This window comes from Pseudorhodoferax sp. Leaf267 (assembly GCF_001422405.1).
Taxonomy (GTDB): domain Bacteria; phylum Pseudomonadota; class Gammaproteobacteria; order Burkholderiales; family Burkholderiaceae_C; genus Pseudorhodoferax.
In genome coordinates this window covers 1-111,954 of the sequence record NZ_LMMV01000021.1, presented here as the reverse complement: position 1 = coordinate 111,954, position 111,954 = coordinate 1, and the positions used below count along the sequence as shown (strand labels likewise).

The following is a 111,954-nucleotide window of genomic DNA, read 5'->3' as shown; positions in this document are numbered from 1 at the left end:
GAAGGCGGACGGCGCGTAACGGGGCATCACGGGCCCTGGCATAGCGCAACCGCGCGACGCCAGTGCTTGTGGTCAGCCACTCATGCCTCTGCGGAGGCACGCAGTTCATTGACCCCCAGGGGACGATCGTCCCACTTGGGGCCGATCGTCCCCGCAACCCGGAGACGACCATGTTGGATAACTTGAGCGATGAGGAACGCAGGCTGTTCCACGCCGCGATCGCGCAGTGGCTATCGGCGGCGCATGAGGTGGAGTTCGATCAGGTCGAGGTCCTGCGCGCGGAGATCGCGCCAGGCGAGGTCTGCTCGATGCTCAGACTGGTGCGGACGTGCTTTGCCCATCCGCACCTGCAATCACGCCTCCCGGCGCCGCTGGTGGCACTGCTGAGAGAGCGGAGTTTGCTGCAGCCTTGCGCTGTCGCACCAACGCTCTCAAACGCGGCAGGGCGTCGCTGACGTCCAACTCCTCCAGCAGCTCGGTCCAGGCCGGCTGCTGCGAGGCAGTGCCCTGGATCAGCTTGAGTGCAGGGATTCGGTCCATGCGCTAAGTGTCGCACCCCCTCGGCCACGCCTCCCATCGTGGCGACGGCTTCCCACTGCGCCCATGTCCGGACGCAGCGGGAAACCGTCAACCGACATCCAACGGTTTCCAGTGCGCTCAGCCCTCCGAGCGCATAGGCCACTCACGTGGCCGGGCACATCACTTCAACCCTTGTGGTCCGTCTCCGCAAGGGGAGGGCCGCTTCATCACAAGGAGCTTCCAATGCTTGAACTCGAACGACTCGCCCAAGACGTCGTAGACCAATGGGAAACCGGCCATCTGGCCGATGCTGTCCGCGCACTCGCGGCCGAACTGGCGGATCTACGCACAGAGCGCCGGGCATGCCAGCGCTACATCGCCAAGGCACGCAACGATGCCCTTACACCGGACAGCAACCTCGACATTGGCGACCACCCATTGACCGCGAAAGCGGAGGATGGCTACTGGATCGGGGCCTGGGTCATGGTTCGGCACGACGATGTGCAGGAGGCCGAGCATGGCTAATCCCCTGTATCGCGTGCAAGAGTTTCCGGAGGTCTTTGCCGATGCCTGCCTGCGCGACAGCGCCGGTGTGCTCAAGTTCCTCTCGGTCTATGGGCGCGACGGCTCGCTGATGCAGTTCGAGGCAGCGCTTCAACTGGGGCACAAGGAGGGCGGGGTCAAGCGCTTTCACCTCATCGGCGACGACAACACGCGGCATGCCGTCGAAGTTGGCAGTGTCGATGCCCTGACCAAGTACTCCGGACGCCTGCCACGACAGAACGTGTTCGGGCCGCTGTCGCAGCTCTGGCTGTACGACAAGGCCTTGACCGACATTGACCGGGCCAATCGCATCGGGTGGGCATTGCATCGGGGCAGTCCTGGCCAGGGACCGGTGGAACGCCTGGGCGGTCTGCTGGACCAGGCCTGGGATCTCACCCGCAAGCTGTCGCCCATCGCCTTGCAAGACGCCTGGCGCGTCGACCTGCAGGGATGGTGCCTCGAAAAGCGCGCCTACCAGCGGCTGGACGATGGCATCTACCCACCGCTGGGCCAGGTCGAAGCCATGCGCGTGAGCATCTCAGACCACTTCCTGCGCTACGTGAGTGCGCAGGTCCAGCAGAAGAACTTCGTCCTCTGACCCCCGCGGCCGCCGGCATCTCCCGCCGGCGCCGCACATCTCCCTCCACGGGGCACGCCATGGGGCCGCCTCATTTCCACTTTTCAAACCTAGGAGCTTTCCATGGAAAACGAGCACGACCACATGGTGGTCATCAGCAACGACGCCAGCGGCACGCTGGCAACGCCTGCGCCGGCCGGCGAGGAAACCACTGTGACGGCCGAGGATCTGCAGGCCGCACCCGACCTGGGCGAAAGCCCCGACATCATGGATGGGGTCATCGGCGAGACCATCGCACTGGGCGACTTCATGCGGTCTTTCGGGGCCAGCATGCTGGAACAAGTCAAGGCGAGCAACCCGCCGGTCTACCTGACCGTGCAGGACCAGCAGCTGGAGATCTGGCACCGGCGACAGGCCATCATGGCCGCTCTCAAACGCAAGCCATTTCCGGCACAGTCCGAAGCCGTCCAGGCGATCAGCAAGCTGCTGCTGGACCGAAACGAACCGGCCGTGGTCCTGAACGCCGAGATGGGCTCGGGCAAGACCATGATGGCCATCTGCGCCGCAGCGGTCGTGCAGCAGCACCATCCGCGCACCTTGATCGTCAGTCCGCCGCACCTGGTCTACAAGTGGCGGCGGGAGATCATGGAGACGGTGCCCAGTGCCAAGGTCTGGGTCCTCAATGGCCCCGACACATTGCGCAAGCTGCTGCAGTTGCGCACCTCGCTCGGGCTGAAAACGCGTCAGCCGGAGTTCTTTGTACTCGGCCGTGTGCGCATGCGCCTGGGCTTCCACTGGAAGCCTGCATTCCTGACCCGTCGTCTGCGAGAAGATGGCCAGACCTTGCGCGTCGCCTGCTGCCCGCAGTGCATGACACCGCTGGAGCGTAAGGATTCGGAGGGGCACCGTTCGTGGATCTCTGCCGAATTCGCTGCGGCAGCACTGAGCGATCAGCGCCTATCGTGCGAGGTCAAATCGTGCCGCAGCCCCCTGTGGACACTGATGCGGCCGGGCACCGCGCAGCACTCGCTGCGTGACCTTGTCGGCGCGGCGATGCAGAAGCTTCCGACGATCGGCCCGGTGGCAGCCAAGCGGCTGCTGGACATGTTCGGCGAATCGCTGCTGGGCACCATGCTGGAGGACAACGTCTACGAGTTCATCAATTTGATGGACGAGAACGGCGAACTGGTGTTCAGCGACCGCCAGGCCAAGCGGCTGGAGCGGTCGATGGCGACATTCGAGTTCTCGATCGGGCAGGGCGGTTACCAGGCCACCGAGTTCATCAAGCGCTACCTGCCGAAGGACTATTTCGGGCTGCTGGTCGTCGACGAAGGCCATGAGTACAAGAACGAGGGTTCGGCGCAGGGCCAGGCGATGGGAGTGCTGGCCAGCCAGTGTCGCAAGACGCTGCTGCTGACCGGCACGCTGATGGGAGGCTATGCCGATGATCTGTTCCATCTGCTGTGGAGGCTCAACCCCGCCGTCATGGTGGCCGATGGCTTCAAGCCCACCGAACGCGGCTCGTTCCACGGTGCCAACATGGCCTTCATGCGCGAGCATGGCGTGCTCAAGGACGTGTACAAAGAGACCGGCTCCAGCTCGCACCGCACGGCGCGCGCGAAGAGCCTGACGGTCCGGACCAGCAAGGCGCCGGGCTTCGGACCGGTCGGCATCCTGCGATACGTACTGCCGATGACGGTTTTCCTGAAGCTGCGGGAGATCGACGCGAAGGCGTTACCTCCCTACGATGAGTCGTTCGAGCCCGTGCAGATGACCGAGGAGCAGGGCCAGGCCTACGCCGTCATGGCAAGCAAGCTGGTGAGCATCCTCAAGCAGGCGCTGGCCATGAAGGACAGCGCGCTGCTGGGCGTCGTGATGAACGTGCTGCTGGCCTGGCCAGACTGCTGCTTCCGCTCGGAGACCGTCAGGCATCCGCGCACACGGTCCGTGCTGCACCTGCAGCCGGCCATGTTCGATGACACCACGATGATGCCCAAGGAGGCCCGACTCGTGGAGATCTGCCAACAGGAGAAGCTGGCCGGCCGGCGCGTGTTGGCGTACACGATCTATTCGGGTACGCGCGACACGACAGCCAGGCTCAAGTACCTGCTGGAGGTCCGAGGCTTCAAGGTGGCCGTGCTGCGGGCAACCGTGGACGCGTCCAAGCGCGAGGATTGGGTGGCCGACCAGGTCGAGCGCGGTGTCGACGTCGTGATCTGCAACCCGGAACTCGTCAAGACAGGGTTGGACCTGCTGGAGTTTCCGACCATCGTGTTCATGCAGTCCGGCTTCAATGTCTACACCGTCCAGCAGGCCGCCAGGCGCAGTTGGCGGATCGGGCAGCGCAAGCCGGTCAGGGTGGTCTATCTCGGCTACCACGGCACCACGCAGATGGACTGCCTGAGGCTCATGGGCAAGAAGATCGCAGTGTCGCAGTCCACCTCGGGCGATATGCCCGAATCCGGTCTGGACGTTCTGAACGAGTCCCAGGGTGACAGCCTGGAAGTGGCCCTGGCCAAGGAGCTGTTGGCTGCGGCCTGAGCAGCGTTGCAATGAGAAAGCCCCTGTTCCGGTTCGCCGGGGCAGGGGCTTTTGCTTGGTCGGGCTACGGCGCGCGCGCAGTCATTGGCAAGCGCCATATCCCAGCCCTTGGGCCCGGTAGACGTCGCTCACATCGATGTAGTTGTTCCGATCCACATCGAGATCCGGGTTGAAGCCAGGCATGCCCATCGCGCGGCCAGAACCTGCCTGGATCATTGCGATGTCGAAGCTGTCGACGCACCCATCGCGATTGACGTCGCCCACGGCGAACACGGGCGGTCCGTAGACAAGGCGACTGCGCAGCAACGCCACATCGCGCGCATCTGTCACGCGATCTCCGTTGAGGTCGTATCGAAACTCGGTCGGCCGGGCTTGGTGGCCAGCCTGCAGGTGGCTCAGATCAACAGTGTTCACGGCGCCGCTGCCGTCGACGTCGAGCACCAGGTCTGGTGTGCGCAGGCCGAAGAACGCGAACTGAACCCACGCGGACCAATCGCTCGCGTCGACCTTGCCATCGCCGTTGAGGTCGTACCGAATGGAGGGCCTCCACCCGGTCAACATCGCGCTCAATTCCTGGCTGATCCGCTGACCGTCGCCGACGCTCAACCGCGCAGGGATGGCCGCATCCACATCGAACACCGCTTTGGCCATCGCCGTGTCCTGCCCAAGCAGCCCGACAGCGACGGTCCAATCGGCCGCATCCAGGCGCCCGTCGGCGTTGAGGTCGAACTGCAGGTCGTAACCGGGTCGATCCAGCGACCCGGCGAGTATGTCCAGGTCGGCACCGGTCACCTGATTGTCGATATTGAAGTCCAGCAGCACACTGCGCTGGTTCAGGCGCAGGTAGTCCACGAAGATTTTCCAGTCATGGATGTTCGTGACCCCGTCCCCGTTGAAATCGTAGCGGAGCTGGTAGCAGCAACCACTCGTGCTGGCGGTACGGATGGCCGACACGATCTCCAGTTTTGCACGCGCATCCACTGTGCCGGTGGCGCGTGTGTCGAACAGCATGCGCGGGCCTCTCACCACGGCGACATAGTCGGTGAGTGCCGTCCAGTCGGCAAGGTTCAGGATGCGGTCGCCATTGAAGTCGACCGCCACGGCCGTGCTGCCGGGCAATGGAAGCCCGCCTTGCTGTACGGGAATCGCCAGCATGCTGGCCGCTTGGTTGATGTCGCGTGCCGTGACGAGGCCGTCGCGGTCGAGATCGAAGGGCACGGCTGCAAAGGCCGCACCACACACGCCGAGTGCGGCGATGGAAAGAAGATTGCGATAGGCTTTCATGGGAACTTCCATGGTTGTTGAAGTTGAGGAAGCGAAGCTGCGTTCGATCGGTGATGGGTGATGGGTGATGGCCTCCTCGATCCAGCGTGAGACAGGCGTGCGCCGACACAGCGCACAAGGAACTGCGTTCATGGATGCCCGGTTCCCCGGGCGTGGAGTTGCCGCGCTGCGGCTAGAACCAACTTCGCAGCGCGTCGAGCTGGCGTTGGTCGATCTGTCCGGTGTCGATGTGCGTCACCCGGGACAGGTGCAGCGTCGCCCAGAGCGTGGCAATGCGGTCTGCCTTCGGGTGCAGGACGCGCGCCACGTCGGTCGGTGGATGGGCTTGCATGCAGCGCTCCAGTGCAGCCTGGATTTGGACCAGGGTCACCACGTCCGGCAAGGTGGTGGTTGTGGCCATCACAAGAACGTCAAAGTCGTCAGCACGATGGTGAGCACAAGTGCCACCCCTTTCATGCTGACCAACAGGCCGACGGTGGGCAGTCGGCCCTTGCTGTAGTGCTTCCAGGTCGCCCTGCTGGCCGACAGCAGGACCAGCGTCACGGTGGCTGCCACCACGGCATAGATCAGGCGCTTCAAATCGGTCATCGAGCCGCCAGAGCCCTGCGCGAAGCCTTGCTCGACGGCCTGCGTGATCGGCAGGCAGGCGCCCGCACCGTCCTGCAGACATGCCGGCGAAAAAACCGGGGTGGCCACCGGGGCAGGGGTAGGTGTGGCAGGAGGGGTGCCCGGCCCTGGGCCGGTGGGTGGTGGTGCGCCGCCGGCGAGCCGGTTGGCCATGGAGCAGATGGTCGTGCCGTTGCGGTCGGCGAACCCGGAACACGTTCCACTGTTGATCATGCGCTGGCAGTTCCCGATGCCCAGTTGCACACAGGACAGCACCAGGTTGCCATCCACTGGTCGCCCGTCGAAGGTGGCCATGCCGGTCAGCGCGGTGGGCGCGCGAGCCCGCAGCGCATCCGCAGTCAGCCTGGCCCACGCATTGATCTGAGTCTGCAGGTCGGCCTGGCGGTACTGCTCAGGCGTCAGGTTCGTGTACGCGCGGATGTTCGTGCGGTTCATCTGCAGCACGCCGAAGCAACAGGTGCCGTTGTAGGCCTCGGTGTTCCCACCGCTCTCGACGCGGATCGCCAGGTTCGCCACGGCCTCGGCGTTCGCCCGTAGCCACGGGGTAGCGCCGGGTGCAGCCTGCACTGCAGCGATGATCTGGGCGGCACTGACCGTCACGGCCCATGCCAGAGCCGGTAGCAGCAGCGCGAGGAGCACCACGCGCAGCGAACGCATCGCGTGCAGCGGCCAGGCCATGGCTATCCCTGCATGCGCAGGCTGCGGTTGCACTGGGGCACAACCTTGCCGTGCTCGATGGTCCGGAGCTTGAGGGTCGCCGACTTGACGTCGTAGGCGTACTCGACCCGGTTCCTGGACCGGGGAGCATCCTCGTCGTCGCCCCAGAGCATGCAGTAGCCGGAGAAGTCCTGGACCACGACCTTGCCCGCCTCCGTGCGCGCCACGCGAAGCGGGCACACCCAGTGGCTGTACTCCACCTTGGCGCCGTTCTCCGCCTGCTGGCATTTGTCGTAGCCGGCGCGGGCATAGCTGCTGAACACCACCTGGGCGGCTCCCGTGTCGATGGTGCCGATGAGCGCGGCACTGGGGAACTGCGTGCCGGGGCTCATTTCGCCCGCGCCGGCCAGTTCGCGCGACCAGATGCGGGCCAACAACTTGTGTTCGTCATCGGAAGCCGTGGGCGTCGCGCTCGGCGCGTGGAACGCGGCCTCGCGCATGGGCTGCCACTGCAACGCTGGCTGCTGGGCCTGTGCCGCAGCAGCAGCCAGCACGCCCGCCAGGGCCAGGTAGAAACGGGTGCGCGTCATGGTGATGGTCCTCCAGGAGTTGCTCACTTGCTGCGTCGCCCGCCCTGTTCCAGCTCCTGCATGAACAGTTCAGGTGGTGTGGCACCGACCAGCCTTTTGCCGCTGGCAAGGACCACGGTCGGGGTGTTGTTGATCCGGTTGGTTTCGCCGAACTTCATGATGCTGGCCAGCCCGCTGGTGTCACACGCTGCCCCGGCCTGCGGCGGCTGCCCTCCGGCCATCACGGTCTTCCAGGCTGAAGCCCGGTCCCGGGAGCACCAGGCCGCTTGCGCCAAGGCCTCGGACTGCGGCGCGATCACCGGGTACATGAACCGGTAGATCGTCACGTCCTCGATCTGGTCCAGGAACTTGGTGAACACCCGGCAGATCGGGCAGTTCGGATCTTCGAAGACCGCCACATGCCGCGTGCCCTTGCCCTTCACCTCCTTGATGGAGTGCTGCAGCGGCAGACGGTCGAAAGGGATGGCGTGCAGCCGGTCCAGCTCGGCGGCGGTCAGATCGCGCTGTTGCTGCATGTCTATCATCGAGCCGCCCACGAAGCTGTAGCGGCCAGTTGCGTCGACATAGAAGATCTCGCCGTCGGAGACCACCTGGAACAGGCCTGGCACCGGAGTGCGAGTGATCGCGCCTGCCGTCACCTTGCCCTGGCTGTGGGTGGCGATGCTCTTGCGCAAGCCCTCGGCCTGTTCGCTGGGCAGGGCCTGCGCGGTGGCGCCCACGGCCATGCACGTCGCTGCTGACGCGACCATCCATCGCGTCGTCGTCACGGTCTTGCAGAGGCTGCATGCCACGAGTTCTGTCAGGGTTGACAGGCTGACTGACGATGCGATCTCCCCTATAACAAGGCCCATACGATGTATTCGGTCTGAAGCTTGATGATTCTGTGTATGCATTGAATCAATCATGTGGGTGATTTCCTCTGTTTGCGAACGGGATCAACATGCGCTTAATCTAGGGGTCGCGGAGACCGTGTGCATCAAATAAACGTCCGGACGTAGCAAGCGATAAACGCTTGACACACCCGGTTTGATGAACCACGGATTGGAAAAGTCATGTCTTACCAAGAGCCGCGCGGGAAGGGCTACCCCGTGCTTGGCCGCCTGTTGCCAACACCGCGTACGGGGCGCGGCGCTCTCATTGACCAGCACCTGCGCAACTTCATACTGGACACGCAGGCGGACGGGCTCGCGATCGTGAGCATCGGCAAACTCAACCGCATGCTGCTGGAGTACGCCCACTGGCTGTCACGACAGCGCGACCGCACTTGGCGCGAGGCGCAGCGTGTGGATCTGCACCACTACCTGGCAGCGTTCGTCAACGCGTCCAGTTCGACGGTCGTAGCGAGGCGCTGGATGCTCCAGCGACTTTACAGATGGGCTCGGCGTGAGAAGTTGCGTGCCGATGACCCAACGCTGGACTTTGCGCCGTTTCGGACAGCGCAACGCAGCACCCCTCCTTACGTTCCGACCGTGGAACAAATGCACCGCTTGCTGACGACCCCGAACGCCACAACCGCGCTGGGCGTGCGGGATCGCACCGTGATGGAGGTGCTCTACGCCACCGGAATGCGTGCTGCCGAACTTGTGGCTCTGCGCATGCACCATGTAGAACGCCTCGACCGCGTGATCCACATCATCGGCAAGGGGGCCCGGGAACGGCTGGTGATTTACGGCGAGGAAGCGTCCACCTGGCTGGAGCGGTACCTCACCGGTGCGCGATCGGTGCTGATCCACCAGGCCATGGGCTACGCCCATGCCACCGACGCCGTCTTTGTGAACCCCAGCCCCATCCTGCGCCTGCAGTACTTCCACTTGCGCGCGCTGGTGCGTCGGCACGCGGCGCTGGCGGAGTTGCCCATGATGACCCCCCACGGCTTCCGGCACGCCTTTGCAACCCACCTCCAGGAACGAGGGATGGACCTGCGCACCCTCCAGATCCTGCTCGGTCACGCCAACCTGTCGACGACGACCATTTACCTGCGGAGCCGGCGCGAGACCCTGCAAGCACTGCTGGAACGGCACCACCCACTCGGCGTGCACTTCGCTGCTGCCGCTGCTTTCGCCATGCCGGATGGGCCGCGCCGACGGTGGCACAACCAGGTGCCCGTCGCTGGCTAGTGCGCGGGGCGGCCTTTTCCAGCAGCCGGGTTGCTGTTGGTCGTGGCGCACATCGAGCGTCAGCGGCGTACTGGTGTTGTCACACAATGCAAAGTTGACACAAGAACAACATGACCGCCGATGAGACAAACACCCACCATCCCTGATGGTTACGACGGACGTGAGCAGGCCTGGATCAAGCACCAATTGCTGGCCAGCTACCTGGAACGATTGCTCATGATCGTCGGCATGGGAGGGCGTCGCAGTGGCGAGATCGAGATCTGCTACGTGGATTGCTTTGCAGGCCCGTGGGGCGACGGCACCGAGGACATGGAGGGCACGTCAATCGCCATCTCGCTCAAGACGATGGCGAACTGCCGCAAGGTGTTGCGAGGGTTCCGAGTGCAGGCGACGATGCGTGCGCTGTACATCGAACGCGATCCTCAGGCTTTCGGCCGCCTGCAGTCCTACCTGGCCCGCGCCTGTCCCGCCGGCGTCCAGGCGGACTGCTTGCAGGGCGACTTCGTGGAGCTACGCGAGGCCATTCTCAGCTGGTGCGGCCGGCGGGCCTTCACATTCTTCTTCGTCGATCCCAAGGGGTGGAAGTCGGTCGGGGTGGAGTGCCTACAACCGTTATTGACGCGGCCGGGATCGGAGTTTCTGGTCAACTTCATGTACGACTTCATCAATCGCACGGCCGCCATGGGCCAATGGCAGGAAGACATCGCCCAGTTCCTGGGCTGCGACGTTGAGACCGTACGCAGCCTGGACGGTCTACCTCCCGGAGAGCGAGAAGAAAAGCTGGTGCATGCGTACCGCGAGGGCATGAAGCAGCGCGTCACAGGTTCGGGCGGAAACCACCGCGCTCGCACGGCCCATGTGCGCGTGATGGACCCCACGAAGGACAGGCCCAAATACCACCTGGTCTACCTCACGACCCATCCCAAGGGCATCGTCGAGTTCATGGAGATCTCCGAGGGCTTGCAGATCGTGCAACGCCGCGTGCGAGCCACCAAGCGCAACGCCAGGCGCGAAGCTGAAAGCGGTATGGAGGATCTGTTCGGGGAAGCGAGCTTCGAGCAACCTGGTGACGCGCTGGACCCGCGTGTCGTCGATGCCTTCTGGCTCTCCTACTTGCAAGAGAAAGTCATTCAGGTCGGCGAGGACCAGATGGCAGACTTCATGGAATCAACAGGATGGCTGCCCAGTGACTACCAGGCGTCGCTGGGTCGCTTGATCGCCGATGGCCATGTGATGAATCTCGATGCGCAGAAGGCCCGCCGTACCCGACATTTGCACTATGAGAAGGATGGGGAGCGCCTCGTGTTGCTGCCGCTTGCAAGCGCCAAGCGCTAGGCGACGTCGACCAGCGACGATGGCATCTCATCCCAGATGCGGCCGTTGAGCAAGCGGCCATTGGCCGACTTGGCGCGGCGCTTCCCATCAACACCCCAGCCGCCCCATTGCTTGAAGAAGAAGGCCGACTTCTGGGCCTCACACTGCAGCCGCACGGACTCCAGCCACTCCAGCTTCATCGGCCTGGCCTTGGGTCCAGATTCGCCGCCCACGATGACCCAGTGGATGCCCGTCAGGTCCAACTGGCCCACGTCCTCGATCAAGGGCTCCACCGACAGGAACCGGATGCGCGCCGGCACCTCGCGCAGGTGGTCGATCCGCGGCACGCCGTGCTTGCGGTTTTCGACCGACACGCCGAGCCAGGCGTTCGGCGGCACGGCACGCGTGCGGAAGAACCTGGCCAGCCGGGCCGCGCGCTTCGTCAGCACCTGATAGGTGTGCTGCGGTGTGCGCGCGATGGTGGCGAACACCTGTTCGATGTACGCGTCCGGAATCCGGTCGTGGAACAGGTCGGACATGGAGTTGACGAAGTAGGTCGTCGGCTTCTTGCGCTTGGCCGGTTCATCGAGCCGCTGCGGCAGCAACTGCAGCTCGAACCCCCGTTCATACCCGGGCGCGCCCATGGCCTGGAGACGGCGCGCCATGGTCTCGGCATAGCAGTTCTTGCAGCCGGGCGAGATCTTCGTACAACCCACGGCGGGGTTCCATGTCTGCTCCGTCCACTCGATTTTGCTGGTCGTGCTCATGTCCGTTCTCCTTTGCTTGCTCCCGGCCCAGTCGGGAAGGATTGCTGTACGAATGGCCCGATGGCCTCGATCAGACTGGCCAGGACATCGGCGCTTTGCGGCCTCCCGTCCCAGACCCGCTCCAGGGCCTTGCGAATCCTCGGATGGTCCGCCGCGGCCTGCGGCGCCTCAGCTATGCGGATTTCCACATCGATACCCGCATAACGGAGGACCCCTCGCATCCGGCGCGTGACGTTCTTCGTGTCCCCTGCCAAGAAGCGCTGAACCGTCGATTGATTGACGCCCACGTCTCGGGCCAGGGCCGTCGCAGTGGTCTTCGTTCGGACCAGGTACTGCTTCAGATCTTGACGATAGCGATAAATGTCCGCACCTGGAGCGCGCTGGATTCTTAGCATTTATGCACTTTAAAACGCATAGCTCCTTTGGTCAAACGTTGTTCGTACGGCACGACACTCAGGGCGCCATGGCCGCGTGGGTCAACAGATTCACTGCGGTTCAAACGCTTCGTCACACACCCCGCAGCGTATGACCAGTCCCGGCTTTCCCCACACCGCACTACGGCAGCCACACACGTACTTCGTTCGATTCGACTTGTTGGCAGCAGCCACGCCCGCTGCACCGTCCTGCGCAGCCGACACCGACGCATGCATGACGCCGGCGAGCAGGGCATGGCTGGCCAGCGGCGCAGCACCACCACCAACCGCGGCTGGCAGCGCGGCCGAGAGACTCGACTCGCCGAAGCGCACATGCTCGACCGCCGGAAACCGGTCGTACCAGCTGATGTTGAACGACAAAGTCAGCAGCTCGGCGCAGGCCAGCAGGAACGGCCCGCCCTCCACCGCGTAGTCGGACATCTTGTCGCCAGTGCGCTTGCCGCCTGGCCGCCCGGTGGAGGAGGGCATGAGGCCGATGCCTTCCATCTTGGCCGCCCATTCCTCGTTGTGGTACCGCACGCGGCCGGGCGCGCCGTAGTGGTGCTGCCATAGGTGCACCATCTCGTGCACCAGCGTCTGCATCGTCTCGACCAGGGGCACCGCAGCGAAGTACGACGGGTTCAACGCGATCTCGTCGGTGGTTTCGCCGTCTGCCCGGGCAAAACGCTTCGCCGAGAAATAGCCGCAGGTGCTTTTCTCCCGCTGGAGCGTGATGAGGCAGTCTGGCAGCGCACCATCGAACAGCCGCGCATTGAAGTGGCTGTAGGCCACCTGCAGCTCGTCGTAGGTCTCCCGGGTCGGGACGGATCGTGCAGCTTGAAGCATCGTGTTGTCGGTTGTGTTTGTATTGCGCAATACAAAATTGTCTGACACCGATTCTCGACGTCGTCCTACATGCCGCAGTAGCCAGGAAACCTGCGGACCGCACGCGACGCCAACCAATCGGCGCGTTGCAGGAATTCCATAGGTCGCGCACAATTCCGTTGGAACGTTTGAGAGCACCATGCAAACTGTCACGCTGGATCAACTGAGGGCCACGGTGGAGGCGGGCGGCGTCAAGGGCGTCACCCTGAGCGCACAGGGCGGCAGCTTCTACCTGCAGATCGCCACGCGTGCCGGCCACCATGCGGTCTTGGCCAAGGCGCGGTCGACCGAGCCACGCAAGTTCGGGAACCCGACGACTGCCATCATGGTGATGCGAGATCTGGGCATCGGTGTTGCCCAGATCGAGATCAGCCGGTGGGATCCAGATCAGCGAGACATCGCTCCGCAGGCCCGCGACCGGCGCGCCTCGGCCATGCGCGAAGCACACCAGGCAGCCGCCCATCAGAAAGAACTGGCGGCAGAGCTGCAGGCGGCGATCGATGACCCTCGGCCGAGCTTGTCGACGGATGAGATGTTCGCGGCGTTGGAGGCCGATGCCTTGAACGATGCGACGCCGGCATCGCGCGGTTCGGTCCGCTGACTCGCGCCCGTGGCCACTGTCCGCTGGCGGCCGCAGGCCCTGGACGACCTGCTGGCGATACGACGCTTCATCGCCCGAGACAACCCGGCGCGGGCGGCGAGCTTCGTCGCCGAGTTACGTGAGAAGGCGGCGCTGCTGGCTGAGTATCCGGAGATCGGACGTGCCGCCGGGCCAGGCTTGCCGACCAACATGCGGATGCTCGTGCTGCACCGGAACTACCTGGCGTACTACCGGTTGATGCCGGGCGAGGACCAGAGCCAGGCGGTCGAGGTGCTGCGCGTGAAGCATGCGAGGATGAAATCAGGCGCATCCGGCTGAGAGTCGAGGACAAGGCGGGCAGGGCGATGCGCCGTGACAAGCTGTATCAGCACTGGCCCGACCGACTCAAATCCGATAGAACCAGGAAAGATCGCCTACCAGAAGGCCCAACAACAAAGCGAGGACACCATGACAACGAACACCAAGCGCCCAGTTCCGTACGCCGAGAGGCTTGCGCGCGAATCCGTCAAGTTCGGTCTGCGTGTTGGCGGGTCGCTGCTTCGGCATACCCCGGGCTTGCTCAAGATTGGAATCCTCGGTCTGCCCTTGGCCCTTTTGGGTGCATCGGGCAACGGGGATGAAGAGGAGTTCGGAGAAGCTGAAGCTGACCGGAGCAACGAGTTCGAGGTACGCGGGGACCTTGTCTACGACGGACATGGCGAGTTGCTTTCACCGCTTACCGAGAAGGAGTTGGACGACTACAACCACGGATTGATCTGACCTCAAGGGTTGCCTCGGCCGCTTCGATATCCGCTGGTGAAAGTCTTGCCTGCGCCGGTTAGCATGCCACCTGCGCTTCTTGCTGATCCCGACCCGGTGCCAGCGCTGGCGGCTGACATCGAGCCTCTTGAGAAGCCCTCGATGCTGCGCCCGACCCCCAAACCTATCCAGGCCATCATCGCGCTCCACAGCAGCGGCAACCCGACAAACATGCTCATCAGCACCAGGTTCAGGATCATCCGCTTGTAGAGCGAACCGTCGCCGGCATTCGTCCCCATGGCGATGAATTCCTGCATCACGATGTTGCCGTTGAGACCGGGGTACATGGCCTGGATCAAGCGGGCGTCGACCCACTGGGCGATGAACCACATCACCGACCAGAACTTGACCGTGAAGATGGCCAGGCCGCCCAGCAGCATGATCTTCAAGTCGTAGCCGCTGAGCATCACGATCATGGGCAGGAACATGTACATGCCCATCAGCAGCATCGACTGGATCATCGGTAGCGCGGTGACCATCGGCATGAATTCGATGGTGGCATCGATCAGCTTCTTTCCCACACCGAATGTGCTCACGGCGCCGCCGATCCCGCGCACCAGGTTGGTCATCCCGTCGTAGTCGTTGCCCATGATGCGGGACGCATCCATGAACTGCGGGTTGGCACGAGACTGCGCGAGCATCGCCAGAGCATCAGCGGCCCGGTCCGCGCTGCTCCAGTTCATCGCAGACTGCATGCCCTGCAGCAGGGTCTGCCAGGTCGACGCATGGCTGATCATCCGCGACCGCACGCCTGTGGCGCCGTCGAGCCACCACTCCAGGCAGGTCGGGCGCCCCCAGGCGGGGTTGACGTCCGTTGCCTCGGGCGTTCCTGGCGCACCGCCCGCGGTGTAGTCGGTGTCCCGGTTCGGGTCGATCGGGAACCCGGGGACCGGATCGTAGGAGCGCATGGTCCCGTAGAACCCAGGTTCCGTCCTAAAAAGCTGGCTGCCCATCCAATCGACGTCGGTCGGCCCGTAGTCGGTGTTGGTCTCGGCGATCACGGTGGCACCGTTGCCGCTGATCGTGGACCGGTCCATTTGAAGAAATCGGCTGCGCGCCGGCACGAAGCACTCGCTGTAGAAGCGCTGGATCTCGTGTAGCAGCTGCGGGTTCTGAATCGTCGCGGTCCGCGCCATGTCTTCGACCATGCGGATGTCGCTGCGTGCGCTGCTGAGCCCGGAGCGGACCGCGTTGTTGATACCCGAACTGACGGCCATGACCGTGAACCACCAGGCGGGCACGTAGGAGAGCCCACCGGTCGGGCTCATGGTGCCATCGCGGGCATCCTGCAGCGCCGTGTCGAAGGATGATCCCGTGCCCAGGTTGAGCGAGCCACCCGTCGGCGTCGGGTTGGTGAGCGAGGCCTGCGGCGTGTAGCGCAGGTTGGTGCTGACCAGTGAGGTGTAGGGCGTCACCGCGAAACAGGTGATGTAGACGAACAGCGCAATCAGGATGCGCGTCATCACCGCATCGATGAGTTCCTGCGCACCAGCGCCGCCAGAGGCCGACTCCTTGGCGTCACGCCAGACCGAGAACACGATCAGCCCGAAGGGCAGGGCGACCAGACCGGTGCCGGTCAGAACTTCCCCGATGATGTTGGCGAAGGCCCAGCCGTACATCGTCGTAAAAATCTCCAGGTAGCTGTCCAGTTCCATGACCCGTCCTCAGAAGATCGCAGCGGCAAGCCGCCCCAGCTCGCCGGCACCGATGGCTACCAGCAGCACGTAGGCCAGCAGCAGGGCGGCGACCTTCTGCCGGGCGGCGACCACGGTGGCAACCTCGTGCTCGCGAATGACCCCCTTGCGCGCGGCCCGGGCCGCGACCAATGGCCAGCGCAACACGATCCAGAACGCTGCCAGTGCCTGAAGTCCCGCGCCAATGAACTTCAAACGGCGCGCCTGCGCGACGATGTGCTCCAGTTCGGAGACGGGCTGCTGCAGCAGGATGAGCATCACGGCCACCGCCACGATGGCGAGGAGGGTGCCCACAGCCGTCCACGCCACCCACCGGCCCCAGCGCCGCACGTGAGGCGGGGCGCCTTCAGGGCCGCGCACAGCCCTGGCGGGTGCTCTGGCACCGAATCTCATGGCGCGACCCGACCATCGACCAGAGGTTGGCGCTCCGGCGTGCGGCCATCGCGCACGCGCGCACCCTGGCTGTCCCGGAAGAATTGGTCACCCATGATGGTCAGTGCCGTATTCGACGACATCTCCTTGCGGATACGGAACTCGAACATCAGGTCGTTGACATGCTGCGTGAGGCGGTCGATCTGTCGTTGAACGTCCTCCTGCATCACGCCGGATTTCGTGGCCTCGGGGAGCGACAGGCCGGACAGCAGCGCCGCCCTGGCGACCAACGCCTTGTCGACGACCCGGTGCATGGCGAGTTCCTGCGCGACGCGCCCCACGGCCACAGCGCGCGAGTTGGCCGGCAACTCACGGATGGACTCGATCAGCTGCGGCGTCACGCCAAAACCCTGGGTGCCAATCTCCTTCAATCGGGAGATGTTTTCGGTTCCCGCGACCACGTCTTGGAGCACAGGCGCAACATCCTGCAACTCCTTGTCCAGCTTCGGACCCAGGCCAGTCGCTGTGTTCGTGGTCGTCGGGTCCGGGCAGCCGACCTCCTGCGTGCACAGGTAGAGCTGCTTGTCACCGAGTACCTCGGCCGCCCATGTCGCCAGGTCTTCCGGCGACTTGAACGCACGGACCAGCCGCGAGTCAGCGTGGGCGGAGCTGCGGTAGTTGGTCGTCGGTGGCGTGTTGGTGGGCAGATTCAAGGTCACGTTGAAGCCGGCAACGGACAGATCCCGGATCGGCCGGATCGGCTTGTGCCCGACCCCACCGGCCTTCTCCTTGAGCACCCAGTCCATCCCACGCTTCTGAGCGTCCTCGTTGCGGTTCACATCGTATTTGGTCTGCACCACATCACCGTTGGCGCTGGCTCTGACCTTCCAGAGGTCGCCCTTGGCCATGTTCACGTAGTCCTCATAGGGATCCTTGCCAGACTTGATCTGCGCCTCCATCTCCTCGCACGTCTTGAGCGAAGCCGATACCAACAGGTCGGCCTTCTGGGCGAAGTTCTGGAACAGCTGGTACAGACCCGGTTGGGCACGCTGCAGGATGTACAACGGCAAAGACGCGATACCGGCCTGGATGGCACCGGTGATCTGGCCCCCCAGGTTGCTCAAGCCGTTCATCACGTTGGACCAGGACAGCCCCATGTCGAACTTGCCGCAGGAATAGTTCAGTCGCGTGTTGAAGCCCAGGCGCATCGACGTCTGCCCACGGTTCACCGCACCTCCCATGGGCGAGCCACCACCCAGTCGGTAGTACAGGGATGAGTTCGTCACCGGCTGGGCCTGCACGGCCGGTGTGCCAAGACATGCCAGCGCCAATGCCAGGGCGCCGAACGCGATGCGTGGGGTAAGGTTCATGGTGTGGGACCTGATCGATGGAGGCATGCAGCAGGGGAGGACGCGACCGCCTGGCCGCGCCGGTCGCCAGGAGGCGTGCACCGCACCGCGGCGCGGTGGCCTGCGCTCGACGAGGCCTGCAGCCCGCTGCAGTGACCCATCGACTCGGCCTGAGCGGCAAGCGCTGCGCAGTCCGAGTGCGCCGGTGCAAGGGGCGCCATGCGGTTGCCCGCGCTGGCAGCGGGGTGCGGGCCGAAGATCCATTGGTAGACGTGGTAGCTCAACCGGGCTGTGGCTGCAGTCGCTTGTGCATGTGCAGCTGCGCAGGTCACCAGGGCGAGGACGACAGCGACGGCCCATTGCACGAACCGCTGGCCCGGTCGTGATGGCGAGGATTTCGGCATGCTGGAGGCTTTCATCAGGGCACGGCAAACAGGAAGATCTCGGCCGCCTTCTTGCAGCACTCGTAGCGCAGCCAGAGGTTCCAGACGTAGCCGTCGTTGCTCGATGTCTTGTAGTCGCCCCAGGAGCCCAGGCCGAGCGAGTCGTTCGAGCCGAACGTGATGCAGCCAGGCTCAGGCAGCGGGTGGACGGCCTGCCATTTGGGATCGGCCATGGTGGCGAAATACCGGAAGCCGCCGCCCTTTTCGGAGAGCTTCTTGTAGATGTGGGGCTGGGCGCCGCGCGTGATGATGGAGCCGACCCGGTGGGCGAACACGGCCGAAGCCTTGCGCGGGTGCGACTGCACCAGCTCGCCAGTGCGCGGATAGCCGCCACCCCAGGTGTTGATCAGGCTATTGCCGACTTCGCCGATGCCAGGGATCCAGCTGCCGGGGTAGAGCAGTTCCAGCGGAATTTTGCCGCGCCAGAAGGTCGAATCCAGTTCGGAGTGGTACTGGATCGAGAGCATCCCCGAGCCGCCTGGACAGATGTAATCAGAATTGCCGCCGCCGCCCGCTTGCACGCCCTTCTTCATCTCATCCATCATTTTTGAGAAGTCGGTGGGCTGACTGTTCTGACCTCCGCCCTCGTCCCCGCCACCACCACCGCCACTGCCACCACCGGTGTAGCTGTCGGCGCCATCAGGCAAGGTCGTGGTGGTTGGCGACAGGCTTTGCACCGATCCCAGGGCGCCGCCGAGTTGGCCCGGAAGGCTGGACAGGGCACCCAGCTCCCGCGTCAAACTCGTCATCGTCTCCGCTGCACCGGACATCACGCCTTTGGCCAGGTCGGCCGGCGCCGACGCCCACATCTGCATGATGCGAGGCAGCTCCTGGCTCGGAAACCTCATCAACTCTTGCGTGTCGGGAAACTCGAAGTTGGTGTTGCCCCCCATCAGCGCCCCGACCGGATTGCCGATCGCATCCACGCTCTTGAAAGTCACGACTTCCTTGTCCTCGCGGGCGGTGCCGGCCGACGAGTCCAGCAGCGAGCCCATGAAGCTGGATCCCAGGCCCGTCATGACGCCGGCGATCGGCTTGCCGACGTCGGCCCAGGGATGCTGTTCCGGCGCATTGAACGTGCTGACCACGACGTCGGGGACGTAGTGGGAGACGCGGATCGAGGTCTTCACGGAACAGCCGAAGATGGTGCACCGCAGCCAGAAGCACACACCCGTCACGCGGTAGGCCAGGCAACTCGGCAGAGCCGAGATCGTGGCGCCCATGATGGCGCTGGTGTTCGTCGAGGCGACCAGCGCCGTGGCAGGTGCTGCCATGGACAGTGCAGCCGCCGCCATCAGGCATGCCAGCGCAGCACGCGCTGACCGCGTAGGACGAACCCCGGGCTCCGCGCAATGGGTGGGCATCACGGACGCCCCCCTCTGGAGGCCTGGTAGTGCTGGAGTGCGACGTTCACGTCGGTGACCCCATACACCACCGTCTTCTTGTTGATCACCACAGCGGGCAACCGGTCAATCCGGTAATGGGTGGCCAGGCTGATGGCATTGGCGGTTGCGATCGCTGCAGGCTGCACCTGGCGCCTGATGCGTGCTTGGTTGGCCTCGACCCAGCGCCGCGCTTCGGCTTCGCTGCCACGGGGGATCTGCTGGTCGATGGCTTGGGTGGCCATGTCGAGCTGGTCCATGCGATGGACGGACACCTGAAGGCCCAGTGACGCTGCAGGCAGGTTCACGGCCATGGCCGAGTTCACGAACACCTCCACCGTCATGTACGGGATACCGACAAGCTGCGCTGTGGCGGTCCCGATGCAGCAGGCGAGGACACAGAGCGCAATCGCCACCCGGGCGCGACATCCCCGGTGCATGCCGACGTCAGACATTGATCCCCCGGTTGCGTGAGATTTCCTCGGCGACCAGCATGGCCGCCTCCAGTTCGGTGCACTGGTGCCTTTCCATCAGGCGGCGCCGGTGTGCCTTCTCGTCGCCCTCGGTCATCGCCAGTGCCAGCGGCAGGGCCGGAGGCACGTTGCGGAACAAGAACTGGCGATTGGCGCTGATCAGCACGCCCTCGGTGTACTGGTGCTTGGCCTTGCGCGCCGACTCCATCAACTGGCGTTGTTCGGCCGTGAGCGACTTGAAGCGGGAGACGTCGTCGATCTCCTTCTTGTCCATCGTGAGCAGCATCCAGAACTCGCACATCGACAGCACGCGTCCCATCGACGCCGGATAGTCGTCCACGTTCTGCGAGGCCAGCCAGAACCACATGTTGAGCTTGCGCCACATCTTGGTGCCCTTGGCGATCTTCGGCCCGAGCAGATCGCTGGTCGTGATCATGTGGGCCTCGTCCGTCAGCATGACGAGAGGGCGGCCCTCGGACTGCTTCGCCTCGCCCAGCGACTGGACCGCATCGATCAGCGACGTGTAGGCCACGGCCAGCGCGTCGCCGTAGCCATCGCGCGTCAGCGTGCCCATCTCGACCAGCGTCACGTCGACGTCGGGCCAGTCTGACCCCACCCGGTTGAACAACGAGCCGCGCAGGCCTTGCGTGAACGACATCATCGACTGGCCCATCTCTTCGGCGCGCTCGCGCCGTCCCTGCGACAACGTCGTGTCCTGGTGCATGGCCATGAGGGCATAGGCCACGTCTTGCGTGAGCGGGTGTGCGCGGTTGTCCTGCCGAGCCTGCATCGCTGCCTTGATCAGCGCGCGTGTGATCAGGTACCGGTCGGCGCGCGACATGCGCTCCTCTTCGCGCTTCTCACCGCCCGTGATCATCAGGATGGCTGCGACCAGCATCTCTCCCAGGTAGTCGCGCTTCTCGTCCGTCTCGTTGTCATCGCCGTCGTCTTCCTTCGGCCGGCCGGTGTCATCGATTTCCGTCGCCTCGACCACCACCTTGACAAACTCTTCACCGGCCTCGATCTCGCGGTAAGCGTCCATCACCTCGGGATCGTCCAGCAGCTTGATCCCGTGCACGAACGGCGGCAGCGACGTCTTCGCAGAGCCACTGAGGTTCACGTAGTGCGTGCTCAAGCCCATGCTCTTGAAATACTCCATCAGCAGAGCGAAGGACTTGCCGGCGTCCACAATCACCAGGCGCGGCCGGTGGATCGCGGCCACCGAGATGCACAGGTAGCACAGCGTCGCCGACTTCCCGGCCCCCGTCGGACCGAACACGGTCATGTGCGCGTTCTTCTTGCGGTCCCGGGGATTGAGCGGGTCGATCCAGACCGGCTCGCCACCGCGGTTCCAGAACCACATACCCGGATGTGGCGTGCCGCGCGTGCGCCCATACACCGGCAGCATCGACGCGATCTGCGAGGCGAAGGTCAAACGCGAGCGGCGCAGCAGCCGGTCGTCAAACGCAGCGTCGAAGTTGAACGGCAGGCCGCGCATGAAGGTGTCCAGCGGTACCAAATCCTGCCGGGGCTCGATGAAGCGCATGCCGGTGGGCACCAGCAGCGCATTGACGCTGGAGACGCGGCTTTCCAGGTCTTCCAAGTCGTGGCCACCGACGTACACCACGAGCAGCATCGGCAGCAGCTTGTCGTGCTTCTGCATGCGGTCGAGCACCTGCACACACTCGGCGTGGGTTTCCATCGCCGCAGCGGTCTGTGCCCGCGACGCGTGCTGCATCTTCTCGATGTGGCGCTGCAGCAGGTACTGCGGGCGGATGGTGATCGAGAACGACAGCATGGTCCCCGGTGGCATCCGGTCGAAGCGCGCAAAGAACTTGTTGCCGTTCTGCAGCTCTCCCGTGAAGTGGCCGTCTTCCGGTTGCCGATTCAAGGCCTGCAGCGTCATGACCCGCACGGGCTTGCCGTCGAAGAGGAACACCCCGGTGTCCGGATCGCTCTGCGGCTCCGAGAAGTTCAGGATTTCGGAAAGGTCGGCTCCCAGGATCGGCGCTTGGCTCTCATCCTCGGGCACTCCCGGATTGCCCGGATAGGGTGCCATGCGCAGCAGTTCACCGGCACCCCTGGCCCAGGGCACGTCGCGGTTAAAGAACGGCACCAGCCAGTCGTACAGGTCCTTGCCGGTACAGCGGCGTGCGCGCACGCCAGCCTCGCCCAGTGTCTTCTCCAAGGTCCCGGCCATCGATTCCATCTGCACATCGGCAGGGCGGGGATCCTCTGCCATGTTGGCGTCGAAGCGCCGGTAGATGCAGCATCGGACCCGACGAAGCTGGCCGGCCCAGGGCTGGCCCGTCACTTCCTCGTCCAGAAACAAGCCCGCGATCTGGGACACCTGTGCCAGGTGCTTGCGAATGTCCTGTTGCACCGCCCGGGTCAGATCGGAGTTCACGATCTGGTCGCGCCGGGTTGGTTCGAGCCTGTGCACGTCCGCGATGTAGTCGGCCCAGGAGTCGGCCAGGTGCGCGATGTCATGGTCATCGTTCACGAAGAACTGGACGACCCAGGGCGATGATGTCGATTCCGGGATCGCCTGCAGCGCCGCCGTGACCTTGGCGCAGTATTGCGACAGGTCGGCCGGCGTCTTGGCCTCGGTCGGGATGCAGTCCAGTTCGAACAGCACGCCCAGCGTCTGTCCGTCCTTCATCTCGAAAAACGTCTGGTCGCGCTGGTAGGCCACGTAGGGCAGAAGGTCGGTGAACGACGGCGGCCGCATCGCCATCGCCCGGCGCTGCGACACCGGCGACAGCCCGGGCTTGGCACCTTTGGGCGGGGCCGGTGAACCGGAAGCGGCTCCATATGGAGACACCGCGCTCTTGCCACCCTGAACCAGCGGGAGCAGCCTCGACACGCCGAGCAGGTCCAACACATTCATGGCTTGCCTCCCCCTGCCGCGCCACCAGGTGGCCTGCGCACCAGTTCCGCCTCTAGTTCTCCCGGCAAGGCGTACAGGTCGGCCTGTTCGTACATCGGAAACACCGTGACGTAACCGGGCACGGGGTACTTGCCGCGCGACAGGTGCGGGTACACCACCATCACGAGGTCCGGGTTGGGCACACGGGCGAAGCGGTTGCGCATGGGCTCCAGCGCGGACCAGTAGCGCTGCGTATCGGCGTCGGCTTCGTGCACAGGTCGCGGCACCGACTGGTCGACCAGGTGGTCGCGCGCCGTCGCGCGGCGCAGCGGCACATCGTCGGCCTTGTCGTGGCTACCGACCACCGAGCCCTGGCCACGGTAGATGTCGAGCACGGTGGGGCTGCCGCGCGTGACCGCGTTGATCGGCGACTCGCGTGGCCCGCTGACCGAGCAGGCCGACAGCAGTGCGGCCAGCAGGCATGCGGACATGCCGCCAACGCGGGCGGTGACGAGTTCATTCCATGCCATGGTGGCCTCCACGGGAGATGAGCGAGGCGTTCTGCTGGCGGTGTACCAGCCGACGTCCTTGGGGGTTCTTGTCGATGCGGACCTCGGCGTCCAGATGCACCACCAGGCGCTGGCCGGATGGCGTGACCACGGCGTCGAAGCTGTTCTTGAGCCTGGACATGAGCCACTTGCTCACTTCGTCGGAGGCGCCGGAGACGGCCTGGCCCAGCACGTAGCTGCCCATGGAACCCGTGATGGACGAGCTGGTGCTCGCGCCGAAGGCTCCATTGCTCTGCGTCACCGTCCGCTGGGCGTCCGCATAGGCCTGGCCGGCGACCTCCAGCGTCTTCATCCCGACGATGTCCGTCAGGTAGGCCGGCGCGTTGGTGACGAACTTGCCGGCGATGCAGGGATTGCCATGCAGGTCGCTGATGAAGCCCAGATCGCCGGTCCCGCCACCAGACGGTGCATTGGCATTGCGCATGCCGACACCCGCGCCACGCCGCGTCGTCACCGTATTGATGGTGCCGTCGTTGAACACGAAGGTCATCGAGCGGACCTTGCCCTCGGTGCAGGACAAGGCCATGTCGCCGATCGCGATGCCGGTGACGATCACGCCGGCCAGGTCGTCCGGTAGCTCGAAGCCGTTCGCGGCCAGGTTGTCGCGGCCGATCACCGCCTTGAACTGCATGGGATCGGTGACGCGACCATCGATCGGCACTCGGCCGATCAGGCTGGTCATGGACACCACGCCGGCCAGCGTGGCGTTCTCCGGCAGCGTGAAATAAGGCACCGGCTCGGCTGCCTTGGCCGCGGCTTCGGCTGCGCGTGTCGCAGGCCCTTGCGGCGGTGTCGCACCGACCGTGGCGGTCGGTGTCGTTGTGCGGACATACGAGCCCGTCGCGGCGCCCCCGCGACTGCCCTGCTGGCTCACCTGCAGCGCATAGCCCATCGGCGGCATCACCTTGTAAGCGACCATCCCTTCGGGTGGCGCCGTCCATTGGCGGGCGTCCTGCGCGCCGGACAGGTCAGTGCCCACGCCTGCTGTAGCAGGCCCTGCGACAGCAGATGCATAGGTGCCCCCCCGGAGGGCCAGTGGGCTGCCACCGCTCGGCAATTCTTCCACGACCTTGCCGGCCGCGACAGAGGCGCGATCGAAAGCCTGGCTGAACACCTCCACCACGCCCCGGTTCGTGTTGTCGCCCGACGCAGGCGTTTCGACCGGTGAGCTCTTATCCGTGGCGCTGCCAGCGGTAGTTGGCGGTGTGACGATCACCTGCTGCGCGGGGGGCTGCGTGTTGCCCCTGCGCGCGCGCTCCTCTTCAAGTTCGCGGCGCAGCGCCTGGTTGTCCCGGATCAGTTGCTCGGCCGTCGCACGCACCTCCCGGTTGCTGGCGACGACGGTTTGCAATGTCTCCGTGGCCGTGTCGCGGTCAGCGCCCTTCGTCGGGGGGAGGTCTGCCTTCGGGGCCGAGGTCATCTCTGGGCCGGCTGCAGGTCGTGTCGGCCCGCTCATGTTCTTCCAGACAATGGTGCCCACGATCGCTACCGCGACGATGCCCAGCACCGGAATCAGCTTGTTCTGTTTGGTGGCCATGTTGCTCCCTCATGCCTGGCTACAGGCAGGCCTCAAACGACCGGTCACAGACCAGGTAGATGGCGGTGGTATCGGTTTCCGTTCCGGCCCGACCCACGCGCCCATGCTGCGCCGTGGCGGCGATCCAGCGGCCTCGCAACTGCTCCAGCGGGATTTCCAGCGGGACGGCGGCGCGGTTGGTGACGCGCACCGCTATCACGTACAAGGGGCCGGACTTCCACTGTCCCAGCGGCACCACCTCCGCGTTGATGCCCCGGATCAGGGCCGGCACCGGCTTCATGGACACATCCACCTGGTGCACTCCAGGCGTGGTCCATGCCAGGCGGCGGGGAGCGTACAACTGGCGTGCAGCGTGCCGCGTCAGTTGGACCATGTCGGCGCCGGTCTGCTCGGCAGGCCCGTCCTTGGAATCCCTGGCCTGCTCATCCGGTGCTCCGGCGGACCCGGCCGGCGCCATCACGGACACCTCCAGTTCAGGCAGGCTCTTTCCCTCCGCACTCGCAATGAAGTCCATCGGAATCAGCTGGCCGCTGTCGACCAGCTCGGCCACGATGCGGATCTGGTGGAAAGGCGTCAGCGCCTTCACATAGATCGTCGGCCCGATGACCTCGATACGGGCCACGTGCTCGATGTCGGTCGGCACGCTGAGGGCCGCCGGCGCAGGCAGTGTCACCAGGCGCTCTTCGCCAACCGCCAGGTCGACCCGGATCGGCTCTGCCCGAAAAACCGCGCGTTCGACGCCCGCAGCCGGGCGAGCGACCCGGCGCACGACAGGGACGCTGACCTTGGCCCCCGTACCGCGCGCTGCAAGCGCAGCGCGCTGGGCGGGAGGCAGGGCGCCTGCGCCCACCGGGCGCACGCCAGTCGGCTCAGCTGCCTGTCCGGTGTCCGCGATGCGCTCTCCCAGGTCGACCGCCGTCGGTCTGGGCCGGACCTCGGTCGGCGTGGCGGCCATGTCGGAGGGCTGCAGCATGTCGGGCGGCACACTTCTGATGTTCAGTTCCTGAACCTGCTGGGCGGTCGCCACGCTGCAGCAGAGTGTGGCCGCACAGGCGAACCATGCGAACCGTACAGTGAGGCGCTCGGGTAATCTGGTGGCTTGGGGCATGGCGTTCTCAGGGCTGTATGACGTCACGGGTGGCACCGTCCAGCGGGACGGCGCGCGGTAGATCGACCGGCTCCACACGACTGGGAACCTCGGGCGCCTTCGGGGTGGGCGGTGGCTCGCCCGCCTTGACGACCTGCACCGCGCGCAGCTGGCTGTCCTCGAGGCGCGCGGGCCGGTCACTGCCATAGCAGTCGACTGCCAGTTGCCAGGGATTGCGCTCGCGGTCGACGTCGAAGCGCACCACCCGGATCGGGTAGCGGATGTAGACATCCTTGACCGCCTGGCCCCGGAACGTCTCCTGGATCTGCATGTCCAGGAACACCGTCCAGTCCAGGCCCGAGTCATTGGCGATCACGCGGTTGGCCGCGAAGCCCAGACCGGGAATCTCGCTCATCTGGCGCGTCCGCTGCCGCAACTCGCCGGCTTTCACGCGGACCTGCAGGTCACCCTGCAGCTGCGCGATGCAGCGCGGCGTGATGAAGTTCTGGACCCGAAAGATCTGCGCGCCGTAGTCCGTGGCACCGTCGGTTGCCCAGCGGTTGACCTGCTGCCAGATGTAGTAGGCGAACGCATAGACGTTTGGTGGTGGCACCGCCGACTCACCGTCGCGCACCTGCACGGTGCTGGAAACGGTGACGTTGGGCACCAAGTGCACGTTTAGGTGCTTGGGAACCTGCGCCGCCTGGTAGGTGCCCAATGCGCCAACGGCGGCCACGGCGCCGATGATCCAGCGTAGATGGACGTTGTGCCGGCGCGTCGCGGCCAGGGCATTGAGGTAGTCGCTCATGATGCTTGGTAGCTGTCCATGGGAACTAGCGCCTGGTCAGGAGAGGGCGTCGCCACTGCGGCATCGGCTGGCTGCTCCTCGTGTTCCAGATCAGGCGACAACGAACTCGTGAGAGAAATCTCACTGGTGCGGCCGAGGCTCCAGTAGCCTGCGTGCCGAAGAAATCGGGCCTTGCTCAGGCCATACGTCGACATCCACCGCTGCAACACATGGGTGTAGTAGCCATCTGGTCGATCGCGCTTGACCCTCTGCAGGGCCATCGAGCCATACCAAAGCGTGGCGATCGTTGCGATCAGCGGGGCCAACATCAGTTGCCACAGACCGGTGGCCATGATGACCATGCCGGTCAGCGTGAAGTAGACGGCGAACGACACGCCCCCGATCCAGCTGGCCTCGGTCGACGTCATCCCGTGCAGGATGGCCGGTTCGGAGTTCACCCGGTCGGTCAACGGCACGCGAGCGCTGCCGTCGTTCCTCGGAGGCGTGTTGCTCACGGCGTCCCGATCAGCTCATGGTGGTGAGCGCGTAGCCGCCCAGCAGCACCGCCACCACCGACGACAGGATCACCATGACGAAGTACTCCTTGAGGTCGCCGATCGTGGCCCGGCCACCGGAGTAGTCCTTCCACTTCGTGATCAGGCCCATGATTCCTTGCAGGAAGAACCATGCGCAGAGCACGAGCACGATGATGCCGACGACGGCCACGAAAACGGCGCCGATGGTGCCGATCCAATCGCCCTGTTGGACGGCTGCACCACCGACCCCGGTCTGCGGTGTCACGATCGTGGGCAGGGCCGCGAACGAGGGCTGGCTCATCAAGGCTGCGATGGGCAACAGCATCGCGTGCCGCAATCGCTGTTGAACGCGCAACGGTGCGGCAACGAGTTGCTTGATCTTGGTCTTCATTGCTTACTCCATGTCAATCGCCTGCAAGATGAAAGTGCGCCGTGCGGACCAAGGACGGCCAGCAGACTGCAATACCCGGGCAGGAACCAGGTACTGTTCGAGTAGAGAGACGGTGTGCGATGCGCATGGCGGCAAGGGCACTAAAGCCAGGCCAGCAGGGTGATCAGCAGGACCACGGGGACCGCGAGGTAAGCGATGCCATGCAACACTTCGGACGCCTCGATGGCGCGGCTGCGGTAGTCCTCCAGCAGCCGACCGACCAGCCACAGCGCGACAATGAACACCAGCGCACCGCAGATCGCCACAATCACGCCCTTCATGTCGCCGGGGACGACACCCGAGCCCGCCGCGAAGGCGTTGGAGAGATCGGAGTTCATGGCTCATTGCCGGTAGTCGCCACGCAGAGGCGGTGCGGGACGCGGCTGGCGGGGGGCGTCGACGTGCTGCGTGATGCCGTCGCGCACGAGCTGCAGGTCGCGTTGGAGCCACTCGTAGCGAAAGCGCACCCGCTGGCCCGTGGGCTTGTTCTGCGCGGCAGCGGCGACCATGGCTTCCAACTCCGCGATCTCGTGCGCGATGCGCGCCAGTTGCTCGCGCTCCATGTCTTCGTCCCCGGCGTGCGCGAGCAGGCTGACGGCGAGACCCAGGCAGCAGCTGATGCGGGCTGCGACGCGCAGCGCTGGGTGACGATGGTGCGTGGAAGCAGGCATGGAGAGGACTTTCATCAGACGTACTTCTTGAAGGCGGCCAGGGTGGTGGACAGGGTGGCGGCGACCAGCACCGTGAACACCAGGACCATGTAGGCCGGGTTGAAACCGCCGAAGGGCCAGGCGAGATAGAGGCCGAACCCGCCCGTCAGCGACCACAGCGTGTAGCGCTTGGCGTGGTGGTAGATGAAGCTGGACTCGCGGCCGCCGCCCCAGCGCCGCAAGTCGCGGCGCACCAGCCCGTCGACGGCGCCCAGCAGGCAAGCCAGCGCGAATGCGGGCAGTGCGAACAGGGCAATGGACATGCGCAGCAACACGTCCTGTGCGACGAACATGGAGATCACCGCGATCTGGCTCATGGTCCGGCTGGCATAGACCGTGCCGTTGTTCAGCCCGCGTGCCAGTGCCTTCGAATCGGTGCCCGCGGTTCGATCAATCTGCTCACTTTGCGGTCCGTGGTGCCGCTGGTACCAGCGCACGAGGCCCAGCGCGTGGTAGGGCTGTGCGACGCGCCGCACGACCTCGCGCGAGAAACCCACCGTGTCGTCGATCAGCAGGCTGCGTGGCGCAGCGGCGATGTAGGCCAGGTCTTGGTCCACGAGGCTCTTGGAGTGCGCCTCGCCCTCATCCTTCCAGATCGTGTAGATCCCGACCACCTCGATCGCCACGCCGGTGAACCAGGCGAACAGGGCCACCATCACCAGTCCCATGCAGATCTCGAACACCATCATCACCGGCCCGCGCGTCTCGGGCTTGAGCGGGCCACGGTTCATGGGCGCGTTCATGGCTGATGCCCCATGACGTTGCCCAGCACCGCGCTCTGCGACAACACGCTGGTGTCCTCGTAGGTTGCTGAGACGGCCACATCGGCCTCGTCGGCCTCCTCTTGGTCGCGCAGCAGATCGGCGGTGGCCAGGTCAGTGGCGATCAGCCCGCTCGCGGCGGCGCCCAGCGGGTGCAGGCCCAGCCAGTCCGTTTCCTGGGCCCAGCGCTCGCTGGTGCGGTAGCGCTTCTTCATTTGCTGCGCGACTTTGCGCAGCGACTCGGGGACGAAGGGATCGCTGGTCGAATCGGCGAGCGGAATACGAATCTGGAAACGTCGATTGCCTTCCAGCAGCGCGAAGGCCTGGCCCTGCGGCAGCTGCAGGATGTCCGAGGCCTCGATCAGCGGCACCTTGGTCGTGGTGACGATGTCGTCGTTGCGCGAGGTGAAGTCCACGCCGGTGCCCTGCGCCGCCGTGTCCGTCACGCCGGACATGGGCGTCAGGTGCAGCACGTTGACCTGCGGCACTTGCTCGGCCAAGAGGTTGGCCGTGGCCACGCTGCGCACGCGCAGCATCACCAGGTGGTTGAAGTTGTCCAGCACCTGGCCCGCCTTGGCCTTGTCGCCCACCTTGGACTCGATGTCGAACATCGACTGTGTGTAGGCCGAGATCCTGAAGCCGGCACCGCCCAGCTTGTTGACCATGGGCACGAATTCCGGCCCCATGATCTCGTTGACTTCGTCGAAGTGGCAGCAGACCGTGGGCAAGATCACCTTGCCGTCGGCACGGTGTGGATCCAGACCGGTCTTGTAGAGCTTGCCGCCCACGCTGACCAGGTCGGCCAGCATCGAGTTGCCCACGGCGGCGGACACCACGGCGTCCGACAGCGCGTCCAGGCCGACGTACACGATGCCGCCCTGGCGGATCACCGTCATCCAGTCGAAGATCGGCCGCTCGTCGTCGGGGTCGAAGTAGTCGGGTGAGATCAACTGGCCGACGGCGCCGCTGGTGAGCTTCTCCAGAAACGGGCCCAAGCTGGCGATGATCTTTTCGTAGAAGGACCGGTCGTAGCTCACGGCTCCGACCAGGCCGTGCAGCACGTTGTCAACGATGCGCGATTCCTTGATCCAATGGATCATGGCCACCACGTCGGGCGTCCGCGTGGAGATCGGCCGGTCGACGGCAATCTTCTTGGTCTCCACCAGGCCCTGGATCGTCTCCAGCCGTTGCTGGTAGTTGGTGTATTCGCCGCGCTCCGCACGGGTACGGAACACCATGTGCGCGTACTCCATGAAGAGCGGCTCGATGCCGGTCACGTCGCGCAGCAGGGTGGAGTAGGTCGGGATGCGCCCGAGCGCCACTTGCGCCTGCGCCACGATGTTCGTGAACCGCCAGCTGAACTCCTTGAATGCAGCGCTGTTGCCCGCCGAGGGCAGGGCGTTCGTGGCGCGCGCGGCCACCTCGGTGATGCGCGAGAAATTGCCGATGCCGTTGTAGCGCGCGCTGATCTCCGGAAAGCCCAGATGGAACAGGTAGAACTGGTCCTGGCGGCCTGTGCGGCAGGCCTCGGCGTACAGGCGCAACATCAGCTCGGAATCGCCCTTCGGGTCGACCACGATCGTGACGTGGCCCGCATGGATGTCCTGCGTGGCCAGCAGTTCCAGCAGCCGGGTCTTGCCCACGCGCGTCGTGCCCATCACCAGCAGGTGGCCGGCCCGGGCGGTCTGGCGCAGCACGACAGGGCATTCCTCCAATGCGCCGACACCGTGCAGGATCGGTGAGCCACCCAGGTCCACGTTCGGGTAGAGCGGGTTCAGCGGGCCGCCCACGGCGGTGATGAACCGGGCCCATTGCGCTTGCCGCGACAACGGCAGGCCTGCGTTCTCGGCCGCAGCGATGTTCTCTGCCACCGCGTTCAGCATCCGCGTGCCGACCGCCGACAGCCGCGACTCCAGGCCGGACGGGCGCACGAACGGCTCCGCGTCCTTGCGCTCCGCATCCAGCTTGCGTTGCGTGTGCTGCGGCGTCCACTCGAAGCCCTGGCCCAGGTACAGGTGCTTGCTTTTGTCGACCGGCAGCTTGGACGGGGCGACCCGCGTGATCTTGCTGAACTTCAGTCCCCGCTGGTAGCGCAGCACCTGCAGCGCCTGGCGAAACCGGATCCATCCGAAGCCCGCTGCGAGTACAGCGGCGATGAGCCCCAACAAGGGCGGCATCATCAGCGCCCACGGGGCCGTGACCGCCAACACGGCGATGCCCCACGCGACGGCCGCGCTCCACAGTTCGATCGGTGGGCGCAACTGCGCTTCGAGGACCGCATGCGAACTCACCGCAGACCTCCCGAAGACACGCCACGTTGCAGCGGCAGGATCTGGCGCGCGATGCCATCCGTGCCGATCAGGAGCGGGTAGACACGGGCGCCTGCGGCGCGCAACCGGTCTTCGATCCAGTTGTCGTCGCGGGGCCACATCGGCAACTGCGGCACCAGCGATTGCGCCATCGCCAGCTGCTCGGCCTTGTGCGCCTCCACCACCAGCACCCTGGCGTTCATGTCTTCGAGCCGCTGCCTGTGCATCAGCAGCCATGCCATCGAATGCCGGTCGGTGCCGGTGACCACCAGCGGATGGGTCAACCAATGTGCATCGAACACCGGGACTTCCTGCGGCAGCACGCCGCGCCGCAGCGTGCTGGTGATCGGGTACTTCGTTCCGTCCTGCTGCCCGTTGTTCGGGTTGTTGCCCGGGACTGCCAGATAGGGCGCGATCGGCACCGAGCGGCCACTGTCGTACACCGTTTCCAGCGCAGATGCCGGCCCGGTGGCCCACCCCACCAGGGCAAGCACAAGCAACATGACCACCAGCCAGATGGCCTGGGCGAGACCTTTCTGCTCAGCCATGCGGACCTCCCTCGGCCGCGAAGCTCTGACCGTGCCGTGCCAACACCCGCTGGACCGATGCCAGGTAGCGCGCGGCTCGTGTCCGGCGTTCGAGCGTGTCCAGCGAACCCGCGTGGTACAGCTGCACCGCCATCCGCCAGTCGCCTGTGCTGCGGCGCAGATCGGCCAGGATGCCGGCGCCCACGTCCAGGTTCGCGTACGGGTCGAGCGCACGATCCACGCTTTGCAGCTTGTCGCGGTGCCAGCGCCAATTCACTTGCATCGGTCCGCAGTCGACATTCGTGACGCCGACATCCAGGTAGCCGCGCAGCGCCCGGCGCGCCGCATGGACGTCCGCATAGCGCTCGCCGCGACCGCTGACGCAAAGGGTCCAGGGGTAGGGCAGGGCCGTGCGGCCGATGGTCACCTGCGACTCCTGCAGCGCCACGCCGTACACCAGCCAGGCAGGGATGCCATGGCGTGCGGCTGCCTGCTCGAAGGCGGCCGGTGGACGCGCTCCCCGCTTGTCGACAGGGGCCGTGCGGCTGCGCCGCACCTCTTTGGATGCCGGCAAGGTCCGCTCCGCAGCGGCAGCCGGCGCCGAGGTCGCCACAGGCATCAACACCTTGGTCTCGGATGCCGGGTAGATGTGCCATGGTGGCGACACTCCGGCCGTCGTCGCTCTGGCCACGATGCTGCACCCTGCCAGAGCGCAAGTTGCGCCGGTTTGGAGCAGCGCGCGCCTGCTCGCCGCGCCTGTGCCAGTGGTGTGGAATGCGTTGACCGGCATAGCTCAGCGCGCCACGCCCGGGCCGATTGTCAGTGCCGGTGCGAAGCGCGCCCGTGACGATGGTCCGGTGCTGCCGGGCTCGGTCACCAACGATCGCGGCACATTGCCGATGTCGGCGGCACCGATCGGCGCGACAGCGCCGGGCAGGCCGTCGTAGGACACCATGGGTGTGCCGGCCGTCAGGCGCGTGATGGCGGTCTGGTACGCCTGGCCGAACGCCAAGGTGCGCTTCAGGTCCTCGAACACGACCCGCGCGAACTTCTCGGCGTAGCGCTGCCGTTCGGCTTCGTCACGGGCATGGATGCCCAGCGCCTCGACCGGCGAAATGTTGGGCACCGAGAATGAGGCGCGGGGCCCTTGGAGCAGGACCTTGGCGCGGCGCATCTCGTCGTCGGTGAGGCCCCAGATTTCGGCGACCAGGCGGTCATGTTGGTCGAGCGGGAGCGTGGTTTCCCGCGCGGCCTGCGCCTGCGACGTCTCGATCCGGGTCTGGTTCAGGCGCGTCTGGGCCTGGGCAGGACCAACTCCGGCGGTGCATGCGATGGCCAGCAGCAGGGCGGTCGACGGGATGCACCGCATGTCAGCCCCCGTCCTTCACGGCCATCGTGAAAGTCGTCGTGCCGACGCCGAAGGTCGCCTGCCCGGTTGCGGGATCGGCCTTCAACAGCGACACCCCGTTGTGGGTGTCCCCCGGCCGCAGCACACGAATGCGCCGGTCCGACGCGTCGCCGGTTCCGACCACGACAGACGGAGCACCTCCCCAGACGTCCACAGCGAGCAACTGTCCAGCGCTCTGGCGTGCCGCAGATTCGCCCGCCTGGCCTGGAGCCGACCTGGTCGGGGCGCAGGCGACTTGGGTGCGCCGCGGCGGCGCGCTCGTATGGCGTGAAGGGACCGCAGCGGCGGGTGCTGCTGCGCTGGGCCGCATGGCTTCATGGCGGGCCAACTGGACCTGGATCGTGGCCAGCATTGCTTCGATGGACCCGAGCCGCTGGGCGATCTCGGACGTGAGCGGGGTATTGGCCTCCGTCGCCACCGTCGACACCACCGGGGAAATCACCATATGCGCGCGTTCCACTGGCGCAGGCGCAGGCACCTCCGCAATGGCCTGCACTGGGGCAGCCGCAGGCACTGGCTCGTTCGGCTGCGGGGTCGAACCCGTGGCCTGGCCTTGTTCCATCGGCGACGGCAACACCGGATCGGGGAGGGCGGCCTCCGCCTGTTCGGGTGCGCCCGTGGGCTCGGTGGTTCGCTGCTGCAAGCCTGCGTCGATTGCAGGCATGCCCATCCACTGCCGCAGTGACTGACCGAACGTCGAGGTGCCGCGCCATGTCCCGTAACCCAGCGCAGCCGCCCCCACCAACAGGGCACACAGTGCGAACACCCAGGACGACGATCTGTGACCGGGCGCTTGTGCAACGGACTGCGATGCGGCCGGTGGTGCCGCCTCGGCGCGACTGCGCCGGATGCGGCTCAGCAGGGAAGGGCCTTGCCTGGATGGGTGGCTCGACAGCCCGCCTCGGCCCGAAGCGCCAGGGCGCGAACCGCTGGACGTCACGGTGCGGAGTCGTTCATCCTCGTCCTGCTGTTCCCGCTCCTGCTCCAGCCGTTCCCGCTCCTGCTCCAGTCGGCGTTGCTCGGTCTGCCGCGCCAGCTCTTGGTCCCGGACCTGCCCGAGATGGCGGTCCTGGTCGAAGTTGTCTTCCGGCATCACCGTCACTCCTTCGCTTTCACGTTTGGAGCTGTGACAGGAAACGCCTGGGCCTGCGCAGGGCCTGCGTCGGGCAGCATGACCACGGACGGATTGACGTCCGATGCGCTGAACCACACCGTCCGTCGTTGGTCATCGCTGTGCCAGGTCCACACGGGACCAACCAGAAGACCGAGGACGGCATGCACCGCGTAGGGGCCGACCTGCCGCTGTGATTCGGGCAGGGGCAAGGCCAGGAAGTTGATCGCCAGCTTGTCCATGTCCGCCTGCGACAGCCGGTAACCGCTGCGGAGCAAGGTGTGCTGCAACGCGTCGCCGACCGTGGACACGGTCGAGCGGGGGAAGCTCAGGGACACCACCACATCGAGCGGGCGCCCGAGGTCGGCGGGTGGCCGTGACGCCGCCGTGGTGTAGCGACCCAGGACGATTTCATCGCTGGGCAGACCTGCGAGTGCCGACGACGCCGGCACCATCGCCATCGTCACCAGGGCCATGCCCCGCAGCGCACGGATCATCTCCGGCGTGGGTCGTTCCATCATCCGCGTTCTCCGAATAGAAAGGACCCGACGTCATCAGCGCAGCGGATTGGACTTGCCAGTTGCTGTGCCGGTCGGGCCAAGTGACGCCGAAGCGCCGCCAGTGAATGCAGTGTTCATGCGACGCGTGCGTGTACTCAACCGGAAACCCATTGCGATGTTCCGGGCGGTTTACGCTTGACAAAGGGATGGCGATTCGGTAGCCGGTGCCGATGGTCTGCGGCAACGGAAGGGCAAACGGCTGCCGCCCTGGGGCAGTGCGGCGTACGGGCAAAGGCACCTACGGGGTTAATGGCCCAACCCAAAGGGCGCGCCACCTCCTCGGCTTCGTCGGTGGCGCAAAGGGCTTACGGGTAGGGGGCAGGCACTACGGGCCCGCTACGGGTGCTGGCTGGCCGCGCTGGGGCGCGTCCTGCCAGCAGGGCACAGGGCCAGTCCACGGCGCGTCGGGCCTTGCTCCAGGATCAGACGACCGATCCGCACGACGAAGATGCCGCGTTCTCGCTTGATGCAAATATCACAACGCAGGTCGTGCAGCAAGCGAAAATCTGTTGGCGGCAATCTGGAAATCGTGCACGACTGACTGCTGCTGGGCCAGTAGAGTGCGCGCCTGATGCACGCTTGTCCGGACCCCCTCGGGAGCCCTATCCCTCATGGAACCTGAAGCTCCACGCAAAGAGTACCCGCGGTTTGGACGCGATTCGCTTGACCATGCGCATGCGCCATACGCCATCGTGTTGCTGCTCGTGCAGCTGGACCTCGGCCACTGGGCATCCGTGCTGCTCGGTTGGTTGAGTCGCTACGACGGCGTGGAAGAGTATCTGCATGTCGAAGAAGACCCTGCGCGTTGCACACGCGATCTCCTCATGCGGCATGTGATGCAACGCGGCGCGCCCAGCACGACGCCATCGCCATCGCGCAAGACCTTGCGTGAACGCCAGCTGCGCATCGTGCTTGATCTGCTGCAGCTCGATTTTTTGCGCGTCAAGGCATATTGGGGGCCAGTGGGGGTCAAGGACATGGTGTGGTGTCCACTGGAGCAGTCGTGGATGGCATTCCTGGATCGCGTACCGCACCACGATGATTCGCAATACGACGAGCGCAAAGGCGTGGAAGTCTGGCTGGGCGACGACGCCGATCCCCACTACCAGCACCTGGTCTACGAGTTGCTGATGGGAATCGCGTCCGAGCATGTGCGCGGACGCGACGACGATGACCAGGCCCAGCGGTGACACGCCAGCCGGGCTGTTGTCCAACCTGAGCCAGGGCTTGCGCCTCCAACTGGCGCGATGGTCTGCATGGCTGCAACCACCCCATCGTTCGGCGTCGGCGGCGCCGGTGCCACCGGAGACTGGTGCCCCCCCTGCTGCAATCCAGCTTCATGGGAGTAGGGCGGGGTGGCTGCGCGTGTTGGCGGCCCAGGACCTGCTGCAGGTGGTCCAGGCGGACAGGGCGTTGCGCGAGATCATGCGCAGGACGCGCCTGGCGCAGCCTGTCTGGGAGCGCGACTGCCTCAGCGCGATCCACCGGTACGCCGAGTTTGTGCAGTTGCTGCCGGCTTCCGAGGCGCACCATCACGCGCATGCCGGCGGACTGCTGGCCCACACCGTGGAGATGCTGCTGGCCGCGCTGACGTGGCGCAGTGGTCGCCTATTGCCCGAAGGCGCGCCGATCGAGGTCATCGATGCGCAGCGTGATGAATGGACCCTGGTCGTCTTCTATTGCGCGCTGCTCCACGATATCGCCAAGCCGCTCACGGACCTGCAGGTGTCATGGCGCTCGCAAGACATGTCCGATCCCATCCGTTGGCAGCCGATGTCGGGCTCACTGGTCGGCGCGGCCACGGGGCGGGTCGGCGCCGAGTACCTGGTGGAGTTCGCGCCGAAGTCGCAGCGCGACTACCGCGCGCACTCGCGCACGGCCATGTTGCTGCTGCCGCAGATCGCCACGACGACCGCGCTGAGCTTTCTGGCCCGGCAACCTGCCGCTTTCGAGGCGATGAACCGCTACCTGTCAGGAGATGACAAGGACAGCCTGCTGGCCCAGATCGTGCGCGAGGCCGACAAAGCGTCCACGAGGCGGGCACTGCAGAGCGGCAACCGAGCGCGCTTCGCCACGGCGTCGGCCGTGCCGTTGGTGGATCTGCTGATGCAAGGCATGCGCGACATGTTGCGCGTGGGCACCGATCTGCCGCTCAACCGGTCCGGCGCTGCAGCATGGGTCTACGACGGCTCGATCTGGTTTGTGGCCAAACGCCTGGCCGATGCAACGCGGGCCTGGATCAAGGCACGGGCACCGGACGAGGTCGTGCCGGGGGAAGCCAAGAACGATCGGCTGTTCGACACGTGGCAGGAATACGGCTGTCTCATGCCGAATCCGCAGTCTGGGCAGGCCATCTGGTACGTGACGGTGCGTGGGCAAGGTGCAGATCCTGTGGCAGACGGTGCTGCTGAGCCAGGTCGTGAAAGTGCAAGCTACGAGCACAGCCTGAGCGTGCTGCGTTTTCCGCTGAAGAAGGTTTTTGCGGACCCGGCCCATTACCCGCCACCGATGCAAGGGCGCATCGATGTGCTGTCCAGACGCGGTGCGGCCGAGGCTGTGGCAGATTCCGGCGTGAGCGACGTTGCGACAGCGAATCCGCAAGAGGCTCAGGTTGCTGCAGTGCAGGCTGGCAAGCCAGTGCTGCATGAAGATGCTGCTGTGGCTCGGCAGGAGACTGCTGCACATGGTGTTGCTCTGGAAGATGCGCCAACCCAGGGCAAGAAGCGTGAAGCTGCTGCAGCGGTTGCATCTGGTGCAAATCGCTCTGCTGGCCAGTCGTCGGAGCGGGCCAAAGCGGCGATGAAGCCGCAGATCAAGCCGCCCGCCTTCAACAAGCCGAAGTCCGTCAAGGCGGAATCTGGCGCTGCGGATCAGCCGCGACAGGAAGCTGCGGCAGTGGCGGCCGAGCAGCGCCCGGCCGCCGATCCTGAGATGGCCATGCAGGTGCAACGTCCGGACCAGGGCGAGGATGCAGCAATGGTGCGTCGGCGGGTGTTTGAGGAGCTGGACGACGACTACCTGCTGGATGCGGCGGAATCCGCGCCAACGATCGCCCGCACGGACCGCGACGCGACAGACCGCGCACGGGCGCGGCGCTCGTTGGCCACGCCGTTACCCGTTGCCGGTGGTGCGAGAAGCCAGCCCAAGACGACTCAGTCGGCACGCGACGCGACGCCCAAACTCGTTGCGTCGCAATCCAGCCGACAAGCGCCACCAAGCTTGCTACAGCCGGCCACGACATTCCTGGTGCCGCCCCGGCCGACACTTGCGGTCCAGGACGAGCATGCCGCAGATCCTGTCGCCAAGTCGGGACCGGACGAGACCGGGCCGACTGCAGTGTTGCTCCAGCCGAAGCTGCCAGCGGTACGCGGTGAGCACGAAGCCGCGGCGAAGGCAACGCCGTTGGCGCTGGAGTTCATGCACTGGGTGCAGACGTCATTGGTTGAGCGGCGCATCAAGTACAACGAAACCGGGGCCGTGGTGCATTTCGTGCCCCAGGGCATGGCGTTGGTGTCGCCATTGATTTTCAACCTGTTTGCGGAAGACCGTGGCAAGCCGGAGCATGCGATCAACGACTACGCGATGCAGGTCCAGCGCGAGCTGGTCCGCGCTGGCTGGCACCTGGCCGGACCCAACCGCACCAACATCATCAAATTTGGCGTGCTCGGTCGAGGTGGTGCTGTGGTCGGCAAGCTGGCAGCCGTCGTGCTGACAGAACCCAGCCGCTGGGTGCTGCCCGTGCCACCCAGCAATCCCGTCCTACGCGTCGAGTAGGTGGCAATTGCTCACAATTGGCGCAGTTGACACCGGGAATGCGTTGACATAGAGTCCAAACCGTGCATCAGCAGGGGTTGGAAAGCTTGTACAGGGTCAGCGTCAGAAGCAAACGGCGGTTTTCATCATTGTTTGCTTCAGAAGTAGGCGGCGGAGGGTTTCTGAATGCACATCGGACTGTGGCATCGAGTGGGTATAGACCCACTTTTTTAGATGGTGCTACTTCATACGATGTGTATTATGTAAATATAAGAAAGTAGCAAGTTCTAGATTGATCGGTCGCCACCCACATCCGGCGAAGTAAATGTGTGCGATCAGTGCGAAGTAAATGTGTGAATGTAGGGCAGGAAACGCGTCGCCGCCCTGCCTTCAAGCTCTTCACGTCAAAGCGATGAGAGCCGTAGGGTCTGCGTGACTCAGCCGGCTGAGAGTACGGCGGTCGTAGAGGTCGCGGCGTTGTCGATTCGCTAGACACGCATCCGGTTATAGGCGGCTGTACGCGAACATACAAATTCGTCCGCTACCAACAATTTTTTCGGAAGTAAATTTCCGTGCAAAATCAATGAGTTGCCGCCGTCATCCGCCAATTTTAAGAAGCGGCCGGCCTGCCGGAGACAGATTCACACTTTTACTTCCACGTCCGTACTTTCACACATTTACTTCGCGTTTAGCGCGAAGTAAAGTTAAACGAAGGCATGCGCCCTTCCTCGCCCCTCGAGCTGCAAGGGATCGCTAAATCATTGAAAAGGCTGGAAAAAAGTTGATCGCCACCATCCTTATTTGGATGGAGACCGTGCACGGAAGTCGCACACTTTTACTTCGCCGGATGACCCACATTTTCAGGTGGCGACAATTTCTCTGCTCAGTTCCGATGGATCAACAGCGTCTCGTAAACGTAGTTTTGCAAGATTGCCTGGTGCGCTGCGTCGATATCCAGAAAGTTGATGCCGTAGGTATAGACCGTGTAGAAAGAGCCCCCGTCCGGCGCCGTGCCTACTGCCTGTTGCACGCTGCGGATAGATGCGCTGGTCGAAATCGCAACCTGGGCATTCTGGGACTGAACCAGGATAGAAAACTCGATCTGTATCGTGTCACCCGCGACCCCCAAAGGGTTGGAAGTCGAGACCAGCGCGCCGGACAGGCTGATGTCGGACAGCGTGGCTTCCTTGATCACTTCTCGGTCGACGGGGTTGACGATCCGCACCGGGATGTTGGCCTTCACCCGTACAGCCTTGCGCAGGCCCACCTTTTGGATGTTGGCCGGGAAGGACAGCAGCAGGAACGCCCTGGGCGACGCGAGCACGGCCTCGACTCGGGCTTCGAATGTAAAAACGGAGACTCCGGAGAACACCCGCAGCGCCACGTCGGCGCCTTCCTGGATCTGCACGGGCTGGCCATCTTGCTGCGGAATCTGCAGCAGCAGGTAGTCATTTGCGACGAAACCAATCAAAGACGTGTACTGCACCGTCGGCGCAGTCGCTTGCTTGAGCATGATCTGCAGGCGCACGCCAACCTGCAGGTTCATGTCCTCGAAGTCGATCTTTGTCTTTTTGTTCATGCTGGTCAATGGAAGATGTGTCTAGGACCCGGTCAAAGGCAGATGGTTCGGAAGTGGTGATCTGCTCGTAAACCGGCCAGCTCGAAGCGCTGCTCTCGGCCGGATCATGGAGCAAGTGTGAGTGTATGCCGAATATTTGCCGGATCCATACGCAAAGCTCGATACCGCACCTGCGCCCATTCCTGCGCCATGTCGCGGTACCGACCCGAGAAGACCAGCCCGCTTTGGCCGGTCTGGTAGATGAACTGGGAGCGTTCCAGGTCGTCCAGGTCGTAGATGGCACGCAAAGAGGCTGCGTGGCGGTTGGCGAAAGGTGTCTTGGCATCGTTGGGCCAGTACTGGCCCACGTTCACCGTGAAGGTGTCGCCGCCGGTCGGCACCTTCACATCGAACCAGCGCGCCAGTAGCACCAAGTTGCCGAACGGCCGGTGCCCACTCAATGCCGGATGTGCAGCGCCCCATTGCCACTGCCCGACATCATCGCCATACAGCGCCTGCAAGCGCGTGAGCGCGCGTGTCAGGGCGTCGCCGGCCTGCTGCGCGCAACCGGACGGCGCGCACCACCAAGCATCGCCGGATTCGAGCGCGAACTCGACCGTGCCGCGGAAATGGCGCTTTCCGTACAAGGCCGCAAATTTCTCTGCGCCCAGGCGGGGCACGAGCAGCCCGCGCGTCAGCTCATCCACCCAGACGGCAAAGACCAGGGCTGCGGCACTGCCAGCCGCGGTGTCGCCGGCATAACCCTGCAGCGCCTGCTGCGCCGCAGGCGCCAGCGGATGCGCCGAGTTCGCAGACCTCAAATGCGGCAGCAGTCGCCGCGTCGCCAGCGACAACTGGTCCGACTGCAACCTGGCCATGCTGGGGATGTCGTGTTCCGGCGTGGCGCCGAGCAAGGCCTCGATGCGATCGAAGCGGTAAGGCACTGCCCAATCCTGCCCGAGAAAATGCGCGTATCCGGCGGCTGCGACACGCTGGTTCGCGTTGGCCACCCAGGCCGGCCTGTCGCCCTCCTCCACACCCTGCTGCGGTGTCTGCCCGTAGGGCACCCAGCCAGCCCAGTCGTAGCGTGGCTCCCAGCCCGGCGCAGGTGCAATGCCGCGGATGTCGTTGTCCGGCCGGCGCAGCGGCACGCGGCCAACGGCCTTGTACGCGATGCGCCCGCTCGTGTCTGCCATGAGGACGTTCTGCATGGGAGAGTGGTAGTCGGCCAATGCGCTCAGCAACGCGTCCACGCTGCCGGCCTCGTTGGCGCGTTTCATGGCCAGCGCCGTGTCGTTGTCCGCGTCCAGCGCTGTCCAGCGCAGCGCCAGCACGTAGCGGTTCAGGTCCAGCAAGTTGCCATGGGCTTGTTGTGCATCGCTCAGCACCGGGCCATGCCGCGTGCTGCGCACCGTGAACGGCACGTCCGGCTTGCCCTTGACCTGGATGCGCTCCTCGCGCAGCGTGAACGGGGCCCATGCAGGCTGGCCGGCTACATCGGGCAGCCGGTACTCCTTGGGGTTGGCCGGGTTGATCTGCTCCAGGTACAGGTCCTGTACGTCCGGGCCCGTGTTCGTGAAGCCCCAGGCAACCGAACGCGTGCGGCCCAGCACGACGAATGGCAAGCCGGGCAAGGTGGCACCCATGACATCGAGTGCCGGCGCTTGCAGGCGGGCGAAGTACCAGATTGCCGGGGCGCTAAGCCCCAGGTGCGGGTCGTTTGCAAGGAGGGGCTTTCCCGTGGTGGTGTGCGAGCCCGCGACCACCCAGGCATTGCTGCCCTTGCCCTCGACCGTGCCGGCGTCGCGGCTGAAGGCTTCGGACCATTGCAGCATGGCCCGGTCGATCACACCGGTGGCCGGCGTGAGGTCTGTTGTTTTCGTGGACGCCTGGGTACGGTACACGCCCAGTTGCCGGTACAGCGCGGCGAAATCGACGTCGGAGGCTGGCGCCTCTCCCGGATACGGCGGGAACAACTCCCACAGGCGCTGTGTGTCGACGACCTGTGCGGAAGACAGCCGAGCGAACTCCGTGCCCCAGTTCCCGCCCAGGTCCAGGGCCATCATCAGCGACCAGCCGACGCTGTCGACCGCCTCCCACGCGTTGCCACTGGCACCCGGGCGCACGCCGAGCAGCAGAAATTCTGGAGACAAGGCCTGGGTGCGCCCGTCGTAGAAGGATTGGATGCCCGCGCTGTAGGCCTGCAGCGCCTCCCGGGCTTCGGGCGCCATGCGATCGAGCTGGCGCTGCGCCGCCTGCATGATGCCCAGCGTGCGCAACAGCTTGTCGGTCTCCAATGTGGCTTCGCCCAGCACCTCGGACAGCGTCCCGCGCATCACACGGCGGTTGAACTCCAACTGCCAGCCACGTTCCTGGGCATGCACGAAGCCGAGCGCGAACCAGGCGTCGCGCGGGGTGGCCGCCTGGATGTGTGTGACATCGGATGCATCGCGCTGCACCCGCACAGGCGCATGCAGGCCAGCCGCGCGCTGTGTGCCGTCCAGGACCGGGAGGCTGCGCCACAGGTAAAGGCCCGCAACACAACCCGCCACGAGCAGCAGGACAAGCAGCAACCAACCGAGACGCTTGCACCAGATCACGGTTGGCCCCCCTATGCTCAAGGTTGCGTGGTGCCGGAGGAGATGCTGAATGATGCCGTCGGCGCGCTGAGATCACCGAACGGTACGCCCATCGCGATCTCGCCTGAGCCGTGCAACTGGCATTCGTCGCGGCGCAGGGCGATGTCCGAATCGCTTCCGGCAAACCGCACCCAGGTGCCGAAACTGCTCAGGTCGACGAGCATGAAACTGCCGTTGCGCCATTCGATCCGGGCGTGCAGGCGAGATACCCGCGGGTCGTTCACGATGAGCTCGGCATGGTCGACCCGGCCCAGGTGGATGGGCATCTCGGCGGCGCCGAAGCTGAGCAGGAAGTCCAGATGTTCGAGCCGGATGGTGCTGCTGGAGGAGTTGTCAGGCTCCACACGCGACAGCACGGCCTGCTGCGTGAGGAAGTCCGATGCGACGTCGTCCTCCCACTCCACCTTGTAGAGCGGCAGCGGCTCGGTCTTGCCGCGCAGCATGACCGGCCCGAGGCTGCGAAAGCGCAGCCCCTGCCCGTCGTCGATCTCGCTGACGACGGATTCCGTGACCCAGATCTGGTTGGCGCCGGAGAGGTCGCTCAGCCGCGATGCCACGTTCACGGCATCGCCATAGCAGTCACCATCCACCACCACCACATCGCCGCGAGCGACGCCGGCCTTGATTTCCATGCGAATCACGGCCGGCCACTTTTCCAGTCGCAGGCGGTGGCCACGCTGCATCTGGATCACGGCATCCGTGGCGTCGACGGCACGGTCGAACACGGCCAGCACGCCGTCACCCAGCTTCTTGACGACACGCCCGTGGTGCGCTTCGCAGACTTCGCCGATCCACTGCGTCAGCCGCGTGATGGCCGTCGTCGCCTTCTCGTTGCCCAGTGCCTCGAAAAAGGCGGTGCTGTCGGTGAGATCTGCAAAAACGACCGTAGCCTGAACACCCATGCTGGTACTGATGTGGAGTGGCGAGCAAAAGGGACAGGTAAGTGTAGGGGAAGTCGTTCGCTTCGCGCGCCAATCTCAGTGCGCGTGGTCGTGGTCGTGGTCGTCGTGCGGATGGCCATGGTGGTGGTGCTCCGTCCCTCCGGTCACGATGTGGCCCCAGAACAGCAGGGCTTCCCGGTTCTCCACGGCGAATTGGACCTTGGCGCCCACCGGCAGGAGCACCTTCGTCGGCACGTGGCCGAACGGCAGCTGTGTGAAAACGGGGATCTTGAGCTGCGCACGCAACCAGGCGACGACGGTGGCCAGCCGGAAATTGCGGTCGTGCGGCACCAAGGTGTAGTTGCTGAACTGGCCCAGCACCAGCGCCTTCTGCCGCCCCAGGATGCCGGCGTGCAGCAGCTGCGTCAGCATGCGCTCGACGCGGTAGGGGTGCTCGTTCACGTCCTCGACGAACAGCACGCCGCCGCGCACATCGGGCAGGAACGGCGTGCCGACCATGGACGACAGCACCGCGAGATTGCCACCCCACAGCACGGCATCGCGCACTGACCAGGCCTGCAGGGGCTCGGCCGCTTCGCCAGCGCGCGCGCGCCGCGTCGGCATCGGGTCGTCGCGGCCCAATCGCCATCCTGTCCCCTCGCCCTGCCCAAGCAGCAGGTCGTCGAAGCAGGCCTGCATGATGTCGTCCGGCTCCTCCTCGCCACCGAAGTCGGCGGTCAGCGCTGGCCCGGCCCAGCTGACGGCGCCCGTGCGGGCCAGCAGTGCCAGTTGCAGGGCCGTGAAGTCGCTGTGGCCGACGAATCGCAGGCCGCGCGCGACGGCTCGCCCTAGGGCGGGATACCGGATGCGGTCGAGGATGCGCGTCAGTCCGTAGCCACCGCGCGAGATCATGGCCAGGTCGGCACCGCTGGCGGCCGCGCGATGGATGGCCTCCAGGCGTGTGTCGTCATCCCCGGCAAAACGCATGTGGCTCTTGAGCGCAGCCTCGTCGATCTCGACCTGATGGCCCTGCGCGCGCAACCGCTCTACGCCGCGTTTGAAGGCGAGCTTGTCGCGCACGGCGCCCGACGGCGAAAAGATGTAGATGTGCTTGTTCACGCTGGCGAGTATCCCATTGCGCCCGCGGCCGAAACGGCCTGCCAGCCGCTACGCGGCGGCGTTCTCGAACACGTCGAGCAACTGCCGCGCGATAGCCGCACCGTGGGGCAATCCGGGCGCAGCAGAGCCCCAGATGGCCGCGCGCCAAGCGGGCGGCGCGTGGTCATGCAGTGCCATCCTGGCGAAGGCCGGCAGCGCTGCACGATGGCCGCGATCCGGGAACGGCGCGGCCCATGCGGCATCTTCTGCGGGCGCCCCCGCTGACGAGCTGGACATCAAGGCGATCGCAGCATCCGGTGCCGCGGCTTGCCAGGCCGATGGCAAGGCAGGCGCCGCGCCCGGCAGCAGCATGCCTGCGTGCGACAGCGAGCGGTCCAGGACGACGAGGGCGCGGTAGCGCTCGGGAGCCGAGGCTGCCAAACCCAACCCCAGCACGCCGCCAGTGCCGCATGTGACGAGCACGGTATTGCGCAGGCACAGCCTGTCAGCCAACGCACGCACCACCTTCCCATGCCATTCGAGCGTGTGGACGGCCGCCTTCTTGGGCTTGTCGCTCTTGCCAAAGCCGATGAGATCCGGCGCGATGACGCGGTGTCCCGACTGCACCCACACGGGGAGCAGGGTGCGAAACAAGTAGCTCCAGGTGTCCTGGCTGTGCAGGCACAGGAACGTGAGCCGGTCGCCCCTGCCCTCGTCCAGGTAGTGCATGCGCAGTCCGTCCAGGCCGGCCAGGTCGCTCACGTAGTGGCCCGCCCATGGGTAGTCTTGCAGCGCATCGAACCTGGAATCGGCGGTGCGCAACGCATCCTGCCGTAGCGGATGCGCCGCCCGCCCGTCGGCGCGGCGCTGCTGGAAGAAGCCGCGCAAGAGGGCCGCACAGGCTTCGGCCTGCACGCCTGCCGACAGCCTGGTCCGGTGGTTCAGCTGCCCCATCCCGAACAGGTCCACCACCGAGCCTGCGGCGCCGGTCTTGGGGTCGCCCGCGCCATACACCACGCGTGCAAGCCGAGCATGCAACATGGCGCCACTGCACATGGCACAAGGTTCCAGGGTCACGAACAGTTCGCAGCCGTCCAGCCGGTAATTGCCCAATGTCGCCGCAGCCGCCCGCATGGCCATGATCTCTGCATGTGCCGTGGGGTCGTGCGTTCCGATCGATGCATTGCGGCCCACGCCGATCACGACGCCATCGCGCAGCACGACCGCGCCGACGGGCACTTCGCCCGCTTCCTGCGCCAGGCGTGCCTGGGCCAGGGCGAGGTCCATGGCGTCGCTGTCGGTCATTGCGCGGCCTCGAGGGGCTGCTGGCGCGGCTGCTGGACCGCAGCGTCCACCGCCTGCTGCACCTGCTGGAGTAGCTGCCGGCTGTGCAGTGCGGGCGATGCGCCCGGCGTCGCGGGCGTTGCGATTGGAGAGACGGGGAGGGATGGCGGCGTGGAAACGGCAGCCAACTGGCGATTGCTCAAGACGCCCACGATGGCCACGACGCAGAGCAAACCGAGAATGCTGACGATCAACCGCATGGTGCCGCACCATCCTGAACGTGCCGCGAAGGTGCGGCAGGCATGCTGCAGGGCAAGGTGGTGGTAGGACGTACTGGGGTCGAACCAGTGACAAACGGATTAAAAGTCCGCTGCTCTACCAACTGAGCTAACGTCCCACTGCCTTGCAGCAAAGCCGGCGATTATAGCCCGCGATCAAGGCCGTTTCGGCCGCGCCAGTTGGTCAAGTACCCAACCCGCGGCGCATTGGCCGAAGGTGGCTGTCACGCTGACCACCGAGCCGTAGCCATGGCAGTTCAGTGAGCCGTCGCCTTCGATCGCGCAGGATGGATCGGGGGGCGCCGCCGGCTCGCGGCTGAAGACGCACTCGAGCCGCATGCGCTTGCCGTCGCGCGGTGCGTCGTGGTGCTTGCGCAGCCGCTGGCGCAACTGGGCCAACAGCGGGTCGTGCGTGGCGCGCGACAGGTCATCGATCTCGACCTGGTGCGCCAGGCGTTTGCCCCCGGCCGCGCCCACGGTCAGGAACAGAGCCCTGGTGTCGCGCGCCCAGCTTGCCATTGCCGTCTTGGCGGCCAGCTGGTCGCAGGCATCGATGACGGCATCGAGCGGCGCGGGCACCAGCGCCGCCCAGTTCTGCGGCGTCACGAAGTCCTCAATGCCGTCGACGACACAGGACGGGTTGATCTGCGCGATGCGCTCACGCATGGCCTGAACCTTGGCCTGGCCGACAGTGGCGCTCAGCGCGTGGATCTGGCGGTTGATGTTGGATTCGGACACATGGTCCAGGTCCACGAGCGTCAGGCGACCGACGCCGCTGCGCGCCAGCGCCTCTACGGCCCAGGAGCCGACGCCGCCGATGCCGACGACCATCACATGTGCGTCGCGGATGGCGGCAGCGCCAGCCACGCCGTACAGCCGCTCCAGACCGCCGAAGCGGCGTGCCAGATCGGGCGCATCGTCCATGGGTTGCGGCAGCTGGTCCATCACAGCATGCGGTCCAGCCGCCACCCCTGGTATTTGAACGCCGCCACTGCGCCCATGAGGATGGCCGCGAGGGCCACCATGCTGGTCAGGCTCAGCGTCGACAGGCCCGACAGGCCCTGCCCGATCGTGCAGCCCATGTTCGTCACGCCGCCCACACCCATCAGCACGGCGCCAGCGAGGTGGTTAACCACGTCCTCGGTGCCGCCGAAGCTTTCCCACCGGAAACTGCGCGTCACGACGGCGATGGCGAACGAGCCGGCGACCACGCCGAACACCGACACGATGCCCAAGGTCAGCACCTTGCTCTTGTCGCTGAAGAACATCAGCCAGTCCAGCGTGTACGCGACCGGCGAGACGAAGCTCATGGCCTCGATGCGGCCGGAGTTGGTCGCGAGAAAGGCCTCCTGCAGCGTGTCGGGATGCTCCGGCACATGGCCCAGGTGGCCGCTGACCCACCACATCGCCACCACCACTGCACCGATGCCCAGGCCAGCCAGCAGGTTGTCCAGGCACACGAACTCGGGCCCGCGCAAGGCCCACACCACGAGCAGGCCGCCCACGAGCAGTGCGATGGCCAGGCTGGCCTGGCCGAGGCTCAGGCCCAGCGACGGTGCCAGCAGCTGCGGCAGCGCCGCCACGGTCGCCAATTCCACGGCCACGCGGTCGACGGTGTCCACGCGCAGCACGGCGGTGATGCCCTTGAGGGTGGCGAATGCCGCCACGCCCATCACCACGAACACGATCACCGACTTCAGGCTGCCGCCGCCGATGCGCACCAGCGTCTTGCTGCCGCAGCCCGATGCCAGCACCATGCCGAAGCCGAACAGAGCACCGCCTACCAGCGCGGACAACCAGATCCAGCGCGGCGATGCATAGAGAGTCTTGGCCGGGTCGATCCAGCCCGCGAACACGAGGCCGGCAAAGCCGAGCATGGCGACGCCTGCCGCCAGCGCCCACTGACGCATGCGCGTCCAGTCGCCGATGTTGACGATGTCGCTCACGGCCCCCATGGTGCAGAAATGCGTGCGCTGCGCGATGGCGCCGAACACTGCAGAGAGCACAAAAGAGGCCCACAACACTTGCTGTGTGAGCGAGGAGACATCGGGGGTTGGCATGCCCCCGATTCTAAGAAGCGGCTCAGCGCATCTTGGACAGGCGGTCCTTGGCGGCCAACGCGGCCTCGGACTGCGGGTAGACCTTGATCAGGTCTTCCAGCGTCTTGCGCGCGCCGCGCACTTCCTTGAGTTCCAACTGGCAGTTGGCGATCGACAGCGCAGCCTCCGGAGCGCGAGGGTGGTCGGCGTTCACCGTGAGCATGCTGCGGAAGTTGTTGATGGCTTCCTTGTAGTCGCGCGTGGCGTACTGGGCGTTGCCCAGCCAGAACAGCGACGAAGCGTTGTAGCCGCTCTGCGGGTAGCGCTTGATGAACCCGGAGAAGGCTGTCTGCGCCGCCGCGAAATCACCCTTGCGGAAGATCGCCAGCGCCGCATCGTAGTCGCGCGTTTCCGCGGGGTCGGCCAAGAACTCACGGCCGTCCACCGTCACCTTGCCCGGCTCGAACTTGCGCAGCCTGTCGTCCACGCCCTGCGCGATCTCCTTTTGCCGCTTCTGCACGTCCGCGACGTCGCGCGCCAGCTGTTCGCCCTGCCCGCGCGACTTGGCGCTGTCGGCCCGCAGCCCGTCAATCTGCGACTGCAGATCCAGCAGGCTACGGCGCATCTGGGCGTTCTCTTCGTTCGCCCGACGCACCTCTTCACTGAGCTTTTGGTGCGAGGCCTGCAGCGCGTCGTGGCGTTGGCGCAGATCCAGGATTGCACGCCGCGCCTCGTCGTCGTCGAACAGCGCATGCGCCGGCATGGCACCCAGCAGCGATGCGCCCAGGCACAGCGTCATGGCCGCGCGCGAGGCGGCGCGCATCACTGCTGTCGTCTGCATGGTGCTCAACGGTAGGTGATCTCTGCGCGGCGATTGCGCGCGTAGGCCGCCTCGTCACTGCCTTGCACTGCGGGCTTTTCCTTGCCGAAGCTGACGGCTTCGACCTGGGCCTCCGGCACGCCCAGCAGGCCCAGCGCACGGCGCACGGCCTCGGAACGCTTCTGGCCCAGCGCCAGGTTGTATTCGCGGCCACCGCGCTCGTCGGTGTGGCCTTCGACGACCGCCTTGCGGTTGCGGTCGGCACGCAGGTAACGCGCGTTGTTTTCCACGGTGGCCTGCTCGTCGCCGCGGATGCTGTAGCTGTCGTAGTCGAAATACACGATGCGCGCACCGGCCGGGCCGCCGGCGGTGTCGCCGGACTTGCTCAGGTCCACGGGCGTCACGCCGCTCTGGGCGACACCGCCGGCACCAGCACCCTGCCCGGCACCGATGGCGCCAGCCGAGGTGCCCGACTTGTCCTGGACGGGCACGTCGTCGAGTTTCACGGGCGAACTGCAGCCTGCCAAAGCGGCGGCCACGATCACGGTCAGAACGAACTGCTTCATTTCACACTCCCCTGCTTCATTGAAAAACCTTGGCCATCACGACTTGAGGAACGGGCCCCAGTCGGGTTCGCGGATGTCACCGGCCTGGCCGGCCAGGCGCGCCTTGATCTTGCCGTCCAGCGTCGTGGTCATCAGCGCTTCACGGCCTTGCTGCACGGTTGCGTAGACCAGCAGCTTGCTGTTCGGCGCGAAGCTGGGGCGCTCGTCGGAAGAAGTATCTGTGATGCTGGCCACCGTGGAACTGCCCAGCTCCATCACCTGCAGCTTGAAAGCGCCACCGACGCGCGACACATAAGCCAGCCAGCGACCGTCCGGGCTGAGCGCGGGCGAGATGTTGTAGCTGCCGCTGAAGGTCACGCGCTCGGCGCCGCCGCCCGAAGCAGCCATGCGGTAGATCTGCGGCGCGCCGCCGCGGTCGCTGACGAAGTAGATGCTCTTGCCATCGGGCGAGAACGCGGGCTCGGTGTCGATGCTGCCGGACTGTGTGAGCCGCCGCGGTTCGCCGCCGTTGGCGTCGATCGCATAGAGCTGCGAGCCGCCGTCACGCGTGAGGGTCACGGCCAGCGTGCGCCCGTCCGGCGACCAGGCAGGAGCACTGTTGGAGCCGCGGAAGTTGGCCACCAGGCGGCGCTGGCCCGTCGCCACGCTGTGCACGTAGACCACAGGCTTGCGCGACTCGAAGGACACATAGGCCAGCCGCTGTCCGTCGGGCGACCAGGCGGGCGAGATGATGGATTCGGGGCTGGCCAGTGCGGTCTGGCTGTTCTCGCCGTCCGCGTCGGCGACCCACAGCGTGTAGCGCGCGCCGGCACGGGTCACATAGGCGATGCGCGTGGAGAACACGCCAGGCTCGCCGGTCAGCTTCTCGTACACGAAGTCGGCGATGCGGTGCGCGGACAGCCGCAGGTCACCGGCCACCACGCTGTAGCTCTGGCCGCCGAGATCCTGCCCGCGCACCACGTCCCACAGGCGAAAGCGCACGTCGTAGCGGCCATCGGCCAGCCGGGTCACGCTGCCAGTCAGCAACGAATCGGCGGCGCGCTGGCGCCACAGCGCCACGTCGGGCCGCGAGGCTTCGTCCAGCGACACGCCGGAGGCATCGACGCCACGGAACTGGCCGCTGCGCTCCAGGTCGGCGCGCACGATGGCCGCGATCTTCTGAGGGGACTGCTCGTCGCCGCGGAACGTGGCGATGGCGATGGGCAGCTGCGTCAGGCCGACGCCAGTGACTTCGACACGGAACTGGGCCAAGGCCGGCCCAGCGCCGGCCGCGAGCAAACCTGCGAGGCAGTGTCTGCGGCCGGGAGAGAAATGAAATTGCATGAGAGAAATGTAGCGAAAGCGCGTGATGGGTTCAGATCAAACCCCAGAAGTTCCCGGTCATCGTTTCAAAACGTTCTTCCACCCCTCGGCCCAGCGCCCCTGCTCGGCCAGCTCCACCGCCTTGGCATAGCGGTAGAACGTGACCTCGAAATAGGACAGCGCGATGACAAAGCCCGCCCAGCCGTCCAGGAAGCCGCGCTTGAACACGTAATGCTTGATGAACGCCCAGACGCCATGCGACAAGCCCTTGCCGTAGCTGGAACCTGCCTGACGCTTCTTAGCGGCGCCGAGCGACGAGTACCGATTCATCTTGGCGACGACCTCGGCCAGGTCCTTGAACGGCAACTGCCAGATCGCGTGTCGGAGATGGCCGACGGTTTCGCCCGGGCCCAGTTCGTAGCCCTCGTGCACAGGGCTCATCTCATAGCGCATTGCCGACTTGCGGAACAGCTGAGGCTGTCGGTAATTGGGATACCAGCCCGAATGCCTGATCTCGCGGCCCAGGAAGTAGTTGCGTCGCGGCATGAAGTAGGCGCCATGGGCGCCCTGCTCGGCGACCGCGCGCAGCTCCTGCCCGGCCTCGGGCGTGCAGCGCTCGTCGGCATCCAGGCTGAACACCCAGTTGTGGCTGCAGGCGGCCACGGCATCGTTGCGCAGCGCGCCAAACCCCTTGAACTCAATCTGCACGACCCGCGCGCCCAGCGATTCGGCGATGGCCGCCGTGCCGTCCGTGCTGTGGGAATCCGCCACCACGATCTCGTCGGCCCAGGGCACGCTGCGGATCGCGTCGGCGACTTTTTCAGCCTCGTTGAAGGCGATGATGTAGACGGATATCTTGGGCACTGACGGGGATGGGGACGCTGGTGTGCCGCGCCCCTGGCCTGAGGGAGCGCGAGCATAGCAGAGGGGTCGTGGACACTCGACCCCCTGCAAGCATGGGCGCGGTGCATCCATCCAGCCCTATCCGACAGGCCATGAACGACATTCATATCTTCAACGGATTTCTGAATCCCTATGGCGGCAGCGAGCAGGAAACGCTCGCGCTGCACGTGGCGCTGCGTGAACGCACACGCGTCCATCTGTGGGCCACATCCTCACGGGCGTCGAACGAATTGCTGGCGCGCTACCCCATCCGCCAGGTATCGCTGCTGCGGCGCGCCGTGCCCACAGGCGGTACCTATGTCTTCGTCGGTGCGCACTGGCGCAACAGGCTGTGGCCGGCCTGGGTCCCCCGGCCCGATCGGCTCATCTACGTCTTCAACACCTTCCATCCCAAGATCGCGCGCCTGATCGCCGAGCATCCGGCCTGGCTGCGCTGGCCGCGTGCCGAGGTGGTGCTGATCAGCGACTTCCAACGCCAATTGCTCGGGATCGAGGGGGTGGTCCATCCCTCGCCGATCGACATCGACCGCTTTCACCCGGCTCCCACGGGGGAGCGGCCCTTCACCGTGGGCCGCATGAGCCGGGACACGGCAGACAAGCACCATGCCGATGACCCCGCGCTCTACCGTGCGCTGATGGCCATGGGCTGCAGGATAGAGATCCAGGGCGGCACGGTGCTGCGCGGCGCGTTGCCCGAGGGGCCAGGTTTCACACTGCTCCCCGAAGGCGCATACCCGGCCGACACCTTCCTGCACCGGCTCGACGTGTTCTGCTACCGCAGCGGCGTGCATGTGGAGACCTTCGGCCGTGTCGTGCTGGAAGCCATGGCATGCGCACTGCCTGTGGTCTGCCATGCACATGGCGGCTACGCGGAGCACATCCGGCACGGCGACAACGGATACCTGTTCCGCACGACGGCCGAGGCGACCGAGATCATCGCCCGCCTGCAGGCCGAACCTGCGCTGCGGGCCCGCATCGGGCAGCAGGCCCGGGCGACGGCGCAGGCGCTGTTCTCACCCGAGGCGCTGCGTGAACGGGCCGGCTTCTATCTGGCCGGGAAGCCGCCGCCACAGCCCTGAGTCCCGCGCCATGCGCTGTGGTGCAAAACCTACAGCGCCCAGCCCGCCCATCCGCCACGCAGGCAGCCGGCGCCGGGCCCGGCGACCCGTGTGCGGATAATTGCCCCCTTCTCGCACGCTGCATCGCATCCGTTGCCGCGCAGGCAACCCGTTCGCCGGAAACCGTTCTTGAATCCTCGTCTCGTTCTCGCATGCCTGCTGGCTGTAGCCGTCGGCCTGCCCAATTCAGTGATCAGCGTGTCCAAGTCCCTCGTCGTGGTGGCGTCGGTATTCGTGCTGCTGTGGCCCGGCCCACGGGGCCCGGCCGACCGGGCCGTGCAGCAGATGCACACGCCCGTCGCGGTCGTTATGGCCCTGGCCATGCTGGCCCTCACGCTGTTCTGGACCACGGTTTCGGCTGCCGAAGGGGCATCCGCACTGGCCAAGCACGGCAAGCTGCTGCTGGTTCCGCTGTTGGTGCTGCTGCTGCGCACCCGGCGCGAAGCGACGCTCGCGCTCGCCTGGTTCGCCGGGGCGCAGATGATCCAGTTGCTTAGCTCCTGGTTGCTGCTGCTCGGCGCGCCGGTGCCATGGGCGACGTCGGATCAAGCCCGCACGGATTTCACTGTGTTCTCCAATTACCTGGGCCAGTCGATCATGATGGCCGTCTTCGCCGCCGTGTGCTGGCATCTGCGCCTGCAACTGGCGAGCGGCTGGCGGCGCTGGGCGGCCTGCGTCGTCGCGGCGCTGGCCATCGGCAACACGCTGTTCGTGCTGCAGGGCCGCACAGGCCATGTGATCGCCATCGTGCTGCTGTCCCTGGCCATCGCCTGGGAGCTGCCGCGCAGGTGGCGCTACACAGCGTTGCTGGCGCCGTTCATCGTGGCGGGCGTGCTGTTCGCTGGCTCGGAAACCATTCGTGAACGCGCCCACCTGGTGGTCACGGAAACAGCGAGCTACCTGCACAAGGACAACAAGGTCTCGTCGTCGGGCGAGCGGCTCAACTACTGGCACCGGTCGATCCAGGCCATCGAGGAGCGACCGCTGACGGGCTTCGGGCTGGGCAGCTTCAACCGCGAATACAACCGCCTCGACGCGGGCCGCGGCAATCCAGGCACCTTCGTGGTCCGCAATCCGCACCAGGAATTCTTGCTGTGGGGTGTCGAGGCGGGCATCGGTGGCATCCTGGTCCTGTGCGCGTTGATGGCCTGCATGTTCCGCGACGCGCGCCGCGGCGATCCGCTGTGCTCGCGCGCCACGCTGTCGGCGCTCGTGGCGCTCGTGGTGTCGTGCCTGTTCAATTCCACGCTGTTCGATGCCTCCATCGGCGACTTTTTCTGCGTGACCATCGGGTTGTTGCTGGCGCTGGGGCTGCGCAGCGCCCCGCCGCCGGCCGTCGCGGCACCTGTGGCATGAACAAGGCCGCCGAACTGCCCAAGGAATCCGTCCGCCAGCGCCTGCTGCGCGTCTGGCCCTACTTCCGCGCAGCGCGCGGCGGCTGGGTGCTGCTGGTGCTGGCCACCATGGTCGTGGCCGCCACCGAACCGATGATCCCGGCACTGCTCAAGCCGCTGCTGGACCGTGGCTTCAAGAGCGACGGCCTGGCGCTGTGGACGGTGCCGGTCGCCCTGCTCGGCCTCTTCGGCCTGCGCGGGCTGGCGGCCTTCACGGCCAACTACGCGCTGGGCCGCATCGCCAACCATGGGCTGCTCAAGCTGCGGCGCCAGATGTTCGCCAAGATCCTCTCCGGCGACCTGCGGCTGTTCGGCTCGCAGTCGGCAAGTTCACTGGCCAACACCGTGGTGTATGAGGTGCAGACCGGCTCGCAGACGCTGGTGGGCGCCATCATGGGCTTCTCGCGCGACAGCATGACGCTGCTGGCGCTGGTGGGCTACCTGCTGTATCTGAACTGGAAGCTCACGCTCATCGTCACGCTGCTGATTCCGGCCGTGGCCTGGGTCATGGGCGTGCTGTCGCGCCGGCTGTACAAGCTCACGCGGGCCAGCCAGAGCTCCACCGACGCGCTGGCCTATGTGGTGGAAGAGAACGTGCTGGCGCACCGCGACATCCGCCTGCATGCGGCGCAGCCGCTGCAGGAGCAGCGCTTTGCCGAGCTCAGCAACCGGCTGCGCCAGCTGTCGATGAAGTCGGTGGTGGCCTCGTCGGTCATGTCGCCGATCACGCAGATGATCGTGGCCACCGCGCTGTCGGCCGTGATCGCGATCGCGCTGTGGCAAAGCGCAAGCGACGGCACCTCGGTCGGCAGCTTCGTGGCCTTCATCACGGCCATGCTGCTGCTGGTGGCGCCGATCAAGCATTTGTCCGAAGTGGCCAGTCCCATCACGCGCGGCCTGGCCGCCATCGAGCGCGGGCTGGAGCTGATGCACAACACCGAGGACGAGCGGGGCGGCAGCTACAGCGTGCCGCGCGCGCATGGCGACATCCGTTTCGCGCAGGTCGGCGTGCGCTTTGCCGACGCAGCGCAGCCGGCGCTGGATGCGCTGGAGCTGTCGGTCGCCGCAGGCGAGACCGTCGCGTTGGTGGGCGCCTCGGGCGCCGGCAAGACCACACTCGTGAACCTGCTGCCGCGCTTCCTGGAGCCCACCTCGGGCCATGTCGAGCTCGACGGCCACCCGGTGCGCGACTGGGAGCTGAACGCGCTGCGGCGCCAGTTCGCGCTGGTCAGCCAGCATGTCGTGATGCTCAACGACACGGTGGCCGCCAACGTGGCGCTGGGCCAGCCCATCGACCGCGAGCGCGTGCTGCGCTGCCTGGCCGATGCCAACCTCGACCGTCTCGTGGCCGACCTGCCGCAGGGCATCGACAGCATCGTCGGGCACAACGCCGCGCAGCTCTCGGGCGGCCAGCGCCAGCGGCTGGCGATCGCGCGTGCGCTGTACAAGGACGCGCCGGTGCTGATCCTCGACGAGGCCACCTCGGCCCTGGACACCGAATCCGAACGCGCCGTGCAGGGCGCCCTGCAGCGGCTCATGCAGGGCCGCACCACGCTGGTCATCGCGCACCGGCTGTCCACCGTGCAGCACGCCGACCGCATCGTGGTGATGGACGCGGGCCGCATCGTGGAGATCGGCTCGCACGCCGAACTGCTGGCGCAGGGTGGCGCCTACGCCCGCCTCTACGGCATGGGCCTGCCGGGTGGCTGAAGCCACGGCGCGCCGCGGCCTGGACCCGGCGCTGATCGTCGTGCTGGCCGCCGTCTCGGCCGCACTGCATGTGGGCAAGCTGCCGCCCGCCCTGCCCGTGCTGCAAGGGATGCTGGGCCTGTCGCTCGTGCAGGCCGGCTTCCTCGTGTCCATGGTGCAACTGGCCGGCATGGGCCTGGGCCTGCTGGTCGGCCTCGCCGGCGACGGCCTGGGGCTGCGGCGCTGCATGTTGACGGGCCTGCTGGTCTTGAGCGCGGCCAGCGTGGCGGGTGGCTTCGTGCACGACGCCACCGGCCTTCTCGCGCTGCGCGCATGCGAGGGCTTCGGCTTTCTGCTGGCCGTGACGCCGGGGCCCAGCCTGATCCGCCGTTCCGTTGCATCGGGCGACCTGGATGCCAAGCTGGGCCTGTGGGGCGCCTACATGCCGCTGGGCACGGCCCTGGCCTTGCTGGCAGGGCCGTGGCTGCTGCCGCATACGGGCTGGCCGGGCTGGTGGTGGCTGGTGGCCAGCGCATCGGCGGTCATGGCCGCATGGGTCTGGCGCGCCGTGCCGGCCGATCCCGCCACGGCGGGCGCCAGCCGCGCGGTCTGGTCACGCCGCGCCGGCAGCACGCTGGCCGCGCCCGGCCCCTGGCTGCTGGGCTTCAGCTTCGCGGTGTATTCGGGCCAGTGGCTCGCCGTGATCGGCTTCCTGCCCACGGTCTACGCACAGGCGCAGATCGCCAGCGTGACGGCGGGCGCGCTGACCGGGCTCGCGGCGGCCGTCAACATGGTCGGCAACATCGTGGCCGGCCGCTTGCTGCGGCGTGGTGCGGCGCCGCGCACGCTGCTGCGCATCGGCTTTGCCGCCATGGCGGTCGGCGCTGCGTACGCCTTCATGCCGGTGCTGGATGCCGGGCCGCTGGTGCGCTACGCCGCCATCCTCGTCTTCTCGCTGGTCGGCGGCCTGGTGCCGGCCACGCTGTTCGCGCTGTGCGTGCGGCTGGCGCCGGGCAGCGACACGGTCTCGACCACGGTTGGCTGGATGCAGCAGTGCTCGGCCTTCGGCCAGTTCATCGGCCCGCCACTCGTGGGCTGGATCGCCAAGCAGGCGGGCGGCTGGCAATGGACCTGGGCCGCGACGGGGGCCTGCTGCGTGGCCGGCATCGTGCTGGCCGGCCGCCTGCACGCGCTGCTGGCGCGACGCGCTACGACTTGAGCGCGGCCAGCTGCTGCAGCGGCCGGCGCAGCGTGGCGTCGAAGGGGTTGATCTTCGGCCCGATCAACGCCGCCTCGCGCTGCAGCAGCGCCACCACCGCGGGCAGCCGCTCCGGGTTCAGCCGGTCGGCGATGGTGCCCACGCTCAGCGCCGCCACGGCCCGCCCCTCGCGGTCGCAGATCGGCACGGCGGCGCCCGCCATGCCTTCCAGCAGGCCCGTGTTGCGCCCCGCATAGCCGCTCTGGCGCACGCGCTCGATCTCGGTGCGCAGATAGACCTCGTCGTAGACGCCGTACTCGCGCACGCGCGCCAGGTTGAAGCGGATCACCTCTTCGCGCTCGGCCTCGGGCAAAAACGCCAGGATGGCCAGCGCGCCCTGCCCCACGCCCAGCGCCACACGGCCGCCGATGTCGCCGCTGAAGGATCGGATCGGGAACGGCCCCTCGCTGCGGTCCAGGCACACGGCGTCGAAGCCGCTGCGCACCAAGAGGAAGATGGTGTCGCCCAGGCTGCCGCACAGCCGCAGCAGTGACGGGCGGCACAGACTCCGCAGGTCGCCCTGGCTGCCGGCGCGCGCGGCCAACGCGAAGAAGTCCACGCTCAGGCGGTACAGCTTGCTGCGCGCGTCTTGCTCGACCATGCCCTCTGCCACCAGCGACTGCAGCAAACGGTGCACCGTGCCCTGCGTGAGGCCCACGGTGCGCGCCAGTTCGGTGACACGGCCGCCCTCGGCTGGGGCATCGGCCAGCGCACGCAGCACGGCGAACACGCGCGGCACGGCGCCGGGGGCCGAAGATGTTTCAGGCATCGCCATTCCTTCGAATCAAAGCGGTGGTTTGGGGCTTCAGGATTTCGCTGGCAAGAATAAATCAAATAAATCTTCCATTGAACGGAATCGGATCGAATAATTGGCCCGCCTATTGCAAAAGAGTGGAACGCCTCGCGGCTAGCCGCGGGGACCTTCCCCAGCCAAGGAGACCGGGCATGTCGTTTCTCACATTGCGTGACGTCAGCAAGTTCTACGGCGGCACCGCCGCCGTATCAAACATGAACCTGGCCGTCGAACAGGGCGAGTTCGTCTCGCTGCTCGGCCCCTCGGGCTGCGGCAAGACCACCACCTTGCAGATGGTGGCCGGCTTCGAGCCGGTCACCAGCGGCAGCATCACGCTCGCCGGGCGCGACATCACGCACGCCAAGGCCAACACGCGCGGCCTGGGCATCGTGTTCCAGAGCTACGCGCTGTTCCCGCACATGACGGTGGCCGACAACGTGCGCTTTGGGCTGGAGATGCGCAAGGTCGTCAAGGCCGAGCGCGCCGAGCGTGTGCGCCAGGCGCTGGACCTGGTGCACCTGCAGCCGCTGGCCCAGCGCTACCCCCGCGAACTGTCGGGCGGCCAGCGCCAGCGCGTGGCCCTGGCGCGCGCCCTCGTGATCGAGCCGCCGGTGCTGCTGCTGGACGAGCCGCTGTCCAACCTGGACGCCAAGCTGCGCGAGGAGATGCAGTTCGAGCTGCGCCAGATCCAGCGCAAGGTGGGCACCACCACGGTGATGGTCACGCACGACCAGAGCGAGGCGCTGTCGGTCAGCGACCGCGTGGTCGTGATGCAGGCCGGCGTGGTCACGCAGGTCGACGCGCCGCAGCGCATCTACGAACACCCGGGCAGCCGCTTCATCTCCACGTTCGTCGGCAAGGCCAACCTGCTGGATGCGCAGGTGCAGCAGGCCGGCGCCAGCACGCGCGTGGCGCTGGGGCCGCTGCGGCTGGACGTGGCAGTGGACGACGCGGCCCGCTTTCGCACCGGCGGCACGGCCCTGTTCAGCCTGCGGCCCGAGAAGCTCAGGCTGTGCGCGCGCGGCACGGGCCGGCTCGACGGCGAGGTGCAGGAGCGCTTCTTCCTCGGCAGCCAGTGGCTGTACCGGCTGGCCAGCGATGCGGGTGAGTGGACGGCGCTGGCGCCCAACGACGGCCGCGACGCGCTGGCCGTGGGCGACGTGGCCGGGCTGGACTGGTCCGACCATTGCGCGCGCCTGCTGGCCGCCGACGGGGCCACGCCATGACAGCCGCCACGTCCGCCCTGCCCGCGCCGCCGCAGCCACGGCACGCGACCCCGGCCAACCTCACGCCCTACTGGCTCTCGGCCCCTGCGCTGTTGCTGTTCGCCACGCTGCTGCTGACGCCGCTGCTGCTCACGGCCGTGCTGTCGTTCAACGTCTACGACCATGCCACGGGCGTGCAGGCCGGCCGCTACACGCTGGAGCACTACGCACACGTCTTCGGCGACAGCTACTACTACACCATCTTCTGGCGCACGCTGTGGATCTCGGCGCTGGTCACCGGCATCTGCGTGCTGGTCGGCGCGCCCGAGGCCTATGTGCTGAGCCGCATGCGCGACCCCTGGCGCTCCATCCTGCTGCTGGTGGTGCTGGCGCCGCTGCTGGTCTCGGTGGTCGTGCGCGCCTTCGGCTGGAGCATGCTGCTGGGCCCCGAGGGCCTGGTCAACGGCGCGCTGCGCGCCATCGGCCTCGGCCCCGTGAAGATGCTCTACACCGAGATCGCCATCGTGATCGCGCTGGTGCACGTGATGCTGCCCTTCATGGTGATCCCGGTGTGGACCTCGCTGCAGAAGCTGGACCCGGGCGTGGAGAACGCCGCGCTGTCGCTGGGCGCCTCGCCCTTCACCACGCTGCGCCGCGTGGTGCTGCCGCAGATCATGCCGGGCCTGCTGTCGGGCAGCCTCATCGTATTTGGCCTGGCCGCGAGTTCTTTCGCGATCCCCGGCCTGCTGGGCGGGCGGCGCCTGAAGATGGTCGCCACTGTCGTCTACGACGAGTACCTGCACGAGCTGAATTGGCCGCTGGGCGCCACCGTGGCGCTGGTGCTGCTGGTGGCCAACCTGCTGCTGATGCTGAGCTTGAATCGCTCCGTCGAGCGCCGTTATCGGAGGGCCTTGGGATGAGAAGCAATGGGCCGATTGCGCTGGCCTTCAACGCGCTCGTCATCGCCTTCATGCTGGCGCCGCTGCTGGTCGTCTGCGTGGTCGCGTTCACGCCCGAAAACACGCTGACGATTCCCACGACCGAGTTCTCTCTGCGCTGGTTCCGCGCCGTGTTCGAGCACCCGGACTTCGTGTCCTCGTTCTGGAACAGCCTGTGGCTGGCCCTGGCCTCGGCCACGCTGTCCACCGCACTCGCGGTGCCAGCCGCCATCGCCATCACGCGCTACAGCTTCGTCGGCCGCGACACGCTGAATGCGCTGTTCCTGTCGCCGCTGATCATTCCGCACCTGGTGCTGGGCGTGGCCATGCTGCGCATGTTCGCGCTGGTGGGCGGCACGGGCAGCTTCGGCTGGCTGGTGCTGGCGCACACGGTCATCGTCACGCCGTACGCGCTGCGGCTGGTGCTGGCCGCACTGGCGGGCTTCGACCGCAGCGCCGAGCGGGCGGCGCTGTCGCTGGGCGCGAGCCAGGCCACAGTCTTTCGCCGCATCACGCTGCCCATGATCCTGCCGGGCGTGACGGGCGGCTGGCTGCTGGCCTTCATCAACAGCTTCGACGAGGTGACGATGTCGATCTTCGTGACCTCGCCCAGCACCGTCACGCTGCCCGTGCGCATGTACATGTACGCGACCGAGTCCATCGACCCGCTGATGGCCGCGGTCTCCGCGCTGATGGTCTTCGTCACCGCCGCGGCCATGCTGCTCCTGGACCGCATCTACGGGCTGGACCGCGTGCTGGTGGGCAAGGCATGACCACGCCTTTGCTGCGCCGCGTGGCCGAGACCGATCGGGAGCCCGTGAACTTCCTGGTCGATGGCTGGCCCTGCACGGCTCTGGCCGGCGACACGGTGCTGACTGCGGTGCTGACCAACGTGGGCCGGCTGCGCCACAACGAATTCAGCGGAGCGCCGCGGGCGGGCTTTTGCATGATGGGCGCCTGCCAGGACTGCTGGATCGCCACCGATACCGGAGAGCGTCTGCGCGCCTGTGCCCGCTTCATCGAGCCGGGCATGGCGCTGCTGACCGACCCGGGGGCGGTGGAATGACGCAGCAGCCTGTCATCGTCGGCGCCGGCCCGGCCGGCATCCGCGCCGCGCAGACGCTCGTGGCGCATGGCCTGCGGCCCGTCGTGATCGACGAAGCCACCCGTGCCGGCGGCCAGATCTACCGGCGCCAGCCGCCGCAGTTCAAACGCCCCAGCCGCACGCTGTACGGCTTCGAGTCCGGCCGCGCCGACGCGCTGCACCATAGCTTCGACGCGCTGGCCGGTCAGATCGACCACCACCCCGACACCCTGGTCTGGAACGCGGCGGACGGCCAGCTCGATCTGCTGCACGGCCCCACGCAGCGCAGCCGGCGCCAGCCCTTCGAGCAGCTCATCGTGGCCACCGGCGCCACCGACCGCGTGCTGCCCCTGCCCGGCTGGACGCTGCCCGGCGTCTACACATTGGGCGGCGCCCAGGTCGCGCTGAAGTACCAGGGTTGCGCGATCGGGTCGCGCGTGATCTTCATGGGCACCGGCCCGCTGCTCTACCTCGTGGCCTACCAGTACGCCAAGGCCGGCGCCCAGGTGGCGGCCGTGCTGGACACGGCCCGGCTGTCGGACCAGGTCGCGGCCCTGCCCGCCATGGCGCGCCAGCCGGCCGTGCTGGCTAAGGGGCTGTACTACGTCGCTTGGCTGCGCGCGAATGGCATCGCGCTGCACGGCGGCGTGCGGCCGCTGCGCGTGCTGGGCGATGCACGCGTGCAGGGCCTGGCCTGGCACGACGGCCAAGCCGAGCGCCAGGTCGAGGGCGATGCATTGGGCTTCGGCTACGCGCTGCGCTCCGAGACTCAACTGGCCGACCTGCTGGGCTGCCGCTTCGCCTGGGCAGACCTGCAACGTGCCCATCTGCCCGAACGCGACGCGGCCGGGCGCAGCAGCGTGGCCGGCGTCTACCTGGCCGGCGATGGCGCCGGCATCCAGGGCGCGGACGCGGCCGAGTGGGCCGGCGAGCGTGCCGCGCTGGCCTTGCTGGCGGACCGTGGCGTGGCTGTGGATGCCGCACGCGCGGCAGACTTGGAGCGCCGCCTGGCGCGCCAGACCGGCTTTCGCGCCGGGCTGGAGCGCGCCTTCCCGTTCCCCGACGACTGGGCTGCGCAAGCCCCCGACGACCTCTTGGTCTGCCGTTGCGAACACATCACGGCCGGCACGCTGCGCCAGACCGTGCGCGATGGCGGCGCCGACGAGATGAACCGCCTCAAGGCCTTGTGCCGCGTCGGCATGGGCCGCTGCCAGGGCCGCATGTGCGGCACGGCCGCGGCCGAGATCCTGGCGCACGCCAGCGCACAGCCCCTGCACCAGGTCGGCCGACTGCGCGGGCAGGCACCCATCAAGCCGCTGCCCATGACCATGGTCGAAGAGGAGTCCGCATGACGCGCCGCCTCGATTGCGACGTGGCCATCGTCGGCGGCGGCATCGTCGGCGCCTCGGCCGCGCTGGCGCTGCGCCGCCTGGGCCGCTCGGTCGTGCTGCTGGAGCGCGACCTGTGCGGCTCGCGCTCCAGCGGCGTCAACTTCGGCGGCGTGCGGCGCCAGGGCCGGCCGCTGTCGCAGCTGCCGCTGGCCCAGCGCGCGCACCAGATCTGGGGCCGTCTCGCCGCCACCATCGGCACCGACGGCGAATACGAACGCAGCGGCCATTTCAAGATCGCGCGCAGCGAAGCCGACCTGGCCGCGCTGGAGCGCTACCGCGACATGGGCCGCGACTACGACCTGGGCCTGCAGATGCTGTCGGCCAGCCAGTTGCGCGCACGCGCGCCCTGGCTCGGCGCCAAGGCCCAGGGCGGCTCGCTGTGCCCCGAGGACGGCCAGGCCAACCCACGCCTGGTCTCGCCCGCTTTCGCGCGCGCCGCCGAAGCCGCTGGCGCGCAGGTGCTGGAACGCACGCCGCTCTACGAAGCCGAGCACGATGGCCAGCGTTTCGTGCTCCATGCGCGCACGGCCGGTCTGCAAGTGCGCGCCCCCGTGCTGCTCAACTGCGCCGGCGCCTGGGCGGGCCCGCTGGCCGAACGCTTCGGCGATGCCGTTCCTCTCGCCAGCGGCCACCCGGCCATGGCCGTTACCGAGCCGCTGCCGCACTTCATGGGATGGAGCCTGGGCGTGGAAGGCGGCGGCATCTACTGCCGCCAGGTGGCGCGCGGCAACGTGGTCATGGGCGGCGGCGCCGGCGTGGCGCTGGACGCCGACCGCGCGCGGGCCGAACGCGGCGCCATCGCCGGCATCTGCCGCCAGGCCATCGAGCTGCTGCCGGCGCTGCGCCATGCCCACATCATCCGCACCTGGAGCGGCACCGAAGGCTACCTGCCCGACCGCCAGCCCGTGCTCGGCCCCAGCCGCGCCGTGCCCGGCCTGTTCCACGGCTTCGGCTTCGCGGGCGCGGGCTTCCAGATCGGCCCCGCGGCCGGCGAGGTGCTGGCCGAGCTGGCCTGCCACGGCCGCAGCCCCACGCCCATCGACGCCTTCGCGCTCGACCGTTTCGAACCCGCAGCACCCGTTGCGGCCCCTGCTCCCCTCCCCGCCCTCGCCACCCGTTGAAAGGAAGCCCCATGCTCCGCACCACCACCCTCGCCACCGCCGCGCTCGCGGCCCTGCTGCCGGCCGCCGCCTTCGCGCAGGGCAAAACGGTCTACATCGGCATGAACGGTGGCACGATGGAAAAGACCTACACGAGCCACGTCTTCCCCGCGTTCGAGAAGGCCACGGGCGCCAAGGTTGTCGTCGTGCCCGGCACCTCGTCCGACATCCTCGCCAAGGCCCAGGCCAACAAGGCCAAGCCGCAGATGCATGTGATGTTCCTGGACGACGGCATCATGGCGCGCGCCATCGGCATGGGCCTGTGCGAGAAGCAGCGCGCCAGCCCAGCGCTGGCCGAGCTCTATCCCGCGGCCCGCTTCAAGGACGACATGGCCAGCGGCGTGAGCCTGGGCATGACCGGCATCGGCTACAACGCCAAAATGTTCAAGGAAAAAGGCTGGGCCGCGCCCACCTCGTGGATGGACCTGGCCGACCCCAAGTACAAGGGCAAGGTCGTGTTCCAGTCCATGCCCTCGTCTTCCTTCGGCCTGCATGGCTTCTTGATGTTCAACCGCATCCAGGGCGGCACGGACCAGAACGTGGACCCGGGCTTCAACGCCTGGGCCAAGACCATCGGCCCCAACGTGCTGGAGTACATCCCCAGTTCGGCCAAGCTGTCCGAGATGGTGCAGACCGGCGAGGCCGCGATCTTCCCGCTCACGCCCACGGCCGTGGCCGCGCTCAAGGACAAGGGCATCCCGGTCGAGTACGCCCAGCCCAAGGAAGGCTCGGTGGTGCTGACGGTCGGCCAGTGCGTGATCGCCAACAACAGCGAGCCCGAGCTGGCGCAGAAGCTCGCGGAGTTTCTGCTGACCCCACAGGCCCAGGCTGGCGCGCTGGAGCATGGCAACCAGTTGCCGACCAACCCCAAGACCCCCGCCACCGGCGACAGCGCCGCCCAGGTCTCCAAGATCAACGAGTGGATGAAGACCGCCGTGACGATCGACTGGGACAGCATCAACGCCAACCGGCCCGCGTGGAACGCGCGCTGGAACAAGACGATTGAACGCTAAGAGAGGAAACGCATGACGCCCAACCAACAGACCCGTGAACTGCTGCAACGCCTGGGCGTGCCCGATGCGGCCTACGACGACGGCGACCTGCCCGTGCACTCGCCCATCGACGGCAGCGCGCTGGGCCACGTGCCCTCGCACTCGGCCGAAGAGGTCGCACACCGCATCGCGCTGGCACAGCAGGCCTTCCTGCAGTGGCGCAGCGTGCCGGCCCCGCGCCGTGGGGAGCTGATCCGCCTGCTGGGCGAAGAGTTGCGCGCCGAGAAGGAAACGCTGGGCCTGCTGGTCTCGCTGGAGGCCGGCAAGATCCTCAGCGAAGGCCTGGGCGAGGTGCAGGAGATGGTCGACATCTGCGACTTCGCGGTCGGCCTGTCGCGCCAGCTGCACGGCCTGACCATCGCGTCCGAGCGGCCCGGCCACCGCATGATGGAAACCTGGCATCCACTGGGCGTGGTGGGCGTGATCAGCGCGTTCAACTTCCCCGTCGCCGTGTGGTCGTGGAATGCCGCGCTGGCCATCGTCTGCGGAGACCCGGTGCTGTGGAAGCCGTCCGAAAAGACACCGCTCACGGCGCTGGCCTGCCAGGCCCTCTTCGAGCGCGCAGCCAAGCGCTTCAGCGACGCACCCGAGGGCCTGTCGCAGCTGCTGCTGGGCGGCCGCGCGGTGGGCGAGCAACTCGTCGACGACCCACGCGTGGCCCTGGTCAGCGCCACTGGCAGCACGCGCATGGGCCGCGAAGTCGGCCCACGCGTGGCGCAGCGCTTCGGCCGCAGCCTGCTGGAGCTGGGCGGCAACAACGCCGTCATCGTCACGCCCTCGGCCGACCTGGAACTGGCCGTGCGCGGCATCGTGTTCGCGGCTGTCGGTACCGCCGGCCAGCGCTGCACCAGCACGCGCCGCCTCATCGTGCACGAGAGTCTGCGCGGCGAGCTGGTGGCACGCTTGCGCAAGGCCTACGGTGGCCTGCCCATCGGCGACCCGCGCGTGGCCGGAACGCTGGTGGGCCCATTGATCGATCAGGCCAGCTTGGCCGCCATGCAGCGCGCGCTGGAATCGGCCCGCGCCGAGGGCGGCACGGTGCATGGCGGCGAGCGCGTGGCGGTAAGCGGCTGCGACGGTGGCTGCTATGTGCGCCCGGCCATCGTCGAGATGTCCGCGCAGACCGCCACCGTCTGCCACGAGACCTTCGCGCCCATCCTCTACGTGCTGGGCTACAGCGATCTCAATGAGGCCATCGCCCTGCACAACGCCGTGCCGCAGGGCCTGTCATCCGCCATCTTCGGCAACGACCTGCGCGAGACCGAGCTGTTCCTCTCGGCCGCGGGTTCGGACTGCGGCATTGCCAACGTCAACCTGGGCACCTCGGGCGCCGAGATTGGCGGCGCGTTCGGCGGCGAGAAGGAGACCGGCGGCGGCCGCGAGTCGGGGTCGGATGCCTGGCGCAATTACATGCGGCGGGCAACGAATACCATCAACTATTCGCGCCAACTGCCGCTGGCGCAGGGCGTGAAATTCGACGTCTAAGGCTTCAAAAATGTCCTTGATCATGGACAAATAGCGCAATTCGTACTAAATTGTCTTGCATGAAGGACATCATCCGGCTCCCTAGCGACTTGGGCGCCGCCGTGCGACAGACCCGCAAGGCTGCCGGGCTGAAGGCCACCGACGTCGCCCGGTCCGCCGGCCGCAGCCGCGACGTGCTGCACCGGCTGGAGCGCGGCGACGACGTGACCGTGGCCTCGCTGATGGACATCCTGCGCGCCATGGGCGTCGTGCTGCGGTTGGAGAGCGCCGGCCTGCCCACACTGGCCGAGATGCAGCAGCGCTTCGGCAAGCCCGAAGACGACGACGACGATGCTGCCTGACAAGGTCAAGCTGCTCGACGTGCAGATCGCCGGCCAGCCGCGCGGCCAGTTGCTCCGCCAGTCCCGCTACGAGTTCCGCTACCTCGCGGCCGACACGGCCCAGCCCTCGGTGGGCCTCCTGATGCCGCCCGAGCAGCTCACGTATGAAGACGGTGACCTGTTCCCTGTGATGGACCAGAACCTCCCCGAGGGCGACCTGTTCATGCGGCTGCGCCAGCTGTTCCCCAAGCAGCCCTTGAGCGCCATGCACCTGCTGGCCCTGGTCGGCGCCAACGGCATCGGGCGCCTCGGCTTCGCCTTGCCCGGCGAGACGCCGCCGAAGCCGCCGCCCCTGCTCTCACGCCAATCGCTGCTGGAAACCGCCTTCACGCCGGCCGTGTTCGACGAGCTTGTGCGCGCCTACCTCAGCACGGGCGCCGGCATCGCCGGCATGCAGCCCAAGATCATGGTGCCGGACCGGCCTACGGTGCCGATCCCCATCCCCACGCTCATCGTGAAGGCCGGCTCGCCCGCCTACCCGGGCCTGGCGGCCAACGAATTCCTGTGCCTGAGCGCGGCCCAGCGCGCCGGCATCCGCACGCCCACCTTCGACCTCTCGCACGACGGCCAGTTGCTGTTGCTGGACCGCTTCGACATCGCGCCCGATGGCCAGCGCCTGGGCTTCGAGGACATCGCCTCGCTGATGGGCCTGCGCGTGCGCGACACGCTGTCGGACCGCAAGTACCACGGCAGCTACGAGCGCGTGGCCGATGTGCTCAAGCTCTTGCGCCTGCCCGAGGCCGACCTGCAGCGCTTCTTCGAGCAAGTGGCGTTCACGGTCATGGTGCGCAACGGCGACGGCCACCTGAAGAACTACGGCGTGCTGTACCGTAGCGCGCACGACCTCTGGCTCGCGCCGATGTTCGACGTGGTCACGACCTCGGTCTACCGCTACCAGCGCTACGACGGCGGGCCGGAGCTGGAAGACAGCACGCTGGCGCTCAAGCTGTTCGCGGGCAAGGGGCAGACGCGCGGCTATCCCACCGCGGTGGAGTTGCTGCGCTTCGGCCGTGCCGTCTGCCGCGTGGCACAGCCGGGCCTGGTGCTGCAGCGCATCGGCGAGGCCATGCAGCAGACGCTGGACGAGGCCGTGGGCGACACGCGCGTGCCCGCGCCCACGCTAGCCGCCATGCGCGAGGCCTGGCAAGCCGGCCTGGCCTACTCAGCCGAAGCCGCAAGGGCCGTGCCTTGACCGCATCGTTCGATACCCAGGCCGACCTGTTCCGCCACGTCAGCGTGGAGAAGGCCGCGCTCTACCGCGCCGTGATGGACGTCTTCGCCGCCGCCAAGCGCCAGTTCCGCCTGCACCTGCGGCCCGACGAGGTGCTGGCCGAAGGCCAATGGCCCACCCCCGCGCCGCGCATCGAGGAGATCCAGGCCGCGCTGAGCCAGCTCAGCGAATGGGGCAACCTGCAGTCGCAGCCCGACACGGCGCGCGTCGCCAGCCTGGGCGACTTCTACCGCGCGCGTTTCCTGTACCGGCTCTCGCAGGGCGGCGAAGCGGTGGAAGCCGCGCTGGCCACTTTCGCCCGCACGCTGCGCCGCCGTGCCGAACTCCAGACAGTGGCGCTGGAAGACATCGCCAACCGCCTGCAGGCCCTGCGCACGCTGGCCGACGAGCCCGCGCCCGACGCCGCCAAGGTGCACGAGACGCTGCGCGACCTGGTGCGCGTGTTCGAAAGCCTGTCGCTGCGCCAACTGCTGCGCGCACCGCCGGCCTGGGTAGTGTCCGGCATGCAGGTCTTCGTCTGCGAGAACCCCAACCTGCTGGCCATCGCCACGGACCAGCTCGGCGCACGCTGCGCGCCCCTGGTCTGCACCGACGGCATGCCAGCCGCCGCGCAGCGCAGCCTGCTCACGCAACTGGCGCAGGCCGGTGCGCTGTTGCGCTACCACGGCGATTTCGACTGGCCTGGCATCCACATTGCCAACCATGTGTTGCGTAGCTGGCCAGCGCAGCCCTGGCGCATGGGCGTTGTCGACTATGCCGCTGCGGTGGAATCGGCACGGCGTGAGGAGCGCGAGCTGTCGGATGCCTCAGTGCCCGCGCGCTGGGATGACGACCTGTCGCCGGCCATGCAGCGCTGCGGTCTGGCGATTGCAGAAGAGGCCGTGACGGTCGACTTGCTGCAAGACCTGGAGCTGCGCTGAACCGGGACCGCCGCGCCCCTCGTCCAGCAGCGACTCCTGCGCCTCCCGCCACTGATGGGCCACGCCTGGACACTGAAGCCCCGGTGCCCGCTGTCGGACATGGATTTGTGTCGCAGCCACTGACTCTGCCCCGCAGCCTCCTGCTGTTGACATGCCTCGGTGCCGGTGCTCCGAGGAGACTGGTCTCAAGGCGTCTGGTGCAGCACGAGGGGCAGCACAGCCTCGGCGCCTGCTTCACGCAACAGCGCGGCGGCCACGGTCGCTGACCAGCCGCTGCGGTAGCGCACATCCACCAGCAGCAGCGGCCCAGGCGGCAGCACCACGTCGTCATGCAGCACCAAGGCCCGGTTCAACGTCGCCACCTTGGCAGCCGAGGCCAGGTCGGCATCCGGCAAAGGGCCAGCCAACCGCAGGGCGTCGACCAGCGGCAGCCTGCCCACGCGCGCCATATGGGCCGCCACCGAACCGAGCAATTGCGGATGGGTCGCCGACGGCATGGGTACCACGGCCACCGGCCTGTCGCCCCAGCTGCGCCGCCAACGGCCGAGCACGCCGACCACGCCGTCCAGCACCGCCTGGGGTGCCGGGGCGTCGGGCGCCCCTAACAGCGGCAGCAGCGCCTCGGCCCAGCCGGGATCGTCGGCAAACGCCAGCGCGCGACCCTCGCTGCAACCCGTGATGCGGCCCTTGCGCGCGCCGCCAGTGGGCCATAGCTTGCGCGGCTCGATCACCACGTCCTGCCCGCGCGCGTAGGCCCGCGCGGCCGCGACACGGTCGGCGCCCGGGTGAGCGCCTGGGTCCGGCAGCCGGCCCGTGCAGACGCTGCAGCGACCGCAGTCGCTGGGCGCGGGATCGTCCAACGCCACCTGCAAAAAGCGCATCAGACAGCCCTGCCCCGCGGCGAACGCGCGCATCAGGTCGGCCTCGCGCTGGCGGACCTGGGCCAGTGCCTGCCAGCGCTGGGCGTCGAAGGTCCAGGGCTGGCCGGTCAGCGCCCAGGCCGTGCCTTCGCGCTGCACGACCTCTTCCACCGCCAGGATCTTCAGCAGGCCTTCGAGCCGCCCGCGCCGGATGGACGTGCTGTTCTCCAGCGCAAGCAGGCTCTGTGGCCCCGTGGCGAGTGCCTTGAGGATCTGGCCCACGCGTTTCTCGTCGGGTACGCCAGCCGTTGCGAAGTAGGCCCAGATGCGCTCGTCGGTCTCGGCCGGCAGCAGCACGGCGACGGCGTCGTCCAGCGCCCGGCCCGCGCGGCCGACCTGCTGGTAATAGGCCACAGGCGAGGCCGGCGAGCCGACATGGATGCAGAACGCCAGGTCGGGCTTGTCGTAGCCCATGCCCAACGCGGATGTCGCGACCACGGCCTTCAGTCGGTTGCCGCGCAGGTCGTCCTCGATTTGCTGGCGCGCGGCCGTCTCCAGCCCGCCGTGGTAGGCCGCGACTTCGAACCCGCACGAGCGCAGAAAGCCGGCCAGCCGCTCGGTGTCGGCCACCGTGAGCGCGTAGACGATGCCCGAGCCGGCGAAAGTCTCCAGCGCATCGGCCACCCAGGCATGGCGCTCCAGCGCGCCGAGCTTGGGCACCACCGCCAGGCGCAGCGACGAGCGTGCGAGCGAGCCGCGAAAGGTCAGCGTCTCTGGTCCCAGCTGGCGTGCGATGTCTTCGGTGACGCGGTGGTTGGCCGTGGCCGTGGTGGCCAGCACGGGCGTGTCGGCCTCGATGCCCAGCAGCGTCTTGGCCAGGCGCTGGTAGTCGGGCCGGAAGTCGAAGCCCCAGTCGGAGATGCAATGCGCCTCGTCGATCACCACCAGGCCGGTCGTGGCCAGCAGCGTGGGCAGGCGCCGCGCGAAACCGGGGTTGCCCAGCCGCTCGGGCGAGACCAGCAGCACGTCCAGCCGGTCGGCGGCGATGTCCTCGAAGATCGGGTCCCAGGCGTCGAGGTTGGTCGAATTGATGGTCGCGGCACGCAGCCCACCGCGTGCGGCTGCGTCGACCTGGTCGCGCATCAATGCCAGCAGCGGCGAGACGATCAGCGTGGGGCCCTTGCCCTGCGCGCGAAGTGCCGAGGTCGCCGCCCAGTAGACGGCGGACTTGCCCCAACCGGTGGCCTGCACGACCAGCACGCGGGCCCGTTCCTCGACCAGCGCGGCGACGGCCGCGGTCTGGTCTTCACGCGGTTGGGCAGCAGGCCCCGCCATCGCGGCGAGGACTTTGCGCAGGTGCGTGTCGGCCAGCCCCACGGCGCGCCTTCAGCTCATTCCCACTCGATGGTGGCCGGCGGCTTGCTGCTCACGTCGTAGGTCACGCGGTTGATGCCGCGCACCTCGTTGATGATGCGGCCCGACACCTTCTTGAGCAGCGCGTATGGCAGCTCGGCCCAGTCGGCGGTCATGAAGTCGCTCGTCTGCACGGCGCGCAACGCGACCACGTAGTCGTAGGTGCGGCCGTCGCCCATCACCCCCACGCTCTTGACCGGCAGGAACACCGTGAAGGCCTGGCTGGTCAGCTCGTACCAGGTCTTGCCAGACGCTTCGTCGCGGAAGTTGCGCAGTTCCTCGATGAAGATCGCGTCGGCGCGGCGCAGCAGGTCGGCGTATTCCTTCTTGACCTCGCCCAGGATCCGCACGCCCAGGCCGGGGCCGGGGAACGGGTGGCGGTACACCATCTCGGGCGGCAGGCCCAGGGCCACGCCCAGCTCGCGCACTTCGTCCTTGAACAGGTCGCGCAGCGGCTCCAGCAATTTGAGGCCCAGTTGCTCGGGCAGGCCGCCGACGTTGTGGTGGCTCTTGATCGTGACAGCCTTCTTGGTCTTGGCGCCGCCGGACTCGATCACGTCGGGGTAGATCGTGCCCTGGGCCAGCCACTTGGCGCCCTTGGCGCCCGAGCCGACGAGCTTGGCGGCCTCTTGCTTGAACACGGTGACGAACTCGCCGCCGATGATCTTGCGCTTGGCCTCGGGATCGCTGACGCCTGCCAGCTTGCCCAGGAACAGATCGCTGGCGTCGACGCGGATCACCTTGGCGTGCAGCTTGCCGACGAACATGTCCATGACCATGTCGCCCTCGTTCAGGCGCAGCAGGCCGTGGTCCACGAAGACGCAGGTCAGCTGGTCGCCGATGGCGCGGTGGATCAGCGCGGCGGCCACGCTGGAGTCGACGCCACCGGACAGGCCCAGGATCACCTCCTCATCGCCGACCTGCTCGCGGATCTTGTCCACGGCCTCGGCGATGTGGTCGCGCATGACCCAGTCGGGCTGGGTGTTGGCGATCTTGAGCACGAAGCGCTCGAGCAGCGCCTTGCCCTGCAGCGTATGCGTGACCTCGGGGTGGAACTGCACGCCGTAATAGCCGCGCGCCTCGTCGGCCATGCCGGCGATCGGGCAGCTCGGCGTGCTGGCCATGAGCTTGAAGCCGGGCGGCAGGGCCGTGACCTTGTCGCCGTGGCTCATCCAGACCTTGAGCATGCCGTGGCCTTCAGGGGTGCCGAAGTCCTGGATGCCTTCGAGCAATTGCGTGTGGCCGCGGGCGCGGACTTCGGCGTAGCCGAACTCGCGGTGGTCGCTCCACTCCACCGTGCCGCCCAGTTGCGCGGCCATGGTCTGCATGCCGTAGCAGATGCCCAGCACCGGCACGCCCAGATCCCAGACCGCCTGCGGTGCGCGCAGCTCCTCTTCCTCGTAGGTGCTGGCATGGCTGCCCGACAGGATGATGCCCTTGGGCGCGAACTCCCGGATGAAGGCGTCGTCCACGTCGTTCGGGTGGATCTCGCAATACACATGGGCTTCGCGCACGCGGCGTGCGATCAGCTGCGTGACCTGGGAGCCGAAGTCGAGGATGAGGATCTTGTCGTGTTGCATGGTCTGCCAAGTGAAACGGGCAGCGCGTGCTGCCCGTGTCGGTGGGTCGAAAAAAACGTCAGGCTTGCGGTGGCTGCGCGGCGGTCGACCGGGTCATTCTGCCCGGTAGTTCGGCGCTTCCTTGGTGATCTGCACGTCGTGCACGTGGCTCTCGCGGATGCCGGCCGCCGTGATCTCGACGAACTCGGCCTTCTCGCGCATCTCCTCGATGGTCGCGCAGCCGCAGTAGCCCATGCTGGCCCGCACGCCACCGGCCATCTGGAACACGATGGCGATCATCGAGCCCTTGTAGGGCACGCGGCCTTCGATGCCTTCGGGCACGAGCTTGTCGGCGTTCGGGTTGCCGGTGGTCGCTTCCTGGAAGTAGCGGTCGGCGCTGCCCTGCTGCATGGCGCCGATGCTGCCCATGCCGCGGTAGCTCTTGTAGCTGCGGCCCTGGAACAGGATCACCTCGCCGGGCGCCTCTTCGGTGCCCGCGAACATGCCGCCCATCATGACGGTGTGCGCACCGGCCGCGATGGCCTTGGAGATGTCGCCGCTGTAGCGGATGCCGCCGTCCGAGATCAGCGGCACGCCACTGCCGGCCAGGGCCGTGGCAACACTGTCGACGGCCATGATCTGCGGCACACCCACGCCGGCCACGATGCGCGTGGTGCAGATCGAGCCCGGGCCGATGCCGACCTTGACCGCGTCCGCGCCTGCCTCGACCAGCGCCAGTGCGGCCGCGCCGGTGGCGATGTTGCCGCCGACCACGTCGACCTGCGGGTAGTTCTGCTTGACCCAGCGCACGCGCTCGATCACGCCCTTGCTGTGGCCATGCGCGGTGTCGACCACGATGGCGTCGACCCCGGCCTTCACGAGGGCCTCGACGCGCTCTTCCGTGCCTTCGCCCACGCCGACCGCAGCGCCCACGCGCAGGCTGCCCGAGCCATCGCGTGCGGCGTTTGGGAAGCTGGTCTGCTTGGTGATGTCCTTCACCGTGATCAGGCCCTTGAGCTCGAACGCGTCGTTGACGACGAGCAGGCGCTCGAGCTTGTGCTTGTTCAGCAGCGCCTTGGCCTCGGCCGGCGTCGTGCCGTCCTTCACCGTGATCAGCCGCTCGCGCGGCGTCATGATCTCGCGCACGGGGATGTCGTAGCGCGTCTCGAAGCGCAAATCGCGCCCCGTCACGATGCCGATGACCTTGCCGCCCTCGAGCACCGGGAAGCCCGAGATGCCGCGCTCATCGGACAGTTGCATGACCTGCAGCACGGTGTGGTCGGGCGTGATCACGACCGGGTCGCGCAGCACGCCCGACTCATAGCGCTTGACGCGCGCCACTTCGGCGGCCTGCTGCTGCGGCGTGAGGTTCTTGTGGATGATGCCCATGCCGCCCTCCTGCGCGATGGCAATGGCCAGGCGCGCTTCGGTGACCGTGTCCATGGCGGCGGACACGAGGGGCAAATTGAGGCTGATGTTGCGGGAGAACCGCGTGGAGAGAGAGGTGTCCTTGGGGAGGACTTGGGAATACGCCGGCACCAGCAACACGTCGTCGAAGGTGAGCGCTTTTCCGAGGAGGCGCATGTGAAAGCTCCAAAAAAAAGATTGTACCCGTGCGAATTGCGTGCTGAAGTCCAGCGCTAAACTGGTCCGGATGCGAACCATCTCGACGCTGTTGCTGCTGGTGGCCGGCCTGGCGCTGGCCCTGCCGGCCGCAGCGCAATGGCAATGGCGCGACCAGAACGACAAGCTCGTGTTCAGCGACCGGCCGCCGCCCAGCGATGTGCCCGAATCGCGCATCCTGCGCCGCCCCGGCGCCCTCCGACCCGCCCCGGCCGCAGCCGCCGCGTCGGTGGCGCCACCGCCGGCCGCTGCCGTGCCCAGGCTCGCGGGCAAGGACAAGGAGCTCGAAGAGCGGCGCCAGCAGGCCGAGGCGCAGGAAGAGGCGAAGAAGGCCGCGCAACTGCAGGCGCAGGCCAGGGCACGCGCCGACAACTGCGCGCGTGCGCGCCAGGCCAAGACGACCTACGACTCCGGTGTGCGCCTCGCGCGCACTGACGCCAACGGCGAGCGCGAATTCATCGACGACGCAACCCGCGCGGCGGAGAGCCGCCGGCTGCAGTCCATCATCGCCAGCGACTGCAGCTGAGCCGCTAGTAGCCGGCCTTGGCGCCGGGCCGTTTCTTCGCGAACAGCCCCGTCGCGCGTGCGCCCTGCCGCGCAAAGCGCTCGCGCCGGGCAACCTTGGGATCGACCAGCAAGGGGCGGTACAGCTCGACGCGGTCGCCATCGCGCAACGCCTGCGCCGGCCCCGCGGTGCGGCCCCAGATGCCGGTGGGCATGCGGGCCAGCTCCAGCCCCGCGAACAGGGGCAGCGCTTGACAGGCCTGCAGCGCATCGGCCACGCACGCGCCTGGGGCGAGCTGCAAGCTCACTTCGTGGACTTGCCGCGGCCCCGCCGCCACGGCGACGACGACCTGCAAGCCGGTGGCCATCAGCCGTACACCTGTTCGGCGCGCTTGACGAAGGCGTCGACCATGCTGCCGGCGATGCGGTCGAACACCGGGCCCACCACAGCGGCCAAGGCGATGCTGGAAAAGCCGTAGCGCAGTTCCAGGCCGACCTTGCAGGCCTGCTGGCTGCCGTCGCCCACGGGCGCGAAAGTCCAGTCGCCCTCCAGCTGCGAGAACGGCCCCTTGACCAACCGCATGCCGACCTGGCGGTTCTCCACGTGCGTGTTGCGGGTCGTGAAACTCTGGTGGATGCCGGCGAACGCGATGCCGATTTCGGCTGTCATGCCCTGCGCATCCTGCTCGAGCACGGCTGCGCGGTCGCACCACGGCAGGAACTTCGGGTACTGGTCGACCTGGGTCACCAGGGCGAACATCTGCTCGGGGCTGTACCAGATGAGGACGGACTTCTGAACGGTTTTCATAGAATCGAAAGCTCGCCAAATTGTAGACACGCCTTGCAGACCGGCGCCGCATCCCCATCTGGACCCTCCATGGCCAAGAAACCCGACGCCTCTTCACGCATCGCCGACAACAAGAAGGCGGCCTTCAACTACTTCTTCGAGGAGCGGTTCGAGGCCGGCATGGTGCTGGAAGGCTGGGAGGTCAAGGCCCTGCGCGAAGGCAAGGTCCAGCTCACCGACGGCTATGTGATCGTGCGCGATGGCGAGCTCTTCGTCGTCGGCTGCCAGATCAACCCGCTCAAGTCCGCGTCCACGCACGTGAACCCAGACGCCATCCGCACCAAGAAGCTGCTGCTGCACAAGGAGCAGATCAAGCGGCTGACCGGCAAGGTCGAGCAAAAGGGCTACACCCTGGTGCCACTGAACCTGCATTGGAAGGACGGCAAAGTCAAGTGCGAGATCGCGCTGGCCAAGGGCAAGGCCGAGCACGACAAGCGCGACACCATCAAGGACCGTGAAGGCAAGCGCGAGGTCGAGCGCGCGATGAAGTCGCGCAACCGCTGACTCACAGCCCCCCGACCACCGACGGCGAGAAATCCACGGCGTTGCTGGGCTTGCGGCCCTCGGTCCAGGCCAGCAGCATCTCGGCCGGCATGGGGCGGGCGAAGAAGTAGCCCTGCAGTTCGTCGCAGCCCATCTCCAGCAGGATGTCGCTCTGGCCGGCGGTTTCCACGCCCTCGGCCACCACGCGCAGGCCCAGCGCATGCGAGAGCCGCACCACGGCATCGACCACGGCACGCGCATCGTTGCTGCTCTCCAGGTCCTGCACGAAGCTGCGGTCGATCTTGAGCTGGCGCGCCGGCAGCTGGCGCAGGTAGCTCAGGCTGGAATACCCGGTGCCGAAATCGTCGATCGACAGGAACACGCCGATGCGCGCCAGGTCCTCGAAGGCACGCTGGGTGGCCTTGATGTCCTCCATGGCCACGGACTCGGTGATCTCGCACAGCAGGTGCGCGGGCGGCACGAAGTTGCGGCGCAATGCCTGCTCGATGCGGCTGACCAGGTCGGGCTCGCGTAGCTGGTGCACGGACAGGTTGATCGAGACCCGCATGCGCACGCCCGCATCGGCCCAGGCCTGCATCTGCCGGCAGGCCTCGTCGATGACCCAGGCGCCCAGCTTGTTGATCAGGCCGAAGCGCTCGGCCATGGGGATGAACACGTCCGGCGGCACCATGCCGTGCTCCGGGTGCTGCCAGCGCAGCAAGGCCTCCACGCCGTGGATCTGGCCGCGCAGGCCGTCGATCTTGGGCTGGTAGTGCAGCGCCAGCTGGCCGCGTTCGATCGCCATGCGCAGATCGCTCTGCAGGCCGAGCTGCTCGCCGGCCCGGTGGTCCATGTGCGACTCGAACAGCGCATAGCTGTTGCCGCCGTTGCGCTTGGCTGCGTACATGGCGGCGTCGGCGTTGGCCACCAGCTTCTCGCGCTGGCCCTGGTCCGGCCAGACGACGATGCCGATCGAGCACGCGATCTGCACTTGCCGCTCGGCGATGTCGAACGGCCGGCCCAGCGCTTCGACGATGCGGTTGGCCAGCGTCATGCAGTCGGCCACGTTGCCCGCGTCCTCCACCAGCATCAGGAATTCGTCACCGCCCACGCGCGCCACGGTGTCGCTCTCGCGCGCCATGCCCTGCAGCCGGGCCGCGGCCTCCTTGAGCACCTGGTCGCCGGCCGCGTGGCCGAACGAGTCGTTCACGGGCTTGAAGCCGTCCAGGTCGACGAACAGCACGCCGATCTTCTCGGTCCTGCGGCTGGAGATACGGTCCGCCGTGCGCTCACTGCGCGACAGTGCGTGTGCCAGCCGGTCCTCGAACAGCAGGCGGTTCGGCAGGCCCGTCAGGGGGTCGCTGAACGCGCGGCGGTGCAGCTCGTCGTTGGCCGACTGCAGTTGCGCGTTGGCCTGCTGCAGTGAGGAATTGAGCGTGCCGGTCCTGGCCTGCATGCGGCTGTCCAGCGTGGCGATGACCAGCGTGAGGCTCAGCATCAGCAGGCAGGCGGCCGCCACGGCCACCGCCAGCGCCGGCCCGCCCAGCGCGTCGGCGCTCAGGCAGACCGCGCCCTCGGGAAAGCCGGCACCGGCCATGCCCGTGTAGTGCATGCCCGAGATCGCCAGACCCATGGCGCCGGCGGCCAGCAGCTGATAGAGCATCCTTCGCACGCCGTTGAACGCGCGCAGCCAGAAGAACAGGCCCAGTGCGACACCGGATGCGACCACGGCGATGACGGCAGACGCCACGACCCAGCCCATGTTCCAGACGATGCCCGGCGCCATGTCCAGCGCAGCCATGCCGGTGTAGTGCATGGCACAGATGCCCAGGCCCATCACGCTGGCGCCGGCCACGACGCGACCCCAGGTCAGCGCACCCAGGCTGGCGATGCCCAGCGCGATGCCCGAGGTGGCTACAGCCGCGAGCCAGGACGCCAGCGTGAGCCCGTAGCCATAGCCGAGCACGATCGGCACCGAGAACGCAAGCATCCCCACGAAGTGCATCGCCCAGATGCCCGTCCCCATCACGATGGAGCCGCCCGCCCACCACAGCGCGGCTGCGGTGCGCTCGGGGCGGCGCACGCGCCGTGCCAGGTCCAGCGTCACATAGGAAGCGAAGGACGCAATCACGACCGACGCCATCACGCCGAGCAGGTTGTACGAGGTGGGAAGAAAAGTCATCGCGAATGTCCACGGACGATCTCGGCATGCGGCGCACGCCATCGAGGCTCTGGATGATTATTGCCAATAACGAACTTCTTATCGCCCACATTCGGCACAAAAGTCAAGCAGCTGAGGCCCAAACACGCTGCGCCGCCGGACGTGTCGCGCCCGCCCCCGCGTCAGCGGCCCGCCCATAATCGGCCGCCATGTCGACCCCTGCCCGCCCGCCCGCGCCTGCCGGCGCCATCACCGATGTCCTCGGCATCGCCGTTGGCCATTTCACCGACACGCGCCGGCCCACGGGCTGCAGCGTGGTCCTCGCGCGCGGCGGCGCGGTGGGCGGCGTGGACGTGCGCGGCGGCGCGCCGGGCACGCGCGAGACCGATCTGCTGGCGCCAGCCAACCTCGTCGAGCGCGTGCACGCCGTGCTGCTGGCTGGCGGCAGCGCGTTCGGGCTGGCCGCCGCAGACGGCGCGATGCGCTGGCTGGAGGAGCAAGGCATCGGCCTGGACGTGGGCTTTGCCACCATCCCGATCGTGCCTGCCGCCGTGCTGTTCGACCTGCCGGTCGGCGATGCGCGCATCCGCCCCGACGCCGCCGCGGGCTACGCAGCCTGCGCCGCCGCGACCACCCAGGCCCTGTCGCAGGGCAATGTCGGCGCCGGTGCGGGCGCCATGGTCGGCAAAGTGTTCGGCGCTGCGCGGGCCATGAAGGGCGGCATCGGCACGGCCTCCGTCCGTGTGAACGGCGTGACGGTCGGCGCGCTCGTTGCCTGCAATGCCTTGGGTGACGTGGTCGATCCCGACACCGGCCAGCCCGTCGCCGGCGCCCGCAGCCCTGACGGCGCCCATTTGTGGGGCACGCGGCGCGCCTTGCTGGCGGGCGACATTCCGCGCCCGCTGCTGGCCGGCACCAACACCACGCTGGCGGTGATCGCGACCGACGCCGCCTTGACCAAGGTGCAGGCGAGCCGCCTGGCGCAGGCCGGGCACGATGGCCTGGCGCGCACGATCAACCCGGTCCACACCATGTCCGACGGCGACACCGTCTTCGCGCTGGCCACGGGCCTGGCCCAGGCGCCCTCGCCCGGCATGATGGTGCTGGCCACGATGGCAGCCGAGGCCACGGCACGCGCCGTGCTCCAGGCCGTCTGGGCCGCCGAAAGCCTAAGCGCAGGCGCGCTGCGGCTGCCGTCGGCACGCGAAATGGCGTCCAGGGGCTGACGCTGGTGCCGCGGCTGATCAAGCTCCTGTTGCTGGGCCTGCGCGACCTGCTCGCCTCGGCAGGCCCGGTGGTGCTGCTGGCCATCGGCGTGCTGGCCGCGGCCTACTGGTATCTGGAGCCGCAACCACCGCGCAGCGTGACCCTGGCCACGGGGCCGGCAGGCAGTGCCTATGCGGAGTTCGGCAGGCGCTATGCCGAGGCGCTGCGCGCCAACGGCATCACGGTCGTGCTGAAGGCCACCGACGGCTCCGTGGACAACCTGGCGCTGCTGCGCCGCGGCGAGGCCGACGTCGCCTTCGTTCGCGGCGGCAGCGCCGACCCGGTGGCCGACGAAGAGGCCGGCCTGGTCTCGCTGGGTGCGCTGTTTTACGAGCCGCTGTGGATCTTCTACCGCCAAGACGCCGTGCGCCGCAGCGCCGCGCAGCGCAAGGGCGCCTTCGATGCGCTGGCCGACCTGCGGCCGCTGCGCGTGAACGTGGACAGCGCCGGCAGCGGCGTGCCCGACATCATGGCGCGCATGCTGCGGGCCAACCGGCTGGACCCGGCCGCGCTGCAGCTCTCCAACCTGGCGCAGAGCCCCGCGACCGAAGCGCTGCAGGCCGGCCTGCTCGACGCGGTGGTGCTGGCCTCGGCCCCTGAATCGCCGCTGGTGCAGCGACTGCTGCGCACGCCCGGCATCGGCCTGCTGGACTTGCGCCAGAGCGACGCCTACACGCGCATCTTCCCGTTCTTCTCGGCCGTGAGCCTGCCGCGCGGGATCGTCGACCTGCGCGCCGATGTGCCGGCCGACGACGTGGCCATGGTCGCGACCACGACCTCGCTGCTGTCACGCGGCGACACCCACCCAGCCCTGCGCCAGCTGTTCGCACAGGCCGCGCAGACCATCCACGGCGGTGCAGGCTGGTTCAACCGCGCGCGCGACTTCCCGAACACGCGCACCAGCGAGTTGCCGGTCAGCGCCGAGGGCGACCGCGCCATCAACGGCACGCCGCCGTTCTGGCAGCGCTACATGCCGTTCTGGGCCAGCAACCTGATCGAGCGCATGTGGCTGGTGCTGGGCGGCCTCGTGGTGCTGCTGCTGCCGCTGTCGCGCATCGTGCCGCCGCTCTACACCTTCCGCGTGCGCTCGCGCGTGTTCCGCTGGTATGGCCGGCTGCGCGAGATCGAGGCCCGGCTGGACGCAGGCGACGCCGACGTGGCGCCGCTGCTGGAGGAGCTCAACGAACTCGACCGCGTTGTCAACAAGGTGGCCGTGCCGCTGTCGTACGCGGACGAACTCTATGCGCTGCGCAACAACATCCATGCGACGCGCAAGCGGTTGCAGGCGCACGGCGCACCTGCCACCACGGCCCCCGCAAAGTAAAAAGCCCGTCGCGCAGGACGGGCTCGTTTTGGGGGCTGGCGGGCCTACTTCAGTGCCTTGAAGCGCACGCGCTTGGGCTTGGCGCCTTCTTCGCCCAGGCGGCGCTTCTTGTCGGCCTCGTATTCCTGGTAGTTGCCGTCGAAGAACACCCATTGCGAGTCGCCCTCGGCGGCCAGGATGTGGGTGGCGATGCGGTCCAGGAACCAGCGGTCGTGGCTGATGACCAGCACGGTGCCCGCGTATTCCAGCAGCGCGTCTTCGAGCGCGCGCAGGGTTTCCACGTCCAGGTCGTTCGACGGTTCGTCGAGCATCAGCACGTTGCCGCCCTGGATCAGCGTCTTGGCCAGGTGCAGCCGGCCACGCTCGCCGCCGGACAGGTTGCCGACCTTCTTCTGCTGGTCCTGGCCGTTGAAGTTGAAGCGGCCCGCATACGCGCGGCTGGCCATCTGGAACTTGCCGACGTTGATGATGTCCAGGCCGTTCGAAATGTCCTCCCAGACGGTTTTGTCGTTGGCCAGCTCGTCGCGGTGCTGGTCGACGAAGGCCATCTTCACGGTCTGGCCGACGATGACCTCGCCGCTGTCGGGCTTCTCCCGGCCGGCGATCAGCTTGAACAGCGTGGACTTGCCGGCGCCGTTGGGGCCGATGATGCCGACGATGGCGCCAGCCGGCACGTTGAAGCTGAGCTTGTCGATCAGCAGGCGGTCACCGAAGCTCTTGCTGACGTCCTTGAACTCGAAGACCTGGTTGCCCAGGCGCTCGGCCACGGGGATGAAGATCTCGTTGGTCTCGTTGCGCTTCTGGTAGTCGACGTCGGACAGCTCCTCGAAGCGCGCCAGCCGTGCCTTGCTCTTGGCTTGGCGCGCCTTGGGGTTCTGGCGCGACCATTCCAGTTCCTTCTTCAGGGCCTTGGCGTGGGCTTCTTCGCTCTTTTGCTCCTGCGCCAGGCGCTCGCCCTTTTGCTCCAGCCAGGTGCTGTAGTTGCCCTTCCATGGAATGCCGCGGCCGCGGTCCAGCTCCAGGATCCACTCGGCCGCGTTGTCCAGGAAGTAGCGGTCGTGTGTGATGGCCACCACGGTACCGGAAAAGCGCTGCAGGAACACTTCCAGCCACTCGACGGACTCGGCGTCCAGGTGGTTGGTCGGCTCGTCGAGCAGCAGCATGTCGGGCTTGGACAGCAGCAGTTTGCACAGCGCGACGCGGCGCTTCTCGCCGCCGGACAAGAGGCCGATCTTGGCGTCCCATGGCGGCAGGCGCAGCGCGTCGGCGGCGATCTCGATCTGGTGTTCCGAGTCGGTGCCGGCCGCCGCGATCACGGCTTCGAGCTGGCCCTGCTCGGCAGCCAGCGCGTCGAAGTCGGCGTCTTCTTCGGCGTAGGCGGCGTAGATTTCCTCGAGCCGGGCCTTGGCCGTGTTGACCTCGCCCATGGCCTCGTCGATGGCCTCGCGCACCGTGTGCTCGGGGTTCAACTTGGGCTCCTGCTCCAGGTAACCGATCGACAGGCCGGCCATGGGAATGGCCTCACCCTCGATCTCCTTGTCGACGCCGGCCATGATCTTGAGCAGCGACGACTTGCCCGAGCCGTTCAGGCCGAGCACGCCGATCTTGGCGCCCGGGAAGAAGCTGAGCGAGATGTCCTTCAAGATCTGCCGCTTGGGCGGCACGGTCTTGGAGACGCGGTTCATGGTGTAGACGTACTGGGCCATGCAGATGGATCCTGTGCAAAGTTTGCTGCCAGGCGATGCCCGGCAAATCACGAAACGGAGAAAAACGCGACCGGAGAACCCGGCGGTGCGAGGGATTATCCCCTGCGTGCGACAATGCGCCCTGTCGTAGGCCTCCAGCCGGCCTCGACGCCAGCACTTCGCTGGGGGCCTGCACACACCACCGGTGTCGTGACGGGTCTCACTCCTCAAGCAATGTCTGCCTAAGACTGGTGCGATGGAACCCCATCGCTACAGGCCGATCTCCTAGCGCCCGGACGGGCGCCTCACTGTAGTTCATGAAATTCGAAGAACTGAACCTGGCTCCGGCCATCCTCAAGGCCGTGCACGAGCAAGGCTATGAAACCCCGACCGCGATCCAGGCCCAGGCCATCCCGGTTGTCCTGGAAGGCCGAGACCTGCTCGGCGGTGCCCAGACCGGCACCGGCAAGACCGCCGCTTTCGTGCTGCCCATGCTGCAGCGCCTCTCCCAATCCGAAGCCCCGCGCAACAAGTTCAACGGCAAGGGCATCCGCGCCCTGGTGCTGACGCCCACGCGCGAGCTCGCCGCCCAGGTCGAGGAATCCGTCCAGACCTACGGCAAGTACCTGGAGCTCACCTCCACCGTCGTGTTCGGCGGTGTCGGCATGAACCCGCAGATCAGCAAGGTCAAGCAGGGCGTGGACATCCTGGTGGCGACCCCCGGCCGCCTGCTGGACCTGCTGCAGCAAGGCGTGCTGGACCTGGGCCAGGTGCAGGTGCTGGTGCTCGACGAAGCCGACCGCATGCTGGACATGGGCTTCATCCACGACGTGAAGAAGGTGCTGGCCGCCGTGCCCAAGGCCAAGCAGAGCCTGCTGTTCTCGGCCACCTTCAGCGACGAGATCCGCGACCTGGCCGCCACGCTGCTGCGCGACCCGCAATCGATCCAGGTCACGCCGCGCAACACCACGGTGCAGCGCATCACGCAGGTGATCCACCCGGTGGGCCGCGCCAAGAAGAAGGCGCTGCTGCTGCACATCATCAACCAGCACAACTGGAGCCAGGTGCTGGTGTTCACGCGTACCAAGTTCGGCGCCAACCACGTCGCCGAGTTCCTGTCCAAGAACGGCGTGACGGCCATGGCCTTGCACGGCAACAAGAGCCAGGGCGCGCGCACGCAGGCGTTGTCCGGCTTCAAGACCGGTGAGGTCCGCGCCCTGGTGGCGACCGACATCGCCGCGCGCGGCATCGACATCGACGAGCTGCCGCACGTCGTGAACTACGAGATCCCGAATATCAGCGAAGACTACGTGCACCGCATCGGCCGCACGGGCCGCGCCGGTGCCAGCGGCGAAGCCGTGAACCTGGTGTGCATGGACGAGGAAGGCTTCATGCAGGACATCGAGGACTTCACCAAGCAGCGCATCCCGGTGCAGATCGTCGAAGGCTTCGGCCCGGACGCGGGCGAGAAGGCCGAGCCCATCGCCATGGGCCGCCAGACCCTGTGGGGCGGTGCCGGCAAGCCGCCGAGCCGCGAAGTCATGCAGGCCGCAGCCAAGGCTGCGCGCGGCGAGATGATGCAGCGCATGCGCGACAGCAAGGGTGAGTCCGGCGGCGGCGGTGGCCGCAGCGCCGGCCCGCGCGGGGGCAACGGTGGTGGCGGCCAGCCGCGCCACCAGCCGGCACGCCCGGCCAATGGCAACGGCCCGCGCCATGGCGGCGGCGGTGGTGGTGGCGGACATGGCCACACGCATGGCCAGCCCGACCCGATGCGCACGTCCACGCTGGGCGGTCGCAGCAAGCCCGCGCCGCGTGGCACCGGCGGCGGCGGTGGTGCAGGCGGCCAGCCCGACCCGATGCGCACGAGCGTGGACAGCATGTCCGCCGGCCGTGGCCGCGGCGGCTTCGGCGGCGGTGGTGGCGGGCGCGGCGGCTACGGTGGTGGCGGCGGCGGCGGTGGTGGCTACGGCGGCGGCGGTGGCCGCGGCGGCCAGGGCTCGCGCGGCGGCTACGGCCGCTGAGCCTGATCTTCGTGCGGGCTCAGTCCCGCACGAACAGCGTGCGCAAGGGCTGGTCGCCTACCTGGCGACTCCAATGTCCGTGCACGCTGGCGTCGAAAGTGGCGCCTTGCGGCAGCACGTCGGCCGAGTAGAAATGCTCACCCGGGCCGAATACACGTGAACTGCCGTCCTGCAGGCCGATTTCCATCTGGCCGGTCAGGATCACCACCCACTGCGGCGTCACCGTGACATGGAACTGGCTGCGAAAACCCACCGGGCTTTCGCGCAGCTGGTAGCCCCCGCTCGGGCGCAGCGCCGACAGCATGGACTGGGCCGTGCCCTGGTCCAGCGGCACCTCTTCATCCTTGAAGCGGGCGCGGCCGTCGGCGTCGGTGAACAAAATGGTGGTGCGCAAAGTCGTCATGTCGTGTCCTGCGTTGCATCGAGGCGGCGAGTATCGCGTGCGCTGCGCAGGCCACATGCCGCCCGGCGCCCTGCTTGGCCATCAGCCGGCGACCAGCGCGAGCGGGCGCTCCTGCAGCAGCGTCTCCAGCGCATCGGCCAGCAGCGGCCGGCTGAAGTAGTAGCCCTGGAATGCATGGCAGCCCTGGCTGGCCAGGAAGTCGCGCTGCTCGGCCGTCTCCACGCCCTCGGCGATCACCCCCAGCCCCAGGCTTTGCGCCAGCGCGATCACGGTGCGCGCAATGGCCGCGTCGTTGGCGTCGACCAGCACGTCGCGCACGAACGATTGGTCGATCTTGAGCTGGTCCAGCGGCAGCTTCTTGAGGTAGCTCAGCGACGAATAGCCTGTGCCGAAGTCATCCAGCGCGAAGCGCACACCCAGCGAGCGCAGCGCATCCATCTTGGACACGGTGGCCTGCATGTCGTCCACCAGCACGCTTTCGGTCAGCTCCAGCTTCAGGCGCTCGGGGTTGGCCCCGCTGTGCTCCAGCACCGTGCGCACCTGCCGCACGAAGTCGGCATGGCGGAACTGGCGCGCGCTGACGTTGACCGCCATCGTGAGGTCGCCCATGCCGGGCCGGTCGCGCCACGACGCCAGCTGCCTGCAGGCGATCTCCAGCACGCGCTGGCCCAGCAGCAGGATCATGCCGGTCTCTTCGGCCAGCGGGATGAAGTCGGCCGGTGACACCAGGCCGCGCAAGGGGTTGCGCCAGCGCACCAGGGCCTCGACGCCGGTGATGCGGCTCGCATCGTCCACCTGCGGCTGGTATTGCAGGAAGAATTCGCGCTGCACGAAGGCCTGGCGCAAATCGCCTTCCAATGCAGCGCGCGCGGTCACGGCCGCCTGCAGGCCGGGGTCGAAGAACCGCAGCGTGTGGCGCCCTGCGTTCTTGGCCTGGTACATGGCGATGTCGGCCTGCTTGAGCAGCTCGCCCACGCTCTCGGTGTCGGGCCCGAAGCGCGCCACGCCCATGCTGGCCGTGCTCTGGTGCTCGTAGCCGTCCAGCCGATAGGGCTGTGCAAGCGTGGCCAGAATCTTCTCGCCCACGTTGCGCGCCTGCACGGCGACTTCGGCCGTCACCGCACTGAGCTCTTCGAGCACGATCACGAACTCGTCGCCGCCCAGCCGCGCCACGGTGTCGACCTCACGCACGCAGGACACCAACCGCATCGCCACCTGCTGCAGCAGCATGTCGCCTTTGTCGTGGCCCAACGTGTCGTTCAGCGTCTTGAAGTTGTCCAGATCCATGCACAGCAGCGCGCCGCCAGTGCCGTGGCGCACGCAGGTGGACAGGGCCTTGTGCAGGCGGTCCTGCAGCAGCTGGCGGTTCGGCAGGCTGGTCAGGCCATCGTAGAACGCCAGCTTCTGGATCTTGGCCTCGGCCGCCTTGCGCTGCGTGATGTCGGTGTCGATCATGAGCACGGACTGCGGCGCGCCCTGGTCGTCGCGCACCAGCGTCCAGCGCGCCTCGACCAGCACCGCACTGCCCTGCTTGCGCCGGCGCGAGACTTCGCCGTTCCATTCACCGCTGGCCAGCAACTGGTCGTGCGCATGGCCGGCCGCGGCCTCGTCGTCGTACAGCAGCGCGGCCACGGTTTGCCCGATCGCCTCGGCCGCGGTCCAGCCGTACAGGCGCTCGGCGCTCTTGTTCCAGTACAGCACGCGGTCGCCGATGTCGCTGACCACGATGGCGTCGCGTGCCTTGTCCAGCAGCGAGGCCTGGTGCCGGCTGTGTTCGTCGGCCTGGCGCCGGTCCAGTTCGGCGGCCACGCGCACAGCGAAGATGCGCAGCGTGGGCGCCACGAACTCGCGGTGGCGCAGGGGCTTGGCAAATGCCACGAGCACCAGGCCGACCACGCGCCCGGCCGCGTCCAGCAGGCTGTGGCCCGCGTAGGCCTGCGCATCGATGCCGGCCAGCAGCGGATACGGCGCGAGCGCCTCGGCCACACCCTGCTCCACGATCCAGTCGCCCCGGCCCAGCAGCGTGAGCAGCTGCGTGCCGTGCAGCGGCGCATCGAAGTTGCGCCGCACCTTGCCCTGCACGACCACGCCCATGGTGCGCGCCACACCGGGCGCGTCGGGCCGCAGCGTGGCAATGAAGCCGGCCTGGGCGCCCAGCGCGTCGGCCATGTTGTGCGCCAGCTGCTCGAAGAACTCGGTGCCGGTGCTGGCCGAGACGGCGGCGGCGACCTTGAGCATGGACAGTTGGATGCGCTGCTGCATCTCCTGCGTGCGGCGTTGCCGTTCGCGCGCGCGCAGGTTCACGAGGCCGAAGGCCAGGTCGCCGGCCAGCGCGCGCAGCAGGTCGACCTCGTCCTGGCTCAGTGAGGCCACCTCGGCCCGGTACAGGTAGAACAGCCCGAAGGTGTGGTCGCCCTCGCGCAAAGGCAGGCAGACCATGCTGCGAAAGCCATGCGCCAGGGCGTGCGGGTACCAGGACTGGCACAGCGGGTCTTGCTCCACGTCCTCGATGATCACGAGCTCGCCGCTGCGGATCGTGCGGCCCACGGGGCCGTGGCCCTGCGGGTCGTCGGCCGACCAGGTCAGCGGGAAGCTGCCGACGTAACCGCCACTGTCGCCCACGGATGCCACGGGCTCCACGCTGCGACCTGCGTCATCGCGCGCAAAGCCGACCCAGGCCATGGTGTAGCCGCCGATGTCCACCGTGATGCGGCACAGCTCGCCCAGCAGGGCCTGCTCCGAGGTTGCCCGGACCAGGCTCTCATTGCAGGCCGCGAGCATGCGCTGGGCCCGGCTCACGCGCGCCAGTTCGCTTTCGGCCCGCACGCGCTGGGTGACGTCGCTGCAGCGCAGTAGGCGCGCCACCCCGCTGCCGATCTCGATGTTCGCGCCGGAGATCTCGACGTCGAACTCCTCGCCGTTCTTGCGGCGGTGGCGCAGCCGCATGTCGAGGAACCTGGCGCCGGGCTGCTGCGTGCGCCCGCGGGTTTCATCGACGGCCAGCAGATCGGGCATCGCCATGGCCAGCAGTTCCGGTTCTTCGTAGCCGTACTGCTCGGTGGCCGCGACGTTGGACGCCAGGATGCGCAGCGTGCCGGGCTCGGCCACGAACATGGGCTGCGGGTCGCGCTCGAACAGCATGCGGTACTGCGCCTCGGAGGCGCGCAGCTGCGCACTCATGCGGTGCCGGTCGATGGTGACGCCCAGCGACTCCCCCAGGATGCGCAGGTTGCCCACATCGCGGTCGTAGAAGGCGTTGGGCCGCGTGTAGACCGCCACCAGCACACCCAACAGCTTGTCGCCCGAGCGCAGCGGCGCCGTGATCAGCGAGCGCACGCCGGCCCTGCGCGCCATGTGGCGGTCGACGCGCTCGTCCTGTTCCGTGTCGTCGCACAGCATGACCTGGCGCGCGGCCATGGCCTTGCCCGACAGGCTAATCTCGCGGTTGGAGCGCACACCGACCAGAGCCTGCATGCGCCCGCTGCCGGCGCGCACGATCAGGGCGCCATCGTCTTCCAGCAGCTCCAGCGAGCAGCCGTCTGCACCGACCAGTTCCTGCATGGGCTGCACGACGCGCGCGATCAGCGTGGGCAGGTCGATCTCCAGGGAGGCCATGTCCTTCTGCAGCCGCGCGATGCGGCCCTGGTCCTCGACGTTGCGCCTGGCTTCCTGCTGGGCTCGCGTGTGGGCCGTGAGGTCGACGCGGCCCGCCATTTGCCGGAACCGCAGCTCGCTGGCCGCCACCGCGCTGCGCAGGGCCGCCGAGTCTGCCTGCGGGCCCAGGGCCTGCAGCAGGGGCGCCACGAGCCAGTCGAATTCCGGATCCGGTGGGGCATCCGGATCGCCCGGAATGCTGTCGGAGGGAATGTCTGGCTGGTTTTTCTTCACGGAAGGCGATGCTGACACAGGCCTGCTCCCGGTTCGACTGCGGCAGGACCGTGTGTCGGACCGTTGAGGCCGTCCGGCGCCCCTGGAGAGTGCAGGCCACGAGGCCTGCGCTGCGTGGCTCAGGCCGGCACGGCCTGCGTGCGCGCCAGCCGCGCCTCGCGTATCGGCAGGTGCACGAGCGCTGCGCCCACGGCCAGTGCGACGTCGATCGTCCACATCAGGTCGTAGCTGCCCGTGGCTTCGAAGACCTGGCCGCCCAGCCACGCGCCCATGAAGCCGCCGATCTGGTGCGCCAGCATCAGCATGCCGAACAGCATGGCCATGTTGCCGACGCCGAAGAACTTGGCCACCAGCCCGGCCGTTGGTGCCACGGTCGACAGGAACGTGAGCCCCATGACGGCGGAGAACAACAGCATCGCCGTGCCGGTCTTGGGTGCGATCAGGAACAGCACGATGGCCAGCGCCCGCGTCGCATACACCAGCGACAGCAGCGACTTCATGCGCCAGCGGCCGATGGCCCAGCCCATCCCCACACTGCCCACGATGTTGAACAGGCCGATCATGGCCAGGGACCAGGCACCGAACTGCACCGGCAGGCCGCACGAGGCCACCACGCCCGGCAAGTGCGTGGCCAGGAACGCGACGTGAAACCCGCAGACGGCGAAGCCGGCGGCCAGCATGCGGTAGCTGGGGTCGGCGAAGGCCTGGCGCAACGCGGCCTTGTTGCTCAGCGGCTTGGCGGCTGTCGCAGCGCCGGGTGCGGACGCCGCGCTGCCGCCCAAGGCCAGGACGGCCGGCAAGGCCAGCAGCACGGCCAGGCCCAGCGCCTGCATGGCATTGGCCCAGCCCAGGCCGACGGTCAGCGCCCCTGCCACAGGCGCCATCACGAACTGGCCGAACGAGCCGCCCGCGTTCACGATGCCGGTGGCCAGCCCGCGCTGGGCCGGCGCCGTCATGCGCGTGACGGCCGCCATCAGCACGGCCGGCCCGGCCATCCCGGCGCCGCCTGCCGCCAGCACGCCGATGGCGAAGATCAGGCCGGCGGTGCTGGTCATCCAAGGCGTGATGAACGTGCCCAGGGCTACCAGCACGATGCCGGCGACCAGCACGCGGCCCGTGCCCACCTTGTCGGCAATCGCGCCGGCGAACGGCTGCGTGAGGCCCCACCAGAGCTGGCCGAACGCGAAGGCCAGGCTGATGCTGGACAGCCCCAGGCCGGTCGATGTGTTCAACGGCCCGAGAAACAGGCCCATGGTCTGACGCGTGCCCATGGTCAGCGCGAAGGTGCCGGCCGCGGCCAGCAGGATCAGCCACAGTGCGCGCCGGGCGCCGGCAGGGTTCTCAGAGTGCATCGGTTTCCTCCTCCATCGGGACGGGCGCCAGCAGCGCCAACGACTCCTGGATCAATGCGTGCAAGGCCACGACGCGCTCCACGCCCAGCACGCCGTTGAGCGCCAGCTGGGCGGTCTTCCACCTGCGTTTGGCCTCGTGGCGCCTGGCCAGGCCGGCCTCGGTGATGGCGACCAGCCGGCTGCGCCCGTCGGCACCCGGCCCCAGCTCCAGCAGGCCCGACGCGACCAGCGGCTTGAGGTTGCGCGTGAGCGTGGAAGCCTGCAGGCCCAGCGTGCGGGCCAGCGCACCGGGCTGCACCGGGCCGAGCTTTTCCACAGCCGTCAGCAGCGAGAACTGGGTGGTCTTCAGGCCGGCCTTGCCGAGCTCGGCGTCGTAGAGCTGCGCCACCCTGCGCATCAGCTGGCGCAGTTGCAGGTTGGTACAGCCCTGGGGCTCAGCGCTGTTGCGGGCGGCTTTGGTCATGGCATATGATTGTAGATGCAACCATTGCAGTTGCAATCAAAAAAAGGGATCGACATGGATGCAGAAGCAACCCGGGAGCGTTGGACGCGCGAGGCGCAGGCTGTGGTGGCGCGCATGCGCGCAGGCGGCGGTGCCGCGGGCCTGGCGCGGCCGGAACAGGTGATGGGCAAGACCGGCCTGGAGGTGATGCAGGCCATGCTGGCCGGCGAACTGCCCTACCCCCACATCGCCGACACGCTGGACTTCGCGCTGGTCGAGGTCGGCCCTGGCACCGCCATCTTCCAGGGCACGCCGCAGCTCAAGCACTACAACCCGCTGGGCACGGTGCATGGCGGCTGGTACGCCACGCTGCTGGACTCGGCCCTGGGCTGCGCCGTGCACACCACCATGCCGGCCGGGCGCGGCTACACCACGGCCGAGCTCGGCGTGAACATCGTGCGCGCAGCCAACACCAGGACCGGCCCGCTGCGCGCCATCGGCAAGGTGATCCACAGCGGCCGCCAGATGGCCACGGCCGAGGCCCGCATCGTGGGGCCGGACGACAAGCTGTACGCGCACGCCACGACCACGTGCCTCGTGTTCGAACAGCGCTGACGGCACAATCGGCCGCATGCGACTCCTCCACACGATGCTGCGCGTTGGCAATCTCCAGCGCTCGATTGACTTCTACACCCAGGTCCTCGGCATGAAGCTGCTGCGCACCTCGGAGAACCCCGAGTACAAGTACTCGCTCGCCTTCGTGGGCTATGGCAACAACCCCGACCATGCCGAGATCGAGCTGACCTACAACCACGGCGTGGACAGCTACGAGATGGGCACGGCCTACGGCCACATTGCGCTGGGCGTGCCCGATGCGTACGCGGCCTGCGAGCGCATCAAGGCCTCGGGCGGCAACGTCACGCGAGAGGCCGGCCCGGTCAAGGGCGGCAGCACGGTGATCGCCTTCGTGACGGACCCAGACGGGTACAAGATCGAGCTCATCCAGCGCGCAGAAGGCGCTGGTGGCGGCGGGCTGCGCTAAGGGCTAGACCGCGCCAGCCGCGCGCAGGGCCGCAATGGCGGCATCGTCCAGACCAGCTTCTCGCAGCAGCGCATCGGTATGCTGGCCCACGGCCGGCACGGCGTCCATGCGCGGCTGCCAACGGTTGCTGCGGCCCGGCGGCAGCAGCGCGGGGATGTCGCCGGCCGGCGAGCCCACCGGCAGCCAGCGCCCACGCGCTTTGAGCTGCGGGTGTGCCCACAGACCGGCCATGTCATTCATGCGCGCATTGGCGATCTGGGCTTCGTCCAGCCGGGCCAGCACCTGGTCGGCACTGAGCGTCGAGAAGGTTTCGTCGATGCGCGCGGCCAGCGCTTCGCGGTTGGCATTGCGCTGGGCGTTGCTGGCAAAACGCGGGTCGACGGCCAACGCGGCATCGCGCAGCACCACTTCGCAGAACACCTTCCATTCGCGCTCGTTCTGCAGGCCCAGCATCACGGTGCCGCCGTCGCCCGCGGCGAACGGGCCATAGGGGTAGATGGTGGCGTGCGAGGCCGCATGGCGCGGCGGCGGCGTGGCGCCCTCGTAGGCGTAGTACATCGGGAAGCCCATCCACTCGGCCAGCGACTCCAGCATGGAGACGTCGATGTGCGCACCCTCGCCGGTGTGCCCGCGCCGCAGCAGCGCGGCCAGGATGTTGGTGTAGGCATACATGCCAGCCGCGATGTCGGCGATCGAATTGCCGGCCTTGCTGGGTTGCTCCGGCGTGCCGGTGACGGACAGGAAGCCGGCCTCGCTCTGGATCAACAGGTCGTAGGCCTTCTTGTCGCGGTAGGGGCCGTCCTCGCCGTAGCCCGAGATGTCGCAGACCACCAGGCGCGGGTTCGACGCCTGCAACGTGGCGTAGTCCAGGCCCATGCGCGCCGCGGCGCCCGGCGCCAGGTTCTGCACCAGGACGTCGGCGCTGGCCAGCAGCGTTTTGAGCACCGCCATGGCCTGCGGGTTCTTCAGGTCCAGCGTGAGGCTTTCCTTGGAGCGGTTGGTCCACACGAAATGCGAGGACAGGCCGTTCACGCGCTGGTCGTAGGCGCGCGCGAAGTCGCCCACTTCGGGTCGCTCGACCTTGATCACGCGCGCGCCCAGGTCGGCCAGCTGGCGGGTGCAGAACGGGGCGGCGATGGCATGCTCGAGCGAGACGACGGTGATGCCTTGAAGAGGAAGGGTCATGGTGCGGGGTTCGAAGGTCAGCAATCAATCGACGGCAGCGCCGGAGCTTTTGACGATGCGGGCCCACTTGGACAGGTCGACGAGCCGGGTGCCGATGTTGCCGCCCGCGCCCGGCCGGTTGTCGACCACGGCAGTCCCGCCCAGCACCTCGGCGAGCTTCTGGCCGACGAGGCGGCCCACCATGTCATTGGTGCCGCCGGCCACCTGCGGCGCGACCAGCGTGATCGGGCGCGTGGAACAGGCTACCTGAGCGGACGCCACGCCGGCCAGGGCGCAGTGGCCGGCCGCGGCGATGGTGGCGAGGCGCTTGTGGGCCATGGTCTCCTCCTTGCGCGGCAGGGCCGCCAGATGAAACCGTGGATCATGGCCGCACCCCGCGGGCCGGTCCATCGCGCATTCCCGAACCGGGCCTTTCGCAATGGCGAAGGCCGCAGTGCCTGTCAGCGTGCCAGTTGCGAGGCCGCGCGGGCCAGGGTCTCGATGCGGCCCCAGTCGCCCGAGGCAATGGCATCGTTCGGCACGATCCACGAGCCGCCCACGCAGGCCACGTTGGACAGCGCCAGGAATTCCGGCGCGTTCGCCGACGTGATGCCGCCCGTGGGGCAGAACGTGGTCTCGCCGAACGGGCCCTGCCAGGCCTTGAGCATGGCCAGGCCGCCCGCCTGCATGGCGGGGAAGAACTTCAGCTCGGTCAGGCCGTCTTCCTGCGCCATCATGATTTCGCTGCCTGTGGCCACGCCGGGCAACAGCGGCAGGCCGGCATCGCGGCAGGCCTGGCCGACCTTGGAGGTGTAGCCGGGGCTCACGCCGAAGCGCGCGCCGGCCATGGCCGACGCCTGCACGTCCGCCGCGCTGCGCATGGTGCCGGCGCCGACCACGGCATCGGGCACGTCGCGCGCGATCGCTTCCATGCAGGCCAGGGCCTGGGGCGTGCGCAGCGTCACCTCCAGCATGCGGATGCCGCCGGCCAGCAGCGCGCGCGCCAGCGGCACGGCATGGGCCACGTCGTGCAGCACGATGACCGGGATCACCGGTGCGTCGCGCATCACGTCCAGGGAAGTCAGGGGGGTGTTCACAGCCATGTCGTTGCTCCTTCTTCGGCAGCGGCGGCGTTGCGCCGCATGCCGGCAAACAGATCTCTGCCCAGACCCAGGCCGTTGGCCACACGCAGGGCCTCGGGCATGGTGTCGGGCGTGCGTGCGTCCCATTCGGCCTGCGGCACCAGGGCCTGCAGTGTGCCGGCCGGAGCGTCCAGGCGCACGATGTCGCCGTCGCGCAGCTTGGCCAGCGGGCCACCGGCGGCGGCCTCGGGCGACAGGTGGATGGCGGCCGGCACCTTGCCGGATGCGCCGCTCATGCGCCCGTCGGTGACCAGCGCCACCTTGAAGCCCTTGCCCTGCAGCACGGCCAGCGGCGGCGTGAGCTTGTGCAGCTCGGGCATGCCGTTGGCCTGCGGCCCCTGCCAGCGCACGACGCAGACCAGGTCGCGCTCCAGTTCGCCCGCGCTGAACGCCTTTTGCAAGGCCTCCTGCGATTCGAAGATGCGGGCAGGCGCCTCGATCACATGGCGGTCGTCCGGCACGGAAGAGACTTTGATCACGCTGCGCCCCAGGTTGCCCTGCAGCAGCTTCAGGCCGCCCGTGGCGCTGAATGGTGCCGTGGCGCTGCGCACGATGGCCTCGTCCTTGGACGGGCCGGGCGCGGCCCAGGCCAGCGCGCCGTCCTGCAGCAGCGGCTCGTGCGTGTAGTCGCGGATGCCCCCGGCGCGCACGGTCAGCACGTCCTCGTGCATGAGCCCGGCGTCCAGCAGCTCATGGATCACGAAGCCCGTGCCGCCCGCGGCCTGGAACTGGTTCACGTCGGCGCTGCCGTTCGGGTAGACGCGCGACAGCAGCGGCACGACTTCGGACAGCGCGGCGAAATCGTCCCAGTCGATCACGATGCCGGCGGCGCGCGCCACGGCCACCCAGTGGATCAGGTGGTTGGTGGAGCCGCCCGTGGCCAGTAGCGCGACCATGGCATTGACGATGGCGCGCTCGTCCACGAGCTGGCCGATGGGCGGGCACTTGAAGGCCGCGGTGTTGCCGCCGATCGTGCCGCCATGGCCCAGCACGGTGCGTGCAGCCTCGCGCGTGAGCTCGTCGCGCAGTGCGCCCCCAGGCGCGACGAAAGCCGTGCCCGGCACGTGCAGGCCCATGGCTTCGAGCAGCATCTGGTTGCTGTTGGCCGTGCCGTAGAAGGTGCAGGTGCCCGCCGAGTGGTAGGCGGCCGACTCGGCCTGCAGCAGCTCGGCCCGGCCGACCAGGCCCTGGGCCGCCTGCTCGCGCACCTTGGCCTTGGCGTTGTTTGACAGGCCCGACGGCATGGGCCCGGCCGGCACGAATACGGTGGGCAGGTGGCCGAAGTGCAGCGCGCCGATCAACAGGCCGGGCACGATCTTGTCGCACACGCCCAGCATCAGCGCCCCGTCGAACATGTCGTGCGTGAGCGCCACGGCAGTCGCCATGGCGATCACATCGCGGCTGAACAGCGACAGCTCCATGCCCGGCAGGCCCTGGGTGACGCCGTCGCACATGGCAGGCACGCCGCCGGCCACCTGGGCCGTGGCGCCGAAGCGGCGCACCTCGTCCTTGACCAGGTCGGGGTAATGCTGCAGCGGCTGGTGTGCCGACAGCATGTCGTTGTAGGCATTGACGATGCCGATGTTGGGCGCGCGCTCGGCCACGACCTTGAACTTGTCGTTGGACGGCATGGCTGCGAAGGCATGGGCGACGTTGGCGCAGCCCATGCGGTCGGCACCGCGCGTGCGGGCGGCCGTGGCCTGCAGCCGTTCGAGATAGGCGGTGCGGCCGGGGGCGCTGCGCGCGCGGATGCGCTCGGTGACTGCTGTGACGGTGGCGTGGGTGTTCATCGTGGTGAGCCTCGTGTGGGGCCATCGCAGGGCGCGTCATGGACGGCGCGCCATGGCCCCGGGCATCCTAACCCCGAACCCATGCCGCCCCGGGTTGCGCAGGTACCAGCAGGTTACGAAATCCGTGCCCGCGCGCGGCGGCGCGTTGGTAGAGTTGCGCCCGTGCAGAGCCCGCCCAGCCCCGTCCCCGTCGTGCGCGACCCCGCGCCCATGCTGGAACGCACGCGCCGAGAATGGGGCGGGCACGAAGACCTGTGGGTCTTCGGCTATGGCTCGCTGATCTGGCGGCCCGAGTTCGACCACATTGAGCACCGCGCGGCCCGGGTGCACGGCTGGCACCGCGCGCTCAAGATGTGGAGCCGCATCAACCGCGGCACGCCCGAATGCCCGGGCCTGGTGTTCGCGCTGCTGTCCGGCGGCAGTTGCCAGGGCGTGGTGTTCCGCGTGCCGCGCGCCGACGGCCACGCCGTGCTGGAGCGGCTGTGGGCGCGCGAGATGATGAGCGGCGTCTACGACCCGCGCTGGCTGCGCTGCGACACGCCGCTGGGGCCGGTCTCGGCGCTGGCGTTCACGCTGTCGCGCAGCAGCCCCAACTTCACGCGCGCGCTCAGCGACGAGGAGTACCGGCGCGTGTTTGCGCAATCGTGCGGCCGCTTCGGCACCACGCTGGACTACGCGCAGCAGACCTTCGATGGCCTCAAGCGCCACCAGATCCACGACAAGGCGCTGGCGCGTTTGCTCAAGCTGGCAGGATAGAGATCATCCCCCCAGGCGGCTTCGCCGCTCCCCCCTTCTGCTGCGCGAAGGGGGGCGCACCCAGCGGCCTGGCAGAGCCAGTTCCGCGGGTGCCCCCGAAGGGGCTTCGCGGCGCTCGCCGGCCGCGTGCCATGTCACCGGCGCCGGAGTGTTCCTTTCTGGACGAGCGCTTCGGCGCACGCCAGGTCGTCCAGCGTGTCGATGTCGGTCACACTGCCGACGTCGTCGAGCGCCAACTCCAGCACCTGGCCCTGCTTGCGCTTCGCCTGCACGATCGGCGCCGCGCCGATCTCACCAGACAGGGCCAGCAGCGCGTCGCGGCAGGCGATGGAAAACCCCACGGGATGGCCGCGCTGGCTGCCATGCATAGGCAGCACCACGTCGGCCTGAGCCAGCGCCATTGCGACCTTGTGCAATGACGCTGGCGCGATCAGCGGCAGATCACCTGGCAAGACCAGCCAGCCCCCTGCCCCCTGCGTTGCGCGCACGGCTGCCGCGATCGAATCGCCCATGCCGGGGTGGCCCGCGTCTTCCAGGTGCCAGGGCAAGCCGCTGGCGCGCACGGCCGCCAGCGTGTGCTCCAGCACCGCCCGGCCGCCTAGCAGCGCCTGCAGCTTGTGCACCTGGCCGCCCGAGGCCGTGAAGCGCTCGCCGCGGCCCGAGGCCAGCACCAGGACGACAGGCGGGTTCACGCTCATGCCAGCTTGAACGGCAGCTCGCGCAGCGGCTTGCCCGTGAGCCGCGCGATCGCATTCGCGAACGCTGGCGCCAGGGGCGGCAGGCCGGGCTCGCCCATACCGGTGGGCGCATCGGCGCTCGGCACGATGTGCACGGCAATCGCCGGCATGTCGGTGATGCGCGCCACCACGTAGTCGCTGAAATTGCTCTGCTCGACCACACCGTCCTTGAACGTGACCGCAGCGCCCGGCAGGCACATGCCCAGACCCATCAGCGCCGCGCCCTGCACCTGGGCTTCCACGCTCTTGGGGTTGACAGCCAGGTTGCAGTGCACCCCCGCCGTGACGTTGTGCAGCCTGGGCGTACCGTCGGCCACGGAGGCCTCGACCACGTAGGCCACGACCGAGTTGAACGACTCGTGCACCGCCACGCCCCAGGCGCGGCCCGCGGGCAGCTGGCGCTTGCCGTAGCCCGAGCGGTCCACGGCCAGCTGCAGCGCGGCGCGGTGGCGCGTGCTCTTGGCGTCCATCAGGGCCATGCGGTAGGCGACAGGGTCCTGCTTCGTCGCCCGCGCGATCTCGTCGATCAGCGTCTCCATCACATAGGCGGTGTGCGTGGAGCCCACGCTGCGCCACCACAGCACCGGCACGTTCTGCTTGGGGTGGTGGGCCGAGAGCCGCATCGGCAGGTCGTACGGCTCGCGCATGCCTTCGACCATGGTGGTGTCCACGCCGTCCTTGACCATGGCGCCCTCGAAGAAGGTGCCGGAGATGATGGACTGGCCCACGATCACATGGTCCCAGGCCAGCACCTTGCCCTGGGCGTCGAAGCCGATCTCGGCCTTGTGCAAATGCATGGGCCGGTAGTAGCCGCCGCGGATGTCGTCCTCGCGGCTCCACAGCGTGCGGATCGGCGCCTCGATGCCGGCGGCCTGCGCCGCCTTGGCAATCGTGCAGGCCTCGACCACGAAGTCGCTGGTCGGCAGGCCGCGCCGGCCGAAGCCGCCGCCGGCCATCTGCACTTCCAAGGCCAGGTTCTCGGGCTTGATGCCCAGCACCTTCACCGCCGCCGCGGCCTCCAGGCCCGGCATCTGCGTGCCGACCCAGAGCTTGGCCTTGGCGTCCGCGCCCTTGCCCGTCAGCTGCACGGTGCAGTTGAGCGGTTCCATCGGCGCGTGGGCCAGGTAGGGGAACTGGAACTCGGCGCTGATCTTGTGCGGCGCGCTGGCCAGCGGCGCCATGTCGGCCTGGTACTTCACCGCCCCGGGCTTGGCGGCGAGAGCGCGGTAGCTGGCGAGCTGGGCCGCGCTGTCGACCTTCTCGACACCGCTGCTGTCCCACTCGGCCTTGAGCGCATCGCGGCCCTGCTTGGCGGCCCAGTAGCCGCTGGCGATGACGGCCACGCCCTCGCCGCCGTTGTGCAGCGGCACGCGCAGCACGGCTTTCACGCCGGGCACGGCGCGGGCGGCGGCGTCGTCGAGTTTGGCCAGCTTGCCGCCGAACACGGGCGGGTGCTGGCACACGGCCGTCAGCATGCCGGGCAGGCGCACGTCGATGCCGAAGTTCTGCTGGCCGCTGGACTTGGCGGTCGCATCGATGCGGCCCGTGGGCTGGCCGATCAGCTTGAAGTTCTTCGGGTCCTTGAGCGTGACCGTGGCCGGCACGGGCAGCGCCATCGCGGCCTCGGCCAGCGCGCCGTATTCCAGCCGCTTGCCGCCGGGGCCGATGACGACACCGCGCTCGGTCGCCAGCGATGCTGCCGGCACACCCCATTGCGTGGCCGCGGCCTGCACCAGCATGGCCCGCGTGCGCGCGCCGAGTTCGCGGTACTGCACATAGCTGTTCTTGATGGCCGTGGAGCCGCCCGTGAGGTGCATGCCGAAGGCCGGGTCGGCGTAGGCCTGCGCGGCATTGCCGTGCGTGGCGCGCACTTTGCTCCAGTCGGCGTCCAGCTCCTCGGCCAGCACCATGGCCAGGCCGGTGTGCGTGCCCTGGCCGAACTCGAGCCGGTTCACGGTCACGGTGACGATGCCGTCCTTGGCAATGTTCACGAAAGCGGCGGGCTGCTGGGCGGGCTTGAGGCCGGGCGCAGCAGGCGCCTGGGCCTCGGCCAGCAGCGGGAACACGCCGAGCGCGAAGCCCGAGGCGGCGGCGATCTTCAAAAAGCTGCGGCGCGGCAGGCCGGCCGTGTCGGTGTCATCGCCGAGCCGGCGGGCCAGCGCGGGCGGCAGCATGGCGCGGATCTGGTCCTGGGTGAGGTCTTGCAGGTGCATGGTGCTCTCCGTCTCAAGCCAGCGACGCGGCGGCTTCGTGGATCGCGGCGCGCACGCGGGCGTAGGTGCCGCAGCGGCAGATGTTGCCGGCCATGGCGGCGTCGATGTCGGCATCTGTGGGTTTGGCGTTGGACTGCAGCAGCGCGGTGGCACTCATGATCTGGCCGCTCTGGCAGTAGCCGCATTGCGCCACGTCGATCTCGACCCAGGCCGCGTGCACGGCCTTGCCGACGCGGTCGTTCGGGATGGCCTCGATGGTCGTGATCTTCTGCCCGGCCGCCGCCGCGATGGGCGTGACGCACGAGCGGATGGCCGCGCCGTTCAGGTGCACGGTGCAGGCGCCGCACAGGGCCGCGCCGCAGCCGAACTTGGTGCCGGTCATGCCCAGCGTGTCGCGCAGGGCCCAGAGGATGGGCGTAGAGTCGTCGGCGTCGACGGCGACATCCTTGCCGTTGATGTTCAAAGTAGGCATCTCGGTGCTTTCAGGGGTGGTGGGGAAATCGTGATGGGTGAACGAATGTTCATTTCTGTAAACAGTTCTGGCGCGGCTGGAACACGCATCAGGCCTTGACACCGTCCCAGAAGATGGCGAACGCCTGGGCCAGCGCGGCATCGTCGTCGGGCAGATCACCACTGCGCAGCAGGTTGGCCGTGTCACGCACCGAGCCGAACAGGCTGGAGGCCAGCAGCATGGTGGGCACGTCCTTGACGATCTGCTGCGCACGCGCTTCCTCGAGGAAGCCCAGGCAGGCGCTGGTGATGCGCGCCGAGAACTGACGCGAGGCTTCGCTGAACCAGGGCGAGTTGTAGTACTGCTCCATGAACACCGCCTCGGGATAGTGCGCCAGGCGGTGCCGCAGCAGCCGCAGCCAGTTGCGCTGGAAGCGCGCGCGGAACGGCTGCCCCGGCGCGTCGTCGGCCGTGATCAGCCGCGCCAGCGCGCCCTTGACCTGCTCGTACAAGGCGTTGAGCAGGTCCTCCTTGGAGCGGTGGTAGACGTACAGCGTGCCCGTTGCGATACCGGCCTCGCGCGCGATCGCCGCCATGGTCAGGCCCGACAGGCCCACCTGCTCCACCAGTGCCAGGGTGGCATTGGCGATGGCCTGTTGCTTGTCGTCGTCTTTGGGTTTCACGGGGAGCGATATTAGGCGAATGATTATTCAGTCGTCAAACTTCCATGGGGCGCGACCGCCCTCGCGAAACTTTCCATTTCTGTATTCCATTGGTAACGATCCTGATTCACCACTGGTGTGTATACGACAAGTTTAGTGCGCTAACATGCTAAAAGTATTGAACACTGTGAATGCCAAATGACCCAGCTTCCCGACGGCCCTCGGGTTTCCATCTTGATCTGCAGCTACAACTACGAAGCGTTCGTGGGGAGCGCCATCGAGAGTGCGCTGGCGCAAAGCTGGCCGAACATCGAGGTGATCGTGGTCGACGATGGATCGACCGACGACTCCTGGTCCGTCATCGCGTCGTTCGGCCCCAGGATCCAGGCGATCCACCAGTCCAACGGCGGCCAGGGTGCGGCCTACAACACCGCCCTGGGTGCCAGCCAGGGTGACTGGGTGATCTGGCTGGACAGCGACGACCTGCTCGATGCCGACTGCATCACGCGCTGCGTGGCACTGATCACGCCAGACACCAACAAGGTCGCATTCCCGATGCGGGTCATCGATGCCCAGGGCCGGGCCACCGGCAACGTGATCCCCTACACCATGCACCAGGGCGATGTCCGCCCCACCCTGCGCCGCTTCGGCCACTACGGCGGGCCACCGGGCAGCGGCAACCTGTACCGTCGCAGCGCGGTCGAACGTTTCTTCCCGATCGACGTGCGTACCTGGCCCACCTGCGCAGACACCGTGCCTTTCGTCGTGTCGGCTGCGCAAGGGCCGGTGGCAGCATCCGCACAGCCGCTGGGCAGCTACCGCATCCACAAGCGTGCCAACAAGGAGCTGGGCCTGTTCGGCAATGTGCTGGAAAGCCTGGTGCAGACCTTGCTGCGGGACGACAAGCGGCGCTACGCAGCCACGGCGATGGTCGGCGCGGAGCTGGGCCTGTCGTCCGATAGCGAGTTGCTGCCCACGCCCACCCAGATGCGCACCCGGATCATCTCGTGGCGCCTGCAGCACGCAACCCACCCCTACCCGCAGGACACCCGCGTCTCTCTGCTGCGCCGTGCCTCACGCAGCCTGGCCGCCTGGCCCGGCTATGGCCTGGCGGCGCGCCTGGCACAGCTGGCGTGGGCGGCCTGCATGCTGGTCGCGCCGCAATCCCTCGTCGCGCGCCTGGTGCGCATGAACGTCTCGGATTCGCTCAAGCAGATGGTCCGGCGCGTCGCGGACTGACAGTCGCCGTCAGGGCGCCTCGCTGCGCAGTCAGGCCAAAGTGCCTGGCGTTTGGTGACAGACCTGGCCGGGTTTCGGGCCTCGATCGCACACTGCACAATCAGGCCATGAGCGACCTCCAGACCTCCATTGCCGCGCTGCGCAAAAGCTATGAACGTGCCGAACTCGACGAGTCGGCCTCGCATGCGGACCCGTTGCAGCAGTTCGACCAATGGCTGAACGAAGCCATCGCGGCCCAGGTGCCCGAGCCCAATGCCATGACGCTGGCCACCGTGGGTGGCGACCTGCGGCCGTCCACGCGCATCGTGCTGGTCAAGGGATACGACGCGCGTGGCCTGGTCTTCTACACCAACTACGAAAGCCGCAAGGGCCGGGAACTGGCCGGCAACCCCTATGCGGCGCTGCAGTTCCATTGGGTGGAGCTGGAGCGCGTGGTGCGCATCGAGGGCGTGGTCGAGAAGGCCAGCGCGGAGGAAAGCGATGCCTACTTCAACAGCCGCCCGCTGGACTCGCGTATCGGCGCCTGGGCCAGCCCGCAGAGCCAGGTGATCTCGGGGCGCGGCGTGCTGGTGGCGAACGCCGCGAAGTTCGGCACACAATTCCTGCTGCAGCCACCGCGCCCCCCGCACTGGGGCGGCTACCGGCTGGTGCCCACCGAATGGCAGTTCTGGCAAGGGCGCAAGAGCCGGCTGCACGACCGGCTGCGCTACCGGCAGGACGGTGGTGGCTGGCTGCGCGAGCGGCTGGCGCCCTGAATCAGCGCGTCAGCCGCAACGGGATTCCGTCGGCGAACGCCCCCTCCAGCGTCTTGTCGTCGATCCGTCTGAGCACGATGGGCTTGATGTCCGCGCAGCCCGCAAGGGTCTTGGACCGCTGCACGACGAACTCCATCTCGTCGGACGTAGAACGCAGCACTTCGATGGGCGCCTTCAGCTTGAAGCAGATGTCTGCGCCCGCCGGCAGGTAGAGCACCTGCCAGGTTCCACCCGGTGGCTGAACATCCAACTTGGCTTCCCGGTCCTGGCCAAAGGTCTTGAAGCGGGCAGTCCACTGACCCTCGAACGGGTTGGGCTGCGCCAGGGCGGCTTGCGCCGCACACAGCAGCAGCGTTGCGATCCAGTTCCGCATGCGGTTCTCCTGCGTTGGAAGAAGCGCGATTCTTGGACAGCCGTGGGCGGCCCGCATCCTCCGCCTGGATGACGCCTGCGCCCTACTCCAGACTGATGTTCCCGCGCCGCACCAGGTCGCCATAGACCTTGCTCTTGATCTCCGCCTGCCGCGCGATCTCCTCGGGCGACCAGGCCAACGGCTCGAACGCGAAGGTATCGAAGCGCGCGCGGATCTCCGGGTCGGCGATCACCTTGGCCACGTCAGCGTTGATCTTGAGTTGCAGCGCGGCCGGCACGCCCTTGGGCGTCAGCAGCGAGACGAAGGAATTCACCTCCAGCCCGGCCGGCCCGCCAGCTTCCCCCATGGTCGGCACGTCGGGCATCTGCGGCACGCGCTTGGCGGCGGCCACGGCGATGTAGCGCAGCTTGCCGGTCTTGTAGATGCCCTGGCTGGACGGGATGCTGGCAAAGCTCCATGGCACCTCGCCCGTCGCCACGTTGGTGAAGAGCTGCGAGACCTCGCGGTACGGCGCGTGCTGCATGCGCACGCCGGCCAGCGCGTCGAGCTGCTGGCCGCCCAGGTGGCCGGGGCTGCCCACGCCCCAGGAGCCGTAGACGATCTTGTCGGGCTGGGCCTTGGCGTCCGCGATCAGGTCGGCCATGTTCTTCCACTTCGACTCGCTGCCGACCGCCACGAAGAACGGCGTGCGGAACAGCGGCGCCACCGGGTCGAAATGCTGCAGCGTGACGAAGTTCCTGGATTTGTACAGGTGCGGCAGCGCGGCCACGTGCTCGCTGTCCAGCTGCAGCAGCGTGTAGCCGTCGGGCGCCGCGCGGCGCGCCTGGTCGATGGCGATGAAGCCGCCGCCGCCGGGCTTGTTGTCGATGGTCACGCGCTGGTTCCACAGCCGGCCCAGCTTGTCGCCGACCATGCGCAGCACGGCGTCGGGCCCGCTGCCTGCCGCGAACGGCGTCACGATGTTGACGGGCCGGTTTGGGTAGTCGCCGGCCTGTGCCAGAGCGGTGCCCGTGGCCAGCAGCGCGGCCCAGGCAATCAGATGTCGGTGTGCGTTCACGGCATGTCTCCTCATTGAGTCTTCAGCGGGCCAGGCAATTGCCGGCCGTCCATCCGTACAGCCATTGCATGGCGTCGTAGAAGCGTTCGGGCGTGCGCCCTGTCCACAGGTCGTTGCGCACCAGGCGCTCGACGCCCTTGGCGTGGAAGATGCGGCCCATTTCGCGCGCGGACAGTACCACGCGTGCCGTGCGTGCCACGCGTGACTTTTGGTACAGCGCGAAGGCGGGATCGAAACGGTTGTCGTGCACGCGCAGCGCCTCGCCCAGCGTCACGGCGTCCTCCATCGCCATGCAGGCGCCCTGCGCCAGGTACTGCAGCGTGGGGTGCGCCGCGTCGCCCAGCAGCGCGGCGTGGCCGTGCACCCAGTGGGCGATCGGCTCGCGGTCGGCCGTGGCCCAGCGCTTCCAGTCCTTGGGCAGCTCGATGAGCTGGCGGGCACGCGCGCAAATGCCGTCGAAGTAGCTCAGCACCTCGGCGCGGCTGCCCTCGCGCACGCTCCACTCCTCGGGCTCGCGGCTGTGGAAGGTGACGACCACGTTGTACTGCTCGCCGCCGCGCAGCGGGTAGTGCACGAGGTGGCAGTTCGGGCCGACCCAGATGCTGGCCGCGTTCCAGCGCAGGTCGGCCGGGAAGTCTTCGCGGTCAACCACGGCGCGGTAGACCACATGGCCCGAGACGCGCGCCGCGTCGCCCACGTACTGGCGGCGCACGGCCGACTTCACGCCGTCGGCCGCGATGAGCGCGATGCCCTCGTGGCGCTTGCCTGCAGCATCGACGACCGTCACCGTGTCGCCGACCTGCTCCACGCGCTGCACCTGCGTGCCGGTGGCGACCTGCACACGGCCCGTGGCCTGCGCGCCCTGCAGCAGCGCGCCGTGCACATCGGCGCGGTGGATCACGGCATAGGGGTTGCCGAAGCGCTGCTGGAAGGCCTCGCCGGTCGGGATGCGGCCGACCAGCGTCTCGTCCAGCGCGTCGTGCATGACCATCTCGTCGGTGTAGACGGCGCGGGCGCGGGCGATCTCGCCGATGCCCAGCGCGTCCAAGGCCGCGAACGCGTTCGGCCCGAGCTGGATGCCGGCGCCGATCTCGCCGAGCTGCGAGGCCTGCTCCAGCACCTGCACATCGAAGCCGCGGCGCACCAGCGCCAGCGCCGTCGCGATGCCGCCGATGCCGCCGCCGGCCACCAGCACGGGAAGCGATGCAGTCGTCGCCATCGCTCAGTCCACGCGCACGACCAACGGCGCGAAGCCGTCGATGCGCACCGTCATGGTTTGGCCGCGCTCGACGGCGCCCACGCCCTCGGGCGTGCCCGTGAAGACGAGGTCGCCCGGCTGCAGCGTGAACAGGGTCGACAGGTTGGCGATCACCTCGTTGACGGACCAGATCAGGTGGCCGATGTCGCTGCGCTGACGCTGCACCCCATCGACCTCCAACGTGATCGCACCTGCGGTCAGCTCACCGATGTCCACCAGCGTGGTCAGCGGGCCGATGGGTGCCGAGAAGTCGAAGGCCTTGCCGATTTCCCAGGGCCGGCCGGCCTCGCGCATCTTCATCTGCAGGTCGCGCCGCGTCATGTCCAGCCCCACGGCGTAGCCCTGGATGTGCGCGGCGGCCTGCGCCACCGGGATGCCGTGCCCGCCTTTGCCGATGGCCACGACCAGCTCCGCCTCGTAGTGGAAGTTGGCGGTCTGTGGCGGGTACGGGATGCGGCCCGTGCTGCCGGCCGGCACGGGCACGATGGACGCGTCGTCGTTCGGCTTGCAGAAGAAGAACGGCGGCTCGCGGTCGGGGTCGAAGCCCATCTCGCGCGCATGGGCCGCATAGTTGCGCCCGACACAGTAGACGCGGCGCACTGGAAATTGCTGGTCTCTGCCGGTGATCGGCAGGCCGACCGTGGCGGGGGGTGGGAACACGTAGGGCATGGGGCCTCCTGCCGCGCCGGGCGGCATGCAGTGAACAGGGATGGGATCTAGGCGAAACGCTCGCGCAGCACGCCCATGGCGCGCTGCACCGGGCGATCGGAGAAGCTGAACAGCACGGCCTCGCTGGAGGCCGCCAGCTGCAGCGGGGCCCAGGACGGCACGACGAAGGTGTCGCGCGGGCCGAACGCGAAGCGCTCGCCGGCAATCGTGGCCGTGCCGCGCCCTTCGACCACGCTGTAGATGGCACCGTCGGTCTGCTGGTGCGCCTGGCCTGCGAAGCCTGCCGGCAGCAGCTGCAGGAACGGCTGGATCGTCGGCATCGGCGCGCCGCCGGTCAGCGGATTGATGTAGACCAGCTTGTGGCCGTGCCAGGCGTCGGGCGCCTCGCCCCGGGCCAGCGCGGCCAGCGCCTCGCGGCTGCGCGCATAGGGGTAGCTGAAAATGGGCGAAGTCGGCGCGCCGTGGCTGTGCTTGACCGGCACCATGTTGTGCCCGAAGCGCGCGAAGCTGTGGCCCTCGGGCTGCGCCACCTGCTGCAGCTTCTCGTCGGCGTTCTCGGCAAAGCCGGCGTCGAAGAAGCGCAGCATCGGGATGTCCAGCCCGTCCAGCCAGACCACGGGCTCGCTGTGACCGCCCACGCCCTCGTTGCCGTGGTCGTGCCAGGCCCAGGACGGTGTGATGATGAAGTCGCCCGGATACATGGTGGTGCGCTCGCCGTTCACGGTCGTGTAGGCGCCCTGCCCGTCGACGATGAAGCGCAGCGCAGACTGCACGTGGCGGTGCGCCGGCGCCACCTCGCCCGGCATGATGAGCTGCAGGCCGGCATACAACGACTGCGTGATCGACGCGCGGCCCGGGAGCGCCGGGTTCTCCAGCACCAGCACGCGGCGCACGGCCTCCTCGGCCGTGATCAGCGTGGCCGATTCCATGAGCAGCGGCTTGATCGCCTCGTAGCGCCACAGGGCCGGCACGCAGGGGCTTTGCGGCTCGCGCGGCACCAGGGCGTGCAGCGACTCCCACAGCGGGCTCAGGTGCAGGGGGCGGATGCGGTCGTAATAGGCCTGGCGGGCGGCTGTCGCGGTCATGCTTGTCTCCTCGGGCGTCGTGTGCCGGCGGCTGGATTGTTGGGCTTGCCCTCTATTGCGGCAAGCATGCGGGCGGATACTCGGCATTGCGTTTTTCGATACAGGCTCGGACACATTCCCCGGGGGGGGGGCGGTGCCTGTGCACCACAGCCCCCGTTGGGACAACATGGAAAAAAAGCGATGGCCAAACTGGACCTCGAATGGCTCAAGGTGTTCGATGGCATCTGGCAGACCGCCAGCGTGTCCAAGGCCGCGGAACGCCAGGGCATCGCGCAGGCCGCGGCCAGCACGGCGCTGAACAAGCTGCGCGCGCACTTCGGCGACCGGCTCTTCGAGCGCACGGCCCTGGGCATGCAGCCCACGCCGCATGCGCAGAAGATCCAGCCCGCGTTGCGCGAGGCGTTGGCCCAGCTGGAGCAGGCGCGCACGAGCCGCGAGGCGTTCGACCCGCCGCGCACGCAGCGGCGCTTTCGCATCTGCCTGACCGACATCAGCGAAGTGGTGCTGCTGCCGCGCCTGCTGGAGCACTTGGGCCAGGCCGCGCCGCAGGTGGGCATCGAGACCGAGATCGTCTCGGCCGGCAGCGCGCGCCGGCTGGAGGACGGCGAGGTCGACCTGGCCGTGGGCTTCATGCCGCAGCTCGAGGCCGGGTTCTACGGCCAGACGCTGTTCCGCCAGAACTTCGTGTGCCTGGCGGCGCGCGACCATCCGCGCATCGCCGGCAAGCTCAGCAAGAAGGCCTTCGCGGCCGAGGCGCATGCGGTGGTCAGCTCGTCCGGCACGGGCCATGCCATCGTCGACAAGACGCTGCTGCGCCAAGGCATCGAGCGCCGCGTGGTGCTGCAGCTGTCCAGCTTCCTGGGCGTGGCGCGCATCGTGGCGCAGACCGAGCTGCTGGCGGTGGTGCCGCGCATCCTGGGCGAAGTGCTGGCCACTCAGGAGCCTGTGCAACTGATCGAGCCGCCGTTCGCGCTGCCGGACTACGCGGTCAAGCAACACTGGCATGCGCGCTTCCATGCGGACGACGGCAACGCCTGGCTGCGGCGGACGCTGGCCGAGCTGTTCGGCGCCAGCCGCTAGCGGGTGCGCCCGTCGCGGGCGCGCACGATGGCCTCGGCCCGCGTGCGCACGCCCAGTTTGTCGAAGATGCTGGAGACTTGGTTGCGCACCGTCTTCTCGCGCTTGCCAAGTTGTGCGGCGATGGTCGCGTTGTCCAGGCCGCGCGCCAGCATTTGCAGCACTGCCTGTTCGGCTGGCGTCAGCCCGTCCGGCCCGCTGGCCGCGTCGGGCAGCTGCAGGAAGCCGCGCAGCTCGCGCAGGAACACGGGCCAGGCAGGCTCCGTCTCCAGCAGCACATGGTTGCGGCTGTCCAGCGACACGAACTGCGCGCCCGGGATCAGCGCGGCCAGCAGCCGGCCTTCCTCGAAGGGCACGCGCGCATCGCCACGCGCATGCAGGACCAGCGTGGGAACGCGCAGCTGCGCAGCCTCGTGCGTGACGTCGATGGCGTGGAAGGCGGCCAGGGTGCGGGCGGCGTCCTCGGGGCTGGCGGTCAGGCGCTCCAGCTCGTTCCACCAGGCATGCTGGGCGGGCGTGCCGTCGGGGATGAACTGGTTGGTGAACACCTGGCGGAAGGCAGGGTTGTCGCGGCCCCAGCCGACCCGGATCAGGTTCACCAGGGTCTCGGCCTCCAATTGCGCGCCGGGTGTGTCGCCGCGGCGCAGCGCGCCGCGCGCATAGGCGCCGACCAGCACCAGCTGCGACACGCGCTCCGGGTGCCGCAGCGCATAGGTGATGGCGACGGCCCCGCCTTGCGACATGCCGATCAGCGGAAAGCGCTGCAGCCCCAGGCCATCGGCCACGGCCTCCAGGTCTCCGACCCAGGCGGCCAGCGACAGGTTGGCCACGCCGCGGTCCGACAGGCCGCAACCGCGCTGGTCGTAGCGGATGTACTGGTGCTGGCGCGACAGCTCGGTCAGCCAGGGGCGCCAGACCGGGCTGGCAAGGTCGTGCTCCACATGGCTGAGCCAGTGGGCAGCGCGCAGCAGCGGCGGCCCCGTGCCGATCGAGGCGATGGCGATGCGGGTCTGGTCCTGCGCGGTGCAAAAGCGGAAGCTCTGGCGCGGGGGCATGGGGCCATTATGGGACGGTGGTCCCATGCAGGTGCGCGCGCCGCGGCCTGCGCGGGACACGCACCCCATGCGGCCACATGGCCCGCGCCCGAGCATGGTGGCCACGTCGATCCGACGGGCCATTGGGAAGAAACGCCATGTTGACCACCACGCCATCGCCACGCTATGCCAAGACCATCGAAGCATCCAAGCGCATCCGCTGGGACATCGACGCCGATGTGGTTCGCGGCCGCCACTTCGACCTGGCCGACCTGTTCCTGCCCGACGCGCTGTCGCTGGCCGACGAGCTGCCGTTCCTGGACGGCGCGGCGCACCGCTTCCTCGGCCAGGTGCAGGGCCGCACCTACGCCAACATGTTCGGCCTGGTGGAGCGCTTCATCGGCGCCAAGATGCTGGAGATCAGCCGCGACCACTGGCTGGGTGACCAGGTGGCGCTGGAGGCGCTGGTCCGCTTCACCGACGAGGAGCTCAAGCACCAGGCGCTGTTCCGCCGCATCGAGGCCATGGTGGGCCAGACCATGCCGCCCGGCTACCGCTTCGACATCGCGCCCAACGAGGTCGCTGGCTTCGTGCTGGGCAAGAGCAGCTGGGCCGTGCTGGCGCTGACCTGCCACATCGAGCTGTTCTCGCAGGCGCACTACCGCGCCAGCCTCGCCGATGCCCAGGGCCTGTCGCCGTTGTTCAAGGACATCTTTCTCTACCACTGGAAGGAGGAGTCGCAGCACGCCATCGTGGACGAGCTCGAATGGCAGCGCGAGGACGCCCGGCTGTCGCCTGCCGCACGCGATGCGGCGGTGGACGACCTGATCGCGCTGGTACAGGGCGTGGACGGCATCGTGCAGGCGCAGGCTGCGGCCGACGCCGGCTACTTCCTGCAACGCCAGGGCTGGGCCGACGATCCAGCACGTGCCGCGCCCGTGCAGGCGACGCTGCTCAAGGCCTACCGCTGGCAGTACATCGTCTCGGGCACACAGGAGCCGCGCTTCATGCAGCTGCTGGCCAGACTGGCCAGTGCGCCGCAGATGCAGCGCATCCAGCAGGCGCTGGCGCCGTTGGCCTATGCGGTGCCAACCGCTCCACGCGAGCCCGTGCATTGATCACGGCCTACGTTTGGTAACGCGTTCGCGGGAAACCACCAATCCGCAAACGTTTGCGCAAACGTTTTGTCTGCCTATATTGCCGGCTGGTTCATTCCTGGAGACAGCATGCGATCCACGCGCCGCACCCTCACCACTTCGCTGGCCCTGGCCGGCCTTCTGGCCGCCACGCCCACCTGGGCCCAGAGCCCGCCCAAGGTGGCCCTGGTCATGAAATCCCTGGCCAACGAGTTCTTCCTGACCATGGAAGAAGGCGCCAAGGCCCACCAGAAGGCCAATKCCAAGCAGTACACGCTGCTGGCCAACGGCATCAAGGACGAGACCGACGCGGCCGCCCAGATCCGCATCGTCGAGCAGATGGTGGCGCAGAAGGTCGATNCCAAGCAGTACACGCTGCTGGCCAACGGCATCAAGGACGAGACCGACGCGGCCGCCCAGATCCGCATCGTCGAGCAGATGGTGGCGCAGAAGGTCGATGCGCTGGTGATYGCGCCGGCCGAYTCCAAGGCCCTGGTGCCCGCCATCAAGGCCGCGGCCGACAAGGGCGTGCTGATCGTCAACATCGACAACCGGCTTGATGTCGCGGCGCTCAAGGAGAAGGGCCTGTCGGTGCCCTTCGTCGGCCCGGACAACCGCGCCGGCGCCAAGCTGGTGGGCGATGCGCTGGCCAAGACGCTCAAGAGCGGCGACAAGGTGGGCATCATCGAAGGCGTGTCSACCACCTTCAATGCGCAGCAGCGCACGCTGGGCTACCAGGATGCGATGAAGGCCGCGGGCGTCACCGTGGTCGGCGTGCAGTCGGGCCAGTGGGAGATCGACAAGGGCAACCAGGTGGCCTCCAGCATGATGCGCGAGCACCCTGATCTGAAGGCCCTGCTGGCCGGCAATGACTCGATGGCGCTCGGGGCAGTGGCGGCCGTCAAGGCCGCGGGCAAGACCGGCAAGATCACGGTGGTGGGCTACGACAACATCAGCGCGATCAAGCCCATGCTGMARGACGGGCGSGTGCTGGCTACGGCCGACCAGTTCGCCGCCAAGCAGGCGGTGTTCGGCATCGAGACGGCGCTGAAGGCGCTGGCCGCCAAGACGCCGCAGAGCGGCATGCCGGCCGAGATCAAGACCGACGTGGTGCTGGT

Annotated in this window: 107 protein-coding genes, 1 tRNA gene and 2 pseudogenes (1 of these 110 only partly in view); 42 read left to right on the top strand and 68 right to left on the bottom strand. The window is 67.7% G+C overall.

Annotation, left to right across the window (positions count from 1 at the left end; genetic code table 11):
- The 5 genes from ASF43_RS17620 to ASF43_RS17600 all read left to right on the top strand — a co-directional run.
- Positions 1–19, top strand: the 3' portion of a protein-coding gene (locus tag ASF43_RS17620; RefSeq protein WP_056183796.1) for a hypothetical protein. 248 nt of this gene lie to the left of the window's left edge; 19 of the gene's 267 nt are visible here — the last part of the coding sequence; the start codon falls outside the window, past its left edge; its stop codon occupies positions 17–19.
- A 151-nt stretch (positions 20–170) separates the two neighbouring features.
- The gene (locus tag ASF43_RS17615) at positions 171–455 is read left to right on the top strand and encodes a hypothetical protein (protein ID WP_156373382.1); all 285 of its coding nucleotides are present in this window, start codon (positions 171–173) and stop codon (positions 453–455) included.
- A 307-nt stretch (positions 456–762) separates the two neighbouring features.
- Positions 763–1,044 (top strand): hypothetical protein, encoded by a 282-nt coding sequence (locus ASF43_RS17610; protein ID WP_056183793.1) that lies wholly within the window; start codon positions 763–765, stop codon positions 1,042–1,044.
- Entirely contained in the window at positions 1,037–1,660 is a 624-nt protein-coding gene (locus tag ASF43_RS17605; protein ID WP_056183791.1) for a hypothetical protein, read from the top strand. The genes ASF43_RS17610 and ASF43_RS17605 overlap by 8 nt, the downstream gene beginning before the upstream one ends.
- A gap of 246 nt (positions 1,661–1,906) precedes the next feature.
- The gene (locus ASF43_RS17600) at positions 1,907–4,180 is read left to right on the top strand and encodes a DEAD/DEAH box helicase (RefSeq protein WP_056184547.1); all 2,274 of its coding nucleotides are present in this window, start codon (positions 1,907–1,909) and stop codon (positions 4,178–4,180) included.
- Between the two features lie 81 nt (positions 4,181–4,261).
- Here ASF43_RS17600 and ASF43_RS17595 read toward each other — a convergent pair whose 3' ends face one another.
- From ASF43_RS17595 to ASF43_RS17575, 5 genes are all read right to left on the bottom strand, one after another.
- Positions 4,262–5,464 (bottom strand): hypothetical protein, encoded by a 1,203-nt coding sequence (locus tag ASF43_RS17595; RefSeq protein WP_056183789.1) that lies wholly within the window; start codon positions 5,462–5,464, stop codon positions 4,262–4,264.
- A 172-nt stretch (positions 5,465–5,636) separates the two neighbouring features.
- Positions 5,637–5,864: a hypothetical protein gene (locus ASF43_RS17590; protein WP_056183786.1), complete on the bottom strand. Its 228-nt coding sequence runs from the start codon at positions 5,862–5,864 to the stop codon at positions 5,637–5,639.
- Entirely contained in the window at positions 5,864–6,769 is a 906-nt protein-coding gene (locus ASF43_RS17585) for a hypothetical protein (RefSeq protein ID WP_056183785.1), read from the bottom strand. Before ASF43_RS17585 ends, ASF43_RS17590 begins: the two co-directional genes overlap by 1 nt.
- A 2-nt stretch (positions 6,770–6,771) precedes the next feature.
- Positions 6,772–7,338 (bottom strand): hypothetical protein, encoded by a 567-nt coding sequence (locus tag ASF43_RS17580; RefSeq protein ID WP_156373380.1) that lies wholly within the window; start codon positions 7,336–7,338, stop codon positions 6,772–6,774.
- Between the two features lie 23 nt (positions 7,339–7,361).
- The gene (locus ASF43_RS17575; RefSeq protein WP_082497944.1) at positions 7,362–8,063 is read right to left on the bottom strand and encodes a DsbC family protein; all 702 of its coding nucleotides are present in this window, start codon (positions 8,061–8,063) and stop codon (positions 7,362–7,364) included.
- 327 nt (positions 8,064–8,390) lie between these two features.
- Here ASF43_RS17575 and ASF43_RS17570 point away from each other — a divergent pair, with 327 nt between their 5' ends.
- Together ASF43_RS17570 and tcmP are read left to right on the top strand one after the other, a co-directional pair.
- On the top strand, positions 8,391–9,455 hold the full coding sequence (locus tag ASF43_RS17570) for a tyrosine-type recombinase/integrase (protein WP_056183779.1): 1,065 nt from the start codon (positions 8,391–8,393) through the stop codon (positions 9,453–9,455).
- Between the two features lie 120 nt (positions 9,456–9,575).
- The gene (gene tcmP, locus ASF43_RS17565; RefSeq protein WP_056183777.1) at positions 9,576–10,790 is read left to right on the top strand and encodes a three-Cys-motif partner protein TcmP; all 1,215 of its coding nucleotides are present in this window, start codon (positions 9,576–9,578) and stop codon (positions 10,788–10,790) included.
- Here the strand turns inward: tcmP and ASF43_RS17560 are convergent.
- The 3 genes from ASF43_RS17560 to ASF43_RS17550 all read right to left on the bottom strand — a co-directional run bounded on the left by ASF43_RS17560 (position 10,787) and on the right by ASF43_RS17550 (position 12,795).
- On the bottom strand, positions 10,787–11,536 hold the full coding sequence (locus tag ASF43_RS17560; protein ID WP_056183775.1) for a DUF5131 family protein: 750 nt from the start codon (positions 11,534–11,536) through the stop codon (positions 10,787–10,789). The two genes, tcmP and ASF43_RS17560, sit on opposite strands and share 4 nt — an antisense overlap.
- Entirely contained in the window at positions 11,533–11,931 is a 399-nt protein-coding gene (locus ASF43_RS17555) for a hypothetical protein (RefSeq protein WP_056183773.1), read from the bottom strand. Before ASF43_RS17555 ends, ASF43_RS17560 begins: the two co-directional genes overlap by 4 nt.
- 90 nt (positions 11,932–12,021) lie before the next feature.
- Positions 12,022–12,795, bottom strand: coding sequence for a SprT-like domain-containing protein (locus ASF43_RS17550; protein WP_056183772.1), 774 nt, complete (start codon positions 12,793–12,795; stop codon positions 12,022–12,024).
- A 178-nt stretch (positions 12,796–12,973) separates the two neighbouring features.
- Between ASF43_RS17550 and ASF43_RS17545 the strand changes: the two genes are divergently transcribed.
- The 3 genes from ASF43_RS17545 to ASF43_RS17535 all read left to right on the top strand — a co-directional run bounded on the left by ASF43_RS17545 (position 12,974) and on the right by ASF43_RS17535 (position 14,194).
- Entirely contained in the window at positions 12,974–13,435 is a 462-nt protein-coding gene (locus ASF43_RS17545) for a hypothetical protein (protein WP_056183770.1), read from the top strand.
- 9 nt (positions 13,436–13,444) lie between these two features.
- The gene (locus tag ASF43_RS17540; protein ID WP_056183768.1) at positions 13,445–13,753 is read left to right on the top strand and encodes a type II toxin-antitoxin system RelE/ParE family toxin; all 309 of its coding nucleotides are present in this window, start codon (positions 13,445–13,447) and stop codon (positions 13,751–13,753) included.
- 129 nt (positions 13,754–13,882) lie between these two features.
- On the top strand, positions 13,883–14,194 hold the full coding sequence (locus tag ASF43_RS17535; RefSeq protein WP_056183767.1) for a hypothetical protein: 312 nt from the start codon (positions 13,883–13,885) through the stop codon (positions 14,192–14,194).
- 2 nt (positions 14,195–14,196) lie between these two features.
- Here ASF43_RS17535 and ASF43_RS17530 read toward each other — a convergent pair whose 3' ends face one another.
- The 21 genes from ASF43_RS17530 to ASF43_RS17430 all read right to left on the bottom strand — a co-directional run bounded on the left by ASF43_RS17530 (position 14,197) and on the right by ASF43_RS17430 (position 35,108).
- Positions 14,197–15,888: a conjugal transfer protein TraG N-terminal domain-containing protein gene (locus ASF43_RS17530; protein WP_082497943.1), complete on the bottom strand. Its 1,692-nt coding sequence runs from the start codon at positions 15,886–15,888 to the stop codon at positions 14,197–14,199.
- Between the two features lie 9 nt (positions 15,889–15,897).
- Positions 15,898–16,221: a hypothetical protein gene (locus ASF43_RS17525; protein WP_056183764.1), complete on the bottom strand. Its 324-nt coding sequence runs from the start codon at positions 16,219–16,221 to the stop codon at positions 15,898–15,900.
- A 95-nt stretch (positions 16,222–16,316) separates the two neighbouring features.
- On the bottom strand, positions 16,317–17,669 hold the full coding sequence (locus tag ASF43_RS17520) for an integrating conjugative element protein (protein ID WP_156373379.1): 1,353 nt from the start codon (positions 17,667–17,669) through the stop codon (positions 16,317–16,319).
- Between the two features lie 397 nt (positions 17,670–18,066).
- Positions 18,067–19,365: a TraU family protein gene (locus ASF43_RS17515; RefSeq protein WP_162241823.1), complete on the bottom strand. Its 1,299-nt coding sequence runs from the start codon at positions 19,363–19,365 to the stop codon at positions 18,067–18,069.
- A gap of 89 nt (positions 19,366–19,454) precedes the next feature.
- Positions 19,455–19,928, bottom strand: coding sequence for a DUF1525 domain-containing protein (locus ASF43_RS17510; protein WP_082497940.1), 474 nt, complete (start codon positions 19,926–19,928; stop codon positions 19,455–19,457).
- Positions 19,921–22,836 carry a conjugative transfer ATPase gene (locus ASF43_RS17505; protein WP_056183756.1) on the bottom strand — a complete coding sequence of 972 codons (2,916 nt, stop codon included), beginning with the start codon at positions 22,834–22,836 and terminating at the stop codon, positions 19,921–19,923. Before ASF43_RS17505 ends, ASF43_RS17510 begins: the two co-directional genes overlap by 8 nt.
- A complete protein-coding gene (locus tag ASF43_RS17500; protein ID WP_056184545.1) occupies positions 22,833–23,345 on the bottom strand; it encodes a TIGR03751 family conjugal transfer lipoprotein in 513 nt (170 codons plus the stop codon). Before ASF43_RS17500 ends, ASF43_RS17505 begins: the two co-directional genes overlap by 4 nt.
- Positions 23,332–24,921 (bottom strand): TIGR03752 family integrating conjugative element protein, encoded by a 1,590-nt coding sequence (locus ASF43_RS17495; RefSeq protein ID WP_056183754.1) that lies wholly within the window; start codon positions 24,919–24,921, stop codon positions 23,332–23,334. The genes ASF43_RS17500 and ASF43_RS17495 overlap by 14 nt, the downstream gene beginning before the upstream one ends.
- 19 nt (positions 24,922–24,940) lie before the next feature.
- Positions 24,941–26,029, bottom strand: a complete 1,089-nt coding sequence (locus ASF43_RS17490) for a TIGR03749 family integrating conjugative element protein (protein WP_082497939.1) — start codon at positions 26,027–26,029, stop codon at positions 24,941–24,943.
- A 7-nt stretch (positions 26,030–26,036) separates the two neighbouring features.
- Positions 26,037–26,816, bottom strand: a complete 780-nt coding sequence (locus ASF43_RS17485; protein ID WP_082497938.1) for a PFL_4703 family integrating conjugative element protein — start codon at positions 26,814–26,816, stop codon at positions 26,037–26,039.
- Positions 26,813–27,310 (bottom strand): TIGR03750 family conjugal transfer protein, encoded by a 498-nt coding sequence (locus ASF43_RS17480; protein ID WP_156373378.1) that lies wholly within the window; start codon positions 27,308–27,310, stop codon positions 26,813–26,815. The genes ASF43_RS17485 and ASF43_RS17480 overlap by 4 nt, the downstream gene beginning before the upstream one ends.
- Positions 27,311–27,320: 10 nt before the next feature.
- Entirely contained in the window at positions 27,321–27,722 is a 402-nt protein-coding gene (locus ASF43_RS17475) for a DUF2976 domain-containing protein (RefSeq protein ID WP_056183749.1), read from the bottom strand.
- Positions 27,723–27,862: 140 nt separating this feature from the next.
- A complete protein-coding gene (locus ASF43_RS17470; RefSeq protein WP_056183747.1) occupies positions 27,863–28,099 on the bottom strand; it encodes a DUF3262 family protein in 237 nt (78 codons plus the stop codon).
- A gap of 3 nt (positions 28,100–28,102) precedes the next feature.
- Positions 28,103–28,447: an RAQPRD family integrative conjugative element protein gene (locus ASF43_RS17465; protein WP_235578287.1), complete on the bottom strand. Its 345-nt coding sequence runs from the start codon at positions 28,445–28,447 to the stop codon at positions 28,103–28,105.
- Positions 28,447–29,214: a TIGR03747 family integrating conjugative element membrane protein gene (locus tag ASF43_RS17460; protein ID WP_056183745.1), complete on the bottom strand. Its 768-nt coding sequence runs from the start codon at positions 29,212–29,214 to the stop codon at positions 28,447–28,449. Before ASF43_RS17460 ends, ASF43_RS17465 begins: the two co-directional genes overlap by 1 nt.
- Complete coding sequence (traD, locus tag ASF43_RS17455; RefSeq protein WP_056183743.1) at positions 29,211–31,523, bottom strand: type IV conjugative transfer system coupling protein TraD; 2,313 nt, start codon at positions 31,521–31,523, stop codon at positions 29,211–29,213. Before traD ends, ASF43_RS17460 begins: the two co-directional genes overlap by 4 nt.
- Entirely contained in the window at positions 31,520–32,089 is a 570-nt protein-coding gene (locus tag ASF43_RS30795) for a PFL_4695 family integrating conjugative element protein (RefSeq protein ID WP_056183741.1), read from the bottom strand. The genes traD and ASF43_RS30795 overlap by 4 nt, the downstream gene beginning before the upstream one ends.
- Positions 32,082–32,642 (bottom strand): transglycosylase SLT domain-containing protein, encoded by a 561-nt coding sequence (locus ASF43_RS17445; protein WP_162241822.1) that lies wholly within the window; start codon positions 32,640–32,642, stop codon positions 32,082–32,084. The genes ASF43_RS30795 and ASF43_RS17445 overlap by 8 nt, the downstream gene beginning before the upstream one ends.
- Before the next feature lie 219 nt (positions 32,643–32,861).
- Positions 32,862–33,437, bottom strand: coding sequence for a hypothetical protein (locus ASF43_RS17440; protein WP_056183737.1), 576 nt, complete (start codon positions 33,435–33,437; stop codon positions 32,862–32,864).
- Position 33,438: 1 nt separating this feature from the next.
- Complete coding sequence (locus ASF43_RS17435) at positions 33,439–34,569, bottom strand: hypothetical protein (RefSeq protein WP_156373377.1); 1,131 nt, start codon at positions 34,567–34,569, stop codon at positions 33,439–33,441.
- Between the two features lie 5 nt (positions 34,570–34,574).
- On the bottom strand, positions 34,575–35,108 hold the full coding sequence (locus tag ASF43_RS17430) for a hypothetical protein (protein WP_056183732.1): 534 nt from the start codon (positions 35,106–35,108) through the stop codon (positions 34,575–34,577).
- A gap of 650 nt (positions 35,109–35,758) precedes the next feature.
- On the opposite strand from ASF43_RS17430, the gene ASF43_RS17425 reads away from it, so the two are divergent.
- Together ASF43_RS17425 and mobH are read left to right on the top strand one after the other, a co-directional pair.
- Entirely contained in the window at positions 35,759–36,337 is a 579-nt protein-coding gene (locus tag ASF43_RS17425; RefSeq protein ID WP_156373376.1) for a hypothetical protein, read from the top strand.
- Positions 36,338–36,443: 106 nt separating this feature from the next.
- The gene (mobH, locus tag ASF43_RS17420) at positions 36,444–38,921 is read left to right on the top strand and encodes a MobH family relaxase (RefSeq protein ID WP_255358137.1); all 2,478 of its coding nucleotides are present in this window, start codon (positions 36,444–36,446) and stop codon (positions 38,919–38,921) included.
- Positions 38,922–39,783: 862 nt separating this feature from the next.
- Here mobH and ASF43_RS17415 read toward each other — a convergent pair.
- The 13 genes from ASF43_RS17415 to ASF43_RS17360 all read right to left on the bottom strand — a co-directional run bounded on the left by ASF43_RS17415 (position 39,784) and on the right by ASF43_RS17360 (position 52,229).
- The gene (locus ASF43_RS17415) at positions 39,784–40,479 is read right to left on the bottom strand and encodes a flagellar brake protein (protein ID WP_056183726.1); all 696 of its coding nucleotides are present in this window, start codon (positions 40,477–40,479) and stop codon (positions 39,784–39,786) included.
- Between the two features lie 104 nt (positions 40,480–40,583).
- Positions 40,584–43,058: a penicillin acylase family protein gene (locus ASF43_RS17410; protein WP_056183725.1), complete on the bottom strand. Its 2,475-nt coding sequence runs from the start codon at positions 43,056–43,058 to the stop codon at positions 40,584–40,586.
- Between the two features lie 17 nt (positions 43,059–43,075).
- Complete coding sequence (locus ASF43_RS17405; protein WP_056183723.1) at positions 43,076–43,999, bottom strand: adenylate/guanylate cyclase domain-containing protein; 924 nt, start codon at positions 43,997–43,999, stop codon at positions 43,076–43,078.
- Positions 44,000–44,074: 75 nt separating this feature from the next.
- Positions 44,075–45,097, bottom strand: coding sequence for an LD-carboxypeptidase (locus ASF43_RS17400; protein WP_082497934.1), 1,023 nt, complete (start codon positions 45,095–45,097; stop codon positions 44,075–44,077).
- A gap of 48 nt (positions 45,098–45,145) precedes the next feature.
- A complete protein-coding gene (gene tadA / locus ASF43_RS17395; protein ID WP_082497933.1) occupies positions 45,146–46,381 on the bottom strand; it encodes a tRNA adenosine(34) deaminase TadA in 1,236 nt (411 codons plus the stop codon).
- Positions 46,378–46,620: a hypothetical protein gene (locus ASF43_RS29930; RefSeq protein ID WP_156373375.1), complete on the bottom strand. Its 243-nt coding sequence runs from the start codon at positions 46,618–46,620 to the stop codon at positions 46,378–46,380. The genes tadA and ASF43_RS29930 overlap by 4 nt, the downstream gene beginning before the upstream one ends.
- A gap of 61 nt (positions 46,621–46,681) precedes the next feature.
- Positions 46,682–46,757, bottom strand: a tRNA-Lys gene (locus ASF43_RS17390).
- 37 nt (positions 46,758–46,794) lie between these two features.
- Positions 46,795–47,583 (bottom strand): ThiF family adenylyltransferase, encoded by a 789-nt coding sequence (locus ASF43_RS17385; RefSeq protein WP_056183721.1) that lies wholly within the window; start codon positions 47,581–47,583, stop codon positions 46,795–46,797.
- Entirely contained in the window at positions 47,583–48,698 is a 1,116-nt protein-coding gene (locus ASF43_RS17380) for a YeeE/YedE family protein (protein ID WP_056183719.1), read from the bottom strand. Before ASF43_RS17380 ends, ASF43_RS17385 begins: the two co-directional genes overlap by 1 nt.
- 22 nt (positions 48,699–48,720) lie before the next feature.
- On the bottom strand, positions 48,721–49,518 hold the full coding sequence (gene ybgF, locus ASF43_RS17375; protein ID WP_056184538.1) for a tol-pal system protein YbgF: 798 nt from the start codon (positions 49,516–49,518) through the stop codon (positions 48,721–48,723).
- 5 nt (positions 49,519–49,523) lie between these two features.
- Positions 49,524–50,063 carry a peptidoglycan-associated lipoprotein Pal gene (pal, locus tag ASF43_RS17370; protein ID WP_056183717.1) on the bottom strand — a complete coding sequence of 180 codons (540 nt, stop codon included), beginning with the start codon at positions 50,061–50,063 and terminating at the stop codon, positions 49,524–49,526.
- Between the two features lie 36 nt (positions 50,064–50,099).
- Positions 50,100–51,386, bottom strand: a complete 1,287-nt coding sequence (tolB, locus tag ASF43_RS17365; RefSeq protein WP_082497931.1) for a Tol-Pal system beta propeller repeat protein TolB — start codon at positions 51,384–51,386, stop codon at positions 50,100–50,102.
- A 57-nt stretch (positions 51,387–51,443) separates the two neighbouring features.
- Entirely contained in the window at positions 51,444–52,229 is a 786-nt protein-coding gene (locus ASF43_RS17360) for a glycosyltransferase family 2 protein (RefSeq protein ID WP_056183713.1), read from the bottom strand.
- A gap of 92 nt (positions 52,230–52,321) precedes the next feature.
- Here ASF43_RS17360 and ASF43_RS17355 point away from each other — a divergent pair, with 92 nt between their 5' ends.
- The 4 genes from ASF43_RS17355 to ASF43_RS17340 all read left to right on the top strand — a co-directional run bounded on the left by ASF43_RS17355 (position 52,322) and on the right by ASF43_RS17340 (position 57,688).
- A complete protein-coding gene (locus ASF43_RS17355; protein ID WP_056183711.1) occupies positions 52,322–53,347 on the top strand; it encodes a glycosyltransferase family 4 protein in 1,026 nt (341 codons plus the stop codon).
- A 132-nt stretch (positions 53,348–53,479) separates the two neighbouring features.
- Complete coding sequence (locus tag ASF43_RS17350) at positions 53,480–54,742, top strand: O-antigen ligase (RefSeq protein ID WP_156373374.1); 1,263 nt, start codon at positions 53,480–53,482, stop codon at positions 54,740–54,742.
- Positions 54,739–56,490 carry a lipid A export permease/ATP-binding protein MsbA gene (gene msbA / locus ASF43_RS17345; RefSeq protein WP_056183707.1) on the top strand — a complete coding sequence of 584 codons (1,752 nt, stop codon included), beginning with the start codon at positions 54,739–54,741 and terminating at the stop codon, positions 56,488–56,490. The genes ASF43_RS17350 and msbA overlap by 4 nt, the downstream gene beginning before the upstream one ends.
- The gene (locus tag ASF43_RS17340; protein ID WP_056183705.1) at positions 56,483–57,688 is read left to right on the top strand and encodes a CynX/NimT family MFS transporter; all 1,206 of its coding nucleotides are present in this window, start codon (positions 56,483–56,485) and stop codon (positions 57,686–57,688) included. Before msbA ends, ASF43_RS17340 begins: the two co-directional genes overlap by 8 nt.
- Here ASF43_RS17340 and ASF43_RS17335 read toward each other — a convergent pair.
- A complete protein-coding gene (locus tag ASF43_RS17335) occupies positions 57,678–58,496 on the bottom strand; it encodes an IclR family transcriptional regulator (RefSeq protein WP_056184536.1) in 819 nt (272 codons plus the stop codon). The genes ASF43_RS17340 and ASF43_RS17335 overlap by 11 nt on opposite strands.
- A gap of 176 nt (positions 58,497–58,672) precedes the next feature.
- Here ASF43_RS17335 and ASF43_RS17330 point away from each other — a divergent pair, with 176 nt between their 5' ends.
- From ASF43_RS17330 to ASF43_RS32310, 12 genes and pseudogenes are all read left to right on the top strand, one after another.
- Complete coding sequence (locus ASF43_RS17330; RefSeq protein WP_056183704.1) at positions 58,673–59,746, top strand: ABC transporter ATP-binding protein; 1,074 nt, start codon at positions 58,673–58,675, stop codon at positions 59,744–59,746.
- Entirely contained in the window at positions 59,743–60,645 is a 903-nt protein-coding gene (locus ASF43_RS17325; RefSeq protein ID WP_056183702.1) for an ABC transporter permease, read from the top strand. The genes ASF43_RS17330 and ASF43_RS17325 overlap by 4 nt, the downstream gene beginning before the upstream one ends.
- Positions 60,642–61,436 (top strand): ABC transporter permease, encoded by a 795-nt coding sequence (locus ASF43_RS17320; RefSeq protein WP_056183700.1) that lies wholly within the window; start codon positions 60,642–60,644, stop codon positions 61,434–61,436. The genes ASF43_RS17325 and ASF43_RS17320 overlap by 4 nt, the downstream gene beginning before the upstream one ends.
- Complete coding sequence (locus ASF43_RS17315) at positions 61,433–61,729, top strand: (2Fe-2S)-binding protein (RefSeq protein ID WP_056183698.1); 297 nt, start codon at positions 61,433–61,435, stop codon at positions 61,727–61,729. Before ASF43_RS17320 ends, ASF43_RS17315 begins: the two co-directional genes overlap by 4 nt.
- Entirely contained in the window at positions 61,726–63,099 is a 1,374-nt protein-coding gene (locus ASF43_RS17310) for an NAD(P)/FAD-dependent oxidoreductase (RefSeq protein ID WP_056183697.1), read from the top strand. Before ASF43_RS17315 ends, ASF43_RS17310 begins: the two co-directional genes overlap by 4 nt.
- Entirely contained in the window at positions 63,096–64,259 is a 1,164-nt protein-coding gene (locus tag ASF43_RS17305; RefSeq protein ID WP_056183695.1) for an FAD-binding oxidoreductase, read from the top strand. Before ASF43_RS17310 ends, ASF43_RS17305 begins: the two co-directional genes overlap by 4 nt.
- An 11-nt stretch (positions 64,260–64,270) precedes the next feature.
- The gene (locus tag ASF43_RS17300) at positions 64,271–65,311 is read left to right on the top strand and encodes an ABC transporter substrate-binding protein (protein ID WP_056183692.1); all 1,041 of its coding nucleotides are present in this window, start codon (positions 64,271–64,273) and stop codon (positions 65,309–65,311) included.
- A gap of 12 nt (positions 65,312–65,323) precedes the next feature.
- Complete coding sequence (locus ASF43_RS17295; protein WP_056183691.1) at positions 65,324–66,835, top strand: aldehyde dehydrogenase family protein; 1,512 nt, start codon at positions 65,324–65,326, stop codon at positions 66,833–66,835.
- Positions 66,836–66,894: 59 nt separating this feature from the next.
- Complete coding sequence (locus ASF43_RS17290) at positions 66,895–67,176, top strand: helix-turn-helix domain-containing protein (RefSeq protein WP_056183689.1); 282 nt, start codon at positions 66,895–66,897, stop codon at positions 67,174–67,176.
- Positions 67,166–68,407 carry a type II toxin-antitoxin system HipA family toxin gene (locus ASF43_RS17285; RefSeq protein WP_056183687.1) on the top strand — a complete coding sequence of 414 codons (1,242 nt, stop codon included), beginning with the start codon at positions 67,166–67,168 and terminating at the stop codon, positions 68,405–68,407. Before ASF43_RS17290 ends, ASF43_RS17285 begins: the two co-directional genes overlap by 11 nt.
- A gap of 26 nt (positions 68,408–68,433) precedes the next feature.
- Positions 68,434–68,904, top strand: a pseudogene (locus tag ASF43_RS32315) (TIGR02677 family protein); the annotation flags it as partial.
- Positions 68,881–69,366, top strand: coding sequence for a TIGR02679 family protein (locus tag ASF43_RS32310; RefSeq protein ID WP_369803303.1), 486 nt, complete (start codon positions 68,881–68,883; stop codon positions 69,364–69,366). The pseudogene ASF43_RS32315 and the gene ASF43_RS32310, both read left to right, overlap by 24 nt.
- A 185-nt stretch (positions 69,367–69,551) precedes the next feature.
- On the opposite strand, the gene ASF43_RS17275 is transcribed toward ASF43_RS32310, so the two are convergent.
- From ASF43_RS17275 to guaB, 3 genes are all read right to left on the bottom strand, one after another.
- Positions 69,552–71,603 (bottom strand): RecQ family ATP-dependent DNA helicase, encoded by a 2,052-nt coding sequence (locus tag ASF43_RS17275; protein WP_235578284.1) that lies wholly within the window; start codon positions 71,601–71,603, stop codon positions 69,552–69,554.
- Between the two features lie 14 nt (positions 71,604–71,617).
- Positions 71,618–73,219 carry a glutamine-hydrolyzing GMP synthase gene (gene guaA, locus ASF43_RS17270; RefSeq protein ID WP_056183683.1) on the bottom strand — a complete coding sequence of 534 codons (1,602 nt, stop codon included), beginning with the start codon at positions 73,217–73,219 and terminating at the stop codon, positions 71,618–71,620.
- Positions 73,220–73,312: 93 nt separating this feature from the next.
- Complete coding sequence (gene guaB, locus ASF43_RS17265) at positions 73,313–74,782, bottom strand: IMP dehydrogenase (RefSeq protein WP_056183681.1); 1,470 nt, start codon at positions 74,780–74,782, stop codon at positions 73,313–73,315.
- A gap of 70 nt (positions 74,783–74,852) precedes the next feature.
- Between guaB and ASF43_RS17260 the strand changes: the two genes are divergently transcribed.
- Positions 74,853–75,347: a DUF4124 domain-containing protein gene (locus ASF43_RS17260; protein ID WP_056183680.1), complete on the top strand. Its 495-nt coding sequence runs from the start codon at positions 74,853–74,855 to the stop codon at positions 75,345–75,347.
- A 4-nt stretch (positions 75,348–75,351) separates the two neighbouring features.
- Here ASF43_RS17260 and ASF43_RS17255 read toward each other — a convergent pair whose 3' ends face one another.
- Positions 75,352–75,693, bottom strand: a complete 342-nt coding sequence (locus ASF43_RS17255; protein WP_056183678.1) for an RnfH family protein — start codon at positions 75,691–75,693, stop codon at positions 75,352–75,354.
- Entirely contained in the window at positions 75,693–76,133 is a 441-nt protein-coding gene (locus tag ASF43_RS17250; protein ID WP_056183676.1) for a type II toxin-antitoxin system RatA family toxin, read from the bottom strand. Before ASF43_RS17250 ends, ASF43_RS17255 begins: the two co-directional genes overlap by 1 nt.
- A gap of 69 nt (positions 76,134–76,202) precedes the next feature.
- Between ASF43_RS17250 and smpB the strand changes: the two genes are divergently transcribed.
- Positions 76,203–76,676 carry an SsrA-binding protein SmpB gene (smpB, locus tag ASF43_RS17245; protein WP_056183674.1) on the top strand — a complete coding sequence of 158 codons (474 nt, stop codon included), beginning with the start codon at positions 76,203–76,205 and terminating at the stop codon, positions 76,674–76,676.
- Position 76,677: 1 nt separating this feature from the next.
- Here smpB and ASF43_RS17240 read toward each other — a convergent pair whose 3' ends face one another.
- On the bottom strand, positions 76,678–78,837 hold the full coding sequence (locus ASF43_RS17240; RefSeq protein WP_056183672.1) for a bifunctional diguanylate cyclase/phosphodiesterase: 2,160 nt from the start codon (positions 78,835–78,837) through the stop codon (positions 76,678–76,680).
- Positions 78,838–79,025: 188 nt separating this feature from the next.
- On the opposite strand from ASF43_RS17240, the gene ASF43_RS17235 reads away from it, so the two are divergent.
- Together ASF43_RS17235 and ASF43_RS17230 are read left to right on the top strand one after the other, a co-directional pair.
- Positions 79,026–80,042 carry a P1 family peptidase gene (locus ASF43_RS17235; protein WP_056183670.1) on the top strand — a complete coding sequence of 339 codons (1,017 nt, stop codon included), beginning with the start codon at positions 79,026–79,028 and terminating at the stop codon, positions 80,040–80,042.
- A gap of 5 nt (positions 80,043–80,047) precedes the next feature.
- Positions 80,048–81,406, top strand: a complete 1,359-nt coding sequence (locus tag ASF43_RS17230; protein WP_056183667.1) for a TAXI family TRAP transporter solute-binding subunit — start codon at positions 80,048–80,050, stop codon at positions 81,404–81,406.
- Positions 81,407–81,450: 44 nt separating this feature from the next.
- Here the strand turns inward: ASF43_RS17230 and ettA are convergent, their stop codons facing one another.
- On the bottom strand, positions 81,451–83,112 hold the full coding sequence (gene ettA, locus ASF43_RS17225; protein WP_056183665.1) for an energy-dependent translational throttle protein EttA: 1,662 nt from the start codon (positions 83,110–83,112) through the stop codon (positions 81,451–81,453).
- A 296-nt stretch (positions 83,113–83,408) separates the two neighbouring features.
- On the opposite strand from ettA, the gene ASF43_RS32055 reads away from it, so the two are divergent.
- Complete coding sequence (locus ASF43_RS32055) at positions 83,409–85,112, top strand: DEAD/DEAH box helicase (RefSeq protein ID WP_056183663.1); 1,704 nt, start codon at positions 83,409–83,411, stop codon at positions 85,110–85,112.
- Positions 85,113–85,131: 19 nt separating this feature from the next.
- Here ASF43_RS32055 and ASF43_RS17215 read toward each other — a convergent pair whose 3' ends face one another.
- The 4 genes from ASF43_RS17215 to ASF43_RS17200 all read right to left on the bottom strand — a co-directional run bounded on the left by ASF43_RS17215 (position 85,132) and on the right by ASF43_RS17200 (position 91,218).
- Positions 85,132–85,515, bottom strand: a complete 384-nt coding sequence (locus ASF43_RS17215) for a hypothetical protein (RefSeq protein ID WP_056183661.1) — start codon at positions 85,513–85,515, stop codon at positions 85,132–85,134.
- An 81-nt stretch (positions 85,516–85,596) separates the two neighbouring features.
- On the bottom strand, positions 85,597–89,403 hold the full coding sequence (locus ASF43_RS17210; RefSeq protein ID WP_056183659.1) for an EAL domain-containing protein: 3,807 nt from the start codon (positions 89,401–89,403) through the stop codon (positions 85,597–85,599).
- Between the two features lie 119 nt (positions 89,404–89,522).
- The gene (locus tag ASF43_RS17205; RefSeq protein WP_056183657.1) at positions 89,523–90,755 is read right to left on the bottom strand and encodes an MFS transporter; all 1,233 of its coding nucleotides are present in this window, start codon (positions 90,753–90,755) and stop codon (positions 89,523–89,525) included.
- Positions 90,745–91,218: a MarR family winged helix-turn-helix transcriptional regulator gene (locus ASF43_RS17200; RefSeq protein WP_056183656.1), complete on the bottom strand. Its 474-nt coding sequence runs from the start codon at positions 91,216–91,218 to the stop codon at positions 90,745–90,747. Before ASF43_RS17200 ends, ASF43_RS17205 begins: the two co-directional genes overlap by 11 nt.
- A gap of 54 nt (positions 91,219–91,272) precedes the next feature.
- On the opposite strand from ASF43_RS17200, the gene ASF43_RS17195 reads away from it, so the two are divergent.
- Together ASF43_RS17195 and gloA are read left to right on the top strand one after the other, a co-directional pair.
- Entirely contained in the window at positions 91,273–91,812 is a 540-nt protein-coding gene (locus ASF43_RS17195) for a PaaI family thioesterase (RefSeq protein WP_056183654.1), read from the top strand.
- Positions 91,813–91,828: 16 nt separating this feature from the next.
- Positions 91,829–92,239 (top strand): lactoylglutathione lyase, encoded by a 411-nt coding sequence (gloA, locus tag ASF43_RS17190; RefSeq protein WP_056183652.1) that lies wholly within the window; start codon positions 91,829–91,831, stop codon positions 92,237–92,239.
- 3 nt (positions 92,240–92,242) lie between these two features.
- Here the strand turns inward: gloA and ASF43_RS17185 are convergent, their stop codons facing one another.
- The 4 genes from ASF43_RS17185 to edd form a co-directional block, all read right to left on the bottom strand.
- Positions 92,243–93,424: a CaiB/BaiF CoA-transferase family protein gene (locus tag ASF43_RS17185; RefSeq protein WP_056184532.1), complete on the bottom strand. Its 1,182-nt coding sequence runs from the start codon at positions 93,422–93,424 to the stop codon at positions 92,243–92,245.
- Between the two features lie 24 nt (positions 93,425–93,448).
- Positions 93,449–93,742, bottom strand: coding sequence for a tripartite tricarboxylate transporter substrate-binding protein (locus ASF43_RS17180; RefSeq protein WP_056183650.1), 294 nt, complete (start codon positions 93,740–93,742; stop codon positions 93,449–93,451).
- 122 nt (positions 93,743–93,864) lie between these two features.
- On the bottom strand, positions 93,865–94,506 hold the full coding sequence (eda, locus tag ASF43_RS17175; RefSeq protein ID WP_056183648.1) for a bifunctional 4-hydroxy-2-oxoglutarate aldolase/2-dehydro-3-deoxy-phosphogluconate aldolase: 642 nt from the start codon (positions 94,504–94,506) through the stop codon (positions 93,865–93,867).
- Positions 94,497–96,335, bottom strand: coding sequence for a phosphogluconate dehydratase (edd, locus tag ASF43_RS17170; RefSeq protein WP_056183646.1), 1,839 nt, complete (start codon positions 96,333–96,335; stop codon positions 94,497–94,499). The genes eda and edd overlap by 10 nt, the downstream gene beginning before the upstream one ends.
- A 210-nt stretch (positions 96,336–96,545) precedes the next feature.
- Here edd and ASF43_RS17165 point away from each other — a divergent pair, with 210 nt between their 5' ends.
- Positions 96,546–97,091, top strand: a complete 546-nt coding sequence (locus ASF43_RS17165; RefSeq protein ID WP_056184530.1) for a gamma-glutamylcyclotransferase — start codon at positions 96,546–96,548, stop codon at positions 97,089–97,091.
- A gap of 134 nt (positions 97,092–97,225) precedes the next feature.
- Here ASF43_RS17165 and ASF43_RS17160 read toward each other — a convergent pair whose 3' ends face one another.
- The 4 genes from ASF43_RS17160 to ASF43_RS17145 all read right to left on the bottom strand — a co-directional run bounded on the left by ASF43_RS17160 (position 97,226) and on the right by ASF43_RS17145 (position 101,174).
- Positions 97,226–97,789, bottom strand: a complete 564-nt coding sequence (locus ASF43_RS17160; protein WP_056183645.1) for an NTP transferase domain-containing protein — start codon at positions 97,787–97,789, stop codon at positions 97,226–97,228.
- On the bottom strand, positions 97,786–100,002 hold the full coding sequence (locus ASF43_RS17155) for a xanthine dehydrogenase family protein molybdopterin-binding subunit (RefSeq protein WP_056184528.1): 2,217 nt from the start codon (positions 100,000–100,002) through the stop codon (positions 97,786–97,788). Before ASF43_RS17155 ends, ASF43_RS17160 begins: the two co-directional genes overlap by 4 nt.
- A gap of 52 nt (positions 100,003–100,054) precedes the next feature.
- Complete coding sequence (locus ASF43_RS17150; protein ID WP_056183643.1) at positions 100,055–100,513, bottom strand: (2Fe-2S)-binding protein; 459 nt, start codon at positions 100,511–100,513, stop codon at positions 100,055–100,057.
- 88 nt (positions 100,514–100,601) lie between these two features.
- Entirely contained in the window at positions 100,602–101,174 is a 573-nt protein-coding gene (locus ASF43_RS17145; protein WP_056183641.1) for a TetR/AcrR family transcriptional regulator, read from the bottom strand.
- Positions 101,175–101,351: 177 nt separating this feature from the next.
- On the opposite strand from ASF43_RS17145, the gene ASF43_RS17140 reads away from it, so the two are divergent.
- Together ASF43_RS17140 and pdxH are read left to right on the top strand one after the other, a co-directional pair.
- Positions 101,352–102,392: a glycosyltransferase family 2 protein gene (locus ASF43_RS17140; protein WP_082497928.1), complete on the top strand. Its 1,041-nt coding sequence runs from the start codon at positions 101,352–101,354 to the stop codon at positions 102,390–102,392.
- A 107-nt stretch (positions 102,393–102,499) separates the two neighbouring features.
- Positions 102,500–103,147 (top strand): pyridoxamine 5'-phosphate oxidase, encoded by a 648-nt coding sequence (gene pdxH, locus ASF43_RS17135; protein WP_056183637.1) that lies wholly within the window; start codon positions 102,500–102,502, stop codon positions 103,145–103,147.
- Position 103,148: 1 nt separating this feature from the next.
- Here the strand turns inward: pdxH and ASF43_RS17130 are convergent, their stop codons facing one another.
- From ASF43_RS17130 to gtdA, 5 genes are all read right to left on the bottom strand, one after another.
- On the bottom strand, positions 103,149–103,520 hold the full coding sequence (locus ASF43_RS17130) for a hypothetical protein (RefSeq protein ID WP_056183635.1): 372 nt from the start codon (positions 103,518–103,520) through the stop codon (positions 103,149–103,151).
- A gap of 82 nt (positions 103,521–103,602) precedes the next feature.
- The gene (locus ASF43_RS17125) at positions 103,603–104,592 is read right to left on the bottom strand and encodes a tripartite tricarboxylate transporter substrate binding protein (protein WP_156373371.1); all 990 of its coding nucleotides are present in this window, start codon (positions 104,590–104,592) and stop codon (positions 103,603–103,605) included.
- 7 nt (positions 104,593–104,599) lie between these two features.
- The gene (locus tag ASF43_RS17120; RefSeq protein ID WP_056183632.1) at positions 104,600–105,796 is read right to left on the bottom strand and encodes a 3-hydroxybenzoate 6-monooxygenase; all 1,197 of its coding nucleotides are present in this window, start codon (positions 105,794–105,796) and stop codon (positions 104,600–104,602) included.
- Positions 105,797–105,799: 3 nt separating this feature from the next.
- The gene (locus tag ASF43_RS17115) at positions 105,800–106,504 is read right to left on the bottom strand and encodes a fumarylacetoacetate hydrolase family protein (RefSeq protein WP_056183630.1); all 705 of its coding nucleotides are present in this window, start codon (positions 106,502–106,504) and stop codon (positions 105,800–105,802) included.
- A gap of 47 nt (positions 106,505–106,551) precedes the next feature.
- Entirely contained in the window at positions 106,552–107,589 is a 1,038-nt protein-coding gene (gene gtdA, locus ASF43_RS17110) for a gentisate 1,2-dioxygenase (RefSeq protein WP_056183628.1), read from the bottom strand.
- Positions 107,590–107,769: 180 nt separating this feature from the next.
- On the opposite strand from gtdA, the gene ASF43_RS17105 reads away from it, so the two are divergent.
- Positions 107,770–108,669, top strand: a complete 900-nt coding sequence (locus tag ASF43_RS17105; protein WP_056183627.1) for a LysR family transcriptional regulator — start codon at positions 107,770–107,772, stop codon at positions 108,667–108,669.
- Here ASF43_RS17105 and ASF43_RS17100 read toward each other — a convergent pair.
- Positions 108,666–109,721, bottom strand: a complete 1,056-nt coding sequence (locus ASF43_RS17100; RefSeq protein WP_056183625.1) for an alpha/beta fold hydrolase — start codon at positions 109,719–109,721, stop codon at positions 108,666–108,668. The two genes, ASF43_RS17105 and ASF43_RS17100, sit on opposite strands and share 4 nt — an antisense overlap.
- A gap of 137 nt (positions 109,722–109,858) precedes the next feature.
- On the opposite strand from ASF43_RS17100, the gene ASF43_RS17095 reads away from it, so the two are divergent.
- From ASF43_RS17095 to ASF43_RS17090, 3 genes and pseudogenes are all read left to right on the top strand, one after another.
- Complete coding sequence (locus ASF43_RS17095; RefSeq protein ID WP_056183623.1) at positions 109,859–110,818, top strand: hypothetical protein; 960 nt, start codon at positions 109,859–109,861, stop codon at positions 110,816–110,818.
- A gap of 108 nt (positions 110,819–110,926) precedes the next feature.
- Positions 110,927–111,097, top strand: a pseudogene (locus ASF43_RS32305) (sugar ABC transporter substrate-binding protein); the annotation flags it as partial.
- Positions 111,098–111,197: 100 nt separating this feature from the next.
- The coding region (locus ASF43_RS17090) for a substrate-binding domain-containing protein (protein WP_235578303.1) at positions 111,198–111,954 on the top strand (757 nt) is incomplete at both ends.

Bases quoted from the DNA above. Each gene is read 5' to 3' on its own strand.
- ASF43_RS17615 (WP_156373382.1), top strand. From the start codon at position 171: ATGTTGGATAACTTGAGCGATGAGGAACGCAGGCTGTTCCACGCCGCG.
- ASF43_RS17610 (WP_056183793.1), top strand. From the start codon at position 763: ATGCTTGAACTCGAACGACTCGCCCAAGACGTCGTAGACCAATGGGAA.
- ASF43_RS17605 (WP_056183791.1), top strand. From the start codon at position 1,037: ATGGCTAATCCCCTGTATCGCGTGCAAGAGTTTCCGGAGGTCTTTGCC.
- ASF43_RS17600 (WP_056184547.1), top strand. From the start codon at position 1,907: ATGGATGGGGTCATCGGCGAGACCATCGCACTGGGCGACTTCATGCGG.
- ASF43_RS17595 (WP_056183789.1), bottom strand. From the start codon at position 5,464: ATGAAAGCCTATCGCAATCTTCTTTCCATCGCCGCACTCGGCGTGTGT.
- ASF43_RS17590 (WP_056183786.1), bottom strand. From the start codon at position 5,864: ATGGCCACAACCACCACCTTGCCGGACGTGGTGACCCTGGTCCAAATC.
- ASF43_RS17585 (WP_056183785.1), bottom strand. From the start codon at position 6,769: ATGGCCTGGCCGCTGCACGCGATGCGTTCGCTGCGCGTGGTGCTCCTC.
- ASF43_RS17580 (WP_156373380.1), bottom strand. From the start codon at position 7,338: ATGACGCGCACCCGTTTCTACCTGGCCCTGGCGGGCGTGCTGGCTGCT.
- ASF43_RS17575 (WP_082497944.1), bottom strand. From the start codon at position 8,063: ATGGCCGTGGGCGCCACCGCGCAGGCCCTGCCCAGCGAACAGGCCGAG.
- ASF43_RS17570 (WP_056183779.1), top strand. From the start codon at position 8,391: ATGTCTTACCAAGAGCCGCGCGGGAAGGGCTACCCCGTGCTTGGCCGC.
- tcmP (WP_056183777.1), top strand. From the start codon at position 9,576: ATGAGACAAACACCCACCATCCCTGATGGTTACGACGGACGTGAGCAG.
- ASF43_RS17560 (WP_056183775.1), bottom strand. From the start codon at position 11,536: ATGAGCACGACCAGCAAAATCGAGTGGACGGAGCAGACATGGAACCCC.
- ASF43_RS17555 (WP_056183773.1), bottom strand. From the start codon at position 11,931: ATGCTAAGAATCCAGCGCGCTCCAGGTGCGGACATTTATCGCTATCGT.
- ASF43_RS17550 (WP_056183772.1), bottom strand. From the start codon at position 12,795: ATGCTTCAAGCTGCACGATCCGTCCCGACCCGGGAGACCTACGACGAG.
- ASF43_RS17545 (WP_056183770.1), top strand. From the start codon at position 12,974: ATGCAAACTGTCACGCTGGATCAACTGAGGGCCACGGTGGAGGCGGGC.
- ASF43_RS17535 (WP_056183767.1), top strand. From the start codon at position 13,883: ATGACAACGAACACCAAGCGCCCAGTTCCGTACGCCGAGAGGCTTGCG.
- ASF43_RS17530 (WP_082497943.1), bottom strand. From the start codon at position 15,888: ATGGAACTGGACAGCTACCTGGAGATTTTTACGACGATGTACGGCTGG.
- ASF43_RS17520 (WP_156373379.1), bottom strand. From the start codon at position 17,669: ATGAACCTTACCCCACGCATCGCGTTCGGCGCCCTGGCATTGGCGCTG.
- ASF43_RS17515 (WP_162241823.1), bottom strand. From the start codon at position 19,365: ATGGCAGCACCTGCCACGGCGCTGGTCGCCTCGACGAACACCAGCGCC.
- ASF43_RS17510 (WP_082497940.1), bottom strand. From the start codon at position 19,928: ATGTCTGACGTCGGCATGCACCGGGGATGTCGCGCCCGGGTGGCGATT.
- ASF43_RS17505 (WP_056183756.1), bottom strand. From the start codon at position 22,836: ATGAATGTGTTGGACCTGCTCGGCGTGTCGAGGCTGCTCCCGCTGGTT.
- ASF43_RS17500 (WP_056184545.1), bottom strand. From the start codon at position 23,345: ATGGCATGGAATGAACTCGTCACCGCCCGCGTTGGCGGCATGTCCGCA.
- ASF43_RS17495 (WP_056183754.1), bottom strand. From the start codon at position 24,921: ATGGCCACCAAACAGAACAAGCTGATTCCGGTGCTGGGCATCGTCGCG.
- ASF43_RS17490 (WP_082497939.1), bottom strand. From the start codon at position 26,029: ATGCCCCAAGCCACCAGATTACCCGAGCGCCTCACTGTACGGTTCGCA.
- ASF43_RS17485 (WP_082497938.1), bottom strand. From the start codon at position 26,816: ATGAGCGACTACCTCAATGCCCTGGCCGCGACGCGCCGGCACAACGTC.
- ASF43_RS17475 (WP_056183749.1), bottom strand. From the start codon at position 27,722: ATGAAGACCAAGATCAAGCAACTCGTTGCCGCACCGTTGCGCGTTCAA.
- ASF43_RS17470 (WP_056183747.1), bottom strand. From the start codon at position 28,099: ATGAACTCCGATCTCTCCAACGCCTTCGCGGCGGGCTCGGGTGTCGTC.
- ASF43_RS17465 (WP_235578287.1), bottom strand. From the start codon at position 28,447: ATGAAAGTCCTCTCCATGCCTGCTTCCACGCACCATCGTCACCCAGCG.
- ASF43_RS17460 (WP_056183745.1), bottom strand. From the start codon at position 29,214: ATGAACGCGCCCATGAACCGTGGCCCGCTCAAGCCCGAGACGCGCGGG.
- ASF43_RS30795 (WP_056183741.1), bottom strand. From the start codon at position 32,089: ATGGCTGAGCAGAAAGGTCTCGCCCAGGCCATCTGGCTGGTGGTCATG.
- ASF43_RS17440 (WP_056183737.1), bottom strand. From the start codon at position 33,437: ATGCGGTGCATCCCGTCGACCGCCCTGCTGCTGGCCATCGCATGCACC.
- ASF43_RS17435 (WP_156373377.1), bottom strand. From the start codon at position 34,569: ATGCCGGAAGACAACTTCGACCAGGACCGCCATCTCGGGCAGGTCCGG.
- ASF43_RS17430 (WP_056183732.1), bottom strand. From the start codon at position 35,108: ATGATGGAACGACCCACGCCGGAGATGATCCGTGCGCTGCGGGGCATG.
- ASF43_RS17425 (WP_156373376.1), top strand. From the start codon at position 35,759: ATGGAACCTGAAGCTCCACGCAAAGAGTACCCGCGGTTTGGACGCGAT.
- ASF43_RS17415 (WP_056183726.1), bottom strand. From the start codon at position 40,479: ATGAACAAAAAGACAAAGATCGACTTCGAGGACATGAACCTGCAGGTT.
- ASF43_RS17405 (WP_056183723.1), bottom strand. From the start codon at position 43,999: ATGGGTGTTCAGGCTACGGTCGTTTTTGCAGATCTCACCGACAGCACC.
- tadA (WP_082497933.1), bottom strand. From the start codon at position 46,381: ATGACCGACAGCGACGCCATGGACCTCGCCCTGGCCCAGGCACGCCTG.
- ASF43_RS29930 (WP_156373375.1), bottom strand. From the start codon at position 46,620: ATGCGGTTGATCGTCAGCATTCTCGGTTTGCTCTGCGTCGTGGCCATC.
- ASF43_RS17385 (WP_056183721.1), bottom strand. From the start codon at position 47,583: ATGGACCAGCTGCCGCAACCCATGGACGATGCGCCCGATCTGGCACGC.
- ASF43_RS17380 (WP_056183719.1), bottom strand. From the start codon at position 48,698: ATGCCAACCCCCGATGTCTCCTCGCTCACACAGCAAGTGTTGTGGGCC.
- ybgF (WP_056184538.1), bottom strand. From the start codon at position 49,518: ATGCAGACGACAGCAGTGATGCGCGCCGCCTCGCGCGCGGCCATGACG.
- pal (WP_056183717.1), bottom strand. From the start codon at position 50,063: ATGAAGCAGTTCGTTCTGACCGTGATCGTGGCCGCCGCTTTGGCAGGC.
- tolB (WP_082497931.1), bottom strand. From the start codon at position 51,386: ATGCAATTTCATTTCTCTCCCGGCCGCAGACACTGCCTCGCAGGTTTG.
- ASF43_RS17355 (WP_056183711.1), top strand. From the start codon at position 52,322: ATGGGCGCGGTGCATCCATCCAGCCCTATCCGACAGGCCATGAACGAC.
- msbA (WP_056183707.1), top strand. From the start codon at position 54,739: ATGAACAAGGCCGCCGAACTGCCCAAGGAATCCGTCCGCCAGCGCCTG.
- ASF43_RS17335 (WP_056184536.1), bottom strand. From the start codon at position 58,496: ATGCCTGAAACATCTTCGGCCCCCGGCGCCGTGCCGCGCGTGTTCGCC.
- ASF43_RS17330 (WP_056183704.1), top strand. From the start codon at position 58,673: ATGTCGTTTCTCACATTGCGTGACGTCAGCAAGTTCTACGGCGGCACC.
- ASF43_RS17325 (WP_056183702.1), top strand. From the start codon at position 59,743: ATGACAGCCGCCACGTCCGCCCTGCCCGCGCCGCCGCAGCCACGGCAC.
- ASF43_RS17320 (WP_056183700.1), top strand. From the start codon at position 60,642: ATGAGAAGCAATGGGCCGATTGCGCTGGCCTTCAACGCGCTCGTCATC.
- ASF43_RS17315 (WP_056183698.1), top strand. From the start codon at position 61,433: ATGACCACGCCTTTGCTGCGCCGCGTGGCCGAGACCGATCGGGAGCCC.
- ASF43_RS17310 (WP_056183697.1), top strand. From the start codon at position 61,726: ATGACGCAGCAGCCTGTCATCGTCGGCGCCGGCCCGGCCGGCATCCGC.
- ASF43_RS17305 (WP_056183695.1), top strand. From the start codon at position 63,096: ATGACGCGCCGCCTCGATTGCGACGTGGCCATCGTCGGCGGCGGCATC.
- ASF43_RS17300 (WP_056183692.1), top strand. From the start codon at position 64,271: ATGCTCCGCACCACCACCCTCGCCACCGCCGCGCTCGCGGCCCTGCTG.
- ASF43_RS17295 (WP_056183691.1), top strand. From the start codon at position 65,324: ATGACGCCCAACCAACAGACCCGTGAACTGCTGCAACGCCTGGGCGTG.
- ASF43_RS17290 (WP_056183689.1), top strand. From the start codon at position 66,895: ATGAAGGACATCATCCGGCTCCCTAGCGACTTGGGCGCCGCCGTGCGA.
- ASF43_RS17285 (WP_056183687.1), top strand. From the start codon at position 67,166: ATGCTGCCTGACAAGGTCAAGCTGCTCGACGTGCAGATCGCCGGCCAG.
- guaA (WP_056183683.1), bottom strand. From the start codon at position 73,219: ATGCAACACGACAAGATCCTCATCCTCGACTTCGGCTCCCAGGTCACG.
- guaB (WP_056183681.1), bottom strand. From the start codon at position 74,782: ATGCGCCTCCTCGGAAAAGCGCTCACCTTCGACGACGTGTTGCTGGTG.
- ASF43_RS17260 (WP_056183680.1), top strand. From the start codon at position 74,853: ATGCGAACCATCTCGACGCTGTTGCTGCTGGTGGCCGGCCTGGCGCTG.
- ASF43_RS17255 (WP_056183678.1), bottom strand. From the start codon at position 75,693: ATGGCCACCGGCTTGCAGGTCGTCGTCGCCGTGGCGGCGGGGCCGCGG.
- ASF43_RS17250 (WP_056183676.1), bottom strand. From the start codon at position 76,133: ATGAAAACCGTTCAGAAGTCCGTCCTCATCTGGTACAGCCCCGAGCAG.
- smpB (WP_056183674.1), top strand. From the start codon at position 76,203: ATGGCCAAGAAACCCGACGCCTCTTCACGCATCGCCGACAACAAGAAG.
- ASF43_RS17240 (WP_056183672.1), bottom strand. From the start codon at position 78,837: ATGACTTTTCTTCCCACCTCGTACAACCTGCTCGGCGTGATGGCGTCG.
- ASF43_RS17235 (WP_056183670.1), top strand. From the start codon at position 79,026: ATGTCGACCCCTGCCCGCCCGCCCGCGCCTGCCGGCGCCATCACCGAT.
- ettA (WP_056183665.1), bottom strand. From the start codon at position 83,112: ATGGCCCAGTACGTCTACACCATGAACCGCGTCTCCAAGACCGTGCCG.
- ASF43_RS32055 (WP_056183663.1), top strand. From the start codon at position 83,409: ATGAAATTCGAAGAACTGAACCTGGCTCCGGCCATCCTCAAGGCCGTG.
- ASF43_RS17215 (WP_056183661.1), bottom strand. From the start codon at position 85,515: ATGACGACTTTGCGCACCACCATTTTGTTCACCGACGCCGACGGCCGC.
- ASF43_RS17205 (WP_056183657.1), bottom strand. From the start codon at position 90,755: ATGCACTCTGAGAACCCTGCCGGCGCCCGGCGCGCACTGTGGCTGATC.
- ASF43_RS17200 (WP_056183656.1), bottom strand. From the start codon at position 91,218: ATGACCAAAGCCGCCCGCAACAGCGCTGAGCCCCAGGGCTGTACCAAC.
- ASF43_RS17195 (WP_056183654.1), top strand. From the start codon at position 91,273: ATGGATGCAGAAGCAACCCGGGAGCGTTGGACGCGCGAGGCGCAGGCT.
- gloA (WP_056183652.1), top strand. From the start codon at position 91,829: ATGCGACTCCTCCACACGATGCTGCGCGTTGGCAATCTCCAGCGCTCG.
- ASF43_RS17185 (WP_056184532.1), bottom strand. From the start codon at position 93,424: ATGACCCTTCCTCTTCAAGGCATCACCGTCGTCTCGCTCGAGCATGCC.
- ASF43_RS17180 (WP_056183650.1), bottom strand. From the start codon at position 93,742: ATGGCCCACAAGCGCCTCGCCACCATCGCCGCGGCCGGCCACTGCGCC.
- eda (WP_056183648.1), bottom strand. From the start codon at position 94,506: ATGGCTGTGAACACCCCCCTGACTTCCCTGGACGTGATGCGCGACGCA.
- edd (WP_056183646.1), bottom strand. From the start codon at position 96,335: ATGAACACCCACGCCACCGTCACAGCAGTCACCGAGCGCATCCGCGCG.
- ASF43_RS17165 (WP_056184530.1), top strand. From the start codon at position 96,546: ATGCTGGAACGCACGCGCCGAGAATGGGGCGGGCACGAAGACCTGTGG.
- ASF43_RS17160 (WP_056183645.1), bottom strand. From the start codon at position 97,789: ATGAGCGTGAACCCGCCTGTCGTCCTGGTGCTGGCCTCGGGCCGCGGC.
- ASF43_RS17155 (WP_056184528.1), bottom strand. From the start codon at position 100,002: ATGCTGCCGCCCGCGCTGGCCCGCCGGCTCGGCGATGACACCGACACG.
- ASF43_RS17150 (WP_056183643.1), bottom strand. From the start codon at position 100,513: ATGCCTACTTTGAACATCAACGGCAAGGATGTCGCCGTCGACGCCGAC.
- ASF43_RS17140 (WP_082497928.1), top strand. From the start codon at position 101,352: ATGACCCAGCTTCCCGACGGCCCTCGGGTTTCCATCTTGATCTGCAGC.
- pdxH (WP_056183637.1), top strand. From the start codon at position 102,500: ATGAGCGACCTCCAGACCTCCATTGCCGCGCTGCGCAAAAGCTATGAA.
- ASF43_RS17130 (WP_056183635.1), bottom strand. From the start codon at position 103,520: ATGCGGAACTGGATCGCAACGCTGCTGCTGTGTGCGGCGCAAGCCGCC.
- ASF43_RS17125 (WP_156373371.1), bottom strand. From the start codon at position 104,592: ATGAGGAGACATGCCGTGAACGCACACCGACATCTGATTGCCTGGGCC.
- ASF43_RS17120 (WP_056183632.1), bottom strand. From the start codon at position 105,796: ATGGCGACGACTGCATCGCTTCCCGTGCTGGTGGCCGGCGGCGGCATC.
- ASF43_RS17115 (WP_056183630.1), bottom strand. From the start codon at position 106,504: ATGCCCTACGTGTTCCCACCCCCCGCCACGGTCGGCCTGCCGATCACC.
- gtdA (WP_056183628.1), bottom strand. From the start codon at position 107,589: ATGACCGCGACAGCCGCCCGCCAGGCCTATTACGACCGCATCCGCCCC.
- ASF43_RS17105 (WP_056183627.1), top strand. From the start codon at position 107,770: ATGGCCAAACTGGACCTCGAATGGCTCAAGGTGTTCGATGGCATCTGG.
- ASF43_RS17100 (WP_056183625.1), bottom strand. From the start codon at position 109,721: ATGCCCCCGCGCCAGAGCTTCCGCTTTTGCACCGCGCAGGACCAGACC.
- ASF43_RS17095 (WP_056183623.1), top strand. From the start codon at position 109,859: ATGTTGACCACCACGCCATCGCCACGCTATGCCAAGACCATCGAAGCA.